The 115343-nt window shown below is 68.2% G+C and carries 92 protein-coding genes, 1 tRNA gene, 3 pseudogenes and 3 riboswitches; of the genes and pseudogenes, 60 read left to right on the top strand and 36 right to left on the bottom strand.

Annotated elements, in window-relative coordinates; genetic code table 11:
• Positions 1–123: 123 nt before the first annotated feature.
• Positions 124–1851 (top strand): AMP-binding protein, encoded by a 1728-nt coding sequence (locus WT97_RS13300; protein ID WP_060353600.1) that lies wholly within the window; start codon positions 124–126, stop codon positions 1849–1851.
• Positions 1852–2596: 745 nt separating this feature from the next.
• Here the strand turns inward: WT97_RS13300 and WT97_RS13295 are convergent.
• Entirely contained in the window at positions 2597–3397 is an 801-nt protein-coding gene (locus WT97_RS13295) for a transporter substrate-binding domain-containing protein (protein ID WP_060353599.1), read from the bottom strand.
• Between the two features lie 149 nt (positions 3398–3546).
• On the opposite strand from WT97_RS13295, the gene hemE reads away from it, so the two are divergent.
• The 4 genes from hemE to WT97_RS13275 all read left to right on the top strand — a co-directional run bounded on the left by hemE (position 3547) and on the right by WT97_RS13275 (position 12896).
• Positions 3547–4641 carry a uroporphyrinogen decarboxylase gene (gene hemE, locus WT97_RS13290; protein WP_306640416.1) on the top strand — a complete coding sequence of 365 codons (1095 nt, stop codon included), beginning with the start codon at positions 3547–3549 and terminating at the stop codon, positions 4639–4641.
• A gap of 451 nt (positions 4642–5092) precedes the next feature.
• Positions 5093–7354, top strand: coding sequence for a primosomal protein N' (locus WT97_RS13285; protein WP_060353597.1), 2262 nt, complete (start codon positions 5093–5095; stop codon positions 7352–7354).
• Positions 7355–7739: 385 nt separating this feature from the next.
• Positions 7740–11672 (top strand): trifunctional transcriptional regulator/proline dehydrogenase/L-glutamate gamma-semialdehyde dehydrogenase, encoded by a 3933-nt coding sequence (putA, locus tag WT97_RS13280; RefSeq protein ID WP_060353596.1) that lies wholly within the window; start codon positions 7740–7742, stop codon positions 11670–11672.
• Positions 11673–11756: 84 nt separating this feature from the next.
• On the top strand, positions 11757–12896 hold the full coding sequence (locus WT97_RS13275; protein ID WP_034209639.1) for a branched-chain amino acid ABC transporter substrate-binding protein: 1140 nt from the start codon (positions 11757–11759) through the stop codon (positions 12894–12896).
• Between the two features lie 124 nt (positions 12897–13020).
• Here WT97_RS13275 and WT97_RS13270 read toward each other — a convergent pair whose 3' ends face one another.
• Positions 13021–14529, bottom strand: a complete 1509-nt coding sequence (locus WT97_RS13270; protein ID WP_060030410.1) for a class I adenylate-forming enzyme family protein — start codon at positions 14527–14529, stop codon at positions 13021–13023.
• A gap of 51 nt (positions 14530–14580) precedes the next feature.
• Positions 14581–16233, bottom strand: coding sequence for an acyl-CoA dehydrogenase family protein (locus WT97_RS13265; protein WP_060353595.1), 1653 nt, complete (start codon positions 16231–16233; stop codon positions 14581–14583).
• A 120-nt stretch (positions 16234–16353) separates the two neighbouring features.
• Here WT97_RS13265 and WT97_RS13260 point away from each other — a divergent pair, with 120 nt between their 5' ends.
• The 4 genes and pseudogenes from WT97_RS13260 to WT97_RS13245 all read left to right on the top strand — a co-directional run bounded on the left by WT97_RS13260 (position 16354) and on the right by WT97_RS13245 (position 20678).
• Positions 16354–17022: a TetR/AcrR family transcriptional regulator gene (locus WT97_RS13260; RefSeq protein ID WP_060353594.1), complete on the top strand. Its 669-nt coding sequence runs from the start codon at positions 16354–16356 to the stop codon at positions 17020–17022.
• 207 nt (positions 17023–17229) lie between these two features.
• Entirely contained in the window at positions 17230–18384 is a 1155-nt protein-coding gene (locus WT97_RS13255) for a pyridoxal phosphate-dependent aminotransferase (protein ID WP_060353593.1), read from the top strand.
• Positions 18385–18444: 60 nt separating this feature from the next.
• Positions 18445–19233, top strand: a complete 789-nt coding sequence (locus WT97_RS13250; protein WP_006477297.1) for an ABC transporter substrate-binding protein — start codon at positions 18445–18447, stop codon at positions 19231–19233.
• 15 nt (positions 19234–19248) lie between these two features.
• Positions 19249–20678 (top strand): annotated as a pseudogene (locus tag WT97_RS13245) (FAD-binding oxidoreductase).
• A gap of 44 nt (positions 20679–20722) precedes the next feature.
• On the opposite strand, the gene WT97_RS13240 reads toward WT97_RS13245, so the two are convergent.
• Both WT97_RS13240 and cadR read right to left on the bottom strand, forming a co-directional pair.
• Complete coding sequence (locus WT97_RS13240) at positions 20723–21295, bottom strand: PadR family transcriptional regulator (protein WP_059503192.1); 573 nt, start codon at positions 21293–21295, stop codon at positions 20723–20725.
• A 68-nt stretch (positions 21296–21363) separates the two neighbouring features.
• Positions 21364–21795: a Cd(II)/Pb(II)-responsive transcriptional regulator gene (gene cadR / locus WT97_RS13235; RefSeq protein WP_060353592.1), complete on the bottom strand. Its 432-nt coding sequence runs from the start codon at positions 21793–21795 to the stop codon at positions 21364–21366.
• Positions 21796–21876: 81 nt separating this feature from the next.
• Between cadR and WT97_RS13230 the strand changes: the two genes are divergently transcribed.
• Both WT97_RS13230 and WT97_RS13225 read left to right on the top strand, forming a co-directional pair.
• Positions 21877–24393 carry a heavy metal translocating P-type ATPase gene (locus WT97_RS13230; protein WP_060353591.1) on the top strand — a complete coding sequence of 839 codons (2517 nt, stop codon included), beginning with the start codon at positions 21877–21879 and terminating at the stop codon, positions 24391–24393.
• A gap of 10 nt (positions 24394–24403) precedes the next feature.
• On the top strand, positions 24404–24793 hold the full coding sequence (locus tag WT97_RS13225) for a zinc ribbon domain-containing protein (RefSeq protein WP_060353590.1): 390 nt from the start codon (positions 24404–24406) through the stop codon (positions 24791–24793).
• Positions 24794–24883: 90 nt separating this feature from the next.
• On the opposite strand, the gene WT97_RS13220 is transcribed toward WT97_RS13225, so the two are convergent.
• On the bottom strand, positions 24884–25765 hold the full coding sequence (locus WT97_RS13220) for a GyrI-like domain-containing protein (protein ID WP_060353603.1): 882 nt from the start codon (positions 25763–25765) through the stop codon (positions 24884–24886).
• A 277-nt stretch (positions 25766–26042) separates the two neighbouring features.
• Between WT97_RS13220 and WT97_RS13215 the strand changes: the two genes are divergently transcribed.
• The 4 genes from WT97_RS13215 to eutC all read left to right on the top strand — a co-directional run bounded on the left by WT97_RS13215 (position 26043) and on the right by eutC (position 31404).
• Positions 26043–27506: a mechanosensitive ion channel gene (locus WT97_RS13215; protein WP_059791237.1), complete on the top strand. Its 1464-nt coding sequence runs from the start codon at positions 26043–26045 to the stop codon at positions 27504–27506.
• A 187-nt stretch (positions 27507–27693) separates the two neighbouring features.
• A complete protein-coding gene (gene eat, locus WT97_RS13210) occupies positions 27694–29106 on the top strand; it encodes an ethanolamine permease (RefSeq protein WP_059503198.1) in 1413 nt (470 codons plus the stop codon).
• 106 nt (positions 29107–29212) lie between these two features.
• Positions 29213–30610, top strand: a complete 1398-nt coding sequence (locus tag WT97_RS13205) for an ethanolamine ammonia-lyase subunit EutB (RefSeq protein ID WP_059503200.1) — start codon at positions 29213–29215, stop codon at positions 30608–30610.
• On the top strand, positions 30607–31404 hold the full coding sequence (eutC, locus tag WT97_RS13200) for an ethanolamine ammonia-lyase subunit EutC (protein ID WP_059503203.1): 798 nt from the start codon (positions 30607–30609) through the stop codon (positions 31402–31404). Before WT97_RS13205 ends, eutC begins: the two co-directional genes overlap by 4 nt.
• Here eutC and WT97_RS13195 read toward each other — a convergent pair.
• Positions 31397–32281 (bottom strand): LysR family transcriptional regulator, encoded by an 885-nt coding sequence (locus WT97_RS13195; protein WP_059503204.1) that lies wholly within the window; start codon positions 32279–32281, stop codon positions 31397–31399. The genes eutC and WT97_RS13195 overlap by 8 nt on opposite strands.
• A gap of 155 nt (positions 32282–32436) precedes the next feature.
• On the opposite strand from WT97_RS13195, the gene WT97_RS13190 reads away from it, so the two are divergent.
• Positions 32437–34050: an MFS transporter gene (locus WT97_RS13190; protein WP_060353589.1), complete on the top strand. Its 1614-nt coding sequence runs from the start codon at positions 32437–32439 to the stop codon at positions 34048–34050.
• A gap of 229 nt (positions 34051–34279) precedes the next feature.
• On the opposite strand, the pseudogene WT97_RS13185 reads toward WT97_RS13190, so the two are convergent.
• Positions 34280–34838 (bottom strand): annotated as a pseudogene (locus WT97_RS13185) (pyridoxamine 5'-phosphate oxidase family protein).
• Between the two features lie 189 nt (positions 34839–35027).
• Here WT97_RS13185 and WT97_RS13180 point away from each other — a divergent pair.
• The 3 genes from WT97_RS13180 (at position 35028) to WT97_RS13170 (ending at position 38542) form a co-directional block, all read left to right on the top strand.
• Positions 35028–36554, top strand: coding sequence for an aldehyde dehydrogenase family protein (locus WT97_RS13180; RefSeq protein WP_059503208.1), 1527 nt, complete (start codon positions 35028–35030; stop codon positions 36552–36554).
• Between the two features lie 176 nt (positions 36555–36730).
• Positions 36731–37279, top strand: coding sequence for a hypothetical protein (locus WT97_RS13175; RefSeq protein ID WP_060353602.1), 549 nt, complete (start codon positions 36731–36733; stop codon positions 37277–37279).
• Positions 37280–37525: 246 nt separating this feature from the next.
• Positions 37526–38542, top strand: coding sequence for a helix-turn-helix domain-containing protein (locus tag WT97_RS13170; protein WP_059791246.1), 1017 nt, complete (start codon positions 37526–37528; stop codon positions 38540–38542).
• A 109-nt stretch (positions 38543–38651) separates the two neighbouring features.
• Here the strand turns inward: WT97_RS13170 and WT97_RS13165 are convergent, their stop codons facing one another.
• Both WT97_RS13165 and WT97_RS13160 read right to left on the bottom strand, forming a co-directional pair.
• On the bottom strand, positions 38652–39734 hold the full coding sequence (locus WT97_RS13165) for a glycosyltransferase family 9 protein (protein ID WP_373558479.1): 1083 nt from the start codon (positions 39732–39734) through the stop codon (positions 38652–38654).
• Positions 39735–39742: 8 nt separating this feature from the next.
• Positions 39743–41446 (bottom strand): thiamine pyrophosphate-binding protein, encoded by a 1704-nt coding sequence (locus tag WT97_RS13160; protein WP_060353586.1) that lies wholly within the window; start codon positions 41444–41446, stop codon positions 39743–39745.
• A 399-nt stretch (positions 41447–41845) separates the two neighbouring features.
• Between WT97_RS13160 and vapB the strand changes: the two genes are divergently transcribed.
• Together vapB and WT97_RS13150 are read left to right on the top strand one after the other, a co-directional pair.
• Entirely contained in the window at positions 41846–42082 is a 237-nt protein-coding gene (gene vapB, locus WT97_RS13155) for a type II toxin-antitoxin system VapB family antitoxin (protein WP_059503218.1), read from the top strand.
• On the top strand, positions 42082–42483 hold the full coding sequence (locus WT97_RS13150) for a type II toxin-antitoxin system VapC family toxin (RefSeq protein ID WP_059503220.1): 402 nt from the start codon (positions 42082–42084) through the stop codon (positions 42481–42483). The genes vapB and WT97_RS13150 overlap by 1 nt, the downstream gene beginning before the upstream one ends.
• A 66-nt stretch (positions 42484–42549) precedes the next feature.
• Here WT97_RS13150 and WT97_RS13145 read toward each other — a convergent pair whose 3' ends face one another.
• The 8 genes from WT97_RS13145 to WT97_RS13110 form a co-directional block, all read right to left on the bottom strand.
• Positions 42550–43938: an L-serine ammonia-lyase gene (locus WT97_RS13145; protein ID WP_060353585.1), complete on the bottom strand. Its 1389-nt coding sequence runs from the start codon at positions 43936–43938 to the stop codon at positions 42550–42552.
• A 30-nt stretch (positions 43939–43968) separates the two neighbouring features.
• Positions 43969–45111, bottom strand: coding sequence for an alginate lyase family protein (locus WT97_RS13140; RefSeq protein WP_060353601.1), 1143 nt, complete (start codon positions 45109–45111; stop codon positions 43969–43971).
• A 150-nt stretch (positions 45112–45261) separates the two neighbouring features.
• Positions 45262–48189, bottom strand: a complete 2928-nt coding sequence (gene gcvP, locus WT97_RS13135; RefSeq protein ID WP_060353584.1) for an aminomethyl-transferring glycine dehydrogenase — start codon at positions 48187–48189, stop codon at positions 45262–45264.
• Positions 48190–48246: 57 nt separating this feature from the next.
• Positions 48247–48627: a glycine cleavage system protein GcvH gene (gene gcvH / locus WT97_RS13130; RefSeq protein ID WP_059503227.1), complete on the bottom strand. Its 381-nt coding sequence runs from the start codon at positions 48625–48627 to the stop codon at positions 48247–48249.
• 124 nt (positions 48628–48751) lie between these two features.
• Positions 48752–49870, bottom strand: coding sequence for a glycine cleavage system aminomethyltransferase GcvT (gene gcvT, locus WT97_RS13125; protein WP_059791251.1), 1119 nt, complete (start codon positions 49868–49870; stop codon positions 48752–48754).
• A gap of 83 nt (positions 49871–49953) precedes the next feature.
• Positions 49954–50087: riboswitch (glycine riboswitch) on the bottom strand.
• A 33-nt stretch (positions 50088–50120) separates the two neighbouring features.
• Positions 50121–50223, bottom strand: a riboswitch (glycine riboswitch).
• Between the two features lie 113 nt (positions 50224–50336).
• Entirely contained in the window at positions 50337–50699 is a 363-nt protein-coding gene (locus WT97_RS13120; protein WP_060353583.1) for a hypothetical protein, read from the bottom strand.
• 216 nt (positions 50700–50915) lie between these two features.
• Positions 50916–51968, bottom strand: coding sequence for an oxidoreductase (locus tag WT97_RS13115; protein ID WP_059503233.1), 1053 nt, complete (start codon positions 51966–51968; stop codon positions 50916–50918).
• A 63-nt stretch (positions 51969–52031) separates the two neighbouring features.
• Positions 52032–52334: a hypothetical protein gene (locus WT97_RS13110; RefSeq protein ID WP_060353582.1), complete on the bottom strand. Its 303-nt coding sequence runs from the start codon at positions 52332–52334 to the stop codon at positions 52032–52034.
• Between the two features lie 308 nt (positions 52335–52642).
• Between WT97_RS13110 and WT97_RS13105 the strand changes: the two genes are divergently transcribed.
• On the top strand, positions 52643–54730 hold the full coding sequence (locus tag WT97_RS13105) for a UvrD-helicase domain-containing protein (protein ID WP_059503235.1): 2088 nt from the start codon (positions 52643–52645) through the stop codon (positions 54728–54730).
• A gap of 109 nt (positions 54731–54839) precedes the next feature.
• Here the strand turns inward: WT97_RS13105 and WT97_RS13100 are convergent, their stop codons facing one another.
• Positions 54840–55727, bottom strand: coding sequence for a cytochrome c5 family protein (locus WT97_RS13100; protein WP_059503237.1), 888 nt, complete (start codon positions 55725–55727; stop codon positions 54840–54842).
• A gap of 251 nt (positions 55728–55978) precedes the next feature.
• Here WT97_RS13100 and WT97_RS13095 point away from each other — a divergent pair.
• Positions 55979–56054 (top strand) — tRNA-Arg (locus tag WT97_RS13095).
• Between the two features lie 54 nt (positions 56055–56108).
• Here WT97_RS13095 and WT97_RS13090 read toward each other — a convergent pair.
• Together WT97_RS13090 and WT97_RS35185 are read right to left on the bottom strand one after the other, a co-directional pair.
• A pseudogene (locus WT97_RS13090) lies at positions 56109–56261 on the bottom strand (site-specific integrase); the annotation flags it as partial.
• Positions 56262–56828: 567 nt separating this feature from the next.
• Positions 56829–57113: a DUF4145 domain-containing protein gene (locus tag WT97_RS35185; RefSeq protein WP_082751384.1), complete on the bottom strand. Its 285-nt coding sequence runs from the start codon at positions 57111–57113 to the stop codon at positions 56829–56831.
• Between the two features lie 187 nt (positions 57114–57300).
• Between WT97_RS35185 and WT97_RS13085 the strand changes: the two genes are divergently transcribed.
• Together WT97_RS13085 and WT97_RS13080 are read left to right on the top strand one after the other, a co-directional pair.
• Complete coding sequence (locus WT97_RS13085; RefSeq protein WP_373558478.1) at positions 57301–59274, top strand: tetratricopeptide repeat protein; 1974 nt, start codon at positions 57301–57303, stop codon at positions 59272–59274.
• 93 nt (positions 59275–59367) lie between these two features.
• A complete protein-coding gene (locus tag WT97_RS13080) occupies positions 59368–60030 on the top strand; it encodes an acetyltransferase (protein WP_060353580.1) in 663 nt (220 codons plus the stop codon).
• Positions 60031–60040: 10 nt separating this feature from the next.
• Here the strand turns inward: WT97_RS13080 and vioA are convergent, their stop codons facing one another.
• From vioA to WT97_RS13055, 5 genes are all read right to left on the bottom strand, one after another.
• Complete coding sequence (gene vioA / locus WT97_RS13075) at positions 60041–61183, bottom strand: dTDP-4-amino-4,6-dideoxy-D-glucose aminotransferase VioA (protein ID WP_060353579.1); 1143 nt, start codon at positions 61181–61183, stop codon at positions 60041–60043.
• 28 nt (positions 61184–61211) lie between these two features.
• Entirely contained in the window at positions 61212–63560 is a 2349-nt protein-coding gene (locus WT97_RS13070; RefSeq protein ID WP_060353578.1) for a tetratricopeptide repeat protein, read from the bottom strand.
• Positions 63561–63815: 255 nt separating this feature from the next.
• Entirely contained in the window at positions 63816–64115 is a 300-nt protein-coding gene (locus WT97_RS13065; RefSeq protein WP_034209594.1) for a flagellar protein FliT, read from the bottom strand.
• 25 nt (positions 64116–64140) lie between these two features.
• Positions 64141–65649: a flagellar filament capping protein FliD gene (fliD, locus tag WT97_RS13060; protein ID WP_060353577.1), complete on the bottom strand. Its 1509-nt coding sequence runs from the start codon at positions 65647–65649 to the stop codon at positions 64141–64143.
• Between the two features lie 132 nt (positions 65650–65781).
• Positions 65782–66936, bottom strand: a complete 1155-nt coding sequence (locus WT97_RS13055) for a flagellin (RefSeq protein WP_059503253.1) — start codon at positions 66934–66936, stop codon at positions 65782–65784.
• Between the two features lie 519 nt (positions 66937–67455).
• On the opposite strand from WT97_RS13055, the gene rpsU reads away from it, so the two are divergent.
• Positions 67456–67668, top strand: a complete 213-nt coding sequence (rpsU, locus tag WT97_RS13050; RefSeq protein WP_006401410.1) for a 30S ribosomal protein S21 — start codon at positions 67456–67458, stop codon at positions 67666–67668.
• Positions 67669–67834: 166 nt separating this feature from the next.
• Here the strand turns inward: rpsU and WT97_RS13045 are convergent, their stop codons facing one another.
• Positions 67835–69958, bottom strand: coding sequence for a TonB-dependent siderophore receptor (locus tag WT97_RS13045; RefSeq protein WP_060353576.1), 2124 nt, complete (start codon positions 69956–69958; stop codon positions 67835–67837).
• A gap of 229 nt (positions 69959–70187) precedes the next feature.
• Between WT97_RS13045 and WT97_RS13040 the strand changes: the two genes are divergently transcribed.
• Positions 70188–71423, top strand: coding sequence for a PepSY domain-containing protein (locus tag WT97_RS13040; protein WP_060353575.1), 1236 nt, complete (start codon positions 70188–70190; stop codon positions 71421–71423).
• Between the two features lie 90 nt (positions 71424–71513).
• On the opposite strand, the gene WT97_RS13035 is transcribed toward WT97_RS13040, so the two are convergent.
• On the bottom strand, positions 71514–72116 hold the full coding sequence (locus tag WT97_RS13035) for a DNA-3-methyladenine glycosylase I (RefSeq protein ID WP_059503259.1): 603 nt from the start codon (positions 72114–72116) through the stop codon (positions 71514–71516).
• A 142-nt stretch (positions 72117–72258) separates the two neighbouring features.
• Between WT97_RS13035 and WT97_RS13030 the strand changes: the two genes are divergently transcribed.
• Together WT97_RS13030 and WT97_RS13025 are read left to right on the top strand one after the other, a co-directional pair.
• On the top strand, positions 72259–73140 hold the full coding sequence (locus WT97_RS13030; RefSeq protein ID WP_060353574.1) for a BadF/BadG/BcrA/BcrD ATPase family protein: 882 nt from the start codon (positions 72259–72261) through the stop codon (positions 73138–73140).
• Between the two features lie 183 nt (positions 73141–73323).
• Positions 73324–74148 carry a Cof-type HAD-IIB family hydrolase gene (locus tag WT97_RS13025; protein ID WP_059503263.1) on the top strand — a complete coding sequence of 275 codons (825 nt, stop codon included), beginning with the start codon at positions 73324–73326 and terminating at the stop codon, positions 74146–74148.
• 131 nt (positions 74149–74279) lie between these two features.
• Here WT97_RS13025 and aqpZ read toward each other — a convergent pair whose 3' ends face one another.
• Entirely contained in the window at positions 74280–75020 is a 741-nt protein-coding gene (gene aqpZ / locus WT97_RS13020) for an aquaporin Z (RefSeq protein ID WP_059503265.1), read from the bottom strand.
• Positions 75021–75319: 299 nt separating this feature from the next.
• Between aqpZ and WT97_RS13015 the strand changes: the two genes are divergently transcribed.
• Positions 75320–75616, top strand: coding sequence for an H-NS histone family protein (locus WT97_RS13015; protein WP_034183894.1), 297 nt, complete (start codon positions 75320–75322; stop codon positions 75614–75616).
• A 104-nt stretch (positions 75617–75720) separates the two neighbouring features.
• Here the strand turns inward: WT97_RS13015 and WT97_RS13010 are convergent, their stop codons facing one another.
• Positions 75721–76785, bottom strand: a complete 1065-nt coding sequence (locus WT97_RS13010) for a glycosyltransferase family 4 protein (protein ID WP_059503267.1) — start codon at positions 76783–76785, stop codon at positions 75721–75723.
• A 663-nt stretch (positions 76786–77448) separates the two neighbouring features.
• On the opposite strand from WT97_RS13010, the gene flhD reads away from it, so the two are divergent.
• From flhD to metF, 24 genes are all read left to right on the top strand, one after another.
• Complete coding sequence (flhD, locus tag WT97_RS13005; RefSeq protein ID WP_034209585.1) at positions 77449–77769, top strand: flagellar transcriptional regulator FlhD; 321 nt, start codon at positions 77449–77451, stop codon at positions 77767–77769.
• Positions 77770–77861: 92 nt separating this feature from the next.
• Complete coding sequence (flhC, locus tag WT97_RS13000; RefSeq protein ID WP_034209584.1) at positions 77862–78416, top strand: flagellar transcriptional regulator FlhC; 555 nt, start codon at positions 77862–77864, stop codon at positions 78414–78416.
• A 193-nt stretch (positions 78417–78609) separates the two neighbouring features.
• Positions 78610–79470: a flagellar motor stator protein MotA gene (motA, locus tag WT97_RS12995; protein WP_059503269.1), complete on the top strand. Its 861-nt coding sequence runs from the start codon at positions 78610–78612 to the stop codon at positions 79468–79470.
• Positions 79471–79483: 13 nt separating this feature from the next.
• Positions 79484–80503 carry a flagellar motor protein MotB gene (motB, locus tag WT97_RS12990; RefSeq protein ID WP_059503271.1) on the top strand — a complete coding sequence of 340 codons (1020 nt, stop codon included), beginning with the start codon at positions 79484–79486 and terminating at the stop codon, positions 80501–80503.
• Between the two features lie 16 nt (positions 80504–80519).
• Positions 80520–80897, top strand: coding sequence for a response regulator (locus WT97_RS12985; RefSeq protein ID WP_034209581.1), 378 nt, complete (start codon positions 80520–80522; stop codon positions 80895–80897).
• A 33-nt stretch (positions 80898–80930) separates the two neighbouring features.
• Positions 80931–83219 (top strand): chemotaxis protein CheA, encoded by a 2289-nt coding sequence (cheA, locus tag WT97_RS12980; RefSeq protein ID WP_060353573.1) that lies wholly within the window; start codon positions 80931–80933, stop codon positions 83217–83219.
• A 47-nt stretch (positions 83220–83266) separates the two neighbouring features.
• On the top strand, positions 83267–83782 hold the full coding sequence (cheW, locus tag WT97_RS12975; protein WP_059503277.1) for a chemotaxis protein CheW: 516 nt from the start codon (positions 83267–83269) through the stop codon (positions 83780–83782).
• Between the two features lie 37 nt (positions 83783–83819).
• Positions 83820–85778, top strand: a complete 1959-nt coding sequence (locus tag WT97_RS12970) for a methyl-accepting chemotaxis protein (RefSeq protein ID WP_060353572.1) — start codon at positions 83820–83822, stop codon at positions 85776–85778.
• A 3-nt stretch (positions 85779–85781) separates the two neighbouring features.
• A complete protein-coding gene (locus WT97_RS12965; protein ID WP_060353571.1) occupies positions 85782–86768 on the top strand; it encodes a CheR family methyltransferase in 987 nt (328 codons plus the stop codon).
• On the top strand, positions 86765–87541 hold the full coding sequence (gene cheD / locus WT97_RS12960) for a chemoreceptor glutamine deamidase CheD (protein WP_060353570.1): 777 nt from the start codon (positions 86765–86767) through the stop codon (positions 87539–87541). Before WT97_RS12965 ends, cheD begins: the two co-directional genes overlap by 4 nt.
• Positions 87538–88629, top strand: coding sequence for a chemotaxis response regulator protein-glutamate methylesterase (locus WT97_RS12955; RefSeq protein ID WP_059503284.1), 1092 nt, complete (start codon positions 87538–87540; stop codon positions 88627–88629). The genes cheD and WT97_RS12955 overlap by 4 nt, the downstream gene beginning before the upstream one ends.
• Positions 88630–88696: 67 nt before the next feature.
• Complete coding sequence (cheY, locus tag WT97_RS12950; protein WP_006754880.1) at positions 88697–89092, top strand: chemotaxis response regulator CheY; 396 nt, start codon at positions 88697–88699, stop codon at positions 89090–89092.
• 1 nt (position 89093) lies between these two features.
• On the top strand, positions 89094–89825 hold the full coding sequence (gene cheZ / locus WT97_RS12945; RefSeq protein ID WP_059503287.1) for a protein phosphatase CheZ: 732 nt from the start codon (positions 89094–89096) through the stop codon (positions 89823–89825).
• A gap of 258 nt (positions 89826–90083) precedes the next feature.
• Positions 90084–90587, top strand: a complete 504-nt coding sequence (locus WT97_RS12940) for a DUF2844 domain-containing protein (protein WP_059503289.1) — start codon at positions 90084–90086, stop codon at positions 90585–90587.
• 16 nt (positions 90588–90603) lie between these two features.
• Entirely contained in the window at positions 90604–91839 is a 1236-nt protein-coding gene (locus WT97_RS12935; RefSeq protein ID WP_059503291.1) for a DUF3443 family protein, read from the top strand.
• A 163-nt stretch (positions 91840–92002) separates the two neighbouring features.
• Positions 92003–92509, top strand: a complete 507-nt coding sequence (locus tag WT97_RS12930) for a VOC family protein (RefSeq protein WP_060353569.1) — start codon at positions 92003–92005, stop codon at positions 92507–92509.
• A gap of 347 nt (positions 92510–92856) precedes the next feature.
• Positions 92857–94056: a flagellar biosynthesis protein FlhB gene (flhB, locus tag WT97_RS12925; RefSeq protein ID WP_059503295.1), complete on the top strand. Its 1200-nt coding sequence runs from the start codon at positions 92857–92859 to the stop codon at positions 94054–94056.
• Positions 94053–96155, top strand: coding sequence for a flagellar biosynthesis protein FlhA (gene flhA / locus WT97_RS12920; RefSeq protein ID WP_059790353.1), 2103 nt, complete (start codon positions 94053–94055; stop codon positions 96153–96155). Before flhB ends, flhA begins: the two co-directional genes overlap by 4 nt.
• The gene (gene flhF, locus WT97_RS12915) at positions 96152–97975 is read left to right on the top strand and encodes a flagellar biosynthesis protein FlhF (protein ID WP_060353568.1); all 1824 of its coding nucleotides are present in this window, start codon (positions 96152–96154) and stop codon (positions 97973–97975) included. Before flhA ends, flhF begins: the two co-directional genes overlap by 4 nt.
• Positions 97968–98786 (top strand): flagellar biosynthesis protein FlhG, encoded by an 819-nt coding sequence (locus WT97_RS12910; RefSeq protein WP_027806797.1) that lies wholly within the window; start codon positions 97968–97970, stop codon positions 98784–98786. Before flhF ends, WT97_RS12910 begins: the two co-directional genes overlap by 8 nt.
• A 22-nt stretch (positions 98787–98808) precedes the next feature.
• Entirely contained in the window at positions 98809–99543 is a 735-nt protein-coding gene (locus WT97_RS12905) for an RNA polymerase sigma factor FliA (RefSeq protein WP_059503301.1), read from the top strand.
• Between the two features lie 97 nt (positions 99544–99640).
• Positions 99641–99759, top strand: a riboswitch (S-adenosyl-L-homocysteine riboswitch).
• 32 nt (positions 99760–99791) lie between these two features.
• Positions 99792–101210, top strand: a complete 1419-nt coding sequence (ahcY, locus tag WT97_RS12900; RefSeq protein ID WP_060353567.1) for an adenosylhomocysteinase — start codon at positions 99792–99794, stop codon at positions 101208–101210.
• 97 nt (positions 101211–101307) lie between these two features.
• On the top strand, positions 101308–101661 hold the full coding sequence (locus tag WT97_RS12895) for a phage holin family protein (protein WP_006477367.1): 354 nt from the start codon (positions 101308–101310) through the stop codon (positions 101659–101661).
• A 34-nt stretch (positions 101662–101695) separates the two neighbouring features.
• The gene (gene metF, locus WT97_RS12890; protein ID WP_060353566.1) at positions 101696–102526 is read left to right on the top strand and encodes a methylenetetrahydrofolate reductase [NAD(P)H]; all 831 of its coding nucleotides are present in this window, start codon (positions 101696–101698) and stop codon (positions 102524–102526) included.
• Positions 102527–102631: 105 nt separating this feature from the next.
• Here the strand turns inward: metF and WT97_RS12885 are convergent, their stop codons facing one another.
• Positions 102632–104110, bottom strand: coding sequence for an amidase (locus WT97_RS12885; RefSeq protein ID WP_060353565.1), 1479 nt, complete (start codon positions 104108–104110; stop codon positions 102632–102634).
• Positions 104111–104191: 81 nt separating this feature from the next.
• On the bottom strand, positions 104192–104884 hold the full coding sequence (locus WT97_RS12880; RefSeq protein ID WP_059503310.1) for a dienelactone hydrolase family protein: 693 nt from the start codon (positions 104882–104884) through the stop codon (positions 104192–104194).
• A 225-nt stretch (positions 104885–105109) separates the two neighbouring features.
• Between WT97_RS12880 and WT97_RS12875 the strand changes: the two genes are divergently transcribed.
• Together WT97_RS12875 and WT97_RS12870 are read left to right on the top strand one after the other, a co-directional pair.
• Positions 105110–106192, top strand: a complete 1083-nt coding sequence (locus WT97_RS12875) for a nitronate monooxygenase family protein (RefSeq protein ID WP_059790370.1) — start codon at positions 105110–105112, stop codon at positions 106190–106192.
• Between the two features lie 438 nt (positions 106193–106630).
• Positions 106631–107773 carry a branched-chain amino acid ABC transporter substrate-binding protein gene (locus WT97_RS12870; protein WP_059503402.1) on the top strand — a complete coding sequence of 381 codons (1143 nt, stop codon included), beginning with the start codon at positions 106631–106633 and terminating at the stop codon, positions 107771–107773.
• Between the two features lie 89 nt (positions 107774–107862).
• Here WT97_RS12870 and WT97_RS12865 read toward each other — a convergent pair whose 3' ends face one another.
• Complete coding sequence (locus WT97_RS12865; protein ID WP_059503404.1) at positions 107863–109080, bottom strand: MFS transporter; 1218 nt, start codon at positions 109078–109080, stop codon at positions 107863–107865.
• A gap of 241 nt (positions 109081–109321) precedes the next feature.
• Here WT97_RS12865 and WT97_RS12860 point away from each other — a divergent pair, with 241 nt between their 5' ends.
• From WT97_RS12860 to WT97_RS12850, 3 genes are all read left to right on the top strand, one after another.
• Positions 109322–109981 (top strand): HugZ family protein, encoded by a 660-nt coding sequence (locus WT97_RS12860; protein WP_060353564.1) that lies wholly within the window; start codon positions 109322–109324, stop codon positions 109979–109981.
• 360 nt (positions 109982–110341) lie between these two features.
• On the top strand, positions 110342–110635 hold the full coding sequence (locus WT97_RS12855; RefSeq protein WP_034209561.1) for an H-NS family nucleoid-associated regulatory protein: 294 nt from the start codon (positions 110342–110344) through the stop codon (positions 110633–110635).
• Between the two features lie 245 nt (positions 110636–110880).
• Positions 110881–112038: a cation diffusion facilitator family transporter gene (locus WT97_RS12850; RefSeq protein ID WP_060353563.1), complete on the top strand. Its 1158-nt coding sequence runs from the start codon at positions 110881–110883 to the stop codon at positions 112036–112038.
• A gap of 58 nt (positions 112039–112096) precedes the next feature.
• Here the strand turns inward: WT97_RS12850 and WT97_RS12845 are convergent, their stop codons facing one another.
• The 3 genes from WT97_RS12845 to WT97_RS12835 form a co-directional block, all read right to left on the bottom strand.
• Positions 112097–112567, bottom strand: a complete 471-nt coding sequence (locus WT97_RS12845; protein WP_006477376.1) for an Lrp/AsnC family transcriptional regulator — start codon at positions 112565–112567, stop codon at positions 112097–112099.
• Positions 112568–112646: 79 nt separating this feature from the next.
• The gene (locus WT97_RS12840) at positions 112647–113306 is read right to left on the bottom strand and encodes a hypothetical protein (protein WP_059503317.1); all 660 of its coding nucleotides are present in this window, start codon (positions 113304–113306) and stop codon (positions 112647–112649) included.
• The gene (locus WT97_RS12835; RefSeq protein WP_059503319.1) at positions 113303–113947 is read right to left on the bottom strand and encodes an MBL fold metallo-hydrolase; all 645 of its coding nucleotides are present in this window, start codon (positions 113945–113947) and stop codon (positions 113303–113305) included. The genes WT97_RS12840 and WT97_RS12835 overlap by 4 nt, the downstream gene beginning before the upstream one ends.
• Positions 113948–114603: 656 nt before the next feature.
• Here WT97_RS12835 and WT97_RS12830 point away from each other — a divergent pair.
• Positions 114604–115215: a septal ring lytic transglycosylase RlpA family protein gene (locus tag WT97_RS12830; RefSeq protein ID WP_059503320.1), complete on the top strand. Its 612-nt coding sequence runs from the start codon at positions 114604–114606 to the stop codon at positions 115213–115215.
• Positions 115216–115343 lie beyond the last annotated feature (128 nt).

The raw sequence follows: 115343 nt of genomic DNA, 5'->3' as shown, positions 1-115343 counted from the left end.
CGATGTCAGAGTATCGTCAGCGGAGCGCGGCATCATCCGCGGTGAGGCCGGCCGTCGCGATTGTTGCGGCGGCGGGCGCGGTGCGCGCGCGGGCCGATCGGACAAAAACGGACGGAGACATCGATGGCAGCAGACCTTGGCAAGGGGGCGCTGATCGCGCCCGAAAACGGACTGTCCTACGTGCGCGGCGCAACCGACGTGCCGCTATCCGAAGCGACGATCAGCCGGTTCCTGCTCGACACGGCGGGGCGCTTTCCCGACCGTCCGGCCGTCGTGTTCCGCGAGCAGCAGGTGCGCTGGACCTGGCGCGAGTTCGCGGACGAAGTCGACGTGCTGGCCGCCGGGCTCGCGGCGCTCGGGATCGTGAAGGGCGACTGCGTCGGCATCTGGTCGCCGAACCGCAGCGAATGGCTGCTTACGCAGTTCGCGACCGCGCGGATCGGCGCCGTGCTCGTCAACATCAATCCGGCCTACCGGCTGTCGGAACTCGAATACGCGCTGAACAAGGTCGGCTGCAAGGCCGTGATCTCGGCCGAGCGCTTCAAGACGTCCGCGTACGTCGAGATGCTGCAGACGATCGCGCCGGAGCTCGCGACCGCGACACCGGGCGACCTGCACGCGGCGCGCGTGCCGAGCCTGCGCACGATCGTGTCGATGGGCGAGGTGGCGCCCGCCGGCATGTTCCGCTTCGCGGACGTGATGGCGCGCGGCCGCCAGGCCGTCGATCCGGCGCTGCTCGATGCGATCGGCGCGACGCTCGCGGCCAACGATCCGATCAATATCCAGTTCACGAGCGGCACGACCGGCAGCCCGAAGGGCGCGACGCTCACGCACCGCAACGTCGTCAACAACGCGCGCTCGATCTCGATGGCGATGCGTTTCACCGAACAGGATTCGCTCTGCATCCCGGTGCCGCTCTATCACTGCTTCGGGATGGTGCTGGCCGTGCTCGCGTGCGTGTCGAAGGGCGCCGCGATGGTGTTCCCCGGCGAAGCGTTCGACCCGGTCGCGACGCTCGCGGCGGTGGCCGAGGAACGGTGCACCGCACTGCACGGCGTGCCGACGATGTTCATCGCGGAGCTCGATCATCCGGAGTTCGCGAAATTCGACCTGTCGACGCTGCGTACCGGGATCATGGCCGGCTCGCCGTGCCCGATCGAGACGATGAAGCGTGTCGTGTCGCAGATGCATCTTTCCGAAATCACGATCGCGTACGGGATGACGGAGACGAGCCCCGTGTCGTTCCAGAGCTCGACCGACGATCCGCTGGAAAAGCGCACGACGACGGTCGGCCGCATCCAGCCGCATCTCGAAGTGAAGATCGTCGATCCGGCCGGCGACATCGTGCCGGTCGGCGCGACGGGCGAGCTGTGCACGAAAGGTTATTCGGTGATGCTCGGCTACTGGGACGACGATGCGAAGACGCGCGAGGTGCTGGTCGACGGCTGGATGCATACGGGCGACCTCGCGACGCTCGACGAGGACGGCTACTGCAACATCGTCGGCCGCCTGAAGGACATGGTGATTCGCGGCGGCGAGAATGTCTATCCGCGCGAGATCGAGGAATTCCTGTTCCGGCATCCGAAGATCCAGAGCGCGCAGGTGTTCGGCGTGCCCGATCCGAAGTACGGCGAGGAGCTGTGCGCGTGGATCGTGCTGCGCGCGGGCGAGCAGATGACCGAGGACGACGTGCGCGCGTTCTGCAACGGGCAGATCGCGCACTACAAGATTCCGCGCTATATCCGCTTCGTCGACGAACTGCCGATGACGGTGACGGGCAAGGTGCAGAAGTTCGTGATGCGCGAGCGGATGATCGAGGAGCTGAAGCTCGACGTGCAGAAGACCGCGTGAAGCAAGACGATACGGGAAAATGCGGAGAAAACATGGCGGCCTGCGGGCCGTCCTGTGCAGGTCGCTACGTTTTCGATGGACGAAAAAAAGCGGGCTTATTAGCCCGCTAAAAACCACACGCTACGGGGTTAGCGCGAGGAGACCAAAGATGAAACCGGATCCGGCGGGGGGCCGGAAACGACTCCAACAGGGATGCCCCTCGGAAGGGCTTCGGTACGTGACCGACTGGCTCGCAGCGCTTCGCGTCCGCTCACACTTGGCACACGAGACCGCATCCGTGTTGAAACCGTTGAGGCCATTGTGGGCGAATTAATGACCCGTCGCGGTAACAAAGTGTTTCAGGTTGTAACGCCCGCCAGATAAGGCTTTCCGGGATTTTTTGCTGTTTTCGGGGTCCTGAAAAAGGTCATTTTTACCCATATTTTCCATCGCGTTTTCAAGGTATGCGCGCGATGCGTTTTTCACGCGTATCGGGCGCGACGAATTGCCGATTTTCACGCGAGAAAGTGCATGGCGCGATCGATACCGCGCATGACGATTCATTCGTCAGAAAGATTTTGAAACGTGATCGGAATGCGCGAAAGTCGGCCGTTCGGCCAATCCCGCGAATGCTGCGCCGACGGCGAGCGCCGCGGCGCGAAGGGAAGATGTAACGGCGGCACGCCGGCGCCGCTCCTGGCGAGAGGTCGGCGCCCGGCGGCCGCGGGGGCGATGCCCGTGACCGGCCGCCGTGGCGCGGGCGCGCCTACTTCAGCCACTTGTCCGAAATCGCCTGATATTCGCCGGTGGACAGCGCAAGATGCAGCCACTGGTCGACGTACTGCTGGAACACGACGTCGCCGCGCGGCACCATGTACGCCTTCTCGCCGAACTGGAACGGCTTGTCCGGATGCACCGAGCAAAGGCCCGGATTCAGTTTTTGCTGCAACAGCGTCTCCGATGCATCCGTCACCATCACGTCGGCCTTGCCCGCGAGGATCTGCTTGAAGATCGTCACGTTGTCCGGATACACGGCGAGGTTCGCATGCGTGAAGAACTGCTTCGCGAAGCGCTCGTTGGTGCCGCCCGGATTCACGATCACGCGCGTCTCGGGCCGGTCGATCTGCGCGACGGTCTGGTACTTGTCGGCATCCGCGCAGCGCACGATCGGCGTCTTGCCGTCGACCACGTACGGCTGCGTGAAGAACACGCGCTTCTGGCGCTCGAGCGTCGTCGACACGCCGCCCGCCGCGATGTCGCACTTCGCGACGAAGTCGTTGGTGAGGTTCGACCAGCTCGTCTTCACGTAGTCGGTCTTCACGCCGAGCGATTTCGCGAGCGATTCCGCCATGTCGATGTCGATGCCCTCGAAGCGGCCGTCCGCGCGGTAGTACGAATACGGCTTGTAGTCGCCCGTCGTGCACACGCGCAGCGCGCCGCGCGCGAGCACGTCGTCGAGCCGCGTGCCGGCGGCCGGTGCAGTCGTGGCGGTGCCGGCCGCGGTCTGCGCGTGCGCGGCGGTGCAGCACAGCAATGCGGCCGCTGCGAGCGTGGCGAATGTCTTCATCGGTCTCCTCCTTGGTTCGGTTCGATATCAGCGTCCGATCATAGCGGAGCCATCGCGCGCGTCATATGGCCGCCATCGCGTCGGCATGCGCAGTCCGATCGCGGCTGTCCGGTAAAATGCCGCTTTGCCTTCGCATCGTCGCTCCTACCGTGGCCCATAACCTGCTCAACGACACCTTCCTGCGTGCGCTTCTGCGCGAGCCGACTGACTACACGCCGATCTGGCTGATGCGCCAGGCCGGCCGCTACCTGCCCGAATACAACGCGACGCGTGCGCGTGCCGGCAGCTTCCTCGGCCTCGCGAAGCATCCCGACTACGCGACTGAAGTGACGCTGCAGCCGCTCGAGCGCTTCCCGCTCGACGCCGCGATCCTGTTCTCGGACATCCTGACGATTCCCGACGCGATGGGGCTCGGCCTCGACTTCCAGGTCGGCGAAGGGCCGAAGTTCGCGCATCCGGTGCGCACCGAGGCCGACGTCGCGAAGCTCGCGGTGCCGGACATCGAGGAGACGCTCGGCTACGTGACGGGTGCCGTGCGCGAGATCCGTCGCGCGCTCACCGACGGCCAGGGCCGTCAGCGCGTGCCGCTGATCGGTTTCTCGGGCAGCCCGTGGACGCTCGCGTGCTACATGGTCGAAGGCGGCGGCTCGGACGATTTCCGCACGGTGAAGTCGATGGCGTATTCGCGCCCCGACCTGATGCACCGGATCCTCGACGTGAACGCGCAGGCGGTGGCCGCGTACCTGAACGCGCAGATCGATGCGGGCGCGCAGGCCGTGATGATCTTCGATACGTGGGGCGGCGCGCTGGCCGACGGCGCGTACCAGCGCTTCTCGCTCGATTACATCCGCCGCGTGGTGTCGCAGCTCGAGCGCGAACACGACGGCGAGCGCGTGCCGGTGATCACGTTCACGAAGGGCGGCGGGCTGTGGCTCGAGGAGATCGCGGCGACCGGCGTCGACGCGGTCGGGCTCGACTGGACGGTCAACCTCGGTGCCGCGCGCGAGCGCGTCGCGGGGCGCGTGGCGCTGCAGGGCAACCTCGACCCGACGATCCTGTTTGCACCGCCGGCCGCGGTGCGCGAACAGGCGCGCGCGGTGCTCGACAGCTACGGCAACCATCCGGGCCACGTGTTCAACCTCGGGCACGGTATTTCGCAATTCACGTCGCCCGATCACGTCGCCGAACTCGTCGACGAAGTGCATACCCACAGCCGCGCGATCCGTAGCGGAGCGGCGGGCTGAATGCAAGCGCCGTCATGCTGCGCCGCGCAATGACGGCGTTTCGTCGTTGAAACTAAACAGGACGCAACCCCGCTCCCGTCGCCGATTCGGTGCTTGTCAAGACTTGACTTATACACATTTTCCACGTTGCACCGCGGTAGAGCCCCGTATCGGTCGATTTGTCTCGCTATTGTTCGGTGATTTGAATAGCAGCCTTATGGAATAAGGCTTCGCGGGGGCCAGCGACAAACGGTGAAAAACAGCGGAAAGCACGGCCCCGCGCGCGTTGCGGCCGTTGAGCGGCGAGTTCTCAACAAAGTTATCCACAGGCTGGGCAGGGTATACGGCGATTCCTAATGCGAATCCAAAACTTAGCGCCGAATCTGAAGTTTTACTTTAAGTTCGCCACCGCGATGCTGGCGCGGGTGCAAGCCGTCCGTCCGCAACGTGTCGCCGCTGCCGGAGCGTGTCGATGAGCGGCGTCTACCTGCGCGTGGCGCTCGACCATCCGCTCGCGACCCTGTTCGACTACCGCTGCGACGCGCAGCCGGCGCCCGCGCCCGGCACGCTCGTGCAGGTGCCGTTCGGCAAGCGGCAGGCCGTGGGGCTCGTCTGCGAAGTCGCCACTCACACCGATGTGCCGCCGTCGCGGCTGCGCGCGGTCGAGGCGGTCTGCGCCGACCTGCCGCCGCTGTCGGCGGACTGGCTCGCGCTCGTGTCGTTCGCGGCCGACTACTATCAGCGCGGGCGCGGCGAAGTCGCGTTGCCGGCGCTGCCGCAGGCGCTGCGCGACGCGGGGCGCTGGGGCCGGCTGCTCGCGCCGGAAGTGCGCTACCGGCCGACCGAAGCCGGCCGCGCGGCGCTGCCCGATGCATTGCCCGCGCGCGGCGCCGCGCTGCGCCGGCTCGCGCAGGCGTTGGTCGATACCGGCTCGCTGGCACTGCCCGACGCGCGCGCGCTGCATCCGAAGGCGGCCGCGACGCTCGACGACTGGGCGGTGCGCGGCTGGGTGGACGTCGAGGAGATCGGCTGGGCCGATGCGCCTGTGGCCAAACCTGTGGATAACCTGTCGACAAGCGGTGGACGGACTGTGCCGCCGGCGTTGACGGACCAGCAGGCCGAGGCGCTCGACGCGCTCCGCGCCGCGCAGGGCTTCGCGCCGTTCCTGCTGCACGGCGTGACGGGCAGCGGCAAGACCGAGGTCTATCTGCATGCGCTCGCGTCGCTGCTCGACGCGCGGCCGGACGCACAGGCGCTCGTGCTCGTGCCCGAAATCAACCTGACGCCGCAGTTCGAGGCCGCGTTTCGCGCACGCTTCGCGGGCGCGCTCGCCGACGACGCGATCGTCACGCTGCACAGCGGGCTCGCCGAAGGCGAGCGGGCGCGCAACTGGCTCGCCGCCCACACGGGCCGCGCGCGGATCGTGCTCGGCACGCGCCTCGCGGTGCTCGCGTCGATGCCGACGCTCGCGCTGATCGTCGTCGACGAGGAGCACGAGCCCGCGTACAAGCAGCAGGAAGGGCTGCGCTATTCGGCGCGCGATCTGGCCGTGTGGCGCGCGAAACAGCTCGGCATCACGGTCGTGCTCGGCTCGGCCACGCCGTCGCTCGAAAGCTGGTGGCAGGCCGAGCAGGGGCGCTACACGCGGCTCACGCTGTCGCGCCGCGCGGTGGCCGACGCGACGCTGCCGACCGTGCGGCTGATCGATCTCGAAGAAGAGCGGCGGCGCGGGCGCGCGTCGATGGGGGGCCTGTCGGGGCCGCTCGTCGCGGCGCTGAAGGCGCGGCTCGAACGCGGCGAACAGAGCCTCGTGTTCCTGAACCGGCGCGGGTACGCGCCGCAGCTCGCGTGCGACGCATGCGGATGGGTGGCCGGCTGCCCGCGCTGCAGCGCGTACGTCGTGCTGCACAAGCCCGAGCACGCGCTGCGCTGCCATCACTGCGGCTGGGAAGCGCGGATTCCGCGGTCGTGCCCGGAGTGCGGGAACGTCGACATCGCGCCCCTCGGGCGCGGCACGCAGCGCATCGAGGAGACGCTCGCCGAGGCCGTGCCGGGCGCGCGGATTCTGCGGATCGACGCGGACAGCACGCGCCGCAAGGGCAGCGCGCAGGCGCTTTTTTCCGACGTGCACGCGGGCGAGGTCGATATCCTGGTCGGCACGCAGATGATCGCGAAGGGGCACGATTTCCAGCGCGTATCGCTCGTCGGCGTGCTCAATGCCGATACCGCGCTGTTCTCGCACGACTTCCGCGCGAGCGAGCGGCTGTTCGCGCAGCTGATGCAGGTGAGCGGTCGCGCGGGGCGCGCCGGGCTGCCGGGCGAGGTGTTGGTGCAGACGCGCTATCCGCGTCACGCGCTGTACCACGCGCTCGGGCGGCAGGACTACGTGGGCTTCGCGAATTCGACGCTCGGCGAGCGTCGGGACGCGCACTTGCCGCCGTTCGTCTACCAGGCACTGCTGCGCGCCGAAGGGCGCACGCTCGACGCGGCACTCGCGTTCCTGCTGCAGGCCGCGGCCGCGTTGCCGGGGCTGCCGGGTGCCGATCGCGTGACCGTGTACGACGCGGTGCCGATGACGATCGTGAAGGTTGCGAACGTCCACCGCGCGCAGTTGCTGCTCGAAAGCGCGTCGCGGGCGGCGCTGCAGCATGCGCTGCGCGCGTGGCAGCCGACGCTGCGCGCGCTGAAGGGCGTGCTGCGGTGGAGCGTCGAGGTCGATCCGCTCGATATCTGAACGGCATCCACGCGGCCGTCGCGCGGGCCGCGGCCGAATGCCGGTAACCCGGGCCGCCGGGCGGCCCCGAATCGTCGTCTCCCGTCGCTTGGCTCGACGCCGGGCCGGCACCGCACCCTGTCACCCCAGTGCAACCCGTTTTCGGCCGCTCTCGCGCAGGCCGACGGTTGCGCACGCCCGTCGAATTTGCCCGATCAGGGAAAACACCGATCCCGAGACCACGGGCAACCCCTAGGTTGCAACTGCATAAGTGTCTGATTATATTGACTAACTTATGGGTGCAACCTATCTCTCGATTTGGTTGCACCTTTTTATTGCGTGCCGTAGGATTTCGCGCATCCTCTTACACCACACAGCCGGGCTCGCACCGGCGCACGAACCCACCATGGCAAGCACGACTCTCGGCGTCAAAGTCGACGATCTTCTCCGCTCGCGCCTCAAGGACGCCGCCGCGCGTCTCGAGCGCACTCCCCACTGGCTGATCAAGCAGGCGATCTTCGCGTATCTCGAGCGGATCGAGCACGGCCAGTTGCCGCCCGAGCTGTCGGGCCACAGCGGGGTGACGGAGCTCGCCGACGGGCAGGCCGCGGACAGCGACGACGACAACTCGCCGCATCCGTTCCTCGAGTTCGCGCAGAACGTGCAGCCGCAATCGGTGCTGCGCGCGGCGATCACGGCCGCGTACCGCCGTCCGGAACCGGAATGCGTGCCGTTCCTGCTCGGCCAGGCGCGTCTGCCCGCGAACCTGCAGGCGGACGTGCAGGCGCTCGCGACGAAGCTGGTCGAGGCGCTGCGCGAGAAGAGCTCGGGCGGCGGCGTCGAAGGGCTGATCCACGAGTTCTCGCTGTCGAGCCAGGAAGGCGTCGCGCTGATGTGCCTCGCCGAAGCGCTGCTGCGCATTCCCGATCGCGCGACGCGCGACGCGCTGATCCGCGACAAGATCAGCAAGGGGGACTGGCGTTCGCACGTCGGCCACGCGCCGTCGCTGTTCGTGAACGCGGCGACCTGGGGGCTGATGATCACCGGCAAGCTCGTGACGACCAACAGCGAAGCGGGCCTGTCGTCGGCGCTCACGCGCCTGATCGGTCGCGGCGGCGAGCCGCTGATCCGCAAGGGCGTCGACATGGCGATGCGTCTGATGGGCGAGCAGTTCGTCACCGGCGAAACGATTTCCGAGGCGCTCGCGAACAGCCGCAAGTACGAAGCGCGCGGCTTCCGCTATTCGTACGACATGCTCGGCGAAGCGGCGACGACCGAAGAGGATGCGCAGCGCTATTACGCATCGTACGAACAGGCGATCCATGCGATCGGCAAGGCGGCCGGCGGCCGCGGCATCTACGAAGGCCCGGGCATCTCGATCAAGCTGTCGGCGCTGCACGCGCGCTACTCGCGCTCGCAGCAGGACCGCACGATGAGCGAGCTGCTGCCGCGCGTGCGCGCGCTCGCGCTGCTCGCGCGCCGCTACGACATCGGCCTGAACATCGACGCGGAAGAGGCCGACCGCCTCGAACTGTCGCTCGACCTGCTCGAGGCGCTCTGCTTCGATCCGGAGCTCGCTGGCTGGAACGGCATCGGCTTCGTCGTGCAGGGCTACCAGAAGCGCTGCCCGTTCGTGATCGACTACCTGATCGACCTCGCGCGCCGCAGCCGTCACCGCCTGATGATCCGCCTCGTGAAGGGCGCGTACTGGGATACCGAAATCAAGCGGGCGCAGGTGGACGGCCTCGAAGGCTATCCGGTCTACACGCGCAAGATCTACACCGACGTGTCGTACCTCGCGTGCGCGAAGAAGCTGCTAGCGGCGCCGGACGCCGTATATCCGCAGTTCGCGACGCACAACGCGTACACGCTGGCCGCGATCTATCACCTGGCCGGCCAGAACTACTACCCGGGCCAGTACGAATTCCAGTGCCTGCACGGGATGGGCGAGCCGCTGTACGAGGAAGTCACGGGCCGCGACAAGCTGAACCGTCCGTGCCGGGTGTACGCACCGGTCGGCACGCACGAGACGCTGCTCGCGTATCTGGTGCGCCGTCTGCTGGAAAACGGCGCGAACACGTCGTTCGTGAACCGCATCGCCGACAAGACGGTATCGGTGAAGGAGCTGGTCGCCGATCCGGTCGACGAGGCATCGAAGGTCGTGCCGCTCGGCGCGCCGCACGCGAAGATCCCGCTGCCGCGCAACCTGTATGGCGACGAGCGTCCCAACTCGATGGGCCTCGACCTGTCGAACGAACACCGTCTCGCGTCGCTGTCGTCCGCGCTGCTCGCGAGCGCGCACCATCCGTGGCGCGCGGCGCCGATGCTCGCCGACGACGCGCTCGCCGACGCACCGGCGCGCGACGTGCGCAACCCGGCCGACCTGCGCGACGTGGTCGGCACGGTCAGCGAAGCGACGGCCGAACACGTGAGCGCGGCGCTCGCGCACGCGGTGGCCGCCGCGCCGATCTGGCAGGCGACGCCGGTCGACGCGCGTGCCGATTGCCTGGTGCGCGCGGCCGATCTGCTCGAAGCGCAGATGCACACGCTGATGGGCCTGATCGTGCGCGAAGCCGGCAAGTCGCTGCCGAACGCGATCGCCGAGATCCGCGAGGCGGTCGACTTCCTGCGCTACTACGCGGCGCAGATCCGCGGCGAATTCTCGAACGACACGCACCGTCCGCTCGGCCCCGTGGTCTGCATCAGCCCGTGGAACTTCCCGCTCGCGATCTTCATGGGCCAGGTAGCCGCGGCGCTCGCCGCCGGCAACACGGTGCTCGCGAAGCCGGCCGAACAGACGCCGCTGATCGCCGCGCAAGCCGTGCGACTGCTGCGCGAGGCCGGGGTGCCGGCCGGTGCGGTGCAGTTGCTGCCGGGCACGGGCGAAACCGTCGGCGCGGCGCTGGTCGCCGATCCGCGCACGCGTGCGGTGATGTTCACGGGATCGACCGAAGTCGCGCGCCTGATCAACAAGACGCTCGCCGCGCGCCTCGATCCGGATGGCAAGCCGATCCCGCTGATCGCCGAAACGGGCGGCCAGAACGCGATGATCGTCGACTCGTCGGCGCTCGCGGAGCAGGTCGTCGCGGACGTGATGCAGTCGTCGTTCGACTCGGCCGGTCAACGGTGTTCGGCGCTGCGCGTTCTGTGTCTGCAGGACGACGTCGCGGACCGCACGCTGACGATGCTCAAGGGCGCGATGCACGAGCTGGCGCTCGGCAACCCCGACCGGCTGTCGACCGACGTCGGCCCGGTGATCGACGCCGAAGCGAAGCAGACGATCGACGCGCACGTCGCGGCGATGAAGGACAAGGGCCACGCGGTTACGCAACTGCCGATGCCCGATGCCTGCGCGCACGGCACGTTCGTGCCGCCGACGCTGATCGAGATCGGCAGCATCGACGAGTTGAAGCGCGAAGTGTTCGGCCCCGTGCTGCACGTGGTGCGCTACCGCCGCAACCAGCTCGACAAGCTGCTCGAGCAGATCCGCGCGACCGGCTACGGGCTCACGCTCGGTATCCACACGCGGATCGACGAGACGATCGCGCACGTGATCTCGAATGCGCACGTGGGCAACATCTACGTGAACCGCAACGTGATCGGCGCGGTGGTCGGCGTGCAGCCGTTCGGCGGCGAGGGGCTGTCGGGCACGGGCCCGAAGGCCGGCGGCGCGCTGTACCTGCAGCGCCTGCTCGCGACGCGTCCGTCGGGCCTGCCGCGTTCGCTCGCGCAGTCGCTGATGGCGGACGGCGCGACCGAAAGCGATGCGCGCGGCAACCCGGCGGCGGCGCTCACGACGCTGCGCGACTGGCTGATCGAGCAGCGCGAGCCGGCGCTGGCCGCGCGTTGCGACGGCTATCTCGCGCAGGTGCCGGCCGGCGCGACCGCCGTGCTGACCGGCCCGACGGGCGAGCGAAACACGTATACACTCGGCCCGCGCGGCACGGTGCTGTGTGTCGCGGCCACGCCGGGCGGCGCGCGTGCGCAGTTCGCGGCGGTGCTGGCGACGGGCAACCGCGCGCTGTTCGCCGGTGCGGCGGGCGAGGCGCTGGTTGCCGCGCTGCCGGCGTCGCTGAAGGCGCACGCGGCCGTGCGCAAGCAGGCCGACGCGCCGTTCGACGCGGTGCTGTTCGAAGGCGACAGCGACGAGCTGCAGACGCTCGTGAAGGACGTCGCGCAGCGGCCGGGCCCGATCGTGTCGGTGCAGGGCGTGTCGGTGGGCGCGTTCGAGAACGGCGACGCGGAGGACTACGCGCTCGAACGGCTCCTGACGGAGCGCTCGGTGAGCGTGAACACGGCCGCGGCGGGCGGCAATGCGAATTTGATGACGATCGGCTGATCATCCTTGCCGTTCGGATCAAACAAAGGAAGCGGCAAGGCGATCCCGAAGCCGCTCCATTTACCCTGGTACCAAGGAGATGCTATGCAACACACGATGAAAAAGGTGGCAGGCGCGACGTTCGTCGCGGTCATGTCGCTGGCGGGGACGGCCCATGCGGATGACGTGAAGATCGGTTACGCAGGGCCGATGACGGGCGCGCAGGCGCACTACGGCAAGGATATGCAGAACGGGATCGTGCTCGCGCTGGAAGACTTCAACGCGACGAACCCGAAGATCGGCGGCAAGGCCGTGAAGTTCGTGCTCGACACGCAGGACGACCAGGCTGACCCGCGTACGGGCACGACGGTCGCCCAGAAGCTGGTCGACGACGGCATCAAGGGCATGCTCGGCCACTTCAACTCGGGCACGACGATTCCCGCATCGCGCATCTACGCGAACGCGGGCATTCCGGAAATCGCGATGGCGACGGCGCCGGAATACACGCAGCAGGGCTACAAGACGACCTTCCGCATGATGACGTCCGACACGCAGCAGGGCTCGGTGGCCGGCACGTTCGCGTCGAAGGATCTCGGCATGAAGAAGATCGCGATCGTCGACGACCGCACGGCCTACGGCCAGGGTCTCGCCGACCAGTTCGAGAAGGCCGCGAAGGCCGGCGGCGCGACGATCGTCGACCGTGAATTCACGAACGACAAGGCAGTCGACTTCAAGGCGATTCTGACGAAGCTGAAGGCGGCGAAGCCGGACCTCGTCTACTACGGCGGCGCGGATTCGCAGGCAGCGCCGATGGTCAAGCAGATGAAGGCGCTCGGCATCACCGCACCGCTGATGAGCGGCGAAATGGTGAAGACGCCGACGTTCCTGAAGATCGCGGGTGCCGCGGCCGAAGGCACGATCGCGTCGCTGGCCGGCCTGCCGCTGGAAGAAATGCCGGGCGGCAAGGCTTACGCCGACAAGTACAAGAAGCGCTTCGGCGAAGACGTGCAGACGTACTCGCCGTACGCGTACGACGGCGCGATGGCGATGCTGAACGCGATGAAGAAGGCCGATTCGACCGATCCGGCGAAGTACCTGCCGGTGCTCGCGAAGACCGACATGGCCGGCGTCACGTCGACGCACGTCGCGTATGACGCGAAGGGCGACCTGAAGAACGGCGGCATCACGATGTACAAGGTCGAGAAGGGCGACTGGAAGCCGCTGAAGAGCATCGGCGGGAAGTAAGCAGGCTGCTGATGTTCTGATTCGCGGGTGGCGGCGAAGGCCGCTGCCCGACCGTTCAGGCACGTGAAAAAGCCACCGGGCCGTAATAACGACCCGGTGGCTTTTTTTATCGGCGCGAGCGGGGCTACTCGCCGCGCACGCGCAGCAAAAACTTCTGCAGCTTGCCGGTCGGTGTGCGCGGCAGCGCCTGCACGAACGTGAATTCGCGCGGGACCTTGTACGCGGCGAGCCGCTCGCCGCAGAACGTGCGCAGCGCATCCGCATCGGGCGCCGCGTTCGCCCGCAACACGACGTGCGCGACGACCGTCTCGCCCCAGTCCGGATGCGGGACGCCGACGACGGCCGCCTCGGCGATGTCCGGGTGCGCGCCGAGCACGTCCTCCACTTCCTTCGAATAGACGTTCTCGCCGCCGGTGACGATCATGTCCTTCAGCCGGTCGACGATGAACAGATAGCCATCCTGATCGATCCGTGCGAGGTCGCCGGTGCGATACCAGCCGTGCGGCGCGAACGCGGCGCGCGTCGCGGCCGCGTCGTCGAGATAGCCGAGCATCATGCTGTCGGCCTTGAGCCAGATCTCGCCGGTTTCGCCCGGCCGCGCATCGACGCCGTCCATCCGCACGACCCGCAGGTCGACGCCCGGGCCGCCCTGGCGGCCGATCGAGCCGGCCTTCGCGATCTGCTCGTCCGGATACAGCGTCGTGCCGGCCGGCCCGGTTTCCGTCATCCCGTACACGTGGAAGAACGCGTGGCTGCGGTACGCGTGGGCGAGCCGTTCGGCCTGCGCGGCGCCGATCGGGCCGCCGCCGTACAGCCACGCGCGCACGCTCGACAGGTCGAATGCCGCGAAGCCGTCGATCGTGTCGAGCGGCAGCGTATACGACACCGGCGCGCCGAAATACAGCGTCACGCGCTCGCGCTCGACGGTCTGCAGGAAGCGCAGCGGATGGTATTCGCGCAGCAGCACGACGGTGCCGCCCGCGTACAGCGTGCCGCCGAACCAGTTGTTCAGCGGCGACGAATGCCAGATCGGCATCGCCATCAGCGTGCGCTCGTGGCGGCCGATCCCGGTCGCGAGCGCCGCCTGCATCGCCGCGAGCGTCACCGTGCGATGACTGTGCACGCAACCCTTCGGGCGGCCGGTCGTGCCGGACGTGTAGAGGATCTGCGCGATGTCGTCGTCGGCCGGCTCGATGCCCGCGAGGCCGTCCATCGTCGCGCACATCGTGTCGAAGTTCGGCACGCCGTCGAGTTCGCCCTCGGTCACGAGGCGCCGCGCCGGATGCACGATGCGCTCGACCACCGGCGCGAGCGCCACGTCGAACAGCAGGGCCTTGCTGCCGCTGTGTTCGAGCACGTAGTCGACTTCCGGCGCCTGCAGCTTGTGGTTGATCGGCACGAATGCCGCGCCGAGGCGCCATGCGCCGAACATCAGGTCGACGAAGGCCGGCGTGTTGAAGCACATCGCGGCGACGCGATCGCCGGCCGCGACGCCGAGCGCGCTCAGCACGGCCGCCGCGCGGTGCGAACGCTCGCGTGCGACCGCATACGTGATCGTCGCGGATTCGTTGACGAGGAAGGGCTTGTCGGGCGTTGCGCGGGCGGCGCGGTCGAGGGCGGCGACGAGGTTCATCGAGGCTCCGGGGCGGGCGGACGACTGCGGATTCGGGTGAGCGGGCTGGGGTCAGGCCGGGTACGCGCGTTGCAGCAGCGCGGCGACGTCGATCGCGTGCGGATCGAAGCCGCCCGCAACGCGGCCCCAGTCGGGCGCGGCGAGCCGCGTCGCGACGAACGCGTCGGCGACGGCCGCCGGCGCATCGCGGCGCAGCAGGCACGCCTGCGCGACGATCGCGAGCCGTTGCGCGAACACGCGGCCTGACGCTTCGAGCGTGTCGGCCGGGGCGGCGAGCATCGCGCGCAACGCGTCGAGCGCCGCGCGAATGCGCGGTTCGCCCGCGCCGAGGCCGGCCAGTTCGTCGAACAGCGCGGCGGCCGCGTCGGGCTCGCGCGATACCGCGCGCAGCACGTCGAGGCACATCACGTTACCTGAGCCTTCCCAGATCGAATTGACGGGCGCCTCGCGGAAGAGGCGTGCGATCGGGCCGTCGTCGACGTAGCCGTTGCCGCCGAACACTTCCATCACCTCGCCGGTCAGCTCGACCGCGCGCTTGCAGACCCAGAATTTCGCGGCGGGCGTGACGATCCGCTTCCATGCGCGTTCGCGCGGCGAGTCGTCGCGCTCGAACGCGTCGGCGAGCCGCATCGCGAGCGACAGCGCCGCTTCGCTCTCCAGCGCGAGATCGGCGAGTACGGTACGCATCAGCGGCTGCTCGGCGAGCGCGCGGCCGAATGCGTGGCGCCGGCGCGTGTACGCGATCGCCTGCACGACGCCCTGGCGCAGCATCGCCGCGCTGCCGAGCACGCAGTTCAGTCGCGTATAGGTGGCCATCTCGATGATGGTCGGAATGCCGCGGCCTTCGTCGCCGAGCATGATCCCCCATGCATCGTTCAGCTCGATCTCGCTGCTCGAGTTGCTGCGGTTGCCGACCTTGTTCTTCAGCCGCTGGATCTCGACCGCGTTCTTCGTGCCGTCCGGCCGCCAGCGCGGCACGTAGAAGCACGACGGGCCGCCGGCTTCGGTGCGCGCGACGACGAGGTGCGCGTCGCACATCGGCGCGGAGAAGAACCACTTGTGGCCGCGCAGCCGGTATTCGCCGCCGCGCCCGCCCGCGCCGGCCGGCGTGGCGAGCGTCGTGTTCGCGCGCACGTCGGAGCCGCCCTGTTTCTCGGTCATGCCCATGCCGAACCAGATCGCGCGCTTGTCGGCGACCGGCACGTCGCGCGGATCGTAGTCGTCGCTGTAGAGCTTGTCGCGCAGCAGGTCCCACAGCGCCGGCTCCTTCTGCAGCACGGGGATCGCGGCCTGCGTCATCGTCGCGGGGCACAGCGTGCCGGCCTCGATCTGGCCGTGCAGGTAGAAGCCGGCGGCGGTCGCGGCCCAGCGGCCGCGGCGCGCGTCGCGGAATGCGAGCGACACGAAGCCTTCGTGACGATACCGGCCGAGCAGTGCGTGCCAGGCAGGGTGGAAATCGACGCGGTCGATGCGTCGGCCGCGCCGGTCGAACGCGTTCAGTTCCGGCGTGTGGCGGTTCGCTTCGTCGGCGAGCCGCGCGGCGTCGGCGCTGCCGAGCCACGCGCCGTACGCGTCGAGCTGCGGCACGGCCCAGTCGGCGCCCGCCCGGGCGAGCGCGTCGCGCAACGCGAGATCCGTCGCGAAGAGGTTATAGTCGACGAGTTCGTCGAACTGGTTCGTGACGGCGTGAGTCGAGTCGGTCATCGCGATGGTCTCCGGTCTCATGCTTCGCGGTCGGCCGGCGTCGTGCCGCACGGAGGGCGCGTCGGCGCGGGTTCCGGCTTCCGGTGAAACGTATTCCCTGCTGAATTCAGAGTAGCAAATATGCCGCCGCGACATGTTCAGGTTCCGGCGCCGCCCGGCTCGCCGGCGGCGCAACCCGCGCCCGCGTTGCGCCGCCGGCCGCGCCAGTCGCGCGCGCAGGCGAGCTCCGACGCGCTGCAACAGGCGTTCGTTCAGCTTTTGCTCGAACGCGGCTACGCGAAGGCGACGATCCGCGAGATCGCGGCCGTCGCAGGCGTGAGCATCGGCACCTTCTACGAGTATTTCGGCGACAAGCAGAGCCTCGCGGCGCTCTGCATCCACCGCCGCGTGCTGGCGCTGGCCGACCGGCTGCGCGACACGGTGCAGCGGTTGCGCGGCGCGCCGCGGGCCGAGCTCGCCGCCGCGCTGGTCGACCTCCAGGTCGATACGATCGCCGCCGACGCGGCGCTGTGGAGCGCGCTGTTCGTGCTGGAGCGGCAGGTGTCGCCGCTGGCCGCCTATCGCCGGCATTACGACGCCTATGTCGCGCTGTGGCGCGACGCGCTCGCCCACGCGGCCGATCCGCCGCCGGCCGTGCGGCTCGACGGGCTCGCGCGGATGGCCCATACGATCTGCTACGGCGGGCTGTCGCAGGCGTTGCTGACGCTCGGGCCGGCGCTCGATTTCGCCGCGCAACGCCGCGAACTGCGGGCCGTGCTGCTCGCGTACCTCGCGGCAGCGTACGCGTAGCGTGCCGTAGGGAAATGCCCGATCCGCATATCGGGCGCCCGGGCGGGCCTTGCCGTCGAGGGCTTATCGCCGCAGGCCATGAGAAAAATGCATGGCCGCCATGACGAACTTTCGATTGTCCATCGATATTGGCTGGGGCTAAATCATGCGGCAGATGCAGGCCCGCACATGGCGCGGCCCGCCCGAAGGACATCAGGAGGAGGAGTCATGCGAAGCGCCACCGCGCCCCGTTCGAAACTGCCCGACGTCGGGACGACGATCTTCACGGTGATCGGCCAACTGGCTGCTCAACACGACGCGTTGAACCTGTCGCAGGGCGCCCCCAATTTCGCGCCCGATCCGGCGCTCGTCGAAGGCGTCGCGCGCGCGATGCGCGACGGCCACAATCAGTACGCGCCGATGGCCGGCGTGATCGCGCTGCGCGAGCGGCTCGCCGAGAAGACCGAGGCGCTGTACGGCGCGCGCTACGACCCGGCAACCGAGATCACGGTGATCGCGAGCGCGAGCGAAGGGCTTTATGCGGCGATCAGCGCGCTCGTGCATCCCGGCGACGAGGTCATCTATTTCGAGCCGTCGTTCGACAGCTATGCGCCGATCGTGCGGTTGCAGGGGGCGACGCCGGTCGCGATCAAGCTGTCGCCCGCGCATTTTCGCGTGAACTGGGACGAGGTGGCCGCGGCCGTCACGCCGCGCACGCGGATGATCATCATCAACACGCCGCACAACCCGACCGCGACGGTGTTCTCCGCCGACGATCTCGAGCGGCTCGCGCAGATCACGCGCGACACGGGCATCGTGGTGCTGTCCGACGAAGTCTACGAGCACGTCGTGTTCGACGGCGCGCGACACCAGAGCGTCGCGCGCCACCGCGAGCTGGCCGAGCGCAGCGTGATCGTGTCGTCGTTCGGCAAGTCGTTCCACGTGACCGGCTGGCGCGTCGGCCATTGCCTCGCGCCGGCCGAGCTGATGGACGAGATCCGCAAGGTGCACCAGTTCATGGTGTTCTCGGCCGACACGCCGATGCAGGTCGCGTTCGCGGAGATTCTCGCGCGGCCGGACAGCTATCTCGGCCTGTCGGCGTTCTACCAGGCCAAGCGCGACCTGCTCGCGCGCGAGCTGGCCGATTCGCGTTTCGAGCTGCTGCCGAGCGAAGGCTCGTTCTTCATGCTCGCGCGCTTTCGCCACTTCTCGGATGAAAGCGACAGCGATTTCGTGCTGCGCCTGATCCGCGACGCGCGTGTCGCGACGATTCCGCTGTCGGCGTTCTATACCGACGGCACCGACGCCGGCGTGATCCGGCTCAGTTTTTCGAAGGACGACGCGACGCTGGTCGAAGGCGCGCGGCGGCTGCGTTCGCTGTAAAAAATGGGGACGGGCATCCGGCGACGGGCGTCCCGCATCGACCAGACACAGGAGATCACGATGAAACACACGGCCACCCTGAAACTCGCGTTCGCACTCGCGTGCGCAATCGGCTCCGGCGCGGCGCTCGCCGATGCGCCGACGTTGCGTTTCGGCCTCGAAGCGCAATACCCGCCGTTCGAATCGAAGGCGCCGAACGGCGACCTGCAGGGCTTCGACATCGACGTCGGCAATGCCGTCTGCCAGACGGCGAAGCTGTCGTGCAAATGGGTCGAGACCTCGTTCGACGGGCTGATTCCGGCGCTGAAGGGCCGCAAGTTCGACGCGATCAACTCGGCGATGAACGCCACCGAGCAACGGCGCCAGGCGATCGATTTCACGACGATCATCTATCGCGTGCCGACCCAACTGATCGCGCGCACCGGCAGCGGCCTGCTGCCGACGCCGGAGTCGCTCAAGGGCAAGCGCGTGGGCGTGCTGCAGGCGTCGATCCAGGAAACCTTCGCGAAGGCGCACTGGGAGCCGGCCGGCGTCGCCGTCGTCGCGTACCAGGACCAGAACCAGGCGTATGCGGATCTGGTGGCGGGCCGCCTCGACGCGACGCTCGTGCTCGCGCCGTCCGGCCAGCGCGGCTTCCTGTCGCGCCCGGACGGCAAGGGCTTCTCGTTCGTCGGGCAGCCGGTGCACGACGACAAGATTCTCGGCAGCGGCATCGCGTTCGGCCTGCGCAAGGGTGACGATGCGCTGAAGGCGAAGCTCGACGCGGCGATCGACAAGCTGAAGGCGGACGGCACGGTGAAGTCGCTCGGCCTGAAGTATTTCGGCGATATCGACATTTCGACGAAGTAAGCGGGGCCGCGCACGATGCCGACCCCGAACCCGAGCGCGGCGGGCCGCGAACCGGACGGCATGCCGCAGCCGGGCGATGCCGTCGATGCCGTGCTCGCCGCCGAACTGGGCGACGCGCTCGTCACGCGCGCAGCCGATATCGATCCGCATTACTTCACCGCGTACAACGAGCCGGCCGGCGTGCGGCCGCGTGCGCTGGTGCGCCCGCGCAGCGTCGACGACGTGTCCCGCACGCTCGCGGCGTGCACGCGGCTCGGCCAGCCGGTCGTGCCGCAAGGCGGGCTGACGGGGCTCGCGCGCGGCGCGGTCGCGCTGGGCGGCGAGGTCGTGCTGTCGATGGAGCGCTTCGCCGGCATCGAAGCGCTCGACGCGGCGGCCGGCACGATTACCGTGCGCGCGGGCACGCCGCTGCAGACGGTGCAGGACGCCGCGCAAGCGGCGGGCTTCACGTTCGGCGTCGATCTCGGTGCGCGCGGCTCGTGCCAGATCGGCGGCATGCTCGCGACCAATGCGGGCGGGACGCGCGCGATCCGCTACGGGATGATGCGCGAGCAGGTGCTCGGGCTCGAGGTCGTGCTCGCGGACGGCACGGTCGTGTCGTCGATGAACCGGATGCTGAAGAACAACGCGGGCTACGACCTGAAGCAACTGTTCGTCGGCAGCGAAGGGACGCTCGGCGTCGTCACGCGCGCGGTGCTGCGGCTGCATCCGTTGCTCGCGGCGCCGGCCACGGCGCTCTGCCGCGGCGCGACTACGATGCGGTGGTCGGGCTGTGGAACCGCGTGCGCGCGCTGCCGGAGGTCGTCAGCTTCGAGGCGATGTGGCCGGCGTTCTACGACTACGTCGCGCGTCATACGCCGGGCGTGTCGGCGCCGTTCGTCGGCGACGGCGGTTTCGCGGTGCTGATCGAATGCGCGACGAGCGCGCCGGGCGGCGATGCGCGCCATGCGCTCGAAACGGCGCTGGCCGAGGGGTTCGATGCGGCGCTCGTCGACGATGCGGTACTCGCGAGCTCCGAGCGGCAGGCGCGCGATCTGTGGACGCTGCGCGAAGGCCTTGCGATCGATGCGCTGCCCCATCTCGTCAACTTTGACGTGAGTCTGCCGACGGGCGAACTCGGCGCGTTCGCCGAACGCTGCGAGGCGGCGTTGCGGGCGCGCTGGCCGGCGCTCACGTGCCTGTTCTTCGGCCATGTCGGCGACGGCAACGTGCATATCGGCGTGTCGCTGGCCGGGATGACCGCCGCGCACGCCGATGCGATCGACGACTGCGTGTATGCGGTGGTGCGCGACATGGGCGGCTCGGTGTCGGCCGAGCACGGGATCGGCGTGCTCAAGCGGCCTTATCTCGCGCACACGCGCAGCGACGCGGAAATCGGGCTGATGCGGCGCCTGAAGGCCGCGCTGGACCCGCGCGGGATCCTGAATCCCGGCAAGGTGCTTTGACGGGGCGATTCCCGTTGCCGACGGGAAGCGGCCGGCGCGACGCGTCAGCCGTCCACCCAGCGCAGCGCGCCGATCTTCAGGTGTTCGACCACGCTGCGCGCCCAGTCGAGTTCCGCATTGAGCAGCACGAGCGCATGTTCGTTGTGCAGCAGGAACAGGCGCGGCACCTGGTCGGCCTGCGCGGTGGCGCGCAGCGCTTCCAGCCGCTCGCGCTCGGCGTCGAGCCGTGCGATTCGCAGTTCGAGCTGATGGCGCGCATCTTCCGCGTCGAGCAACGGCAGGAACGCGAGGCCGGCGCCGAACGCCGGGAATTCACGCGCGGGCTCCGCGAGCAGCGTATGCAACCACGCTTGCCCGGCCGTGTGCCCGGCTTCGGTCAGCGCATACAGCGTGCGCTCCGGAAACGCGCCGTCGCGCTCGGTGTCGTGCACGGCGATCAGCCCGTCGCGCAACAGCCGGTCGATCGTCTGGTACAGGCTCGTACGCTGCCGCACGTTGACGACTTCGTCGTATCCGCGGGCCTTCAGTTGCTGCAGCATCCCGTACGGATGCATCGGCGTTTCGGTGAGCGTCGCAAGGACGGCCAGCGCGAGCGGGGACGGGCGGCTCGTAGACATGAATAGTTAAAATATATCTAGTAAGAATATAACTATTCTTAATCAGAGTATCTTGTTTGACAAGGATTTCAGCCGAGGTGCGAGCGCTTCGCGGCGGGCGCGACGGTTTCCATCGTCGCGAGGCCGTGCACGATTCCGCAATCCTCGACCGAATGCTCGCCGACGCAACGGCGGCGCAATTCGGTGAGCTGGTCGCGCAGATGCGTCAATTCCGCGAGGCGCGCATCGACGTGCCCGATGTGATCGTCGAGCAGCGAATTGATCGAATCGCAGCGCTCGGCCGGCGTGTCGGTGAGTTGCAGCAGCGCACGGATTTCGTCGTGCGCCATGTCGAGCGCGCGGCAGTTGCGGATGAAGCGCAGCCGTTCGACGTGCACGTCGGTGTAGTTGCGGTAGTTCGAATCGGTGCGCTCCGCGTCCGGCATCAGCCCCTCTTTCTCGTAGAAACGGATCGTCTCGGGGGTGCAGCGGGCCGCTTTGGCCAGTTCGCCAATCTTCATGCCTTTCTCCCGTGCAAGGGTTGACCTTGTAGTGGCTTCAGGGTGTTAACTCTACACCGTCAAGCCACAAAGGAGGTTGTCATGACCGACGCCCAGCGTCCCCACGACCCGCGACACCGTCAGGCCGACGGCGCCGATGCCTGCTGCGCCGATTCGTGCGACACGCAGACGGCGACCGTTGCCGACGCGGCGCCGGCGGCCGGCGAGCGCGCACACGGCCATGACCACGACCGCGGCCACGCGCACGCTCACGCAGCACACGGCGAGGCGGGTGACGACCACGATCACGACCATGCCGGCGACGACGAGCACGTGCACGGCGCCACGTGCTCGCACGACCCCGCCGCGCATGACCATGCCGACCACGACCACGACCACGACCACGCGGCCGGCGCATGCTGCGCGCCGGCCTCGCTGACGCTTGCGCCGCTGCCGGTCGCGCAGGCGACCGCGTCGGGCCACGTGCGCTCCGCGTTCCGGATCATGCAGATGGACTGCCCGACCGAGGAAACGCTGATCCGCAAGAAGCTCGGCGGGATGCGCGAAGTGTCGGCGCTCGAATTCAACCTGATGCAGCGGATGCTGACCGTCGAGCACGTGCCCGGTGCGCAGCCGGCGATCGAAGGCGCGATCCGCACGCTCGGCATGACGCCGGAGGCCGCCACGGCCGGCGCCCCGGCGGCGCGCGCCGCCGCTGCGCCCGCGAAGCCGTGGTGGCCGCTGGCGCTCGCCGGCGTCGCCGCGCTCGCGTCCGAAGGTGCGACCTGGGCCGGGCTGCCGGTGTGGCTGTCGGCGGCGCTCGCGCTCGCCGCGGTGCTCGCGTGCGGGCTCACCACGTACAAGAAGGGCTGGATCGCGATCCGCAACGGCAACCTGAACATCAACGCGCTGATGAGCATCGCGGTGACGGGCGCGATGGCGATCGGCCAGTGGCCGGAAGCCGCGATGGTGATGGTGCTGTTCACGATCGCCGAGCTGATCGAGGCGAAGTCGCTCGACCGTGCGCGCAATGCGATCCAGGGCTTGATGCGGCTCGCGCCGGATACCGCGACCGTGCGGCAGGCCGACGGCGCGTGGCGCACGATCGAGGCCGCGCAGGTCGCGCTCGGCGCGGTCGTGCGCGTGAAGCCGGGCGAGCGGATCGGGCTGGACGGCGAAGTCGTCGCGGGCCGCTCGACCGTCAACCAGGCGCCGATCACCGGCGAGAGCCTGCCCGTCGAAAAGACGACCGGCGACGCGGTGTATGCGGGCACGATCAACGAATCGGGCTCGTTCGAATACCGCGTGACGGCCGTTGCGGCCAACTCGACGCTCGCGCGGATCATCCACGCGGTCGAGGAAGCGCAGGGCGCGAAGGCGCCGACGCAGCGCTTCGTCGACCAGTTCGCGCGCGTCTACACGCCGATCGTGTTCGCGGTCGCGCTGCTGGTCGCGGTGGTGCCGCCGCTCGTGATGGGCGGCGCGTGGCACGACTGGGTCTACCGCGCGCTCGTGCTGCTCGTGATCGCGTGCCCGTGCGCGCTGGTGATCTCGACGCCGGTGACGATCGTGTCGGGCCTCGCGGCGGCCGCGCGGCGCGGGATTCTCGTGAAGGGCGGCGTCTATCTGGAAGAAGGGCGCAAGCTCGCGTGGCTCGCGCTCGACAAGACCGGCACGATCACGCACGGCAAGCCGGTGCAGACCGACTTCGACGTGCATGCGGACGGCGCCGATGCGGCGCGCGTGCGGCACCTCGGCGCGAGCCTCGCCGCGCGCTCCGATCACCCGGTGTCGCAGGCGCTCGCCGCCGCGGCCCGCGACGCCGGCACGACGGCATTCGCCGACGTGCAGGACTTCGAAGCGATCGTCGGGCGCGGCGTGCGCGGCACGATCGACGGCACGCGCTACTGGCTCGGCAATCACCGGCTCGTCGAGGAACTCGGGCGCTGCTCGGCGGCGCTGGAGGCGAAGCTCGACGCGCTGGAGCGGCAGGGCAAGAGCGTCGTCGTGCTGGTCGACGACACGCGCGTGCTCGGCCTCTTCGCGGTGGCCGACACGATCAAGGACACGAGCCGCGACGCGATTGCCGATCTGCATGCGCTCGGCATCCGCACCGCGATGCTGACGGGCGACAACCCGCATACCGCTCAGGCGATCGCCCGGCAGGCCGGCATCGACGACGCGCGCGGCAACCAGTTGCCGGAAGACAAGCTCGCGGCGGTCGAGGAACTGTCGGCGGGCGGCGCGGGCGCGGTCGGGATGGTCGGCGACGGGATCAACGATGCGCCGGCGCTCGCGCGCGCCGACATCGGCTTCGCGATGGGCGCGATGGGTACCGACACGGCGATCGAGACGGCCGACGTCGCGTTGATGGACGACGACCTGCGCAAGATTCCCGCGTTCGTGCGGCTGTCGCGCGCGACGCACCGCGTGCTGGTGCAGAACATCGGCTTCGCGCTCGGCGTGAAGGTCGTGTTCCTCGGCCTGACGGTCGCGGGGCTCGGCACGATGTGGATGGCGGTCTTCGCCGACGCGGGCGCGAGCCTGCTCGTCGTGGCCAACGGCTTGCGGCTGCTGTCGTCCTCAGGGGCGTTCGGCAGCGCCCGGGCCGCGCGTTGAGGAGCGGGCGATGGGCTTTCTGAAACGGATTTTCGGCGGCCACGGCCACGGCGGAAACCGGGGTGAGGGCAGCCCCGGCGGCCCCGGTAGCGGGCATCACGGCGGATATCACGGCGGGTCGCGCCCGGGCGGCCATGGCGGCCACGATGCGCGCGGCCGCGATCGCCACGGCTGGGGCTGGCAGGCGCCGGCCGATACCCGTGGCGGGCGAGGCGGCCAGGGTGGCAACATGCCGCTGAGCCAGCTCGCGTGCGCGGGCTGCGGTGCACTCAACGCGGCAGACGCGCGCTTCTGCGCGCAGTGCGGCGCGGCGCAACGCGGCAAGGCCTGCAGCCGCTGCCATGCGGCGCTGGCGGCCGACGCGCGGTTCTGTCCCGGTTGCGGGACGCAGGCGGCTTAAGCCTCTCCGCGAGTTCGCGCCGGCCGCGCATACGCACGGGCCGGCGCGTTTCATTCGACGGCCGGCGAACGAAACGCACCGGCCCGTCGCTCAGCGCAGCGGCAGGTGAATTTCGGTGAGCAGGTCGGCCGGCGCCGTGTCCATCGGCGTATTGAGGTACAGCTCGAACGGCGGTGCATCGGCGGCTTCGCGGCCCGAGTGACGCAGCCAGTCGCCGTAGAGCCACTGGTAGGCCGTCTTCAGGTCCGCATACGGCCCCGTATGCAGCAGCACCGCGTATTCGCCGCCGGCGATCGTCACCCGCTCGACCGGCGGCGCGGGCGCCACGTCCGGCGCGCCGTCGGCCGGCATCCAGCACGCTTTCGCGCGCAACTGCGCTTCGGGCGTCGTGTCCGGATCGTCGTAGAAAATCCCGATCATCTTCGCGCCCGGGCCGATCAGCCCGTGCTGCCCGGCCCACGCGCCGATGCGTCCGAACGCGTCGCCCACTTTCATATACGCGCCGGTGTGCGTCACCGCGTAGCCGCGCAGTGCCGGCAGGCGCCGGATTTCGACCTCGTGCTTGAACATGTCTTCCTCTCCTCGCTGCAGGGGATAAATCGGCCGGTGGCTGCCGGTGCGCCGGTGCTGCGCGGGTAGCACGCCGTACACGTCGCGAAACGCCCGCGCGAACGCGTGCGTCGAACCGTAGCCCGCGCGCCGCGCGATCTCGTCGAGCGGCCGCGCGGTGCAGACCAGATCCTCGGACGCCCGCACGATCCGCATCCGCCGCACCGTCGACACGATCGACTCGCCGTACAGCGCGCGATAGACGCGCTGCCAGTGATACGGCGACAGGCACGCGATTTCCGCAAGCCGGTTCAGGTCGAGCGGGCCGTCGAGATGCGCGCCGATATACGCGTGAACGCGCGCCACGCTCGCTGCGTAGCGGACCCACGCGGGCGGCTCGGTCTTCGTTTCGGCTGGGGGCATCGGCGTGTCCGGGGCAAGAACCGACGCCACGGTAGCACGGCCCGAACGGACAAATCTTGCGGAAATGCGTAGCGGTCCGAAATCCGCTCCCTTTCTATTTCATCGAAATAGGGTCTTGCCCTGCTGCAATCTAGAACTAAAGTTAAAGACGGTGAAATCGGGTGATTGCGTCATTTTTCTCGGGTAAGTTGCTCGGACGGGGCAGCACGCTTTTTCGAAGTACGCAGGTCGTTCGTCGATGTTCAATCGCACCACCACGTTTTCGGGAGAAGAAGAAATGGATGCTTCCAGCTTCATCACGTCGCTGCAGACCACGCTGGGCGGATACCTGCCCAAGATCGCCGGCGCGATCGGCATCCTGGTGATCGGCTGGCTGATCGCCGTGGCGGTGCGGGCCGGCGCGCTGCGCCTGCTCAACGCACTGAAGGTCGATCAGCGGATCAACGAAAGTACCGGCCAGGGCGCGTGCGTCGAACGCATCATCGCCGGCGGCCTGTTCTGGCTCGTGCTGCTCGTCACTGCGGTGGGCATCTTCAACGTGCTCAACCTGTACGCGGTCTCCAATCCGTTCTCGCTGCTCGTCACGCACATCGTCAACTACCTGCCGAACCTGATCGGCGGCGCGGCGCTGACGCTGATCGCGTGGCTGATCGCGTCGCTGCTGCGCAGCCTCGCGAACCGCGCGCTGAAGGCGAGCAAGATCGACGACAAGCTGGCCGAAGGCGCCGGCATGCAGCCGATGAGCGGCTATCTCGGCGACGTGCTGTTCTGGCTCGTGATCCTGATGTTCCTGCCGGCGATCCTCGCGTCGTTCGCGCTGTCGGGCCTGCTCTCGCCGGTGCAGGGGATGGTCGACAAGCTGCTCGCGATCGTGCCGAACCTCTTCGCGGCCGCGGTGATCGGCTTCGTCGGCTGGATCGTCGCGCGCGTGCTGCGCGGCCTCGTGACGAACCTGCTGGTGGCCGCCGGCGCCGACCGCCTCACGCAAGGGATCGACAGCCCGACGCCCGTGCGCGTGTCGAGCCTGATCGGCACGATCGTCTACGTGTTCGTGTTCGTGCCGACGCTGATCTCCGCGCTCGACGCGCTGAAGATCGACGCGATCTCGATTCCCGCGACCAACATGCTGAACCAGTTCCTCGGCGCGGTGCCGGACATCGTCGCGGCGATCGTGATCGTGCTCGCCACGTTCTACTTCGCGCGCTTCGTCGCGTCGCTCGCGCAGAAGCTGCTGGAAGCCGCCGGCGCGGACGGGCTGCCGGCCGTGCTCGGCGTCGAGCGCGTGTTCTCGGGCATCCTGCAGCCGTCGGTGCTGGTCGCGCGGCTGATCGTGTTCTTCGCGATGCTGTTCGCGTCGGTCGAGGCCGCGAACCGGCTCGGCTTCTCGCAGGTGCGCGACGTCGTCACGCTGTTCATCGAGTTCGGCGGCCACGTGCTGATGGGCGGCGTGATCCTCGTGATCGGCGTGTGGCTCGCGGGCCTCGCGCGCCGCGTGATCGAGCAGGCCGACCGCGAGCACAGCGTGCTGTTCGCGCGCATCGCGCAATTCGCGATCCTCGGCCTCGTGTTCGCGATGGGGCTGCGCGCGATGGGCATCGCGAACGAAATCGTCCAGCTCGCGTTCGGCCTCGTGCTCGGCGCGATCGCGGTGGCGGTCGCGCTGTCGTTCGGCCTCGGCGGCCGCGAGGCGGCCGGCAAGCTGCTCGACCGCTGGTTCAACCAGCGCGGCGGCGGCCAGTAAGCACGGCCGATCCGGCCCGCGTCGCGCGGCCGGATCGGCGCGGCCACGCGCGCGGCCGGCGTTTTCGCAAGCGAAACGTCAGCCGCGATCTTTGCCGAATTTCGATAACACGTCGTTTAATGACTCTCTAGCATCGATTCTCAGTCGCGCGGGCGTGCAGGCCCGGCGCCTTTGAGGAGAGAGTCCGATGAAAGCAGAGTCGAATGGCCGGCCCGCCGCCGGCGCCAGGTCGCCCGGCCAGCCCGCGCTGCAGCAGACGCTCGGGACCTGGCAACTGTGGGGCATCGCGGTCGGCCTCGTGATTTCCGGCGAATACTTCGGCTGGAGCTACGGCTGGGCGAGCGCCGGCACGCTGGGTTTCGTGATCACCGCGCTGTTCGTCGCGGCGATGTACACCACCTTCATCTTCAGTTTCACCGAGCTGACGACGTCGATCCCGCACGCGGGCGGCCCGTTCGCGTATGCGCGCCGCGCGTTCGGCCCGACCGGCGGCTATCTGGCCGGCGCGGCGACGCTGGTCGAGTTCGTGTTCGCGCCGCCCGCGATCGCGCTCGCGATCGGCGCGTACCTGCACGTGCAGTTTCCGGGGCTCGAACCGAAACACGCGGCGATGGGCGCGTATCTCGTGTTCATGGCGCTGAACATCGTCGGCGTGCAGATCGCCGCGACCTTCGAGCTCGTCGTCACGCTGCTCGCGATCTTCGAGCTGCTGGTGTTCATGGGCGTCGTGTCGCCGGGCTTCGCGTGGAGCAATTTCACGAAGGGCGGCTGGTCGGGCGCCGATCACTTCAGCCTGGGCGCGTTCCACGGGATGTTCGCGGCGATCCCGTTCGCGATCTGGTTCTTCCTCGCGATCGAAGGCGTTGCGATGGCCGCCGAGGAGGCGAAGAACCCGAAGCGCTCGATTCCGATCGCATACGTGGCCGGGATCCTGACCCTCGTGGCGCTCGCGATCGGCGTGATGGTGTTCGCCGGCGGCGCGGGCGACTGGACCAAGCTCGCGAACATCAACGACCCGCTGCCGCAGGCGATGAAGTACATCGTCGGCGCGAACAGCGGCTGGATGCACATGCTCGTGTGGCTCGGGCTGTTCGGGCTCGTCGCGTCGTTCCACGGGATCATCCTCGGCTATTCGCGCCAGATCTTCGCGCTGGCGCGCGAAGGCTACCTGCCGGAGTGGCTCGGGAAGGTGCATCCGCGCTTCAAGACCCCGCATCGCGCGATCCTCGCGGGCGGCGTGGTCGGCATCGCGGCGATCTACAGCGACGAGCTGATCCAGTTCGGCGGGCAGACGCTCACCGCGAACATCGTGACGATGTCGGTATTCGGTGCGATCGTGATGTATATCGTCAGCATGGCGTCGCTGTTCAAGCTGCGCCGCTCGCAGCCGAACATGGCGCGGCCGTTCCGCGCGCCGCTGTACCCGATCTTCCCGGCATTCGCGATCCTGGCGGCGCTGGTCTGCCTCGGCACGATGGTGTACTTCAACGGGCTGGTGGCGATGGTGTTCGTCGCGTTCGTCGCGCTCGGCTACGCGTACTTCCTCGCGACACGCGCGCAGCGCGCGAGCGCGCCCGGCGACGCGCTGCTGGAGGAGTGAACGCGGTGACGACGGTGCAGGCGAACATGAAAGGCCGTTCCTGACGGCATCCGGCGCGCCCCGTCGAACGGGCGCGCCGTCGGCTTTTGGCAAGGAGATTCGAACGATGTCCTATACGGAGACGATCGGTCCGCGCACGTACCGCTTCGCGGACCTGAAGACGCTGCTCGCGAAGGCGAGCCCGCTGCGTTCCGGCGATCAGCTCGCCGGCGTCGCGGCGGCGAGCGAGGAGGAGCGCGTCGCCGCGAAGATCGCGCTCGCGGGCGTGCCGCTCAAGGCGTTCCTGAACGAAGCCGTGATCCCGTATGAAGACGACGAGGTCACGCGCCTCATCATCGACGATCACGACGCGCAGGCGTTCGCGGACATCTCGCATCTCACCGTCGGCGATTTCCGCAACTGGCTGCTGTCGCCCGCCGCCGACGGCGCCGCGCTCGAACGGATCGCGCCGGGCCTCACGCCCGAGATGGTCGCGGCCGTGTCGAAGCTGATGCGCAACCAGGACCTGATCGCGGCCGCGCGCAAGCGTCGCGTGGTCACGCGCTTTCGCAACACGGTCGGGCTGGCCGGCCGGATGTCGGTGCGGCTGCAGCCGAACCACCCGACCGACGACGTGAAGGGCATCGCCGCATCGATGCTCGACGGGCTGATGTACGGCTGCGGCGACGCGATGATCGGCATCAACCCCGCGACCGACAGCCTCGCGGCGATCGTGAAGCTGCTCGCGATGATCGACGGTTTTCGCGAACGCTACGGCGTGCCGACCCAATCGTGCGTGCTCACGCACGTGACCAACACGATCGCGGCGATCGGGAAGGGCGCGCCGGTCGACCTCGTGTTCCAGTCGATCGCGGGCACCGAGAAGGCGAACGCGAGCTTCGGGATCTCGCTCGCGCTGCTCGGCGAGGCGCGCGAGGCCGCGCTGTCGCTCAGGCGCGGCACCGTCGGCGACAACCTGATGTACTTCGAGACGGGCCAGGGCAGCGCGCTGTCGGCGAACGCGCACCACGGCGTCGACCAGCAGACCTGCGAGGTGCGGGCGTATGCGGTCGCGCGCAAGTTCGAGCCGTTCCTCGTGAACACGGTGGTCGGCTTCATCGGGCCCGAATACTTGTACGACGGCAAGCAGATCATCCGCGCGGGGCTCGAGGATCACTTCTGCGGCAAGCTGCTCGGCGTGCCGATGGGCTGCGACATCTGCTACACGAACCACGCGGAAGCCGACCAGGACGACATGGATACGCTGCTGACGCTGCTGGGGGCGGCCGGCATCAACTTCATCATGGGGATTCCGGGCGCGGACGACGTGATGCTGAACTACCAGAGCACGTCGTTCCACGACCAGCTCTACGTGCGCGAGGTGCTCGGCCTGCGCCGTGCGCCCGAGTTCGAGGAATGGCTGGAGACGATGGAGATCGCCGACGCGCACGGCACGCTGCGCGCGGCGACGGCACGCGTGCCGCTGCTCGCGGGCGCGAACGACTGGATGGGGGTGTCCGCATGAGCGACGCCGTCGAGAAGAACCCGTGGGCGCAGCTGAAGTCGTTCACGAACGCGCGGATCGCGCTCGGCCGCGCGGGCAACAGCTTGCCGACCGCGCCGCTGCTGGCTTTCAACCTGTCGCATGCGCAGGCGCGCGACGCGGTGCACCAGCCGCTCGACGTGGACGCGTTGCGGCGCGAGATCGAGGCGGCCGGCCTGCTGCCGACGCTCGGCGTGCAGAGCGCCGCGCCGGACCGCGATCATTACCTGCGCCGGCCCGATCTCGGCCGCAAGCTGTCCGACGACAGCCGCGGGCTGCTGGCCGGCTACGGGGCGGCGCTCGACGATGCGCCCGATGTCGTGTTCGTGGTCGGCGACGGGCTGTCGGCGTTCGCGGCCGCGAAGCAGGCGCTGCCGCTGTTGCAGGCCGTGCGGCCGCGGCTCGACGCGGACGGCTGGCGGATCGGCCCGGTGGTGGTCGCGACGCAGGCGCGCGTCGCGCTCGGCGACGAGATCGGCGAGCTGCTGCGCGCGAAGGTGGTCGCGATGCTGATCGGCGAACGGCCCGGGCTCAGCTCGCCGGACAGCCTCGGCGTGTACCTGACGTGGGCGCCGAAGGTCGGCTGTCACGACGCGCTGCGCAACTGCATTTCGAACGTGCGGCCCGAAGGGCTGCCGCACGCGGCCGCCGCGCACAAGCTGCATTACCTGATGACGCATGCACGCCGCCTCGGGCTGACGGGCGTCGGGCTGAAGGACGACAGCGACGCGCTGCCGCCGCCGGCTGAAGCGGAGCGGATCGGCGCGACTACCTGAACAGCCGTTCGCACAGGAAATCGACGAACACGCGCAGCTTCGGCGACAACTGCCGGCTCGACGGCCACACGATCGAGAACTGCCCCGGCGCGATCCGGTAGTCGTCGAGCACGGTGACGAGCGCGCCGTGTTCGAGCGCGTCGCGCGCGAGGAAGTCGGGCATGTAGCCGATGCCGAGCCCCGCGAGCACGGCGCCGCGCAGCGCCTCCATGTTGTTGCAGGTCATCGCGGTGCGCAGCGTGAGCGGCGTGCCGTCGTCGGCCGCGAGCGCCCAGTCCTGCAGCTTGCCGGTGGTCGGGAAGCAGTAGCGCACGCAGTCGTGCGCGTCGAGGTCGCGCGGCGTGCGCGGCGTGCCGGCCTGCGCGAGATACGCGGGCGTCGCGCACAGCACGAACGCGAACGGGCCGAGCCGCCGCGACATCAGGCTCGAATCGGACAGCGGGCCGCTGCGGATCGCCGCGTCGAATCCGCCTTCGACGACGTCGACCATCCGGTCGTTGAAATCGAGATCGAGTTCGACGTCCGGATAGCGCTGCCGGAATTCGGGCAGCACCGGCAGCAGGAAGCGGTAGCCGATCACCGGCAGGCTCACGCGCAGCTTGCCGCGCGGGCGCTGCGCGGACGCAGTCACGGTCGCCTCCGCGTCGCGGAAATCCTCGAGGATGCGCTGGCAGCGCTCGTAGAAATGCCGCCCCTCGTCGGTGAGCGTCACGCGCCGCGTCGTGCGGTTGAACAGCCGTACGCCGAGCGACTGCTCCATTTTCGCGATGGTCTTGCCGACCGCCGACGCCGAGATGCCGAGCGCGCGGCCGGCCGCGACGAAACTCAGCGCTTCGGCGGTGCGGACGAATGCGACGATGCCGGTGAGGTTTTCCATTGAATCGAACGGCGTGCGGCGACGCACGCGGCCACGTGAATTGCGGAATTTTAGTCCGTTATATGCGGAACTTCGCGTGGTTTTTCGCGGATTGAATCCGATTTATCTTCTGTCGCTCCGATGGCGCATCCGCGCCGGCTTTTGAAGGAGCGATGATGGATCACCCTGTTTCGGCCAATTCGGCGCTGGCGGCGCGCCGGCGCGCGTGGGTGCTGGCCGCCGTCTGCATGGCCGCGGTGGCGCTGCCGCTGTCGTTTTCGGGCGGCGCGGTCGCGACGCCGGCGATCGGCCGCGACCTGCACGGCAGCCCGGTTGCGATGAACTGGATCACCAACGCGTTCATGCTCGCGTTCGGCAGCTTCCTGATGGCGTCGGGCGCGCTCGCCGACCAGTTCGGCCGCAAGCGGCTGTTCGCGATCGGCGTCGGCGGCTTCACGCTGATGTCGGTCGCGCTCGCGTTCGCGCCGTCGATGCTCGCGGTCGATCTGCTGCGCGCCGCGCAAGGGCTCGCGGCGGCCGCGGCGCTGGCCGGCGGCACGGCCGCGCTCGCGCAGGAGTTCGACGGCGCGGCGCGCACGCGTGCATTCAGCCTGCTCGGCACGACGTTCGGGATCGGCCTCGCGTTCGGGCCCGTGCTCGCCGGCGGCCTGATCGGGCATTACGGCTGGCGCGCGATCTTCGTGACGAGCGCGGTGGCCGGCGTGCTGTCGCTCGCGTTCGGGCTGCCGCGCATGCACGAGTCGCGCGATCCGCACGCGACGGGGCTCGATTGGCCCGGCACGGCCGCGTTCACGGCCGCGCTGACGCTGTTCACGTTCGGCGTGATCGAGGCGCCCGCGCGCGGCTGGTCGAGCCCGCTCGTGATCGCGCTGCTGGCCGGCGCGGCGCTCGGCGCGTGTGCATTCGTGACGATCGAGACGCGCGTCGCGCGGCCGATGCTCGACCTGTCGCTGTTCCGCATCGCGCGCTTCGTCGGCGTGCAGGTGCTGCCGGTGTCGACCTGCTGCTGCTACATCGTGCTGCTCGTCGTGCTGCCGCTGCGCTTCATCGGCATCGACGGCTTCAGCGAGATCGACGCGGGCTGGCTGATGCTCGCGATCTCCGCGCCGATGCTGGTCGTGCCGCTCGGCGCGGCGACGCTCACGCGCTGGCTGTCGGCCGGCGTGATTTCGGGGCTCGGGCTGCTGGTCGCGGCGGCCGGGCTCGTATGGCTCGGCATCGCGCTGCGCGGCGGCGCGGGGCCGGCGGCGATCGCGCCGATGCTCGCGATCGGCGTCGGCGCCGGCATGCCGTGGGGGCTGATGGACGGGCTGTCGGTGAGCGTCGTGCCGAAAGAGCGCGCGGGGATGGCGACGGGCATTTTCAGCACGACGCGCGTGGCCGGCGAGGGGATCGCGCTGGCGATCGTCGGCGCGGTGCTGGCCGCGCTCGCGCAAGCGGGGCTGGCGCACGCGGCAGGGGCGGCCGGCACGCCGGACGCGACGCTGCGGGCCGCCGCGCGGCTTGCGACCGGCGATCTCGCGGGCGCGGCTGCCGCGTTGCCGGCCGTCGGCCGTGCGGCGTTGATCGCGAGCTACGCGCACGCGTTCGACCGGCTGCTGAACGGGCTGGCCGTCGTCACGGTGCTGTGCGCGGCGGTGGTGTTCGGGTTTCTCGGCGGACGGCCGGCCGCCGACGAAACGGGTGACGAGGCGGACGGCCGCGCGCACGCCGATACGTCGGCACGCAGCCGGGTCGAACCGGCCGGTGCGCAGACGCACGGGCGGTGACGTTGCATCGTGGCGCTTCGGCACTTCGGCACTTCGGCACTTCGGTGCTTCGGCGGTTCGGCGGTTCGGCACTTCAGTGCTTCGGGCCATCGGCACGTCGGCGCATCGGCGCATCGGCACGTCGGCGCTTCGACGCTTCGGGTCATCGGCGCTTCGGCACCTCGACATTCCAGTAGGCGCAGCCGTCGTGCCCGCATGGTCCGTCGGTCAGCGCATCACCCGCCGCGCGTCACGCCAGCACGAGCGGCGGCAGGGTTGCATCCGCGCGCGCCTGCGCGCACTCCACGTCGATCACCAGATAGCGCAACGCATCCGGCCACAGGCGCGCGTGCCGTTGCGCATCCTCGTCGAGCGTCGCGCGGCCCTGCACGAGCCAGGTCGTCTGACGCACGAAATCGACGAACAGCAGCGCGATGGCCGGATTCACGAGCAGGTTGCCGATCGTGTTGAGCAGGTTGTTGCCTGCGAAGTCGGGCAGCACCAGCGTGCGGCGGTCCGGGATATCGACGAGCGGCGCGAACGAGCCGTCGGCGCGCGGCTGGAGGCCGCGGTAAGAACAGTCGGCGTTGCCGGCCGTGTCGGCGGTCGCGACGATCAGGAAAGCCTGCTCGCGGATGAATGCGATGGCGTCGTCGGTCAGGGGGCCGCGATCGGTCATGGTGTCGGTCGGCGTGTGCGCCGTGCGTGGGGATCCGCGATCCGCACGCAAGCGACATGCCATGCGGCGCGGCGCGCATTCGCGGCAACGCACCGCCGCCCACTGTGGAAATTCCGAACACCGGCCCCATCGCTGCGCAACCGCGGTGTTCAGAATCGGTACACCTGCCGTGTTGCGTGCGTGAACACCGCACGGAGCGAGCGCGCGCCGGCCGCGATCGACGTGCACCCGTTCCGTTTGGCACGCATGTTGCGTAAACGGGACCAGCGCATTCCAACCGGCGCTGTACTCACACAAGCACGATGAACAGGAGACATGTATGAACCCGTTTGACCTGAAGCAACTGGGCCTCGACGTCGAATACCCGTACCGTCAGCAATACGACAACTACATCGGCGGCAAGTGGGTGGCGCCCGTGAAGGGCGAGTATTTCGAGAACGTGTCGCCGATCAACGGCCAGCCGTTCTGCCGCGTGCCGCGCTCCGGCGCCGACGACATCGAGCTGGCGCTCGACGCCGCGCATGCGGCGCGCCGCAAGTGGGGCAAGACGTCGGTCGCCGAGCGCGCGAACCTGTTGCTCGCCGCCGCCGACCGGATGGAAAAGAACCTGAAGCTGCTGGCCGTGGCCGAGACGATCGACAACGGCAAGCCGCTGCGCGAAACGATGGCGGCCGACCTGCCGCTCGCGATCGACCACTTCCGCTATTTCGCGGGCTGCATCCGCGCGCAGGAAGGCGGCATCTCCGAAATCGACGACAACACCGTCGCGTACCACTTCCACGAGCCGCTCGGCGTGGTCGGCCAGATCATCCCGTGGAACTTCCCGCTGCTGATGGCCGCGTGGAAGCTCGCGCCGGCGCTCGCGGCCGGCTGCTGCGTCGTGATGAAGCCGGCCGAGCAGACGCCCGCATCGGTGCTCGTGCTGATGGAACTGATCGGCGACCTGTTCCCGGCCGGCGCGATCAACATCGTGAACGGCTTCGGCAAGGAAGCGGGCGAAGCGCTCGCGACCAGCAAGCGGATCGCGAAGATCGCGTTCACGGGCTCGACGCCGGTCGGCAAGCACATCCTGCGCGCGGCGGCCGACAGCCTGATCCCGTCGACGGTCGAACTGGGCGGCAAGAGCCCGAACATCTTCTTCGCCGACGTGCTCGACCAGGACGACGCGTTCCTCGACAAGGCGCTCGAGGGGCTCGCGATGTTCGCGCTGAACCAGGGCGAAGTGTGCACGTGCCCGTCGCGGATCCTGATCCAGGAATCGATCTACGAACGTTTCATCGAGAAGGCCGTCGCGCGCGTCGAGCGCATCAAGGCCGGCCACCCGCTCGACCTGCAGACGATGATCGGCGCGCAGGCGTCGCAGCAGCAGCTCGACAAGATCCTGTCGTACATCGACATCGGCCGCGGCGAGGGCGCGCAATGCCTGACCGGCGGCGAGCGCACGGCGCCGGCCGCCGAACTCGGCACCGGCTACTACGTGAAGCCGACGATGCTGCTCGGCAACAACAAGATGCGCGTGTTCCAGGAAGAGATCTTCGGGCCGGTCGCGTCGGTGATGACGTTCAAGGACGAGCAGGAAGCGATCGAACTCGCGAACGACACGTTCTACGGGCTCGGCGCCGGCGTGTGGACGCGCAACGGCACGCGTGCGTACCGGATGGGCCGCGAGGTCGAGGCCGGCCGCGTGTGGACCAACTGCTACCACCTGTACCCCGCGCATGCGGCGTTCGGCGGCTACAAGCAGTCGGGGATCGGCCGCGAGACGCACAAGATGGCGCTGTCGAACTATCAGCAGACGAAGTGCCTGCTGGTCAGCTACCAGGCCGAGGCGCTCGGGTTCTTCTGATCGCCGCTGCCGCGGCGGCGTGCCGGGGGCCGGTTGGGCCCGGCGCGTCGCCCGGTTCGATTTCCCTGTTCGACAGTCGGCGTCGGTTGCGTTTTCGGCGGCCGGCGCCGGCAACGCTGCCGGCCGTCGCGCATGCGCGACGGCACGGTGCACCGACGCATGTGACGACTCCCGGCATGGCAGAACCACCCCGATCCTTTCCGCGTCACCCGGTATTCCATCCGGGCGAACTCGACGCGCAACACCGCTTCGGCGTCGCCGACGAAGCCGAGCGAATGAGCGACGCCGTGACCACGCGGCTGAGCATCGGCGTACGGCAGTTCGTCGAATCGCAACCGTTCATGTTCGTCGGCACGGCGTCCGGCGCGGGTGCGTCGATGATCTGCGACATCGTGCAGAGCCGGCGCGACGCGAACGGCGATCTGCTGCCGGTGGTGCGCGTGATCGATACGAAGACGCTGCGGTTCGCGTTGCCCGCCGCGCATGATGGTGGCGGCGGCTGGATCGACGCGGCCGCCTGCGACGGCAGCGGGGTTGGGTTGCTGTTCGTCGATTTCGTGCGCGGCCTGCGCTACCGGATCAACGGTCGCGCCACGCTGCGCGCCGATTTGCCGGAAGCGGACGCGGCGCCGTGGGCGGCGGGCAGCGCGATCGTCGAACTGGCGATCGCACAGGCATACGGCAATTGCGGCACGCGGGTCGTGCGGCTGAAGCCGGCCCGGTAGCCGGCATCCGGACGCGGGCGTCCGGGCGTCGGCATCCTGGCGTCGGCATCCGTGCGCGGGCGGCGGCGCGCATGCGCGGTCGCCGCGCGGATCGCACCGGCGGCGTGCGCGACATGCCGCCTTCGGGTGCGCCCGCATGGCGCGCATCGGCCGGACAGCGTGGAATGGCGGGGGCGCGCCGGGCCGTGCGGTTCGGCACGGGACTTGCGTGATACGCAGGGTTCCGCGCAGGTGAGGGAGGACACGATGGATCAACACGTGGCGGGTACGGAAGAACCGACCGCCGAAGACACGCGGCGCAGTGCGCAGGGCGACGACGCGTTCGCCGGGCAGGCCGTCGTCAGCGTCGCGCACGATGCGGACGAGCAGGCGCGCAACCTGATCGGCTGGCGGCAGACCTACGACCAGCTCGCGGCCGGCCGCTTCGTCGGCACGCTGACCGAGCTGCCTCTCGACACGATGAAGCTGTTTCGCGAATCGACCAGCCACCTGCTGCGCCAGGCGTGCGAAGTGCGCGGCGACGCGTACTGGTTCGGCATCCCGCTCGTGTGCGACGGCTCGGCGCGCGTCGATGCGTGCCGCATCGGCCCCGGCGCACTCGCGTTCCGGCCCGGCAACGTCGAATTCGAACTCGTGACGCCCGCGCAGTTCTCGATCTACGGCGTCGTCGTGCGCGGTGACGTGCTGCGCCGCTATGCGGAGGAAGTCGAGCGTCGCGCGCTCGACGAGCGGCTGTTCACGCAGCGGGTGATGCAGGTCGGCGACGCGCGGCTCGCGCGCCTGTGCGCGCTGCTCGGCCGCCGGCTCGACGGTGCGGTGGCGATGGCCGGCCCGCTGCCCGATGCGCAGCGCGACGACCTGCAGGCCGAAGTGCTGGCCGCGCTGTTCGACGCGTGCGCGCAGCCGGCCGACGACGGCAGCGGCAGTGCGCCGTCGACGCGCCGCTGGCTCGTCGACCAGGCGCGCGACTACGTGCTCGCGCACCGCACGCGCCCGGTCGGCGTGCCCGAGCTGTGCGAGCAGTTGCACGTGAGCCGGCGCACGCTGCAGTACTGCTTCCAGGACGTACTCGGGATGGCGCCTGCGACCTACCTGCGCACGCTGCGGCTGAACGGCGCGCGGCGCGACCTGTGCGGGCGCGCGGCCGGCTCGGTGCAGGACGTCGCGGAGGCATGGGGCTTCTGGCATCTCAGCCAGTTCGCGACCGATTACAGGCGCCTGTTCGGCAAGCGGCCGTCGGAGACGCTGCGCGATCGCGCGTGAGATGCTCGGCCCGGTGAGCCGGGCGGCCGGTGCGGCGCGCGCGGCGGGGGCTGGCGCCGGGCGCGTGCTGCCGATTCGGTCGGTCCGCTCGCCGCCGCGCCGGCTTCGCTCAGATGGCCGTCGTCGCCGCGTCGCGCGGCGCGGGCCACGCCAGCGCGTCCCAGTCGATTGCGCGGTAAGCGGCTTCGACCGCCGCCAGATCGTCCGGCCGCTCGCTGCGATGCAGCCCGTGCAATTCGGCCGGCACGTCGAGCGTGACCGGCACGCAGTGCGGATAGTCGCGCACGCGCCATGTCGGCCCGATCGTCGTGAAGCACGCGAGCGTCGGCACGTCGAAACCGTCGGCGAGATGCACGGCCGCCGTGTCCGGCGCGAACAGCAGGCTCGCGCCCTTGATCCAGGCGATGAAGCGTGCGGTGTCGGTCGCGTCGCGGCTCACGTCCACGTAAGCGGGATGCGCGAGCGGGCCGAAGCCGACCACCGGCAGCCCGTAACGCTGCGCGAGCCGTTCCACGAACGCGACGCACAGTGCGGGCGGCATGCTGCGCACCGCGGTGCTCGCATTCGGGCAGAACAGCACGTACGGCCGCTGCCACGCGGCCGGCAGCGCGGGCAGCGGCAGCCGCGCGAGCCAGCGGTTGCGCTTCGCGGCGGCCGGCACGGCGGCCGGATCGACGCCGAGCGCGTCGAGGAAGAAATCGATCATGGGCAGCCGCGCGAATGCGGGCCAGTACAGGTGATTGCCGACGTCGATGCAGTGCGCGCCGGCGGGCAGCGCGTCGGCGGCGCACGGCAGCGTGCGTGACGGCGCGACGACGTCTGCCGCGAGCGCGTACAGCGCTTCGACATAGCGCGGCGCGCGCGCCGGCCGGTACAGCGTGAAGCGCAGGTCCGCATGGGCCGCACGCAGCGCGGCGAGGGCCGTCAGCCCGATCACCGAATCGCCGAGCGTGACGCCCATCCCGTTGATCACGTGCACGTGCTGTGCCTCGCCGTAATCGAGGCGGAACGGCCGGTGAGCGGCGTGCAGCAGGCCGAGCGCCGGCGCGGCCGGCACGTAGCCTTCGGCGCGCGCGTCGCCATGCTCGAGGTCGTACGGCGCGACGAGCATGCCGTCGGGCGCGAGCAGCGTGCCGGGGCAGGCCAGCGCGTCGTCGGGCGACAGCGCGGCGACGGGCGGCGTGGTGCGCATGTCCATCGTCATGCGCCGCGCGCGCGGCGGCCCTGCTCGCGAATCTGCTCGAGCGTCGCGGCCGGCGTGCTGGCGTCCTGCGGGATGCGAATCTCGATCACCGCGGGCAGCCCGCAGGTCAGCGCGCGCTCGAGCGCGGGCGCGAAATCGGCGGTGCGCTCGACCGTCTCGCCATGCGCGCCGAACGCACGTGCATACGCGGCGAAATCCGGGTTCGTGAGTCCCGTGCCGTGCACGCGCCCCGGGTAGTTGCGCTCCTGATGCATGCGGATCGTGCCGAAATGACCGTTATTGACGACGATCGCCACGATGTTCAGCCCGTATTGCATCGCGGTCGCGAGCTCGTTGCCGGCCATCATGAAGCAACCGTCGCCGGCGAGCGCGACGACGGCGCGCTGCGGATACAGCGACTTCGCGGCGAGCGCGGCCGGCAGCCCGTAGCCCATCGTGCCGCTCGTCGGCGCGAGCTGCGAACGGAAGTGCCGGTACGCGAAGTGGCGATGCAGCCAGATCGCATAGTTGCCCGCGCCATTGGTCAGGATCGCGTCGTGCGGCAGGCGCTCGCGCAACTGCACCATCACGTCGCCGAGTTGCACGTCGCCGGGCATCGGCAGTGGCGCATGCCATTCGCGGTACGCGCGGTGCGCGTCGGCGGCCGCGCCGGCCCACGCGGGCCGCGCGGGCGGTTCGAGCGCGGCCAGCGGCGCGGCGATCTCGGGCATGCCGGACACGATCGGCAGGTCGGCGGCGTACACGCGGCCGAGTTCGTCCGCGCCCTGATGCACGTGGATCAACGTCTGGCGCGTCTTCGGGATGTCGAGCAGCGTGTAGCCGCCGGTCGTCGCTTCGCCGAGGCGCGGCCCGATCACGAGCAGCAGGTCTGCGTCGCGGATGCGTTTCGCGAGCGCGGGGTTGATCCCGAGCCCGACGTCGCCCGCGTAGTTCGGGTGTGCGTTGTCGATCGTGTCCTGGAAGCGGAACGCGCACGCGACCGGCAATTGCCAGCGTTCGACGAAGGTGCGCAGGTTCGCGCAGGCGTCCGGCGTCCAGCCGCTGCCGCCGACGATCGCGAACGGCCGTTCCGCGCGCGCAAGCCGTTCGCGCAGCTCGTCGATCTGCGCGGCGGACGGCGCCGCCGCGATGCGTTTCGCGGCCGGCACGACGGGCTGCGGTGCGCATGCGTCGGACAGCACGTCCTCCGGCAACGCGAGCACGACCGGGCCGGGCCGGCCGGACGTCGCGACGTGAAACGCATGGCTCAGGTATTCGGGGATGCGGCGCGGGTCGTCGATCTGCGCGACCCATTTCGCCATCTGGCCGAACATCCGGCGGTAGTCGATTTCCTGGAAGGCTTCGCGGTCGAGGTGCTCGCGTGCGCACTGACCGACGAACAGGATCATCGGCGTCGAATCCTGGAACGCGGTGTGCACGCCGATCGACGCATGCGTCGCGCCCGGCCCGCGCGTGACGAACGCGATGCCGGGGCGGCCGGTCAGCTTGCCGACCGCTTCGGCCATGTTCGCGGCCGCCGCCTCGTGGCGGCAGACGACCGTCTGGATGCGGGCGGTGTCGTCCGCCAGCGCATCGAGCACGGCGAGGAAGCTCTCGCCCGGCACGCAGAACACGCGTTCGACGTGATTGGCGAGCAACGCATCGACGAGCAGTCGCGCACCGGTGGTGGCGCGCGGCTCGAGATCCTTGGAATGCGACATGGGCAGCCGTCTCCCTTGGGTAGCGGGACGTACAGCTTACGCCGGTTGGCCGGGCGCCGGTACGCCGGCCGCCGGTACGCCGGCCGCTGAAAAGTGTCGGAACGCTGGGAGGGTCGGGGAATGCGCGCCGGCTTCGGCTGGCCGAACGGCCGGCTTGTGCCCGCTTGCGCGACGGTGAAAAGTAAGCGCTACGGACGGCGACCCAGGCGCTTGCCTCGACGCGGAAAGCAGGCGATCGATCAAAAGACGCTGACGGAGCCGGTCGAAGCCGGCGCGGTGCGCGTCGCCCGCGTGGCCGGCTCGGCAGTCAACGGAAGACCTGTTATGTACACACATGGATTTACATCTAAGACCGCATCGTATAATGTACATACAACGTACATCCATGCGGAGATCGACATGCATACCACGAGGGTATTCCGGAACGGCAACTCGCAGGCCGTGCGGATTCCGGCGGACCTCGCCTACGAGCGCAGCGATATCGAACTGGAAATCGAGCGCGTCGGTGATGAAATCCGGATTCGGCCGATGCGGCGGCCGCTGACGCAGGTACTGGAGAAATTCGCGAAATTCGGGCCGGACTTCATGGCCGAAGGGCGTGGCGATCAGGAGCAGGCCGAACGCGAGGGTTTGTGATGCCGCGCTTCATGCTCGACACCAACATGTGCATCTATCTGATGAAGAATCAGCCGGAGCAGGTCGCGAAACGATTCGCGCAGTGCTACACGGGCGACGTCGTCATGTCGGCGATCACCTATGCGGAACTCGAGTACGGCGTGAGCGCATGTGCGAGCCCGGCCCGGGAGCGCCGCAATCTCGCCGCATTGATCGAGGATATTCCCGTCGCGCCTTTCGACGCCGCGGCCGCGCAAGCGTATGGCCCGGTCCGCGAGGCCACCCGCGAGCGGAAGAAGGATCACCTCGACAAACTGATCGCCGCGCATGCGGTGTCGCTCGATGTCGTCCTCGTCACCAACAACGAGCGGGATTTCGTCAGCTATCCGGGATTGCGGCTGGAGAACTGGCTGAACGACTAGCGCCGGGCGCCATGCCGGCGGCAATGCGGGACATCGGTCCGTCCCGCGTCGCCGCCGGGTTCGGCATCAGCATTCGACGATATTCACCGCCAGGCCGCCGCGCGACGTTTCCTTGTACTTCGTCTTCATGTCGGCGCCCGTCTCGCGCATCGTCTTGATCACCGAGTCGAGCGACACGTAGTGCGAGCCGTCGCCGCGCAGCGCCATGCGCGCCGCGTTGACGGCCTTCACCGACGCCATCGCGTTGCGCTCGATGCACGGGATCTGCACCATCCCGCCCACCGGGTCGCAGGTCAGGCCCAGGTTGTGTTCCATCCCGATCTCGGCCGCGTTCTCGACCTGCTGCGGCGTGCCGCCGAGCACGGCCGCGAGCGCGCCGGCGGCCATCGAGCACGCGACGCCGACTTCGCCCTGGCAACCGACTTCCGCGCCCGAGATCGACGCGTTGAGCTTGTACAGGATGCCGATCGCGGCGGCCGTCAGCAGGAAGTCGATCACGCCCTGTTCGTTCGCGCCGGGCGTGAAACGCGTGTAGTAATGCAGCACGGCCGGGATGATGCCGGCCGCGCCGTTGGTCGGCGCGGTGACGACGCGGCCGCCGGCCGCGTTTTCCTCGTTGACCGCGATCGCGTACAGGTTGATCCAGTCGACCATCGACAGCGGATCCTGCAGCGCGCGCTCCGGGTTGCCGGTCAGCGCGCGATACAGCTGCGGCGCGCGCCGCTTCACCTGGAACGGGCCGGGCAGGTTGCCGTCGGCGTCGGGATTGCCGATCCCGCAACCGCGCGACACGCACGACTGCATCACCGCCCAGATCTTCAGCAGCCCGTCGCGCGTCTCCTGCTCGGTGTGCCACGCGCGCTCGTTTTCCCACATCAGCTGCGCGATCGACTTGCCGGTCGATGCGGTCAGCGCGAGCAGCTCCGCGCCGGTGCGAAACGGGTGCGTCATCTGCTCGGCCGCGCTCAGTACCTTGGTGTTCGGCGCGCCGGCCGTCACGACGAAGCCGCCGCCGACCGACAGGTAAGTGCGCTCGACCAGCACCGCGCCGTTCGCGTCGCTCGCGCGCAGCTTCATCCCGTTCGGATGTTCGGGCAGCGCCTGGCGGTAGAACGCGATGTTCTCCTTCAGCACGAACGGCACCGGATGCGTGCCGAGCAGCGCGAGCTGCTTCGTTTTGCGGATGTCTTCCAGCCGCGCGTCGATCGTGTCGGGATCCACCGTGTCGGGCGCGTCGCCGAGCAGGCCGAGCATCACGCCGCGGTCGGTGCCGTGACCCTTGCCGGTGGCGCCGAGCGAGCCGTACAGCTCGACCTTCACGTGGGCCGTCGCGTCGAGCAGCCCGTCGCGCTCGAGGCCCTGGACGAACATCAGCGCTGCGCGCATCGGTCCGACCGTGTGCGAACTGGACGGACCGATGCCGATCTTGAAGAGGTCAAACACGCTGACTGCCATTTCGATACCTGCCTTGCGATAAGAATGAAGCTAGCGCGCCTGCAATGGCAGGCACGCGGCGAGCCATGCGGGCGGCGTTGGGGAAAGCTGCTGCGCGACGCGGGCATAGCGCCCGTCGAGCCGCGCGGCCAGATGAAAGAGTTCGGTGGCGTTTTTCGGGTCCCACTGCCCCGTGTAACCCGGCAGGCCGGCCTCGCGGCGCTTCGCGTCGAACGGCACCGGCGAATTCACGAATTCCTCGTGCGTTTTCTCGCCGAGCGCATACGGCACGAGCCAGTCGAGCGCGGCCGCGAGCGTCGCGCCGTTCGCGCCGCGCTCGCGCAGCCAGTTGCGGTTGAAGCGGCGCGCGGCGAGCGCGGCCGTCACCAGCGGCTGCAAATCGTAGACCGCGTAATGCAGCGCATCGCGTTCCTCGAAATCCCACGTCTTGCCGTCCGGGCCGATGTTGTCGGCGAGATGCTCGACGAACAGCCGCTGCGCGGCGTTCATCATCTTGCGGTCGCCGAGCGTGAACGCGGACAGCGCGATCAGCTTGATCCGGTGGCTCTGCCAGTTGTTGCGCCAGGTGCCGGTGAGCGGGCGCTTCTGCGTGTCGACCTGCGCGACATAGCCGGCGCCGAGCTTCGCGATGAACGTGGCCGCCGCGTTGCGCGTCTTCACCGGCAGCGCGCTCGCGGTCATGTCGTACGCGACGATCAGGCTGTCGAAGCGCGTCTCGTCGATCGGGTTGAAGCTCGGCTGATAGGTCGAGACCCACGCGGACAGGAAGCGGTCGACGAGTTGCAGGTAGCGCGGCGCGTTCGTCACGCGCCACGCGAGCGCCGCATCGCGCATCAGGTCCATGTCCTTGAGCGCGGCGGCACTCTGGTCGTAGATGCCTTCGTGCGGCAGCGTGCCTTCGGTGTGCACGCGCGCCATCGCCTTCGGCTGCTCGCCGATGCGCGCGTCGACGCTGCGGATCAGCGCCTGCACGCCGGGCTCAGCCTGCGTCGTCTCGCTCGCCTGCAGCGCCGGCGCCGCGCAGAAATTCATCGCCGCGTGCGCACGGCCGGACATGCCGAGGCCGGCGGCGGCCAGCGACAGCGACGCGACGAGCATCGGCACGGAACGGCCTGCGCGCGTGCGCGGCCGCCGCTCTGTTGCACCATGGCCCGGAAACATCGGACGCACCATGCGGAACTCCTTCATTGGCTGGATCGCGTGTGATGTTAGCCGGATTGGCGGATGAACGTGAACCGGTCGGCCCGACGAACGCAAAAACCGCACGCAACCGGGGTTGCGTGCGGTGCGGTCACCGTTGGCCGGCTCCGGGCGTGACGCGCGTTATGCGTAGTCCGACACCGGCACGCACGAGCAGAACAGGTTGCGGTCGCCGTACGCGTTGTCCGCGCGGCCGACCGGCGGCCAGTACTTGTTCGTGCCGAGCGATGCGACCGGGTACGCGGCCTGCTCGCGCGAGTACGCGTGCGGCCATTCGTTCGCGGTGACGACGGCGGCCGTGTGCGGCGCGTGACGCAGCGGGTTGTCCTCGCGATCGGCGCGGCCTTCCTCGACCGCGCGGATTTCCTCGCGGATCGCGATCATCGCGGCGATGAAGCGGTCGAGCTCTTCCTGCGATTCCGATTCGGTCGGCTCGACCATCAGCGTGCCCGGCACTGGGAAGCTCATCGTCGGCGCGTGGAAGCCGTAGTCCATCAGGCGCTTCGCGACGTCGTCGACGCTGATGCCGCTCGATTCCTTGATCGGCCGCAGGTCGAGAATGCACTCGTGCGCGACCAGCCCGCCCGGGCCCGAATACAGCACCGGGTAGTGCGGCGCGAGGCGCTTCGCGATGTAGTTCGCGTTGAGGATCGCGGTTTCGGTCGCAGCGGTCAGGTTCTTCGCGCCCATCATCGCGATGTACATCCACGAGATCGGCAGGATCGACGCCGAGCCGTACGGTGCGGCCGACACCGCGCCGATGCCGTCTTCGCTGCGTGCGTAGCCGGTCGAGCGCTGGTTCGGCAGGAACTTCGCGAGGTGCGCGCCGACCGCGACCGGGCCGACGCCCGGGCCGCCGCCGCCGTGCGGGATGCAGAAGGTCTTGTGCAGGTTCAGGTGCGACACGTCGCCGCCGAACTGGCCCGGCGCGGTCAGGCCGACCATCGCGTTCATGTTCGCGCCGTCGACGTACACCTGGCCGCCGTGCGCGTGCACGATCTCGCAGATCTCGCGGACGTTCTGCTCGAACACGCCGTGCGTCGACGGATACGTGATCATGATCGCCGCCAGGTTCTTCGAGTGCTGCTCGGCCTTCGCCTTCAGGTCGGCGATGTCGACGTTGCCCTGTGCGTCGCACGCGACGACCACGACCTTCATGCCGGCCATGTGCGCGGACGCCGGGTTCGTGCCGTGCGCGGATGCCGGGATCAGGCACACGTCGCGATGGCCTTCGCCGCGCGATGCGTGGTACGCGTGGATGATCAGCAGGCCCGCGTACTCGCCCTGCGAGCCCGCGTTCGGTTGCAGCGACACGGCCGCGTAGCCGGTGGCCGCGACGAGCATCTGTTCGAGCTGGTCGATCATCTCGCGGTAGCCGACGGTCTGCTCGGCCGGCGCGAACGGGTGGATCCGGCCGAACTCGGGCCACGTGACGGGCAGCATTTCCGACGTCGCGTTCAGCTTCATCGTGCACGAGCCGAGCGGGATCATCGAGCGGTCGAGCGCGAGATCCTTGTCCGACAGGCTGCGCAGGTAGCGCAGCATTTCGGTTTCGGAATGGTGGCGGTTGAACACGTGGTGCGTCAGGTACGCGCTCGTGCGCTCGAGGCCGGCCGGCAATGCGGCGACGCCGGCGAGACCTGCATCCAGCGCATCGACGGCCGGTGCGGTGCCGCCCGCGGCCTGCGCGAACACGTCGAGCAGATCGGCGAGGTCGTCGCGCGTCGTCGTTTCGTCGACCGACACGCCGACTTGCGTGTCGCTCACGCGGCGCAGGTTGATGCGCTTGCCCTTCGCGAATTCGTGGACCTGCGCGGTGCGTGCGCCGGTGTCGATCGTCAGCGTGTCGAAGAACGTATCGTTGACGGTCGCGAAGCCGAGCTGTTTCACGCCGGCGGCCAACAGCGCCGCGATGCGGTTCACGCGCAGTGCGATCGTCTTCAGGCCGTGCGGGCCGTGGTAGACCGCGTACATGCTCGCCATGATCGCGAGCAGCGCTTGCGCGGTACACACGTTCGACGTGGCCTTCTCGCGGCGGATGTGCTGTTCGCGCGTCTGCAGCGCGAGGCGCAGCGCGGGCTTGCCCTGTGCGTCGACGGTCACGCCGACGAGGCGGCCCGGCATCTGACGCTTGAATTCGTCGCGCACCGCGAGATACGCGGCGTGCGGGCCGCCGAAGCCCATCGGCACGCCGAAGCGCTGCGTGTTGCCGATCGCGACGTCCGCGCCCCATTCGCCGGGCGGCGTCAGCACGGTAAGCGCGAGCAGGTCGGCCGCGACGACCACGTGGCCGCCGGCCGCATGGATCGCTTCGGTGAGCGCGCGGTAGTCGCGCACGTCGCCGTTCACGCCCGGGTACTGCAGCAGCACGCCGAACGCGTTTGCCTGCGCCGCGTCGGCGGCCGGGCCCGTCTTGATCTCGATGCCGACCGGCAGCGCGCGCGTGCGGATCACTTCGAGCGTCTGCGGCAGCACGTCGTCGGCCACGTAGAACACGTTCGACGTCGGCTTGCCGGTGCGCTGCAGCAGCGTCATCGCTTCGGCCGCGGCGGTGGCTTCATCCAGCAGCGATGCATTCGAGATCGCGAGACCCGTGAGGTCGGCCACCATCTGCTGGAAGTTCAGGAGCGCTTCGAGGCGGCCCTGGGAAATTTCGGGCTGGTACGGCGTGTAGGCCGTGTACCACGCCGGGTTTTCGAGCACGTTGCGCAGGATCACGGCCGGCGTGTGCGTGTCGTGGTAGCCCTGGCCGATATACGAGCGGAACACCTGGTTCTTGTCCGCGAGCGCACGCAGCGCGGCGAGGGCTTCGGCCTCGCTCTTCGGCTGCGCGAAAGGCCCGAGCGGCAGCGTTTCGGCGCGGCGGATCGACGCCGGGATCACGGCGTCGATCAGGGCGGCGCGCGACGCGAAGCCGAGCGTGTCGAGCATGGCCTGCTGGCTGGCGGCGTCGGGGCCGATGTGGCGTTCGGCGAACGCGTCGTGCGTTTCGAGCGCGGCGAGCGAGAGGGGCGTGCGGTTCATCAGGCGGTCCGGGTGTTCGAGCTTCATGGCGTGACTCTGGTCCCGCGCGGGCCGACCGGCCGCGCGCGGTTCGGGTAAGGGAAATTAGTCGATCAGCTTGCCGTACGCTTCGGCATCGATCAGCTTGTCGGTCGATGCGCCGTCCGCGAGCTTGATCTTGAAGAGCCAGCTTGCGTACGCGTCGCTGTTGACCTGATCCGGCGCGTCGACGATCGCGCCATTGACTTCGACGATTTCGCCGGACACCGGCGAGTAGATGTCGGATGCCGCCTTCACCGATTCGACGACGCCGACGGCGTCGCCCGCCGTCACCGACTTGCCGACTTCGGGCAGCTCGAGGAAGACGATGTCGCCGAGCGTGCTCTGCGCGTGATCGGTGATGCCGACCGTCAGCGTGCCGTCGGCTTCGGTGCGGATCCACTCGTGTTCGTCGGTGTACTTCAGATCGGCCGGGACGTTGCTCATCGGATGCTCCTGGATAAAAAGGTGTGTTCGTTCTGCTGGCGCGCCGCCATGGTGCGCCGGATGGGGTTGCGCCGGGCGCCATCTCCCGGCTTGCCGGGAGGCGGCCCCGGCCGCTTCTCGGTCGTTACGCAGCGAGGACCTTGCCGTTGCGCACGAACGGCAGTTTTACCACGCGCGCGGGAAGATTCTTGTCTCGAATTTGCACCTGGACGGTGTCGCCGATCTGCACGGCCGCCGGCACGCGCGCGAACGCGATCGATTCCTGCATCGACGGCGAGAACGTGCCGCTCGTGATCTCGCCTTCGCCGTGCGGCGTGACGACCTTCTGGTGCGCGCGCAGCACGCCGCCCGCCTTGCCGTTTTCCTTCTGCAGGATCAGGCCGACGAACGCGGCGCGCGTGCCGTTGGCTTCCAGTGCGGCGCGGCCGACGAAGTCGCGCGGCGCGCTGAGGTCGACCGTCCAGGCGAGGCCCGCGTCGAGCGGGGAGACGGTGTCGTCCATGTCCTGGCCGTACAGGTTCATGCCGGCCTCGAGGCGCAGCGTGTCGCGCGCGCCGAGCCCGCACGGGCGCACGCCGTTTTGCTGCAGCGCATTCCACAGCGCTACGACGTGCACGGCCGGGACGATCACTTCGAAGCCGTCTTCGCCGGTGTAGCCGGTGCGCGCGACGGTGAGATCGCCGAACGGCGTGCCGGCGACCTGCGCGGCGTTGAACGGCTTGAGCTCGCTGGTGGCCGCGCGTGCGGACGGCACCGTCGCCCAGACCTTCTCGCGGGCGTTCGGACCCTGGACGGCGACGATCGCGAAATCGCGGCGCGGTGCGATCGTCAGGCCGTAGCCGCCTTGCTCGTTCAGCTGGTTGAACCACGCGATGTCTTTCTCGGCGGTGCCGGCGTTGACGACCACGCGGAAGAATTCTTCGGTGAAGTAATAGACGATCAGATCGTCGATGACGCCGCCCTGCGGGTTGAGCAGGCACGAGTAGAGCGCCTTGCCGGGCGTCTTGAGCTTGCCGACGTGGTTCGCGATCGCATGCTCGAAGAACGCGCGCACACGGCTGCCGGTGAAATCGACGACGCACATGTGCGACACGTCGAACATGCCGGCGTCGGTGCGCACGGCCGCGTGTTCTTCGATCTGCGAGCCGTAGTTGACGGGCATGTCCCAGCCGCCGAAGTCGACCATGCGGGCATTGAGCGCGCGGTGCGCGGCGTTGAGCGGGGTGTGATTCAGTGCAGTCATCGAGGCCTCAGGCAAGGCGCTTGCGCGCGGATCAGAACGGCCATGTGCCGACCGCCGCGGCCGATGGCCTCGAGCAATCCGGTACATGCCCCTCTGTCCTCGATACCTGAGAGATTGCGCTGCGGGCCAAGCCCGGCGAGCGCGCGCCCCTTCGGTGGGCAGCTTGCCCGCGCAGCCAATGTGCTGCGGGCTACTGCCGCTCTCCAGAGTGCGGGGAACGTATTGCGCGCGCAGTGCGCGGACGCGGTTCCCCGACGCGGTCGGTCCTTTTGCCTGAGAGTTTGCGGGTGTGCCCCTTCGGCGGCGCAACCGGTGTCGGAACACCCGGTCGCACGCTCTCCCGACGCGTGCGGGCGACTGTACGCGAGCGGGTGGGCATTGTCAATTTGGGCAAAAGAATGTCGCTTCGCGACAAGCGGCGGCCCTGGGCGCCGCCGCGTCATCCGCTCCGGCAGGTGCCAGCGTGTTACTCGCCGATCGCGCGTGCGGCCGTGTCGAGTTCCTGATTCAGCACCCGCTGTTCGTCGCCGGACAGGCCGCCGTTGTGCTGGGCCGCCATGTCGTTCGCTTCCTGGCGGATCACGTCGAGGCGGTGGTGCAACTGCGCGCCATACGGCGGCGGGTAGTAGCCGCCGTTCACGCGCGCGTCGATCCGCCGGTGCAGGTTGTCGATCCGGCCCTGGACCTCCTGCATGCGGTCGTTCGCGACGACCTGCGGATTCGGTCGGGGCGGGGGCGCCTGCCGGGCCGGCCGCTGCGGCTGCACGATGCAGGCCGCGAGCGAGGAAACCAGGACGCAGCATGCCGCTGCGCGAATCAACCGTTGCATCAAATTCTCCTGACGGATGGGTGTCGGATCGATTTTCGAGAAACGCGTCAGACCGGGCGACCGCTGACTTTCGTTCCCGCACCATTTGTAACGGAATGTTGAGACGCCATGCCGCCATGCCGCCATGCCGCCGAGCCGACGGGGCCGTGGGCGGCAGACGCTACGGTGCGTGGCGCGGGATGCCGGCCGGGTCGGCGCTCACTCGGCCGGCAACGATCAGACGATACGGCGCACGAACGGCAGCCGGCGGCCGTCGTGCTCGCTCTGCGCGGCGAGCTCGATGATCGTCATCACGTCGACCGCGTCCTGCGCGGTGACGGGGAACGGCGCGCCGTCGCGAATCGATGCGGCGAGCGCGCGGTAGAACTCCGCGTACTGGCCGTCGAGCGTCGGCACCGGACGTTCGACCTCGACGTCGCCGTCGAGCACGCGCAGCAGGCCGGGCGGATTGCCGCCGCCGAATTCGACGTCGTCGGCGGTGAGGCCCGCCTTGAGCTGGTCTTCCTGCGTGTCGAGCCCGAACTTCTGGTAGCTGCCGCGTGTGCCGTGCAGCGTGAAGCGCGCGGGCTCGATCGCCGACAGCGCGCTCGCATGCAGCGCGACGTCCTTGTCCGGATAGCCGAGCAGCAGGTGCACGAAATCGGGCGCCGTGCCGTTGTCGCGGCGCGTCTTGACGGTGGCGCTCACGGTGTCCGGCGTGCCGAACAGCGCGAGCGCCTGATCGATCAGGTGCGGGCCGAGGTCTAGCAGCAGGCCGCCGCCGCGGGCTGGCTCCTCGCGCCAGCGCGTGCGCGGCGTCGGCCGGAAGCGGTCGAAGTGCGACGCGAAGCAGGTGATGCGGCCGAGCTCGCCCGAATCGACGATCCGGCGCACGGTGAGGAAATCGCCATCCCAGCGGCGGTTGTGGAACGGCGCGAACAGCCGGCTGCGTGCGTTCGCGAGCCGCGCGAGCGCGAGCGCCTCGTCGGCGGTGAGCGTGACCGGCTTGTCGACGACCACGTGGCGGCCGGCTTCGAGCACCTGGCGCGCGAGCGTGAAGTGCGTGTCGTTCGGCGTGGCGATCACTACGCATTCGATGTCGTCGAGGCCGAGCAGCGTGTCGAGGTCGGGGACGATGCGCGCCCCCGGGTAGGCGGCGTGCGCGCGATCGGACTGACTCGTCGCGATCGCGGCGACTTCAGTGCGGCCGCTCGTGGCGATCACGGGCGCGTGGAACGTCGCGCCGGCGAAACCGAAACCCATCAAACCAATCCTGAGCAATGACGACATGGCAATTCCTGGCTGCGAAGGAAATTAAAGGATGGCGCGCCGAAACGGCACGAAGACGACCGGCTATTTTGGCATGGCGCCGCCGCTTGCACAGACGCGCCGGGCGAAACGCGCGAAGCGATGCGGCGTTTGCACAAGGAGTGCCGGCATTTTGCGCGGGTTGGGCGCCGTACGGCGTGACCACCCGGCGCGCGGTGCGCGGCGAGCCGGGGCGGCCAGCCTGCCCCGGCGCGGGCCGTCGCCGGCTACGCCGTCGCGCGGGCTGGCCGTCTCGAACTGCCGCGGCGCGACGCGGCGCCGGCGCATGTAACGCCCTCGCACGGACAGCAGCGGGCCGACGCTGGCGGCGGCGAGCAGGTATTCCATGAGATCGATCCGGTGACGCTCAGGTGAATTGAAGCGGGCCGGCGGGTGGCGCCGGGGAGTGCGTATTGTGTCCGATCGCAGCGCGGACGGGGCCGGATTGGCCGAACGGACAGGCGCGACCACGGCGAACGGACAGTGGGTGCCCGCCCGGCAAGCCTGCCGGCCCCTGCCCTGCGGCGCACCCGAAATACACGCCGCCGACGTGTTAACATGCGCGTCCTGCCCGCGTGTCCGCTAGCTTCGCCAGCCTGCCGCGCACGGCATCCTCCCCGGCGCTCCGCCGTCAACCAGCAACACCATCCGCCATCATGTCCGCAGGCCTCAATCCCGCTCAGAATGAAGCGGTGCGCTACCTCGACGGTCCCTGCCTCGTGCTCGCCGGCGCGGGCAGTGGCAAGACCCGCGTGATCACGCAGAAGATCGCGCACCTGATCGAAGCGAAAGGCTTCGAGCCGCGCCATATCGCCGCCGTCACGTTCACGAACAAGGCCGCCGCCGAAATGCGCGAGCGCGTGTCCAAGCTGCTGGAAGGCAAGACGCTCACCACGCCCGGCAAGGAAGGCCGCAAGGTGCCCGTCAACCAGCTCACCGTCTGCACGTTCCACTCGCTCGGCGTGCAGATCCTGCGCCAGGAGGCCGAGCACGTCGGCCTGAAGCCGCAATTCTCGATCATGGATTCGGACGACTGCTTCGGGATGATCCAGGAGCAGCTCGGCACGACCGACAAGGGCCTGATCCGCAAGATCCAGAGCATCATCTCGCTGTGGAAGAACGGCCTGATCATGCCCGACGAGGCGATGGCGATCGCGGCCAACGAGGACGAGCACCAGGCCGCGCTGGTCTACCGCAACTACGTGGCGACGCTGCATGCGTACCAGGCGGTCGATTTCGACGACCTGATCCGCCTGCCTGCCGAGCTGTTCGCGAAGAACGAGCAGGTGCGCGACCGCTGGCAGAACAAGCTGCGCTACCTGCTGATCGACGAGTACCAGGACACCAATGCATGCCAGTACGAGCTGCTGAAGCAGCTCGCGGGCCCGCGAGCCGCGTTCACGGCGGTCGGCGACGACGACCAGGCGATCTACGGCTGGCGCGGCGCGACGCTGGAGAACCTCGCGCAGCTCGGCAAGGATTTCCCGAAGCTGCACGTGATCAAGCTGGAGCAGAACTACCGGTCGACGGTGCGGATCCTGACCGCCGCGAACAACGTGATCGCGAACAACCCGAAGCTGTTCGAGAAGAAGCTGTGGTCCGAGCACGGGATGGGCGATTCGATCACCGTCACGGCGTGCAATGACGAGGAACACGAGGCCGAATCGGTCGTGTTCCGGCTGTCCGCGCACAAGTTCGAGCGGCGCGCGCAGTTCCGCGACTACGCGATCCTCTACCGCGGCAACTTCCAGGCGCGGATTTTCGAGCAGGTGCTGCGGCGCGAGCGGATCCCGTACGTGCTGTCGGGCGGCCAGTCGTTCTTCGACAAAGCCGAGATCAAGGATCTGTGCGCGTACCTGCGGCTGATCGCGAACGCCGACGACGATCCCGCGTTCATCCGCGCGGTCACGACGCCGCGCCGCGGCATCGGCAACACGACGCTCGAGGCGCTCGGGTCGTTCGCGGGGCAGGCGAAGGTGTCGCTGTTCGAGGCCGTGTACATGGGCGGGATCGAGGCGCGGCTGTCGGCGCGCCAGATCGAGCCGCTGCGCATGTTCTGCGACTTCATCCAGCGCCTGACCGAGCGCGCGGACAAGGAGCCCGCGACCGTCGTGCTCGACGACATGATGGAGGCGATCCACTACGAGGCGTACCTGTACGACGCGTTCGACGAGCGGCAGGCGCAGTCGAAGTGGCAGAACGTGCTCGAATTCCTCGAATGGCTGAAGCGCAAGGGCACGAAGCCCGAGACGGAAGCCGTCGACGGCGAGGCCGACGGCTTCCACAACGCGGACGGGCTCGCCGATACCGGCAAGAACCTGCTCGGCCTGATCCAGACCGTCGCGCTGATGTCGATGCTCGAAGGCAAGGACGAGGATCCGGACGCCGTGCGGCTGTCGACCGTCCACGCGTCGAAGGGGCTCGAGTATCCGCACGTGTTCCTGGTCGGCGTCGAGGAAGGCATCATGCCGCACCGCGGCGGGAGCGAGGACGACGGCCCGATCGACAACGAACGGATCGAGGAGGAGCGCCGGCTGATGTACGTCGCGATCACCCGCGCGCAGCGCAGCCTGCACCTGAACTGGTGCAAGAAGCGCAAGCGGGCGCGCGAGACGGTCGTGTGCGAACCGTCGCGGTTCATTCCCGAGATGGGGCTCGACGAAGCGCCGCCGCCGACGCCGGAAGAGGCGCCGATGTCGCCGAAGGACCGGCTCGCGAGCCTGAAAGCGTTGCTGCAGAAGTGACGCGGCGCCGCTGTGCGCCCGACGGCGCGACGAACCGGCCGCACGAAAACGAAACCCCCGCGAAGCGCGTGCGTCGCGGGGGTTTTTTACGGATGGCCGAGCGGGAGCGTTACTTCACCGCGTTGACCATGTAATCGACGGCCGCCTTCACGTCGGCATCCGACGCGTTCGATCCGCCCTTCGGCGGCATCGCACCCTTGCCGTGCAGCGCGTAGTTGTAGACCGTATCCATCGAATCCTTCAGGCGCGGCGCCCAGTCTTCCTTGCTGCCGAACTTCGGTGCGCCGAGCACGCCGGCCGCGTGGCAGGCCTGGCAGGTCGACGCGTACAGCGCCTTGCCGGCCGTTGCCGCATCGGCGCCGGCCGGGGCGGCCGCGGGCTTTTCGCCGGCCTTCGGGATCGCGGCGATCGCCGCCATGGCGGCGGCGGCCTGCGCGTTCGACGCGTCGGCGCCCGACGCGGGTGCGCCGCTGGCGGGCTGCGCCGCATTGGCGGCCGGTGCGGCCGGTTCGGGGAAGTTCGCGCCGTCGTTGTTCGCCATGTAGACGATCGCGCGCGCGATTTCATAGTCGCTGACGTCGTCGGGGCTCGTGCCGCCGCGCGCCGGCATCGCGCCCTTGCCCGCGAGGGCCGTCTTCAGCAGCGTGTCGAAGCCTTGCGAGATGCGCGGCGCCCAGTCGTCCTTGTTGCCGAACTTCGGCGCGCCGGCGGCGCCGGTGCCGTGGCAGGTTACGCAGACGGCCTTGTAGACTTCCTCGCCCGTCTTGTACGTGCGGGGCGCGTTGGCGTCCTTCACGTCGACCTTCGCGATCGGGGCGATACGTGCGGCGACCTGCTCGTCGGACAGCGCGTCCGTGCCGGCGCCGGAACGGAACGCATGGTTCGCGTAATTGGCGAACAGGACGATCAGGACGATCGGAATCGCGAACGACGCGATGATGACGGCAATCAGCTGCCCAGGGGTTTTGACGGGAGATTCGTGGGGTGCTTCGCTCATGCTTGCCTCGTCTCCGTGAATAGGAATTGTGAGCGCGGTGCAACGGCAAAATGGCAGTCCAATGAAGCACGGACGATTATAGACGGAACGTTTACATCACGGCGAGCGATGCGATGGCGCGTGTTTACCCGCACGCAGGCTCGCCCGACGGCGATTCGGCGGGCGAGGTGGACGCGTCATGGGAAACCGGGTATCCTTGCCGTCTTGCCAATCGTGGGCGGCCTGTATATGGGGTCGCTTCACTGTCTCACGCGCCCGTAGCTCAATGGATAGAGTACTGCCCTCCGAAGGCAGGGGTTGCTGGTTCGATCCCAGCCGGGCGCGCCAAGTCTAGTCAGGCTTTCAGCGGTTTCCTCCCTTCGTCGGACAGACTCATTGCAGCTAAATTGCAGCTAGCATCGGCGCCGGCTCGGCCGTCAGCGGCCTGACCCAATGCGCCAAGTGATCGGCTGACAGGTGCGCGTACCGCTGCACCATTTCCAGCGTTTCCCAGCCGCCCAGTTCCTTCAACACCTGTAGCGGCGTGCCGCGTTGGGCGACACTGTTTATGCAGACTCGGCCGCTTGAGGCGGCGATGTCGTTCTGGACCGGCATGTTGCAGTTCCCCGCGTTTGAATCGTCACGCCACAGGCTTGCCACTGCTTCCTGTCGACGAATAATGAGCGTTTTAAATGCTAGTTTTCCATTATTTGGGAAAGAAAATTGGCCTCCTAGACTCTTCATACGTCCTCCTCGTGCCTGAGTACGGACGGTTCCTTGCCCCGGTCACGGTCCCCCTGTGGCCGGGGGTTTTTGAATCGAGGCTTGGCTTGTTGCGACGAGGTGCAGACGCCGAGATGTGGACTATGCATGGGGCCTGCGGGACGCAGCCGAGCCCTTGGCGACGTCGGCGCGGAACCCATATGCGCAATTGTGACCCGCCTCGTCTGCCCGCAAAAACGAGCGATTTTTATGCACTCATGCGCCCGGCGCTCGGGGGCCGTCTGGCGCGGGCTGCGCGGAGATTGGCGGGCCGATTCCTTGACGTACTTTTATGCGCCTTGGTTATGCAGTCTCGATAGCGTTGCTCGCGCCACAACCCAATGCTGGTTTTCCGGCTGGTCACTTTGCGGGTTTTGCCGTGTCTCGTCGCTCGATAGCCTCTCGTTTGCTCTCCGGCAGTCGTTCATAGAGCGCGTCGACTTCACGCGGATCCGTGATCATCGTCGTCCCGAACGTCAAGTTAACGGGGTGCACACTTTCGTTTCCGATTACGCGGACAATGTCCAGGGCGCGCTGGATCTTGGGCCTCAGTCCCTTTTGTACGAGAGACGCGATGTCTGAATCGATGTGCTTCCCTGATTCGCCGAGCGGGACATACAACTTCGGTACGGCGAGACGACGCATCGGAGGCCGGGCACGCGCCGGGCGGCCGGTCCATCGCCCGAACAGCCGCGCGGAATGGGCTCACATCACCGCATCGCATGCATGCGCGCTTCGGTAACCTGTCGATCGACGCTTCCCGTGCCGAAACGGTTGTCCGGTCGCGACATGCGACGCGCGTGCCGGGCCGCCGCCTCGACGGCCGGACGCGATGAATGTCCGCCGCCTTGCCCAGCCTTTCATGACGACGCTTGCTTCCGACGAATCCGCGTGCGTTCAACACGCCGCGACCTTGTGCCAGAACGGACGGTTTGCCGACGCGCTATCGCGCGTCGCGCCGCTGCTCGATGCGCCTGCGGCGGACGTCGCGGCTCTGCACGTCGCGGCCGTGTGCGCGCTGGGCCTGAACCGGTTGGCCGACGCCGAGGCATGGTGGCGGCGCGCGATCGATGCCATGCCGGTGTTCGATCCGCCGTACGAAGGCCTTGGCGCGCTATTTGTGTCGCAGGGGCGGCTGCTCGAGGCGGAGGCGGTCGGCCGCCGGCAATTGGCGTCCGTCACGCCGCTACGCGCGTCGCACCATCACCGGCTCGGCAAGGTGCTCGAAGCGCTCGGCCGGCTCGACGAGGCCGAACAGGCATTCGGGCAGGCACTGTCGATCGAGCCGCGGTCACCCGACGTGCTGACCGATCTCGGCAACCTGCTTCGCGTCCTCGCCCGGCCGGCGGAGGCCGAGCTCGCGTACCGGCTCGCGATCGCCGTTCGTGCCGACCATGTGCTCGCGCACGCGAATCTCGGCGCGATCCTCGTCGACATGCAGCGGCTGCCGGAAGCGGAGGCGGCCAGCCGGCAGACCATTGCGCTGTGTCCGGATCATCCGGAAGCGCATTACAACCTCGGCATCGCGCTGCAGAACCTCGACCGCCTGCCCGAAGCGGAAGCGGCCTATCGCGACGCCATCCGCTGCCGGCCCGACCTGCCGCAGGCGCACAACAATCTCGGCTGCGTCCTGCGTGCGCAGGGCCGCCACGACGAAGCGGCCATCGCGTTCGCCGACGCGCTGGCGCTCGCGCCGCAGATGGCCGAAGCGCACTACAACCTCGGCACGGCGTTCGCGCATGCGGGCCGCCTCGACGAAGCCGAGCGCGAATACCGCCGCGCGCTCGAGCTGCGCGCCGACTACGACGACGCGCGCTTCGGGCTGGCGACGCTGCTGCTCAGCCGCGGACGGTTCGAGGAAGGGTGGCGCCGCTACGAATCCCGCTACGAGCAGTCGACGTTCGTGCATCGCCGGACCCGCGAGGTGCTGCGGTGCGCGCAATGGCAAGGCGAGCCGCTGGCCGGCAAGACGTTGCTGGTCTGGCAGGAGGACGGCCTCGGCGACATGCTGCAGTTCAGCCGCTATTTCGCGGAATTTCGCGCGCGGCGGGCGGCGCGCGTGGTGTTCGCGTGCCAGCCGGCGCTGCATCGGCTGATGGAGACGGTCGACGGCGTCGACGCGGTGCTCGATCACGAGACGGCCACCGCGCAGGCCGCGCAATTCGATTACTGGACGAGCCTGTTGAGCGCGCCGATGCATGCCGGCACGACACTCGACACGATTCCGCCGCCGGTGCGGTTCGTCCCCGATCCGGCGCGCGTCGCCCGCTGGGGGGCGCGACTCGATGTGCTGCCGGCCGGCCCGCGTATCGGCCTCGTGTGGAAAGGCAATCCGAAGCATCACAACGATGCGCACCGCTCGCTGCCGTCGCTGGCGTTGCTGACGCCGCTGTGGAGCGTGCCGGGCGTGAATTTCGTGAGCTTGCAGAAGGGGCAGGGCGAGGACGAGGCGCGGCATCCGCCGGGCGGCTTGCCGTTGCTGCACCTGGGCTCGGAGATCGACGATTTCGCCGATACGGCCGCGATCGTCGCGCAACTCGATCTCGTGGTGTCCGTCGACACGTCGACCGCGCATCTGGCCGCATCGCTCGGCAAGCGTTGCTGGGTGCTGCTGCCGAATCAGGACGTGGACTGGCGGTGGATGCACGACCGTGAGGATTCGCCGTGGTATCCGGGCACGGTGCGGCTGTTCCGGCGCGGGCGCGAAGAAAGCTGGATTCGGCTGGCCGAGCGGCTGAGGGGGGCGTTTGCTGCGCATTTTGCAGTCGCACGCGTGACGGCGGACGAAACGGCGCGTAGCGTCTGACGTGACGGCGCGCGCGGCACGGGCGCGACGACACGGCATACTGCGCGAAACGCGACCGTGCTGCCGCTGCTTATCAGATCAATCGAGGCCCTCGTGGAAAACATCATCATCGTCGGCTCCTCCGGTCACGCCAAGGTCGTGATCGACATCGTCGAACAGGCCGGCCGGTACCGGATCGCCGGGCTGATCGATTCGTTCCGGACGCCCGGCGAGCAGACGCTCGGCTACGCGGTGCTGGGCGCCGAGCGTGATTTGCCGCAACTGGTCGACCGGCACGGGATCGTCGGGCTGCTGGTCGCCATTGGCGACAATCATGCACGCGAGGCCGTGACGGCCGGGCTCGCGGCGCTCGTGCCGGGCCTGCCGCGCGTGTCGGCGGTGCATCCGGCCGCGTGCGTCGGCAAGGCGTCGACGATCGGCGCGGGCACGGTCGTGATGGCCGGCGCGGTGATCAACCCGGGCTGTTCGATCGGCGAAGGCTGCATCGTCAACACGAACGCGTCGCTCGACCACGACGGCGTGATGGCGGATTTCTCGAGCCTCGCACCGGGCGTCGTCACGGGCGGCAACTGCCGGATCGGCCGCGGCTCGGCGATCGGCCTCGGCGCGATGCTGCGGCACCGGATTGCGGTCGGCGAGCACAGCATCGTCGGCGCGGGCGCGGTCGTCCTGCACGACGTCGAGCCGTACACGGTGGCGTACGGCAACCCGGCGCGCCGGATCCGCGCGCGCGCGGCCGACGAGCGTTACCTGTAGATGCGGCGGGTCAGAAGGCGATCAGCTCGACGATGCGGCGGACCATGTCGTCAGTGAGCGCCGGGTAGATCGGCAGGCACAACACCTTGCGCGCGGCCTCCGTTGCGACCGGCAGGTTGTCGCGGCTGGCGGACGGCAGCCCGCGGTACATCGGAAATTCCGAAATCAGCGGATGGAAGTAGCGGCGCGCGTACACGTCGTAGTCGCGCAGCTTCTGGTACAGCGCATCGCGGTCGAGCGGATAGTCTTCGTCGACGAGGATCGCGAAATACGCATGGTTCGCGACGGTCTGGCCGCCGCGCGGCACGCAGCGGATGCCGCGCACGTCGGCCAGCAGCGCGCGGTACAACGCGTCGATCTCGCGGCGGCGTGCGAGTGCGCCGTCGATATGCTGCAACTGCAGCATCCCGAACGCGGCGTTGATTTCGCTCATCTTGCCGTTGATGCCAGGTGCGACGACGGTGACCTCGTCGACGAAACCGAAGTTCTTCAGGTGGTCGATCCGCTGCTTGGTCTTCGCGTCGGGGCAGATGATCGCGCCGCCTTCGAACGTGTTGAACACCTTCGTCGCGTGAAAGCTCAGCACCGACAGGTCGCCGTGCGCGAGCACGCTGCCGTCGGCGTTCTGCACGCCGAACGCGTGCGCCGCGTCGTAGATCACGCGCAGGTTGTAGTTGTCGGCGATCTTCTGGATCGCGTCGACATCGCACGGGTTGCCGTAGCAATGCACGGGCATGATCGCGGTGGTTTGCGGCGTGATCGCCGCCTCGATGCGCGCGGGGTCGAGATTGAGCGTGCCGGGCGCGACGTCGACGAATACCGGTTTGATGCCGTTCCACAGCAGCGAATGGGCGGTCGCGACGAACGAGTACGGCGTCGTGATCACCTCGCCGGTAATGCGCAGCGCCTGCAGCGCGGTGACGAGCGCGAGGGTGCCGTTCGCGAACAGCGACAGGTACGGCACGCCGAGATAGTCGCACAGCGCGCGCTCGAACTGCTGGTGGAACGGGCCGCCATTCGTCAGCGTGCGGCTTTCCCAGATCTTCTCGAGATACGGCAGGAATTCCGCGAGCGGCGGCAGGTGCGGTTGCGTGACGTAGATGCGTTCGTGCGGCAGTTGCGCGACGGACGATGCGGGCAGGCTGGCGGTCATGGTGGTCTCTCTCGATAACGCGCGGCGCTCAGGCGTCGGCCGCGGCCTGTGCGGTCGTCACGTCGTCGAACAGCGGCGTGTCGAATGCGGTGACGGGCTCTCCCGCGCACCAGCGGGCCCACATCGTGCGCAGCGCCGACGACAGCCCGGCCGCGACGACGGCCGGGCGGAACGCGGCGGACGCTCCGCAGCGCGCGCGCAGGCCGGCGCGAAGCGCCTGTAGCGCGGCGGTGTCGCGGCTGAGCGCCAGCGCCCTCGCGACGAAATCGTCCTCGTCCGTCGCGATGTACGCATCGAGTCCGACATGCTGCAGCCAGCCCGCGCTACCGCGCCCGGCCATCGTCGCGCCGGGGATCGTCACGGTCGGCACGCCCATCCATAGCGCATTCAGCGTCGTCGTCGAACCGGTGTACGGGAACGCGTCGAGGCAGAGGTCGACGCCGTGATGCTGCTGCATGTAGACGGGGATGTTCGAGCGCCGGTGAAACGTCAGGCGGTTGGCGTCGATGCCCGCCGCGGCGAACCATTCGGTCAGGACGCGCTGGTCGCCGGCATTGCCGATTGCGCCGAGCGCCATGCGGGCGGCCGGATCCGCGTGCAGCACGCGCGCCCAAACCTCGATCACGTGCGGGCTCAGCTTGTTCAGGCGGTTGAAGCTGGCGTAAGTCGTATAGCCGTTGTGCAGCGCCGGCAGCACGTTCACGGGCGGACAGTTCGGCGGCGGCATGAACGGCGCGATCGCCGGCAGCCGCACGAGCTGCTCGACGAACTGATCGTCGAATGCGCCGTGCGGCGCGACGAAGCGGTCCGTCAGGTAGTAGTCCATTGCGGCGAGCCCGGTCGTGGCCGGATAGCCGATCCACGATGCCTGAACCGGCGCCGCGCGCTGCGCGAGCGCAACGAGCCGGTTGCGGCCGGTATGGCCCGACAGGTCGATCACGATGTCGATGCCGTCGTTGCGCACGCGTTCGAGGAAGGCCGTGTCGCTCATGCCGGCGACATTGCGCCAGGTCGTCGCGTGGGCCTTGAAACGCTCGGACGTGTCATCTTCCTCGAAGTGATTGTGGTAGAAGTGCATCGCAACGCCGGGATCGGCCGCGAGATGCTCGATCACGGGCACCGCGTAGGAGGCGACCGCGTGGCTGAACAGGTCGCCCGACACGAAGCCGACCTGCAGCTTGCGCGCCGGGTCGCGCGGGTTTGAGAACACCGCCGCGCGCTTGCGCTTGTGATTGCCGTAGCGCTCGCCGAACTTGCGGTGTGCCGCAACGAGCGTCTGCGGATCGAAGTCGCTGCTGTGCGCGATACAGAACAGCATGCTGCTGTGGGTGATGCTGTCGGTCGGGTTGATTTCGATCGAGCGCTTCAGCCAGCCTATCGCTTCCTGCGTTGCGCCCTGTTCGAGCAGCACGAAGCCGAGCGTGCCGCACGGTGCAGCGGCGCCGGGCGCAAGCTCGACCGCCCGTCGGCAGGCCGCGATCGCTTCATCCGTGCGGCGCAGCGCGAATAGCACGAGACCGCGAATCCGGAAGGCCTCCGGGTGATCGGGCTGAAGCTCGAGCAGGCGCGTGCACTGCTCGTCGGCCTCCGCGAGACGGTTCATCATCCGCAGCGTATCGGCGAGCAGCATGCGCACGAGTAATTCATCCGGCAGCAATTCGATCGTACGAAAGCCGGCCTCGATCATCTCTGCGAAGCGGCCTTCCCGATGAAGCGATGCGGACAGCGCGCGCCAGCATGCGCCGTCTTTCGGGTAGTCGGCGACCAGTTGCCGCGCAAGCGCGGTGGCTTCCGCGTGCTTGTTCCTGTCGAACAGCGCCGCGTGCTTTTGCAGCAGCGTCTGATTGGGGCGACGGATCGGCTTGCCGGCGTCGCGCTGTTCGGCCGTCGCGCCGGCCGCGATTTCCAGGACGATCGCCGTGTCGATGTCGCTCGGGGCCGTGACCGCTGCCGTCGCGAGCACGACGGCGGGCGACGCCAATTGCGCGATCAGCCCGTCGAGCGCCGGGCCGTGCACGCCGCGCTGCTGCGCGATTTCGACCGCGATCCACGCGGCGGCCGTTTGCCCGGTGCGATGCAGCGCATGAATGTAGCTGACCCAGTAGTAGCCGTTGTCCGGGTTCGCGCCGATGGCGGCTTCGAAATGCGGCACCGCGTCGGCCGCCCGGCCCGTATCGACCATCAGCACCGCGAGGTTGTAATGTGCATCGCCATGCGCGGGCACCGCGTCGAGGATGGCCTCGTACAGCGCCCGGGCGTCGTCGAACGCGCCGCTGCGCTGGCGCTCGAGCGCGTTCTCCATGACGAGCGCAATGTCCTGCGCAAGCTGCTGTTCAGGCGTGAGCGCGGCGGAGGCGGGCGGTTCGGTCGAGAACATGATGAAATCTGCGGAAAGTCGGTCGATACCATTATCGGTAGCGGGTCGTCGCGCCGATGCCGCGAGGTGACGGGAAAAGCCCGGTCAGTTTGGCCGATTGACCGGTCGGCTCAAGCCGGGCGGTGCTGCCGGCAGTGCCTAAAAAAACGCCCGCACGAGGCGGGCGGGGAGGCGAACGAGCACGCCCTCACATCAGCGCGTAGTTCTTGTTGTCGGGTGGGCGGCGCGCATGTCGAGCACGCCGCGCGGCGCGTCTCAACGGCTCGCGATGCTCTGGTACTGGCCGACGGCCTGCACGCGGCTCATCGCCGCCTGGTATTCATCGGTCAGCTCCTGCTGCGCGCGTTGCGCGTCGGCGAAGATGCGGTCGTTGCTGACCTGCATGCGGCGGATCGCGGCGATGCCGACGGGCGGCTGGTCGGTCGAGAGCAGCGCGACGAGCTGCCAGCGCGCATCGGCGAGGCGCACGGCCTCGGCCCAGTCGGCCATCGTGGCCGCGTGTTCGATCGAGTCGGTCAGCGCGTCGATCCGGGCGATCAGTTCGGTCTGTTCCATCGGGGCTCTCCTGTCCGGCTAGCGGTCAGCTCTTGTTGTTCGCCAGCGCGCCGCCGCTGTTCGCGCCGCCGAACAGCTGGGTCAGGTATTGCGAGTTGGTGTTCATCGTCGCCATCAGCGTGTTGAGCGCGGTGAACTGCGCCTGGTACTGGGTGGTCAGCTGTGCTGCGTAGTTCGTCAGCGTCGTCTGCTGCTGGGCGACGTTCTTCAGATCGTTGCTGAGCGCGGTCGTGCGCGCGGCGATCAATCCGTTCGTCTTCGTGTAGTTCGTGATATTCGTCGTCAACTGCTCGCCGATCCCGTTCGTCGAGTTGAACAGGGACGCGACGCCCGTCGGATTGTTCTGCAGCGCGCCGTTGAGCGCGGTACTGTCGACCTTCAGCGTGCCGTCGGCCTGCAGCGTGACGCCGATCGACGCGAGGTTGACCGTCGAGCCGTTGCTGTTCACGCCGCTCGCGACGATCGACGCGAGCGCGTTCTTGATCGTGTTCAGCGTCGAGTCGCCGAGCAGCGGGCCTTGCGACGACGCGCCGGACGTGAAGCTCGACAGCGAGCCCATCGTCGTGACGAGCGTGTTGTAGAGCGTCGCGAAGTTGTTGATCGCGGCGGCCTGGGATTTCGTGTCGGTCGCGACCGTCAACGTTTGCGGCTGCGTGGTGCTGACGGCGGCGCTGGTCAGGTTCAGCGTGACGCCGGTGATCGCGCTCGTCACGGTGTTGCTCGCGCTCGTGCCGGCGATCCCGTTGATCGTGAACGCGGCGTCCTGCGCGGCCGTGCTCTGCTTCCACGCGGCGCTGCCGTTCGCGGACGTGATCGTCGACTGGCCGCCCGTCGTGCTGGCCGTCGACGTGACGCCGAGGCTGGACAGGCCGTTGTCGCCGGCGACGTTGCTGAGCGCGACGCCGATCGTGCTCGCCGCGCCGGTCGGCGTCGAGCTGAGCACGAGGTGCGCGCCGTCGCTGCCGTTGACGACCGACGCGACGATGCCAGGGTTGCCGGTTGCGGAGTTGATCGCGGCGGCGATGCCGGACAGCGTGTTGTTGGTGTTGTTCACGTCGACGGTGAACGACTGGCTGCCGAGCGACAGCGTCATCGTGCCGGTGCCGAGCGCGGTCGACGCGCCGAACGCGGCCGACGACAGCGACTGCGACGTCGCGATCTGCGTGACGCCGACCGAATAGCTGCCGGCCACCGCGCCGGCACCCGCGGTCGCGGTGAGGCCGGTGCCGCTCGCGGTCGCGGTGAAGGTGTTCTGCAGCGAGCCGTTCGACAGCGTCGTGAGGCTGGCCTGCAGTGCGCTCAGCGCGGCCGACAGCGCGCCGTACGCGGAAATCTGGGTGTTGTCGCTGCTTTGCTGCGCGTTGAGCGCGGCGGCCTGACCGGCGGTTTTCGCATTGACGAGTGCCGTCACGAGCGAGTTGACGTCCATCGACGAGTTGCCGGTCGAACCGCTGATGATCGATTGGGCAGCCTGTTGCAGCTGGCTGTTGGCCGAGTTGTTGGCGGCAGTGACGGCGGAATTGATCGTCGACATCGTGTTGCTCCGTGCGGCGGGTGATCCGGGAAATTCTGGATGAAGACCTGGCGGCGGAGCGAGGCCCCGCGCGCCAAGTGACTGCGGCCGGGCCGCGCGTTACGCGGGGCCCGGCCGTGGGTTGCTACGCGATTACTGCAGGAGCTTCAGGACCTGCTGCGGCAGCGAGTTCGCCTGTGCGAGCACCGAGATGCCTGCTTGCTGCAGCACTTGGTTCTTCGACATGTTCGCGGTTTCCTGCGCGAAGTTCGCGTCGGTGATCTGCGACTGCGCCGACGACAGGTCGGTCGATTCTGCCTGCTGCGCCGTGGCGATTGCCGTGAAACGGTTTTGTGCCGCGCCGAGTGCCGCCTGCACGTTGTTCACCGTCTGCAGCGCGTTGTCGATCGATACCATCGCGACGTTCGCTCCGCTGACCGTGCTGATGTCGAGGTTCGACACGGTAGCCGGTTTGTTGACGGCGTTGATCTGGCTGATCGCGTTGGTGATTGCCGTCTGTTGTGCCGCGGAGGTGCCCGCGCCGGTTGCGCCGGTCTGCAGCGTCAGATTGCCAACTGCCGTGCCGGTGCCGGTGGTTGCGTTTGCGCCGAACACCGACTGTGCAACGGTTTGCGAGATGGAGCCGCCGTTCTGGTCGGTGAACGTGTAGCCACCCTTACCGTCGGACAGCACGTTGATCGCGGTGATCGTTGCGCCCGAACCGGTGTACGCACCGTTGTTGTCGAGCGACAGACCCGTTACCGTACCAACCGTCTGGCCCTTCTGCACCAAGCCGCCGCCGATCTTCGCAGCCGACATGCTCTGGCTCAGGTCCAGCGAAATCGTCTGGCCGACGTTCGCGCCGACCTGGAACGACACGATGCCTGCCGAGCCGTCGAGAATGTTCGTGCCGTTGTACGTCGTTTGCGACGCGATACGGTTCACTTCCTGGATCTGCTGCGAAACTTCCTGCTGCAGTGCTGCCTGGTCGGTCGTGGACATCGTGCCCGTCGACGCCTGGACGGCCAGCTGGCGGATACGCTGCAGGCTGTTCGTCAGCGACGACAGTGCGCTCGAAGCCGTTTGAATCATCGACACGCCGTCGTTGGCGTTCGACACGCCCTGGTTCAGACCGTTGATCTGGGTCTGCATCCGGGTCGAGATCGCGAGGCCTGCTGCGTCGTCCGCTGCGCTGTTGATGCGCTTGCCCGACGACAGGCGCGTGATGGCCTGGGACAGGGCGTTTTGCGAGCCGTTGAGGTTCTGCTGTGCAACCAGCGAGTTGATGTTGCTGTTAATTCCGAGCATGGAAAAATCTCCTGTGTAAGCCGAAAGCCCTGGAAAGCCGTTTTGGCGTCGGCGGAAGCACTCGTTCATTGCTGGCCGCCTCAGAGCAGGATTTCGGCGTACCAAAACAAAACTTGAGGGGCGCTTGCAGATTCGGCCCGATTTTTTATCCTTCTTTGTCAATTCGGACCGGCGCAGCGCGGCGCCGAGTTAAACGGGGCAGAAACCGGCGCTGAGACGCAGTCGCGACGCTGTGCACACACGACCGACAAAAGGGTGGTTTTGTCTGTGATTCCCTGCTATGATGGCGGGCTGAATTGAGATTTTCTGTCACGCCTTTGCCGGTTTCGGCATGTCTGCTGGCAGTCAAACGCGGCGCTGCACGCGGTTGTGAAGCGTACTCGCGGTGCTTTCCGCCTCTCTTTTCCGGCCTCCGAGGCCGTATTTCCGCTCGTTTCGCCTGTTGTGGGGACGCTCGGATGGCCGGTGCGTGGCGCTTGGCCGCTACGTTTTTGACCGTTTAAGCAATTTAGGAACGACATGACGACGATTCTTCTGAAAGAAAACGAGCCGTTCGAAGTGGCGATTCGCCGCTTTCGTCGCGCTATCGAAAAAAATGGCCTGATCGCTGAACTGCGCGAACGCCAGTCTTACGAAAAGCCGACCGCAGTCCGCAAGCGCAAGAAGGCAGCAGCCGTCAAGCGCCTGCACAAGCGTCTGCGCAGCCAGATGCTGCCGAAGAAGCTCCACTAAGAGCGTCTGCCGGTTCGCCGCAAAACGGCGGAGTGTGCCTCGAAAGAGGCCGCTTCGCCGTTTTGCTTTGGCGGGCCGGGAAAATCCCGAGGCCATTGCGGCGTGGGTGTTCCCGCCGGCTGGCGAGACCCTGCGGCCAGCGGGTTGCGGCCGCCGGCCGCGGCGTTCAGAAATCGATCTTCGCGCTCAGGCTCACCGTGCGCGGGTCGCCCGGCTTCACGTAGTCCGCGTACTGGTATTCCCAGTAACGGCGGTTCAACACGTTGTCGATCGATGCGCGCAGCGTCACGTCGTGCCGTCCGACCCGCGTCAGGTAACGCGCGCCCGCGTTGACGACGAGAAAGCCCGGTGCGTCGAGGCCGCCGGCCGCGCGCAGCGGCGTCGCGCCGGTGAATTTCGCGTCGACGCCGAGCGTCAGCCCCGGCACGCCCGGCACCGCATAGCCGAGGTCGCCGGCGAGCACGAAGCGCGGCGCGCCGGCCACGCGGTTGCCATTGTTGCCGATCCCGTTCGCGTACCACGCGTCGAGCAGCATCGCGTCGACGCCCGCGTTCCAGTGCGCGCCGAATTTCGCGCGCGCGCCGACCTCGATCCCCTGAATGATCGATTCGCCGTCCTGCACGTAGACGTTCGCGGCGTTCGCGTATTCGGCGCTGCGCTCGATGCGGAACAGCGCGGCCGTCGCGCTCCAGCGCGCGTGCTCGCTCTTGATCCCCAGCTCGTACTGCTTGCTGCGCAACGGCTTGAGCACCTGGCCCGCGTTCGCGTAGACGTCGTTCACGCGGCTGCCGGGCTCGAGCGACTCGGCGTAGCTCGCGTACGCGGTGGTCGTCGGCGCGAGCTTGAACATCACCGCGAAGGTCGGCGTCGCTACGCCGTTCTGGCGATAGCCGGGGGCCTCGGCGCCGCTCGCCTGGAACGCGCGCTGCGCGTAGTTCATGTAGCGCACGCCGGCCAGCACCGACCAGCGCTCGGTCAACTGCACGGTGTCGCTCGCGAACAGCGATTTCTGCACGATCTCGCTCGTGCGGTACTGGATGAAACCGTGCGGACTCTCGTAGCGGTACGGATTCGGCGCATAGAGGTTGCCGGCGCCGAGCGGCACGAACACGCTGTTCGCCGAATAGTCGTTCGCCTGCTTCTGCCACGACGCGCCGAGCACGATCTGGTGGCTGAACGGGCCCGTGCGTACCTTGCCCTCGACCATCGCGCGCCACTGGCTGAAGCGGTGATCCTCCATGCCGACGTAGCGGCTGTCGGTGTAGTTGCCGGCCGCGTCCTGCAGGTAGAGCGTGCTTTCGTTACGTCGGCGCGTCGCCTTGCTGTAGCTGTACGTGACGTCGAGCTGCCAGTCGGGCGCGAGCTGGTATTGCAGCCCGGTCGTATAGAGCTGCAGGTTCGTGTTCAGGTACTGGTCCTTGCCGCCCAGGTTCGTCGATCCGCCGCTGATCGTCGCGGGCAGCGCGCCGCCCGGATAGCTGCCGGTGAAGATCGACGGCGTCTGGCCCGTCGTGCGGCGGTCCTGGTACAGCGCGCCGAACGACACGGACAGGTCGCGCGTCAGGTTCGCCTGCAGCGCGAGCGACACGCTGTCGCGGCGGATGTTGCCGTCGTTGTAGGTCTTGCCTTCCTCGTGGGTCGCATTCAGCCGCGCGCCGAACATGTGGTCGGGCCCGAAGCGCTGGCCGAGATCGACATGCTCGGTCCACACGTTGGTGCTCCGGTAACCGATGTCGACGCTGCGCACCGGTTCGGCGCCCGGCTGCTTCGTCACGTAGTTGACGACGCCGCCCGGCGTCACGAAGCCATACAGGAAGCCGCCGAGCCCCTTCAGCAGTTCGACGCGATCGAGCTGCTCGTACGGCATCGTGATGCCGTACGTGACGAACGGCAGTCCGTCGATCTTGTAGCCGTTCTGCCAGTCGAGCTGCATGCCGCGCACCGTCATGTAGCTGGCCCAGGCGCTGTAGGCGCCGCTGTTGTCCGACACCGACGCGTCGTTCGCGAACACGTCGCCGAGCTTGTACGGCTGGCGGGCCTCGAGCTCTTCCGACGTGACGATGGTCGTCGAGAACGGCGTGTCGAGCTGGCGACGGGTGCCGAGCGCACCCGTCAAGATCGTGTCGGTCAAGTGTTGCGGCGAATCATGCGCGGCCGTGATGTTGAGGGCGGGCAGTACCGCGGCGTCGCCGGGCGAATCGTCCGCGTGCGCGAGCGACGCGGCAAGGCAGGCGAGGGCGGCGGCCACGCGGCGTGGACGGACAGGCGGGCGGGCGAGGCAGACGGTCATGGCGAGCGAGTAAAAATGCGAGTAAGAATCATTCGCATTGCGTTAAAATGTCGCGCATCGTATCAAAACCCGCCAACCGCGCAACAATTCCATGCCGCGTACAAGGGCATCCGGCCTCGCCGGGCCCGACCGGATGACCGTTGCGCGGCGCTCGCCATGAAATGAACTGCATCCCGTCGAATCGGGGCCGCCGCTCGTGCCGGCCCGCTTTTCTTGCGCCGCGCACGCGATGAACGCGTTCCTGCGACCGTTTCTCGTGCGCCTGCACCGCTGGTTCGGGCTCGCCATCGCGCTGTTCCTGTTCGTCGCGGGGCTCACCGGCGCGCTGATCGCGTGGGACCATGAACTCGATGCGGCGCTGAACCCGGATTTCTATACCGCGCGCAGCGGCGCGGCGCCACTTGCGCCGCTCGAGCTCGCGGCGCGCATCGAGGCCGCCGATCCGCGCGTGCAGGTGACCTACCTGCCGCTCGCGATCGAACCGGGGCACACGCTGCAGGCGGGCGTGATGCCGCGTACCGATCCGGCGACCGGCCAGCCGTACGCACTCGGTTTCAGCCAGATCGCCGTCGATCCCGCGACCGGCAGGGTACAGGGCCGCCGCGAATGGGGCGCGCCGTCGCTCGCGCGGCTCGACCTGATGCCGTTCATCTACCGGCTGCACTACTCGCTGTTCCTGCCCGTGTACGGCGGGATCAATTTCGGGTTCTGGGTGATGGGCGTCGTCGGCATCGTGTGGGCGATCGACAGCCTGATCGCGCTCGTGCTCGCGTTTCCGAACCTGAAAAGCTGGCGCAAGTCGTTCGCGTTCCGCGTGCGGCGCGGCGGCTATCCGCTCGTGTTCGACCTGCACCGCTCGGGTGGCGTGTGGGTGTGGGGGCTGCTGCTCGTCGTCGCGGTCACGTCGATTTCGATGAACCTTGCCGTGCCCGTCGTGCGCCCGCTGGTCTCGCTGGTGTCGCCGCTCGCCGAAACGCCGTACACGAATCCCGAACATTTCCCGCCGGCCCCGCCGGGCAGCCCGGTGCTGCCGCGCGAGCGGATCGTCGAGATCGCGCGCTCGGCCGGCCGCGACGCGGGGATCGCCGCGCCGCCGGGCGCGCTGCTGTTCGCCCCTGCGATGAACGCTTACGCGGTCGGGTTCTTCACGCCCGGCAACGACCATGGCGACGTCGGGCTCGGCAACGCGTGGCTGTACTGGAATGCGGTGACCGGTAAGCCCGTCGCGGCGCAGGTGCCGGGCCGTGGTTCGGCCGGCGACCTGTTCATGCAGGCGCAGTTTCCGCTGCACTCGGGGCGGATCGCCGGTGTCGCCGGACGTGTCGCCGTGAGCATGCTCGGCATCGTGATCGCGATGCTGAGCGTGACGGGCGTCTGCATCTGGGTGAAGAAGCGCAGCGCACGCGTGCGAGCTACGCGAAGCGCGCGGGCGGTCGTATCGGCGTCGTCGCGCGCGGCGCGATAAAGGCCGAGCGGCAAGTAACCTGCGGCAGGCGGACGGTGCCACCGCCGCAGGGTGGCGGCGCGGCGTCCGGCCGAGTTTGCACCGGCGCCGTCAGCCCGCCTGGCGCAGGCGTGCCGGCTGCTTGCCGCCGAGCGCCGCGCATCGTGCGTGGCAAGGGCAGCCGGCTTCGTGATCGTTGACCATGCCGGTTGCCTGCATCAGCGCATAGCAGATCGTCGAGCCGACGAACTTGCAGCCGTACGCCTTCAGCGCCTTGCTGAGCGCGTCGGACTGTTCGGTGGACGCGGGCGCGTCGCGGTACGACTGCCACGCATTCTGAACCGGCGTGTCGCCGACGAACGACCACAGGAACGCGGCGAGCGACCCGTGCTCTTCCCGGATGCGCTGCACCGCGCGCGCGTTGATCACCGCCGATTCGACCTTCGCGCGGTTGCGCACGATGCCCGGGTTTTCCAGCAATTTCTCGATGCGCTTGGGCGTGAAGCGCGCGACGGCGTCGACGTCGAAATCGGCGAATGCTTCGCGATAACCCGCGCGCTTGTTCAGGATCGTCGACCACGACAGCCCTGCCTGCGCGCCTTCCAGGATCAGCATTTCGAACAAGTGGCGATCGTCGTGCGACGGCACGCCCCACTCGGTATCGTGATAGTGAGCGTCCGCTTCCGTCTTCACCCAGTTGCACCGTTGCGACATCGTCTGCCTCGTCTTCAGTGTCGATTCGATCGCGCCAGCATAGCGGAAGCCCTTTGGGCGGGATAGCCGGCCGAACGGCAGATGGGCGCGCGGCGCCGATCCGGTTAAGCTTGGCGCCTGTTCGAATCAGCGGGATGAAGGCATGGCGGCATTACTTTTTGCGATCGGCATCGACGGCGGCGGCACGGGCACGCGCGCGGTGCTGGCAGACCGGCACGGGCGCGAGCTGGCGCAGGGGCGTGGCGGTCCGTCGGGGCTCGGCCTCGGTATCGAGCGCGCATGGGCGTCGATCGGCGCGGCCTGCGCGGACGCGTTCACGCAGGCCGGTCTCGCGTTCGAGTGGTCGCAGTGCGCGCTCGGCTGCGGGCTCGCCGGCGTCAACAACGCGGCGTGGCTCGCCGCGTTCCGCGCACGGGCACCGCTCGGCGCGCTCGCGATCGAGAGCGATGCGTACACGACCGTCGTCGGCGCGCACGGCGGCGCCCCGGGGCTCATCGTCGCGCTCGGCACCGGCAGCATCGCGGCGGCGCTCGATGCGGCCGGCGCGTGCCGGATCGCGGGCGGTTTCGGTTTTCCGTCCGGGGACGAGGCGAGCGGCGCGTGGCTCGGCGTGCGCGCGCTCGCCTATGCGCAACAGGCACTCGACGGTCGCGTGCCGCGCGACGCGTTCGCCACCGCACTCCTTGCGGAAACGGGCGCGCAGAATCGCGACGCGCTCGTCCAGTGGTCGTGCGACGCGAACCAGACGGTCTACGCGCGTCTCGCGCCGATCGTGTTCGCGCACCGCGCGCACCCGGTCGCGAGCGCGCTGATCGCGCAAGCCGGCGACGAGATCGGCAAGATGATCGACGCGCTCGATCCGCAGCAGGCGCTGCCGGTCGCGCTGTGCGGCGGGCTGGCGCACGCGCTCGCGCCGGCCGTGCCGGCGCGGCACGCCGCGCGGCTGCGCGCGCCGCTCGACGATTCTGCGCATGGTGCGCTGCGGCTCGCGCTGCAGGCGTTGCGGGCCGCGGAGGGCGGCTAGGTGAGCTAGGGGAGCTAGGTCGGCTGGGGCCGCGGAGGGCGGCCAAGGTGAGCGGCGCGTGCGGCAGATGCCGCGCCGCAGCAGCGCCTCGGGCGGCGCGGGGCTGGCAACCGTCCGGCGCGCTGTCGGGCACGACGTTAAAATGACGCTTCCTCCGTGCCGCGAGCGCCACTCCCCCGTCCCATGTACAAAGTCATCGCCACCGATCTCGACGGTACGCTGCTGAACAGCGACCACCAGCTCGACCCGTACACGATCGACACCGTCCGCCGGCTCGACCGCGACGGCGTGCAGTTCGTGATCGCCACGGGGCGCCATTACGCGGACGTCGCCGGCATTCGCGATGTCCTCGGCATCCGGCCGTACCTGATCACGTCGAACGGCGCGCGCGTGCATGCGCCGGACGACACGACGATCCACGCGCAGGACATCGACGCAGCGGTCGTGCGCAGCCTCGTGCAGCCGGAAGTCGTCGGCGCGCACGGCCGCGTGATCGTCAACCTGTTCACCAACGACGGCTGGCTGATCGACCGCGAAGCGCCGCACCTGCTCGAATTCCACCAGGATTCTGGCTTCCGGTACGAAGTGATCGACATGGCCGCGCACGACGGCGCGGCTATCGCGAAGGTGCTGTATATCGGCGACCCGGCCGATCTGGCGGTCGTCGCCGAGCAGATGCGCGTGCAGTTCGGCGATACGCTGTACGTCACGTACTCGCTGCCCGACTGCCTCGAAGTGATGACCGCGAACGTGTCGAAGGGGCGCGCGCTGCGCACGGTGCTCGCGCGGCTCGGCATCGACGCCGGCCACTGCATCGCGTTCGGCGACAACATGAACGACATCGACCTGCTCGAAACCGCCGGTCACGCATTCATGATGAACAACGCGAACCCCGACCTGGTGGCGCGACTGCCGCACATCCCGCGGATCGGCAACAACTTCGACGCGGGCGTCGCGCGCCACCTGCGCACGCTGTTCTCGCTCGAAGGCGACGTCGTCGCGTCCTGAGCGCCCGCGCCGGGCGCGTTTTCCGCGCGGAAATGAAAAACGGGCGCCAGGGGCGCCCGTCGAAATTGCCTGCCTCGATGTTCTTCGACAGCGTGAGGCTCGCTGCTCTGCTCGCTTGACCCCGTAGTGTTTTATTCGCTTGTGCGAGCTGATGCGGGCAGCAGGTCGACGGCGTCGTCACGCCCGGCGACCAGCGGGTAGATGATCCCCGCGAGTACCGCGCCGATCAGCGGCGCGACCCAGAACAGCCAGAGCTGGCCGATCGCGTCGCCGCCCACGAACAGCGCCGGGCCGGTCGAGCGCGCCGGGTTCACCGACGTGTTGGTGACCGGGATCGAGATCAGGTGAATCAGCGTCAGGCACAGCCCGATCGCAATCGGCGCGAAGCCGGCCGGCGCGCGCTTGTCGGTCGCGCCGAGGATCACGAACAGGAAGAAGCCCGTCATCACGACTTCGCAGATGAACGATGCGGCGAGCGAGTAGTGGCCGGGCGAGCGATCGCCGAAGCCGTTCGTCGCAAAGCCGCTGCCGACGACATCGAAACCCGGCTTGCCGGTTGCGATCAGGTACAGCACGAACGCGCCGAGCGTGGCGCCGACGACCTGCGCGACGATGTACGGCGCGAGATCGCGTGCCGGGAAGCGGCCGGCGACCGTCAGGCCGACGCTCACCGCCGGATTCAGGTGGCAACCCGAGATGTGGCCGATTGCGAATGCCATCGTCAGTACGGTCAGGCCGAAGGCGAGTGCGACGCCGGCAAAACCGATGCCGAGGCCCGGAAAGGCGGCGGCCAGCACGGCGCTTCCGCACCCGCCGAGCACCAGCCAGAACGTGCCGAATACCTCTGCAGCGAGACGCTGAGAAAGATTCATCTAAGGACCTCGTTCAAGTGGGTTGAAGACCCCGGACGACGCAACGAATTTATTTCGTCGTCTGGAATTGGTCTGGATTATAGGAAATGAATCGGGTCCAAGAGGGTAAACGATTGTTAAATTTGAATGGCTGACGAATGCCTTTTATTAGAATAAGTCCGCATTCTCGATATAGGCGATTCGGTTAAAGATGGCAGCATTTATTTCGAAGGGCAGGGCGGCAGTGCGGATGACGTAACGGATGTTGGTGTCCCGGCCGGATTCGCCGGGGCCGCATCATCGAAAAGGGGAGTCGAAAAATGTCTCAATACGCGAAACTCAAGGCGCAGATCGCCGATCTGCAAGCCCAGGCGGACGACGTGCGCCGCCAGGAAGTGGCAGCGGTGATTGCCGATGTCCAGCGAATGATTGCCGAGTATGGCCTGACGGCCCAGGACCTGGGCTTCGCGGAGCGGGCGCGGCGCGGGCGACCGCCGAAGAAGGCGCCGCTGCCGCCGAAATACCGCGATCCGAAGTCGGGTGCAACCTGGAGCGGGCGCGGCAAGCCGCCGAATTGGATCGCCGGCAAAAACCGCGATCGTTTCCTGATCGAGTGAGCGCCCGCCAAATAGAAAGAGCCGCATCGACGATGCGGCTCTTTTGTTTTGCGCGCCGATTTCGGTGCGGATTTTCCGGAATATTTTCCGCGCGGATTTCCGTGTCAGGCGCCCGCGACCCGGCGCAATGCCGGTTGCTTGGTTGCCGCGCAAAGCGATTCGTAAGTTTCGACGTAACGCTGCGCCATTGCCTTCGAGCTGAAACGCGTGTCGAAACGCGCGCGGATCGCGCTGCGCGACAGGCTGTCGATCCGGTGCAGCGCGCCGACCGCGCCCTGCACGTCTTCGACGATGAAGCCGGTCACGCCGTCCTCGATCACTTCCGGCACCGAGCCGCGGTTGAACGCGACGACCGGCGTGCCGCAGGCCATCGCCTCGATCATCACCAGGCCGAACGGCTCCGGCCAGTCGATCGGGAACAGCAGCGCCTTCGCGCCGGACAGGAACGCCGGCTTTTGCGCTTCGTTGATCTCGCCGATGAATTCGACATGCGCCTGATCGAGCAGCGGCTCGATCACTTCCTTGAAGTAGTCCGCGTCGGCCTTGTCGACCTTCGCGGCAATCTTCAGCGGCAGCCCGCTTTGCGCGGCGATCCGGATCGCGGTGTCGACACGCTTTTCGGGGCAGATCCGGCCGAGGAACGCGAGATATTCGGGCTTCACGTCCGGCTGCGGCGTGAGCAGCGTGTCGGGCAGCCCGTGGTACACGGTGCCGGCCCACGCGGCCTGCGGCAGCGGCTTGCGCTGGTTGTTCGAGATCGACACGACCGGCGAATCCGGGAACGCGTCGAACACCGGCTGCAGCTCCGGCAGGTCGAGGCGGCCGTGCAGCGTCGTCACGTACGGCGTGTCGAGGCGCGACATCAGCGGGAACGGCAGGTAGTCGAGGTGGAAGTGCAGCACGTCGAATTCGTGCGCGACCCGGGCGACCTGCTCGAGGAGCCGCATATGGGGCGCCATCGAATCGCGGACCGACGGGTCGAGCCGCAGCGCGCGCGGCCACGCCGCCTCGAGGCGGGCCGACGTGACGGAGTCGCCGCTGGCGAACAGCGTCACGTCGTGGCCGAGCTCGACGAGCGCCTCGGTGAGGTAGGACACGACACGCTCGGTGCCGCCGTAGAGTTTCGGCGGGACGGCTTCGTAAAGCGGCGCGATCTGGGCAATTCGCATGGGTGTTCTCCTGTGTCGATCCGACGGCGCGACGGCGCCGGTGCGGATCCGTACAAGGTTGCGGAACTTGCCGACGCACGCGGTTGGCGGTACGTGGCCGGGCCTTGGGCGGAGTGCGCGGGGCGCCGGTCGGCAAGCTGCGGGGCGGGCCGGCACGGCTCGCGCCGCCGCCCATTCGAGTCCATTATCGATATCGCCCTGAGGGGTTCGAGTGTTTTTTCAAACACTTAAGGCTTGTTACACGATGAAATACGCGAAAACCCCGAGAAAAAGGGCGCGGAATCGTGAATTGCCACAGCCATAACTATTGTTGCGCTATCGTGAAAAACCACTATAATTTTTACCGATCCGATTGTCGGCAGCCCTGCCGGCAAGCCTTGCGCCACGCGCGCGGCGGACACTAGACCCCTCGCAACCGAATCCGCGTTGCAACCCGTTTTCCGACTGTCCCTTTCAATTCGCCTTGTCGGAAAAATTCCTACACGGTTTACAGACAAATCCTGCATGGCATACGCCACTTCGCTGATACCGACATAAATCCCGTTTGGCCAAAATTCGCCCTGTAAGACTATAAACGAGCCGACTGAGCGCCCGGTGCGCACTGATCGAGCAAACGTTTTCATAACATGAACGGCCAAAGCAAAGTTTTTTAACGGGGGAATCATGAGCGCCACCAGCGAAATGCTCAGTGAGATCAAAGAGGTCAACCTGTCGTACCTCCTCCTCGCGCAGCGCCTGCTGCGGGAAGACAAGGCGATGGGCATGTTCCGCATGGGCATTTCCCAGGAACTCGCCGACGTGCTCGCCAACCTCACGCTCGCCCAGACCGTGAAGCTGGCTGCGTCGAACCAGATGCTGTGCCGCTTCCGCTTCGATGATCACGCGCTGCTGTCGTCGCTCGCCGACAAGGGCCGCAGCGACGTCGTCACGCACGCCCACTCGGCCATCCTGATGGCCGGGCAGCAGGTCGAAGGCGTCCGCTGATCCATCCCGCCTTGCGTCTGTCCCGGCGTGCCGCGCCGGCCGGCAGCGTATCGGCCATTCATTCGAACAACGTCAAGCGGACGGTTATCACCATGGCAAGCAAAAGCGTCGTGATCGAGGTGAAGGAAATCACCCTCGCCATCGAACTGATCGAACTGGGCGCCCGGCTGCAGCTGCTGGAGGCGGAGACGAGCCTGTCGCGGGACCGTCTGATCAAGCTGTACAAGGAACTGAAGGGCGTGTCGCCGCCGAAGGGGATGCTGCCGTTCTCGACCGACTGGTTCATGACGTGGCAGCCGAACATCCACTCGTCGCTGTTCTACAACATCTACCGGTTCATGCAGGACCACGGCCGCTGCGAGCCGATCCAGTCGATCGTGAAGGCGTACCGGCTCTATCTGGAGCACGTGAACCTGTCCGGCGACGAGGCCGCGCTGAGCCTCACGCGGGCATGGACGCTGGTGCGCTTCTTCGATTCGGGGATGCTGCAGATGACGCCGTGCACGCGCTGCGGCGGCCACTTCGTCGCGCACGCGCATGATCCGCATCAAGGTTTCGTGTGCGGGCTGTGCCAGCCGCCGTCGCGGGCCGGCAAGACCCGCAAGGCCGCCGCCGCGCGCGCCGAACTGGCCGCCGCCGCGGCCTGAGCGCCAGGCCGGGCAAGGCAGGACGGGGCACGCGCGGCGCACGGGCGACGCCCGCGGGCCGCGCGAATCGTCCGCGCATTGCTCTGGTAAACACCGTCGGGCCGCCGCCGGGCGGCCGCGAAAGTTTTCCTGCCGACTGCCGTAAACCTGTTTAACGGCGGTCTCCCCGCCGGTCTTTCGTGAGGGACAGGCAGTGCTGATTATCGTGGGAACACTCGTGACGCTGTTGTCCGTCTTCGGCGGTTATGCGCTGGCAGGCGGGCATCTGGGCGCCTTGATCCAGCCGGTCGAGATCCTGATGATCGTGGGCGCCGGCGTCGGCGCGTTCATTCTCGGCAACGGCGGCAAGACCATCAAGGCCACGCTGCGCGTGCTGCCGACGCTTTTCAAGGGCTCGAAATACACGAAGGACGTCTATATGGAGCTGATGGCGCTTCTTTACGTGCTGCTCGCGAAGGCACGCAAGGAAGGCACGCTGACGCTCGAGGCCGACATCGACGATCCGCAAAAGAGCCCGATCTTCACGCAATACCCGAAGATCCTCGCCGATCGCCACATCGTCGAATTCCTGACCGACTACCTGCGCCTGATGGTGGGCGGCAACATGAACGCGTTCGAGATCGAAAGCCTGATGGACGAGGAGATCGAGACGCACCACGCGGAAGGCGAAGGCCCGGCGCACGCGCTGATGCGCGTCGGCGACGCGATGCCGGCGTTCGGCATCGTCGCGGCCGTGATGGGCGTCGTGCACACGATGGCGTCGGCCGACAAGCCGCCCGCGGTGCTGGGCGCGATGATCGCGCAGGCGCTGGTCGGCACGTTCCTCGGGATCCTGCTGTCGTACGGGCTGATCGGGCCGCTCGCGAGCCTCGCGGAGCAGCGCGTCGCCGAGTCGACCAAGATGTTCCAGTGCATCAAGGTGACGATCCTCGCGACGCTGAACGGCTATGCGCCGGCGATCGCGGTCGAGTTCGGCCGCAAGGTGCTGTTCTCCACCGAGCGCCCGTCGTTCTCCGAGCTCGAAGAACATGTGCGCCGCGTGAAGGCGAAGTGACGCGGAGCGACCGATGAGCAAGAGCAAGGATCGCGCGATCGTCGTCAAGCGGGTGGCCCCGGCGAAGAAGGGCCACCACGGCGGCGCATGGAAGCTCGCGTACGCGGACTTCATGACCGCGATGATGGCGTTCTTCCTGCTGATGTGGCTGCTGAGTTCGGTCACGCCGGTGCAGCTGAAGGGGATCGCCGAATACTTCAACATGCCGCTGAAGGCCGCGATTCTCGGCAGCGGCGATCGCAGCTCGCAGGACGCGAGCATCATCAACGGCGGCGGCCGCGACCTGTCGAGCGTCGACGCCGGCACGCTGCGCCGCACCGACGGCACGACGTCGCTCGCCGAGCGCGTCGCGAAGCCGGTCGACGAGCATGCGCAAGCGCAGGCGCAGGGCGCGCTCGAACGGCTCGAGCAGGCGCGCCTGCACGACCTGCAGATCAAGCTGATGGCCGCGATCGAGGCCAATCCGACGCTGCGCCAGTTCAAGCAGCAGATCCGCATCGATTCGACGCTGATGGGGCTGCGCATCGAGATCGTCGATACGCAGAAGCGGCCGATGTTCGCGATGTCGAGCGACCACGTCGAGCCGTACATGCGCGACATCCTGCGCGAGATCGGCAAGACGCTGAACGACGTGCCGAACCGGATCATCGTCCAGGGCCATACCGACGCCGTGCCGTACGCGGGCGGCGAGGGCGGCTACAGCAACTGGGAGCTGTCGGCCGATCGCGCGAACGCGTCGCGCCGCGAGCTGATCTCCGGCGGCATGGACGAGGCGAAAGTGCTGCGCGTGCTGGGCCTCGCGTCGACGCAGAACCTGAACAAGGCCGATCCGCTCGATCCGGAAAACCGCCGGATCAGCGTGATCGTGCTGAATCGCAAATCCGAAGAAGCGCTGATGCGCGACGACGCGACGACGACGACGCTGTCCGCCGACGCGGCCGGTTCGAAGCTGCTCGCGCAGCAGCTCGGCGGCCCGGCGCCGGCGGTGCGTCCGGTCGTGGCGAGCGCCGTTGCCGTGGCGCCGAAACCCTGACGTTTCCGAGACAGACATGATCCGAACCATTCTCGCCATCGACGACTCCGCGACCATGCGTGCGCTGCTGCAGGCCACGCTTGCGCAGGCCGGCTACGACGTGACGGTGGCGCCGGACGGCGAAGCCGGCTTCGACATGGCGGCGACGGCGCCGTACGACCTGGTCCTGACCGACCAGAACATGCCGCGCAAGAGCGGGCTCGAGGTGATCGCTGCGCTGCGCAAGCTGAGCGCGTACGCGGACACGCCGATCCTCGTCCTGACGACCGAGGGCAGCGACGCGTTCAAGGACGCCGCACGCGACGCGGGTGCGACCGGCTGGATCGAAAAGCCGATCGACCCGGGCGTGCTGGTCGACCTGGTCGCCACGCTGTCCGAGCCGGCTGCCTCCTGACATGAACGCGACGAATTCAACCGGTGACCGGGCATGACTCTCGACATCACTCAGTTCTACCAGACCTTTTTCGACGAAGCGGACGAGCTGCTCGCGCAGATGGAGCAGCTGCTGTTGAATCTCGACGTCGATTCGCCCGATCCCGAGGATCTGGCGGCGATCTTTCGCGCTGCGCATTCGATCAAGGGCGGCGCGGCGACGTTCGGCTTTTCCGCGCTGACCGATACGACGCACATCCTCGAATCGCTGCTCGACCGCGCACGCAACCATGAGCTGACGCTGACCAAGGACATGGTCGACGCGTTCCTCGAGACCAAGGACGTGCTGTCCGACCAGCTCGTCGACTACCGCGCGAGCGCCGAACCGGACGCGGCGGCCGCCGCGGCGATCTGCGCAAAGCTCGAGCGGCTGAAGGCCGAAAGCGGGGCGGGTGCATCCGCTGCCGCAGCCGAGCCCGCGCCGGCCGCCCCGGTTGCCCCGGTTGCCCCGGTTGCCGCAGCCGTGACGCCGCCCGCCGCGCCCGCCGCCGGCGGCGACCGTGCGCCCGACCATGTGGTCGAGCAGGCCGTGGCGGCCGCGCATCCGGCGGCCGACGCCGGCGCCGGCGGCCCGCACCTGAAGATCACGCTGGTCGGCGTCGACGCGAAGGACCAGGCGCTGCTCACCGAGGAACTCGGCAACCTCGGCCGGATCGTCGGGCGCGAGGAAGCGGGCGCCGACCTGTCGCTGTGGGTCGAATCGGACGTGCCGTCCGACGATATCGTCGCGGTGTGCTGCTTCGTGATCGACGAAAGCCAGATCCGCGTCGCGCACGGCACGGCGCCGGCCGCGCAGGCGGCACCGGCCGTCGCGCAGGACACCGCCGCCGCGGCTGCCGAAGCGGCTGAAGCGGCCGCCGCCGCGCAGTCCGCGCGCGTCGAGGTGTTCGCGCCGCAGGCTGCCGCACCGCAGCCGGCCGCTCCGGCGCCGGCACCGGCCGAGCCGCCCGCGGCCGCAGCGCAGCCGCAGCCGCAGCCGCAACAGCACGCTCAACCGCAACCGGCCGAACACGCGGCGCCGGCCGCCGCGCATCACGACGACAAGCGCGCCCGCCCGGCCGCCGCGGCCGCGGGCGGCGCCGAAGGCAGCTCGATCCGCGTCGGCGTCGAGAAGGTCGATCAACTGATCAACCTCGTCGGTGAACTGGTGATCACGCAGGCGATGCTGGCCGAGACGGCGAGTGCGTTCGATCCGGCGCTGCACGACCGCCTGTTCAACGGGATGGCGCAGCTCGAGCGCAACGCGCGCGACCTGCAGGAAGCGGTGATGTCGATCCGCATGATGCCGATGGACTACGTGTTCAGCCGCTTCCCGCGGCTCGTGCGCGACCTCGCCGGCAAGCTCGGCAAGCAGGTCGAGCTGGTCACGTTCGGCCAGGCGACCGAGCTCGACAAGAGCCTGATCGAACGGATCATCGATCCGCTCACGCATCTGGTGCGCAACAGCCTCGACCACGGCATCGAAACCGTCGACAGGCGCATCGCCGCCGGCAAGGATGCGGTCGGCCAGCTCGTGCTGTCGGCCGCGCATCACGGCGGCAACATCGTGATCGAGGTGAGCGACGACGGCGCGGGCCTGAACCGCGAGCGGATCCTCGCGAAGGCCGCGAAGCAAGGCATGCAGATCTCCGAGAACATCAGCGACGACGAAGTGTGGCAACTGATCTTCGCGCCGGGCTTCTCGACCGCCGAGACGGTGACCGACGTGTCGGGCCGTGGCGTCGGGATGGACGTGGTGAAGCGCAACATCCAGTCGATGGGCGGCCACGTCGAGATCTCGTCGCAGGCCGGCCGCGGCACGACCACGCGGATCGTGCTGCCGCTCACGCTGGCGATCCTCGACGGGATGTCGGTGAAGGTCGGCGGCGAGATCTTCATCCTGCCGCTGAACTTCGTGATGGAGTCGCTGCAGCCGTCGAACGACGACATCTACACGGTCGGCAACGGCGAGCGCGTGGTGCGCGTGCGCGGCGAATACCTGCCGCTGGTCGCGCTGCACGAGGTGTTCTCGGTCGACGACGCGCGCACCGACCCGACGCAGGGGATCGTCACGATCATGGAAACCGAGGGGCGTCGCTTCGCGATGCTGATCGACGAGCTGGTCGGCCAGCAGCAGGTGGTCGTGAAGAACCTCGAAACCAACTACCGCAAGGTGCACGGCATCTCGGCGGCGACCATTCTCGGCGACGGCAGCGTCGCACTGATCGTCGACGTCGCGGCGCTGAACCGCGAAACCCGTGCGACGCACGGCGCCCGTGCCGGCGCCGAGCTCGCGATGTTCTGACTCTCGCCATCAACCGATTGGGGGCAAACGTGTCTGCTGAAGTCCAAATGATCAATCCGGCCGCGGCGAACGCGGTAACGAGCCGCCGCGACGCGGAACACGGCGACGCGACGGGCCAGGAATTCCTCGTGTTCACGCTCGGTGACGAGGAATACGGGATCGACATCCTGAAAGTGCAGGAAATCCGCGGCTACGACAGCGTCACGCGCATCGCGAACGCGCCCGAGTTCATCAAGGGCGTGATCAACCTGCGCGGGATCATCGTGCCGATCGTCGACATGCGGATCAAGTTCCATCTCGGCCGCGTCGAGTACGACCACCAGACCGTCGTGATCATCCTGAACGTGTCGAACCGCGTGGTCGGGATGGTGGTCGACGGCGTGTCGGACGTGCTGACGCTGCAGACCGACCAGATCATGCCGGCGCCGGAATTCGGCGCGACGCTGACGACCGAGTACCTGACGGGCCTCGGCACGGTCGACGGCCGGATGCTGATCCTGATGGACATCGAGAAGCTGATGTCGAGCCGTGAAATGGCGCTGATCGAGACGCTCGGCGGGTAAGCGCGCCGCGCGCGCAGCAATTTCGGGAGAATCTGCAATGTTGCATAACTGGTCGATCCGCACGACGCTCACGGCGGTCGGACTCATCCTCGTGTGCCTGACCGCCGCGGTCGGCGGGCTCGGCCTCTACGCGCTGAATCACGCGAGCCGCTCGCTCGACGAGATCGCGCACGTCGACCTGCCGGCGATCCACACGCTCGACGACACGGCCGCGCACCTGCTGCGCTCGCGCGTGGCGCTCGACCGCTTCCGTACGCTGACCGAAGCCGGCAATGCGGCCGAGGCCGCGAAGGTGCTCGAGCGCGCGCAGGCGCTGTATGCAAAGTCGAACCAGAACTGGCAGGCGTTCCAGTCGACGCCGAAACCCGGTATCGAGCAGGCGCTCGTCGACGAGCTCACCGCACGGTATACGACGATCGTGAAGGAAGGCGTCGAGCCCGAATTCGCCGCGGCGCGCGCGGGCGACATGGCGGCGTACCACGCGATCGCCGACACGAAGATCAGCCCGATGTTCGTCGCGTTCGACCAGACGGCGGCGGCCGTGATCGCGGCGCTGCAGAAGCGCGCGGAAGAACGTCAGACCGAGACGCAGTCGCAGATCTCGATGATGATCGCGCTGATCGCGGCCGGCATCGCGATCGCGTTCGTCGTCGTGATCGCGATCCGCTTCGCGCTGCGCGGGCTGATCGTCAAGCCGCTGGAAGACGCGATCGCGCACTTCGAGCGCATCGCCGGCGGCGATCTCACGCAGCCGGTGAGCGTGTTCAGCAACAACGAGATCGGCCGCCTGTTCGGCGGCATCAAGCGGATGCAGGACGCCGTCACGACGATGGTGCAGGCGGTGCATCGCGGCACCGAGTCGATCGACGTCGGCGCGCGCGAGATCGCGACCGGCAACACCGACCTGTCGCAGCGCACCGAGGAGCAGGCCGCATCGCTGCAGGAAACCGCGTCGAGCATGGAGCAACTGACGGGCACCGTGCGGCAGAACGCGGAAAACGCGCGGCAGGCGAGCCAGCTCGCGGTGAATGCATCGGACATCGCGACGCAGGGCGGCGAAGTGGTCGGCCAGGTCGTGTCGACGATGCAGGACATCGCGGCGAGCTCGGGCAAGGTCGTCGACATCATCGGCACGATCGAAGGCATCGCGTTCCAGACCAACATCCTCGCGCTGAACGCGGCGGTCGAAGCCGCGCGCGCGGGCGAGCAGGGCCGCGGCTTCGCGGTGGTCGCGGGCGAGGTGCGCTCGCTCGCGCAGCGCAGCGCGAGCGCCGCGAAGGAAATCAAGCAGTTGATCGGCGATTCGGCCGAGAAGGTCGACAGCGGCTCGGCGCTCGTCGCGCGCGCCGGCTCGACGATGGACGAGATCGTGCAGGCCGTGCGCCGCGTGACCGACATCATGGGCGAGATCAGCGCTGCGTCCGACGAGCAGTCGACCGGCATCGAGCAGGTCAATCGCGCGGTCGGCCAGATGGATGCGGTCACGCAGCAGAACGCGGCGCTCGTCGAGCAGGCGGCCGCCGCGGCCGCGTCGCTCGAGGAGCAGACGCGCCAGATGAAGGCGATCGTGTCGGGCTGGCGCGTCGCGGGCGGCATCGCGCTCGCGCCGGCGCGCGGCGTCGCGCGGCCGATCGCGCACGAACCGGCCGCGCTGCCGTCGGAATCGCGCGACCGTGCGCCGGTTGCCGCGCTGCCGGCGCCGCAGGCTGCGGCCCAAGCGGCGGCACGCCGCGCCGCGCCGGCGTCGCGCGCGGCAGCCGCGGGCGCCGCCCCCGAACCGAAGCGCGAGGCCGATGCCGCCGCGCGTACGCAGAAGGACGCAGCGGCTTCACGTGGCGGCGCCGCGGCGGGCGGTTACGGCCCGCGTCTCGCGAAGACGGCCGCGCCGGCGGACAAGCCGGCCGCGAAACCCGCGCTCGTGCGCCCGGCGCTGAACGGCGAGAAGCCGTCGCTGGCGGCCGCCGGCGCGTCCGACGACGACTGGGAGACCTTCTAAACCATGTCGCACGCGCGCGCGCCGTTTCGACCCGATGCACCGGATGCCTCGCCTCGCGCGGGCGAGCCGGGGCGCGACTTCGCGTTCACCGGCGCGGATTTCGCCCGCATCCGCGCGCTGATCCACCAACGCGCGGGCATCTCGCTGTCCGAGCACAAGCGCGACATGGCCTACAGCCGTCTCGCGCGACGGCTGCGGGCGCGCGGCCTCGACACGTTTCGCGACTACCTCGACCTGCTCGAGCAGGAAGACGATCCGCTCGAGTGGGAAGCGTTCACCAACGCGCTGACGACCAACCTGACCGCGTTTTTCCGCGAGTCGCACCATTTCCCGATCCTGTCCGAGTTCGTGAAATCGCGGCCGGCGCCGGTATCGGTCTGGTGCTCGGCGGCGTCGACCGGCGAGGAGCCGTACTCGATCGCGATCACGCTGATCGAGGCGCTCGGCGAAACGGCTGCGCGCAGCGCGTCGATCCTCGCGACCGATCTCGACACGCAGGTGCTCGCGAAGGCCGAAGCCGGCATCTACACGTACGACCAGGTCAAGCACCTGTCGCCGGAGCGGCTGAAGCGCTTCTTCCTGAAGGGCACGGGCGCGCAGGCCGGCCGCGTGAAGGTGCGCCCCGAGCTGCGCGCGATGATCCGCTTCGAACAGTTGAACCTGACCGATGCGGATTACGGGATCGCGAAGCCGTTCGACGCGATCTTCTGCCGCAACGTGATGATCTATTTCGACAAGCCGACGCAGGGGCAGGTGCTGTCGCGCTTCGAGCCGCTCGTGAAGCCGGGCGGGCTGCTGTTCGCCGGCCATTCGGAGAACTTCACGTACGTGACGCAGGCGTTCCGGCTGCGCGGGCAGACGGTGTACGAACTGACGCGCGACGCCGCGCAGAGCGCACGGCCGCGCGGCGCGCAGGCGAGCGCGGCGAGCGCGATGCCGTCGCGCGCGCGGGCCGCGGGCGGTGCGCTCGCCTATGGAGAGCGCGGATGAGCGCACTGCCGATCGCGACCAATCGCTACTTCGACAACCACTTCGAGCGCCCCGGCGTGAAGCTGTTGCCGAACGAGTTCTACACGACGGCCGAGGACATGGTGCTGATGACCGTGCTCGGCTCGTGCGTCGCCGCGTGCCTGCACGACCCGTACGCGGGCATCGGCGGGATGAACCACTTCATGCTGCCGGACGACGGCGCCGATCCGGGCGCGGCCGCGTCGGAATCGATGCGCTACGGCGCGTATGCGATGGAAGTGCTGATCAACGAGCTGATCAAGGCCGGCGGGCGCCGCGAGCGCATCGAGGCGAAGGTGTTCGGCGGCGCGGCCGTGCTGGCCGGGATGACGACGATCAACATCGGCGATCGCAACGCGGATTTCGTGCGCCGCTATCTCGCGCTCGAGCGCATCCGCATCACCGCGGAAGACCTGCAGGGCGTGCATCCGCGCAAGGTCGCGTTCATGCCGCACAGCGGGCGCGCGATGGTGAAGAAGCTGCGGCTGCAGGTGCCGGGCGTGACTGAGCGCGAAGCCGCGCTCGCGCGCGAGGCCGATCGCGCCCGCGCCGCGCGCACGCGCGCGCACGTCGAGCTGTTCGCCGCCGCGAAGCGGCCGGCGGCGCCGCAACCGGCGCGCCCGCGCATCGAGCTGTTCGGCGCGCGCGGCGCCGCACCGGCCGGCAGTGGCGGCGGCGCGCGGACGGCGAACCCGCATGCCGGGAGCCCGGGCGCCCCGTACGCGGCGACCCTATCAAGAAAGCAGGAGGCATGACCGCAGTGCAGAAGATCAAAGTGTTGTGCGTCGACGATTCGGCGCTGATCCGCAGCCTGATGACCGAGATCATCAACAGCCAGCCCGACATGACGGTGTGCGCGACCGCGCCCGACCCGCTCGTCGCGCGCGAGCTCATCAAGCAGCACAACCCCGACGTGCTCACGCTCGACGTCGAAATGCCGCGCATGGACGGGCTCGACTTCCTCGAGAAACTGATGCGCCTGCGGCCGATGCCGGTCGTGATGGTGTCGTCGCTGACCGAGCGCGGTTCGGAAATCACGCTGCGCGCGCTCGAACTCGGCGCGGTGGATTTCGTCACGAAGCCGCGCGTCGGGATTCGCGACGGGATGCTCGACTACGCGGAAAAGCTCGCCGACAAGATCCGCGCGGCGTCGCGCGCGCGCGTGCGCCAGGCGCCGCAGCCGCAGGCCGCCGCCCGCACGGCGGACAGCGCCGCGGCCGCGCCGATGATCAACAACCCGCTCGTCAGTACCGAGAAGCTGATCATCATCGGCGCGTCGACGGGCGGCACCGAGGCGATTCGCGAAGTGCTGACGCCGCTGCCGCCCGATGCGCCGGCCGTGCTGATCGCGCAGCACATGCCGCCGGGCTTCACGAAGTCGTTCGCGCAGCGGCTGAACGGCCTGTGCCGGATCGCGGTGAAGGAAGCCGAGCACGGCGAACGCGTGCTGCCGGGCCATGCGTACATCGCGCCGGGCCACGCGCACCTGTTGCTCGCGAGAAGCGGCGCGAACTATATTGCGCAACTGTCGGACGAGCCGCCGGTGAACCGGCACCGCCCGTCGGTCGACGTGCTGTTCCGCTCGGCGGCGACGCACGCGGGCAAGAACGCGATCGGCGTGATCCTCACCGGGATGGGCCGCGACGGCGCGGCCGGTCTGCTGGAAATGAAACGCGCGGGCGCTCACACGTTCGCGCAGGACGAAGCGAGCTGCATCGTGTTCGGGATGCCGCGCGAGGCGATCGCGCTCGGCGGCGCGGACGAGATCGCGCCGCTCGCCGACATGAGCCGCCGCGTGATGGCGCGCCTGGCGACGATGGGCGACCGCGTGCAGCGCGTGTGAAGGGAATGTCACGGGGCGCGTGCCACGATACGCGTCCCGACGGAAACGAATCTGGAAAGGAACGACGATGGACAAGAGCATGAAAATCCTGGTGGTGGACGATTTCCCGACGATGCGCCGGATCGTCCGCAACCTGCTCAAGGAACTGGGCTACACGAACGTCGACGAAGCCGAGGACGGCGCGGCCGGCCTCGCGCGGCTGCGCGGCGGCGGCTTCGACTTCGTGATCTCCGACTGGAACATGCCGAACCTCGACGGCCTCGCGATGCTGAAGGAAATCCGCGCCGACGCGACGCTCACGCACCTGCCGGTGCTGATGGTCACGGCCGAGTCGAAGAAGGAGAACATCATCGCGGCCGCGCAGGCCGGCGCGAGCGGCTACGTCGTGAAACCGTTCACGGCCGCGACGCTCGACGAGAAGCTGAACAAGATCATCGACAAGATGGCGAAAGCCGGGAGCTGACGTGAACGAGCCGATCCATGCGGCGCTCGCCGGCGCGGGGTTCAGCGCCGACAGCCATCCAGAAGGCGCCGACTTCCCGAGCGACCGCATTCTCGCGCGCATCGGCCACGTCACGCGCACGCTGCGCGATTCGATGCGCGAGCTCGGGCTCGACAAGCACGTCGAGCGTGCGGCGGAGGCCGTGCCCGATGCGCGCGATCGGCTGCGCTACGTCGCGACGATGACCGAGCAGGCCGCGGTGCGCGTGCTGAATGCGATCGAGGTCGCGAAGCCGATGCAGGAGCGCATCCAGAACGAGGCCGAGGCGCTTGACGCACGCTGGGCGCAGTGGTACGCCGCACCGATCGAGCACGCGGAAGTGCGCGAGCTGATGGACGATACGCGCGCGTTCCTGCGCACGTTGCCCGAGTCGACGTCGGCGACCCGCGCGCAACTCCTCGAGATCATGCTCGCGCAGGATTTCCAGGATCTGACCGGGCAGGTGATCAAGAAGATCATGGACATGGTCTACCTGATCGAGCAGCAGCTCCTCACCGTGCTCGTCGAGAACATCGCGCCGGAGCGGCGCGAGCAGTTCGCGGCCACCGCGGCCGCGCTCGCGGCCGAGCAAATGAGCGCGACCGGCAGCCCCGAATCGCTGCTGAACGGCCCGCAGATCGCGCCGGAAGGCAAATCCGACGTCGTCCAGGATCAGGGGCAGGTCGACGACCTGCTCGCGAGCCTCGGCTTCTGATCCTGCCGCGGCGCATCCGCGCACCCCGTTCCGCGGGCCGTCCGATGCGCACATTCTCCGTCCCCGCCTCGTTTTCCCGTGCGCGCCGCCCCTGCGCGGCGCGGCGCGATCCTGCGTCGAATTGACACTTCGCCACACTCCGCAGGCATACTACGCGTCAGCAGCAACGTAGCGTCATCCGTAAGATTGATAAGTTGGCAGGCGGCGTGGGCCGATGGCGGCGCCGTCGGCAACGAAGCCAGTCCCGTGGGGGGGAACGTGAAGCTGAAACGCTTGGGCTGGACCGTCGCGCATGCGACGGCTGCAATGGGTGTGCTGTGGGCCGTCCACGCACACGCGGAACTGGGCGGCGCGCCGATGTCGCCGCCGGCGGACGATCAGGCCGCCACCGTGCGTGCGCTGCAGCGCGCGATGCGCTCGGCGGACGGCGTGCAGACGAGCACGGCCGCCTATACCGTCCGCGAGATCACGCTCGGATCGGGCACCGTCATCCACGAATACACGTCGGCCGCCGGCAGCGTGTTCGGCCTCGCGTGGCGCGGGCCGACGATGCCGGATCTCGCGTCGCTGCTCGGCAGCTATTTCCCGCAGTACACCGCCGGCGTCCAGGCGGCGCACCGGGCGCGCGGCTGGCGCGCACCGGTGGCCGTCGAAACGAGCGGCCTCGTGATCCGGACGGGCGGCCACATGGGCGCCTTCTCCGGCCAGGCATGGCTGCCGTCGGCGCTGCCGGCCGGCGTGGCCGGCACCGATATCCAGTGACAGCGGGAGAGCGATCTTGAGCATTCCTCGTACATTCAAGCGCTGGCTCGGCGTGCTGGGCCTCCTGGCCGCAACGGCCGTGCTCGTGACGGCATGCGGCGGCGGCGACGGCGGCGGTGGCGGTTCGGCCAACAACGGCAACACGGGCGGCAACGGCTCGGGCGGATCCGACGGCAACAGCGGCAACACGGCCGTCATCACGGTCGGCGCGGGCGCCGCGAACGTGATCAACATCCCGACCATCAGCGTGAAGGTCTGCGTGCCGGGCACGTCGAACTGCCAGATCGTCAACAACGTGCTCGTCGATACCGCGTCCTACGGGCTGCGGCTCGTAGGCAGCGCGGTGGCGGGCGTGCACGACAGCCTGCCGCAGGTGACGAGCGGCGGCGCGCCGGTCGCCGAATGCGGCAAGTTCGTGTCGAGCTACACGTGGGGGTCGGTGCGCACCGTCGACCTGTCGATCGGCGCCGAGCAGGCGAGCTCGCTGCCCGTGCAGATCATCGGCGACCTCGGCACGACGAACGTGCCGAGCTCGTGCACGAACGGCGGCGCGTCGGCCAACTCGACCGGCGCGCTCGGCGCGAACGGGATCCTCGGCATCGGGCCGGCGCCGTACGACTGCGGCACGACCTGCGCGACGTCGACGTCGACGAGCAACAACTACTACGCGTGCCCGAACGGCGACAACGCGAGCTGCACGGTCGCGCTCGTGCCGCTCGCGCAGCAGGTGGCCAACCCGGTGCATCGGTTCGCGAACAACGACGGCGTGAGCGTGCAGATGCCCGACATCTCGTCCAGCGGGCAGGCGAGCGCAACCGGCACGCTGACGTTCGGCCTGCCGAGCCTGAGCGGCAAGACGGTGATGACGTCGACCACGACCGGCGACGTCAGCGCGACGTTCCAGGGGCGCAACGTGACCGCGTTCTTCGATACGGGCTCGAACGCGTATTTCTTCAACGATTCGCAGACGGTCTGTTCGAGGAATACGCAGTTCTACTGCCCGTCGGCCACGACGCCCTACTCGGCCACGCTGAGCGGCCAGAACGGCGCGTCGGGCACCGTGTCGATGACGGTCGCGAACGCGGATGCGCTGTTCGCGAACCCGTCGACGTTCGCGTTCAACGACATCGCGGGCCCGTTCGGCTCGTCCAGCTGGCTCGACATCGGCATGCCGCACTTCTACGGCAAGACGATCTACTTCGGGATGGACAAGACCGCGAGCGGCGGCGCGCAGCCGTTCGTCGCGTTCTGACGCGGCACGGCCGGACGCAGCAACGAGGGGGCGAGCGATCGCCCCCTTTTTTATTCCGATGCGCCGGGCGTGCGCTACGGACCGGATCGCTGCCAGACGCCGGCATAGCGCCTACGATGTAAGACCGGCACCGGTGCCGGCACGACATCGAGGAGACAACGCCATGAACCCGCGTATCCAGCGCATCACGCCGTTCCTGTGGTTCGACCGCGACGCCGAGGCGGCGGCCGATTTCTACGTATCGGTGTTCGACAACGCGCGTATCGTGCACGTCGCGCGCTACGGCAAGGCCGGCGCGCACGCGTCCGGCAACGCCGAGGGCGCGGTGATGACCGTTGCGTTCGAGCTCGACGGGCAGGCGTTCGTCGCGTTGAACGGCGGCCCCGCGTTCCAGATGACGCCGGCCGTGTCGTTCGTCGTCAACTGCCGCGACCAGGACGAGATCGACCATTACTGGGCGCGCCTGTCCGAAGGCGGCGACGAGCGCGCGCAGCAATGCGGCTGGCTGCGCGACCGCTTCGGCGTATCGTGGCAGGTCGTGCCCGTGCAGATGGCCGAACTGATGACGGGCGACCCGGCCCGCGCCGAGCGCGTGATGGCGCAGGTGATGACGATGAAGAAGCTCGATCTCGGCGCGCTGCAGCGGGCGGCGGCAGGCGAATCCGCTTAGGCCGCTCAGGTCGTTCGGGCCGGCGGCCGCCGGCCTGTCCCGACTCCCGACTCCCTTGCGTCTGGCCCCGTTTCCCCCGATCTTTCCCCCGTCGTTTCACCTTTCCCCCTCGCATTACGCCGCGGCCGTCCCGGTTGCGACCGCCGCTTCGCCCATGCACCGACCGGACCGTTTTCCGCCCCGCGTCGCATCGTTCCGCCCCGATCCGACAGCGTTTGCGGCGGCTCGCCCGATTGCCCGAAATACCCCCCTTTCCCGGCTTTGCTCGACCGATCGGCGTTTGACGCCTCCATGAATAATCGGTGTCACTGGAAAGCGGCATTCCGCCGTACCCGACCGGAGGCCCCGTGGCAGACGAGAGCGATCTCGACAAGACCGAAGCCGCCACTCCCAGGCGCCGCGAGAAGGCGCGCGAGGAGGGGCAGGTCGCGCGTTCGCGCGAACTGGCTTCGTTCGCGCTGCTCGCGGCGGGGTTCTACGGCGCATGGCTGCTCGCGGGTCCGTCGGGCGGGCACCTGCAGGCGATGCTGCGCGGCGCGTTCACCTTCGATCGCGCGACCGCGTTCGACACCAACCGGATGCTGTCGGCGGCCGGCAGCGCGAGCCTCGAAGGCTTCGCCGCGCTGCTGCCGCTGCTCGCGCTCACCGGCGTCGCCGCGCTGCTCGCGCCGATGGCGCTCGGCGGCTGGCTGATTTCGCCAAAGACGTTCGAGCTGAAGTTCGACCGCCTGAACCCGATCTCGGGCCTCGGCCGGATCTTCTCGATCCAGGGGCCGATCCAGCTCGGGATGTCGGTCGCGAAGACGCTCGTCGTCGGCGGGATCGGCGGCATCGCGATCTGGCGCAGCAAGGACGAACTGCTCGGTCTCGCGACGCAGCCGCTCGGCGCCGCGCTGCCCGATGCGCTGCATCTGGTCGCCGTGTGCTGCGGCACGACGGTCGCCGGGATGCTGGTGGTCGCCGGGCTCGACGTGCCTTACCAACTCTGGCAGTACAACAAGAAGTTGCGCATGACGAAGGAAGAAGTGAAGCGCGAGCATCGCGAGAACGAAGGCGATCCGCACGTGAAGGGGCGAATCCGCCAGCAGCAGCGCGCAATCGCGCGCCGCCGGATGATGGCGGCCGTGCCGAAGGCCGACGTGGTGGTCACGAACCCGACGCACTTCGCGGTCGCGCTGCAATACACGGACGGCGAGATGCGCGCGCCGAAGGTCGTCGCGAAGGGCGTGAACCTCGTCGCCGCGCGCATCCGCGAGCTCGCGGCCGAACACAACGTGCCGCTGCTCGAAGCGCCGCCGCTCGCGCGTGCGCTGTATCACAACGTCGAACTCGAGCGCGAGATCCCCGGTTCGCTGTACTCGGCGGTCGCCGAAGTGCTCGCGTGGGTGTACCAGCTCAAGCGCTTCCGTTCGGAAGGCGGCGCGTTCCCGGCGGTGCCGGTCGATCTCGACGTGCCGGCCGAACTCGACAAGGGCGCGTCGGTGTCCGCCGACGACGAGCGCGAAGAAGCCGAAGACACGCTCGGCAAGCAAGGGAGCGCAGCATGAGCACCCCGACCACCGGCCTGTTCGCGAAGCGCGCGAACCCGTTCGCGGGCACGAACCTGCGCGCGCTCGCGGGCCCGATCCTCATCTGCATGATCCTGGGGATGATGATCCTGCCGCTGCCGCCGATGCTGCTGGATCTGCTGTTCACGTTCAACATCGCGCTGTCCGTGATGGTGCTGCTCGTCAGCATGTACACGATGAAGCCGCTCGACTTCGCGGCGTTCCCGAGCGTGCTGCTGTTCTCGACGCTCCTGCGCCTGTCGCTGAACGTCGCGTCGACGCGCGTCGTGCTGCTCGAAGGGCACACCGGGCCGGACGCGGCCGGCCAGGTGATCGAGGCGTTCGGCCACTTCCTCGTCGGCGGCAACTTCGCGGTCGGCATCGTCGTGTTCGTGATCCTGATGATCATCAACTTCATGGTGATCACGAAGGGCGCGGGGCGGATCGCCGAAGTGTCCGCGCGTTTCACGCTCGACGCGATGCCCGGCAAGCAGATGGCGATCGACGCCGACCTGAACGCGGGCCTCATCAACGAGGAACAGGCGCGCAAGCGGCGCCTCGCGGTATCGCAGGAAGCCGAGTTCTACGGGTCGATGGACGGCGCGTCGAAGTTCGTGCGCGGCGACGCGATCGCCGGCCTGATCATCATGGCGATCAACGTGATCGGCGGGCTGATCGTCGGGATGGTCCAGCACGACATGTCGTTCGCCGCGGCCGGCACCAACTACACGCTGCTGACGATCGGCGACGGCCTCGTCGCGCAGATCCCGTCGCTCGTGATCTCGACCGCGGCCGGCGTGATCGTGTCGCGCGTCGCGACCGACGAGGACATCGGCACGCAGATCACCGGCCAGTTGTTCACGAACCCGCGCGTGCTGAACATCACCGGCGCGATCATCGCGCTGATGGGGCTGATCCCCGGGATGCCGCACTTCGCGTTCCTCGCGCTCGGCGGCGGCGCGATCTGGCTGGCGCGCACGCAGACGAGGCGCGCGGCGGCCCGCAAGGCGGCCGGCGACGTGACCGACATCGCGCCGCCCGCCGTGCTGCCGGCCGACAGCCACGAAGCGACGTGGGACGACGTGCAGCTGATCGACCCGCTCGGTCTCGAAGTCGGCTACCGGCTGATTCCGCTCGTCGACAAGAACAGCGACGGCGAGCTGCTCAAGCGCATCAAGAGCATCCGCAAGAAATTCGCGCAGGAAATCGGCTTCCTGCCGCCGGTGATCCATATCCGCGACAACCTCGAACTGCGGCCGAACGCGTACCGGATCGCGCTGAAGGGCGTCGAGATCGGCGTCGGCGAAGTGTTCCCGGGCCAGTGGCTCGCGATCAACCCGGGCCAGGTGACGGCCGCGCTGCCGGGCGCCGTCACGCAGGATCCCGCGTTCGGGCTGCCGGCCGTGTGGATCGACGTCGCGCTGCGCGAGCAGGCGCAGGTGTACGGCTACACGGTGGTCGACGCGAGCACGGTCGTCGCGACGCACCTGAACCATCTCGTCGTCCAGCATGCGGCCGAGCTGCTCGGCCGCCAGGAAGTGCAGGCGCTCGTCGAGCGCACCGGCAAGGACGCGCCGTCGCTCGTCGAGGACCTCGTGCCGAAGACGATCTCGCTCACCACGCTGCAGAAGGTGCTGCAGAACCTGCTCGAGGAAGGCGTACCGATCCGCGACATGCGCACGATCCTCGAGGCCGTGTCCGAGCATGCGGGCCGCGGCGACGCGTACGAGATCACGGCCGCGGTGCGGCTCTCGCTCGGCCGCGCGATCACGCAGCAGTGGTATCCGGGCAACGGCGAAATGCAGGTGATGGGCCTCGACGCGAATCTGGAGCGCGTGCTGTCGCAGGCGCTCGCCACCGGCGCGAACCCGGGCCTCGAACCCGGCCTCGCGCACAACCTACTGACCGGCACGCAGCAGGCGATGCTGCGTCAACAGAATCTCGGGCTGCCGCCCGTGCTGCTCGTGCAGCACGCACTGCGCGCGATGCTCGCGCGTTTCCTGCGCCGCAGCCTGCCGCAATTGAAAGTGCTGTCGTATGCCGAAGTGCCGGACACGCGCACGATCAAAGTCGTTAACGTCATCGGGGGTTCCGCTTGAACATTCGCAAATTCACCGGCGCAACGAGCCGCGACGCACTTCGTCTCGTGCGCGAGGCGCTCGGCGCCGACGCGGTCGTACTGTCGAACCGCACGCTCGATGACGGCAGCGTCGAAATCGTTGCACTCGCCGATTCGGATCTCGCCGCGGTGGCGCCGCCGGCCGCGCGTCCGCGTCTCGCGACGTCGCGCCAGCCGGAATCCGTGCCGGCCGCCGCCGTGCCGGGCATCGTATCGCGCCCGGGCATGGCGCCGCGCCCGGCCGTCAATCCGTATGCGGCAGGCGCAGGCGGGCTGCCGGACGTGTTCTCGTCCGTGTTCGGCGCGAGCGCCGACGCGCAAGAGGCCGACGTGCACGCTTCGTCGATCGATGCCGACGAGCCGGCGGCAGCGTCTTCGATCGCGGCGGCGACGGCCGGTGCGCCCGCTGCCGGTACGCCCGCTGCCGGTACGCCGGCCGCCGGCGCCCCGGCCGCCACTTCCGAGCCCGCGCCGTGGCTGGTCGAGCACGCGAAGCGCCTGACGCAGCAGCGCGACGCGCTGATGGCCCGCGCGCAGGCGCCGGCCGAGCCGCGGGCGGGCGCGCCCGCGCCGCAAGCCGCGGCCGGCGCGACGCCGCACGACTGGGCGCGCGACATCGTGCGCGACGCGGAACGCCGGATGCCGGCCGCCGGAGCGCCGGCCGCCGGATCGCCGGCCGCCACGAAGCGCGCCTCCGACATGGGCGCATACGCCGGCAAGGCGACGGAGCGCACGCGCCTGTCCGCGGACACGGCCGCCGCGGTAGCCGATGCGGTGAAGTCGCGCATCGAGCGGATCGTCAACGACACCGTGATGCAGGAGCTCGGCGAGCTGCGCGGGATGATGACGGAGCAGTTCGACAGCCTGATGTGGCACGACCGCCAGCGTCGCAGCGCCGTCCACGGCGCGCTGACGAAGCACCTGTTCGCGGCCGGCTTCTCCGCGCAGCTCGTGCGGATGCTGGTCGACAACCTGCCGTCCGGCGACGGCGCGCAGACTTTCGAGCAGGCCGCCGAATGGGCGCAGTCGGTGCTCGCGTCGAACCTGCCGGTGCTCGACAGCGAGGACGCGCTGATGGAGCGCGGCGGCGTGTTCGCGCTGATGGGGCCGACGGGCGTCGGCAAGACGACCACCACCGCGAAGCTGGCCGCGCGCTGCGTGATGCGCTTCGGCGCGAGCAAGGTCGCGCTGCTGACCACCGACAGCTACCGGATCGGCGGCCACGAGCAACTGCGCATCTTCGGCAAGATTCTCGGCGTGCCGGTTCACGCGGTGAAGGATGCGGGCGACCTCGCGCTCGCGCTGTCCGAGTTGCGCAACAAGCACATCGTGCTGATCGACACGATCGGCATGAGCCAGCGCGACCGCGCGGTGTCCGACCAGATCGCGATGCTGCACGGCGCGAACGCGCCGGTGCAGCGCCTGCTGCTGCTGAACGCGACGAGCCACGGCGACACGCTGAACGAAGTCGTGCAGGCGTACCGCAGCGCGGGCGAGCACCCCGATCTGGCCGGGCCTGACCTGGCCGGCTGCATTCTCACGAAGCTCGACGAGGCGACCCACCTCGGCGGCGTGCTTGACACGGTGATCCGCTACAAGCTGCCGGTCCACTACGTGTCGACTGGCCAGAAGGTGCCGGAGAACCTGTACGTCGCGTCGACCCGATTCCTGCTGAAGAGCGCGTTCTGTGTGCCGCGCGACGGCTCGCCCTTCGTGCCGCAAGACGAGGACATGCCGACGCTGCTTTCCGCACTGACCGCACGTTCCACCGCCGAGCTGCACGAGGTGCGATTTGGATAAACGGATCATCGACCAGGCAGAAGGGCTGCGGCGCCTGCTGGCCGGGCGCGCGTCGCGCATCGTCGCGGTGACGGGCGGCCCGGCGGGCGTCGGCTGCACGTCCACCGTGGTGAACCTCGCGGCGGCGCTCGCGTCGCTCGGCAAGGACGTGCTCGTCGTCGACGAGCGCGCCGACGTGCATTCGGCCAGCGCGACGCTCGCCGGCGCGTGGCTGCGCGACGGCGAACGCACGCGGGTGGCGGCCGGCTTCGGCCTGTGCGGCGCCGCGCGGCTCGCGCGCGCCGGCTACAGCGACGCGCAACTGAGCGACTTCATCGACGGCCCGGCCGACATCGTCCTCGTCGACGCGCAGCTCGGTGCCGACGGGTCGTTCTCGGCGCTCGCGCGCGAAGCACACGACGTGCTGGTCGTCACGCGGGTCGCCGCGCAGGCGATCACCGAGGCGTACGCGTGCATGAAGCGGCTGCATTTCGCGCACGCGTTCGCGCAGTTCCGCGTGCTGACGAATCAGGTCGGCAGCCACGCGGACGCGAAGACGGCCTTCGACAACCTCGCGGGCGTCGCGAGCCGCTACCTGACCGTATCGATCGCCGACGCCGGCTGCGTGAGCGCCGATCCGCTCGTCGAGCACGCCCGCGAACTGATGCATGCGGTGGTCGACGCGTTCCCGTCGTCGGCTGCCGCGCGCGACTACCGGCAGATTGCCGCCGACCTGTTGTACTGGCCGATGCGCCCGCGTTCGGGCGCGGGCCGCGCGGTCCACGCCGGCGGCAAGCCGTCGTACGAGGCGGGCGCGGCACACGCCGCGTGAGCGCCACCCGAAGGAGGGAGCCATGATGTACAACGCTCAAGGAAAGATGTCCCAGGCCGACGTGCTCGCGCAATACGCGCCGCTCGTGCGCCGCCTCGGGCTGCAGCTCGTCGCGAAGATGCCGGCGAGCGTCGATCTCGACGACCTGATCCAGGCCGGCATGATCGGCCTGATGGATGCGGCCGGCCGCTACAAGGAAGACCAGGGCGCGCAATTCGAAACCTACGCGACGCAGCGCATCCGCGGCGCGATGCTCGACGAGCTGCGCAGCAACGACTGGCTGCCGCGCAGCCTGCGCAAGACGTCGCGCGAGGTCGAGCACGCGGTGCACCAGGTCGAGCAGCACCTCGGCCGCTCGGCGAGCGAAACCGAGATCGCGCAGCACCTGAACATGCCGCTCGACGAATACCAGGGGATGCTGCAGGACCTGCACGGCAGCCAGCTCATCTACTACGAGGATTTCGACCGCGCGGCCGACGACGAGCCGTTTCTCGACCGCTATCGCGTCGATCACGCCGATCCGCTGTCGGCGCTGCTCGACGAGCACCTGCGCGAGGCGCTGGTCGACGCGATCGAGCGGCTGCCGGAGCGCGAGAAGCTGCTGATGTCGCTGTACTACGAACGGGGTCTGAATCTGCGCGAGATCGGCGCGGTGCTCGAGGTGAGCGAATCGCGCGTGTGCCAGTTGCACAGCCAGGCCGTCGCGCGCCTGCGTGCGCGGCTGCGCGAACAGGCGTGGGTCGGCGCCGAATCCTGACCCTTTGGGGCGGCCGCGCGCGCCGACGCCGCGCGCCCGTGCCGCGGTTGCCCGGCGCTTGCGCATTTCGCGCGCCGATTTGCTACAATCCCCTCCGTTTTCCGAGGAGCGTTGCGACGGACCATCCAGCGTCCGCCAGGCTCGGAAGGCTTCACCAAGCAGCCGTGCAGCGATTTTTCCGCGTCGGCTCCGCTTCCTGAACGGCGCTCACGTCACCAATCTAGAAACTTTTTAGAAAGGAGGGCGTGATGAACGCCATTATCGATTCCAAGGCTTCCCACGATTACGTCGTCGCCGACATGGCGCTGGCCGGCTGGGGCCGCAAGGAACTGAACATCGCCGAGACCGAAATGCCGGGCGTCGTGCAGATCCGCGACGAATACAAGGCGCAGCAGCCGCTGAAGGGCGCGCGCATTGCCGGCTCGCTGCACATGACGATCCAGACGGGCGTGCTGATCGAGACGCTGAAGGCGCTCGGCGCGGACGTGCGCTGGGCATCGTGCAACATTTTCTCGACGCAGGACCACGCTGCTGCCGCGATCGTCGAAGCCGGCACGCCGGTGTTCGCGTTCAAGGGCGAATCGCTCGACGAATACTGGGAGTTCTCGCACCGCATCTTCGAATGGCCGAACGGCGAATTCGCGAACATGATCCTCGACGACGGCGGCGATGCCACGCTGCTGCTGATCCTCGGCTCGAAGGCCGAGAAGGACCGTTCGGTGATCGCGAAGCCGACCAACGAGGAAGAAGTCGCGCTGTACAAGTCGATCGCGGCGCACCTCGACGTCGACGCGAACTGGTACTCGAAGCGCCTTGCGCACATCAAGGGCGTGACCGAAGAGACCACGACCGGCGTGCATCGCCTGTACCAGATGGAAAAGGACGGCCGCCTGCCGTTCCCGGCGTTCAACGTGAACGATTCGGTCACGAAGTCGAAGTTCGACAACCTGTACGGCTGCCGCGAGTCGCTCGTCGACGGCATCAAGCGCGCGACCGACGTGATGATCGCGGGCAAGGTCGCGGTCGTCGCGGGCTACGGCGACGTGGGCAAGGGTTGCGCGCAATCGCTGCGCGGCCTGGGCGCGACCGTGTGGGTCACCGAAATCGATCCGATCTGCGCGCTGCAGGCGGCGATGGAAGGCTACCGCGTCGTGACGATGGAATACGCGGCCGACAAGGCCGACATCTTCGTGACGGCGACCGGCAACTACCACGTGATCAACCACGATCACATGAAGGCGATGCGTCACAACGCGATCGTCTGCAACATCGGCCACTTCGACTCCGAAATCGACGTCGCGTCGACGCGCCAGTACCAGTGGGAAAACATCAAGCCGCAGGTCGACCACATCATCTTCCCGGACGGCAAGCGGATCATCCTGCTGGCCGAAGGCCGCCTCGTGAACCTCGGCTGCGCGACGGGCCACCCGTCGTTCGTGATGTCGAACTCGTTCGCGAACCAGACGCTCGCGCAGATCGAGCTGTTCACGCGCGGCGATCAATACGAGAACAAGGTGTACGTGCTGCCGAAGCATCTCGATGAAAAGGTCGCGCGCCTGCACCTCGCACGCATCGGCGCGAACCTGTCGGTGCTGTCGGACGAGCAGGCTGCGTACATCGGCGTGCAGAAGGACGGCCCGTTCAAGCCGAACCACTACCGCTACTGATGCGCGTCCGCCGCCGTGCCGTGCGTACCCGCCGCGGGGCGCACGGCGCGGCGGCGCTCACCGATCGTACCGATCGACAACCGAACCGGAGCACTCCATGAGCGTCATCCTCACCTGGGTCATCAACGCGCTCGCGTTGCTGATCATCACGTACCTCGTGCCGTCGATCCACATCAAGAGCTTCGGCACCGCGCTGATCATCGCGGTCGTGCTCGGGCTGATCAACACGGTGATCCGCCCGGTGTTGATCCTGCTGACGCTGCCCGTCACGATCGTCACGCTCGGGGTGTTCATCCTCGTCGTGAACGCGCTGTGCTTCTGGTTCGCGTCGTCGCTGCTGAAGGGCTTCGAGGTGTCGGGGTTCTGGTCCGCGTTCTTCGGTTCGATCCTGTACAGCATCGTGTCGTGGCTGCTGTCCGCCCTGATCTTCGGCCAGCGCGACATCGGCTGAGGGCGGGCGGGCATGGGCCCAACCCCATCGAATCATGAAACCGATCGAACTCTCGTTTGAATTCTTCCCGCCGAAGACGGCGGACGGCGTCGAGAAGCTGCGCGCCACGCGCGCGCAGTTGCTGCCGCTGAAGCCGAAATTCGTCTCCGTGACGTTCGGCGCCGGCGGATCGACGCAGCAGGGCACGCTCGATACCGTGCTCGACATGCAGAAGGGCGGCCTCGAGGCCGCGCCGCACCTGTCGTGCATCGGCTCGTCGCGCGACAGCCTGCGCGCGATTCTCGACCAGTACCGCTCGCACGGCATCCGGCACATCGTCGCGCTGCGCGGCGACCTGCCGTCGGGGATGGGCGCGGTCGGCGAGCTGCGCTATGCGTCCGAGCTCGTCAGCTTCATCCGCGCCGAGCATGGCGACTGGTTCCACATCGAGGTCGCGGGCTACCCGGAGTACCACCCGCAATCGCGGTCGCCGAAGGCCGATCTCGAGAACTTCGCGCGCAAGGTGAAAGCCGGCGCGAATTCCGCGATCACGCAGTATTTCTTCAACGCGGATGCGTATTTCCGCTTCGTCGACGATGCGCGCAAGCTGGGCGTGGACGTGCCGATCGTGCCGGGCATCATGCCGATCACGAACTTCTCGCAGCTGATGCGCTTCTCCGAGATGTGCGGCGCCGAAGTGCCGCGCTGGGTCGCGCGCCGGCTCGAGAGCTTCGGCGACGATCGCGAGTCGATCCGTGCGTTCGGCGCGGACGTCGTCACGAGCCTGTGCCAGCGCCTGATCGACGCGGGCGTGCCGGGGCTGCACTTCTACACGCTGAACGCAGCGGCCGCGACGCGGACGATCTGCGAACGGCTCGCGGTGTAAGCGCCGTCACGCGGTTGCATGCGCAACGGCCCCGCCGGTTCGTGCCGACGGGGCTTTTTTTATCGTGACGGGCGACGCGGGACGCGTGGCGCAAACGTGCGCGCGTCAGCGTTGTGCCTGCATCAGCGGCGGGCGGCGGTCGAACCACGGCCGCGCCTGTTCGAGCTGCCGCGCGAGCCGGAGCAGCAACGCGTCGTCGGCGTGGCGCGCGGCGAACTGCACGCCGATCGGCAGTCCGCGCGCATTCCAGTACAGCGGCACCGACATCGCCGGCTGGCCGGTCAGGTTGAACAGCTCGGTGCAGCCGGCCCACGCGAACGCCTTCTCCGACGACTTCGCGAGCATTTCCTTCAGCAGCGGTTTCACCGGCAGCGCGGCGAGAAGCTTCATCTGCGCGGATTCGAACGGCGTCGGCTGCAATTCGCCGATCTTCACCGGCGGCCCGGCGAGCGACGCGCACAGGATCGCGTCGTAGCGCGACACGAGGCCGGCGACCTGCACGGTGAGCTGGCGCTGCCATTCGAGCACGTCGGGCAGCCGCGTGCGCGCGAGGCGGCGGCCGACCACGGCCATCGCCCAGGTCGCGGCCTCGAATTCGCCGCGCCGCGGCGTGCGGCCGGTCAGTTCGCGCGCGCCGAGCACCATTTCCTCGGCGATCGTCGCCCACAGCGTCAGGAAGGTTTCGGCCGTGCGCGCGTAGTCGAGTTGCAGCGTCGCCGGCTCGACGTGATGACCGAGCGATTCGAGCAGCGCGGCCGCATCGTCGAGCGCCGCGCGCGTGTCGTCGGCGAGCGCCGGCGCGAGCATCGGATCGACGACGAGGCCGATCCGCAGCGGGCCGGGCGGCGTATCGAGCGCGCCGAGGAAGGTGCCGGGCGCGCCGGGCGGCAGTGTCTGGCCGGTCGTCACGTCGAGCAGCAGCGCACTGTCGCGCACGCTGCGCGACACCGCGTGCTGGACGACGAGTTCGCCGTTCGACGGCAGGTCGACGAGCACCGGGTTGCGGCTCGGCTTCAGGCCGAACAGCCCGCAGCACGACGCCGGAATGCGGATCGAGCCGCCGCCGTCGGACGCATGCGCGAGCGGCACGATGCCGGCCGCAACGGCCGCCGCCGCGCCGCCGCTCGAACCGCCGGGCGTGTGATCGAGGTTCCACGGGTTGCGGCACGCACCGAACAGTTCCGGTTCCGTGTACGGCATCTGGCCGATCTCGGACGTGTTGGTTTTGCCGAATACGTTGAGGCCCGCCGCGCGGCTGCGCGCGATCACCGGCGAATCGTCGGCCGGCACGAAGTAACGGTAGTGCCGGCTGCCCATCGACAGCGGCAGCCCGGCGACCGCCGCGCCGAGATCCTTGACGAGATACGGTACGCCCGCGAACGGCGCGTCGGCGCCCGGCGCGGGCGCTGCCGCCGCACGCTGGCGCGCGGCTTCGTAGTCCTGCAGCACGATCGCGTTGATCGCGCCGTTGACCGCTTCGGCCTGGCCGATCGCGGCGTCGAGCAGTTCGCGCGGGCTTGCGCGGCGCTCGCGCACGAGCGCGGCGAGGCCGATTGCATCATGCGCGAGATAGTCCGAGTGCATCGCGTCACCCCCGTTGTCACGCGTGGCGATGATGCGAGCATAACGCGGGCCCGGCGTGGCGGGCCCGCGGTCGTGCCTTTTTTAAAGGTGCTCGGCGAGGAAGGTCAACGTGCGGCCGTGCGCGAGCGCCGCCGCGCGCTGGTTGTACGATGCGCGGTCCGAGCAGTTGAAGCCGTGCTCGGCGCCCGGGTACACGTGGAACGACGCATCGCCGTGGCCGGCGAACGCGGCCTTCACCTGGTCGACGGCGGTGAGCGGAATGCCGTGGTCGTTTTCCGCGTAGTGGAACAGGATCGGCTGCTTGACCTGGCCGGCGAGATCGAGCGCGTTGTGGATGCCGCCGCCGTAATAGGACACCGCCGCGTCGAGCTTGCCGGTCGCCGCCGCGCGGTACGCGAGCTGGCCGCCGAAGCAGTAGCCGATCGCGGCGAGCTTGCCGCCCACTTCGGGGCGCGCGCGCAACGCGTCGGCCGCCGCGCCGATGTCCGCGACCGCGAGACCCACGTCGGTCTTCTTCATCAGCTCGATGCCCTTGTCGCGATCCGCGCCGTCGTAGGTCAGTTCGACGCGCGGCTGCGTGCGCCAGAACACGTCCGGCGCGAGCGCGACGAAGCCGTCGGCCGCGTACTGGTCGGCGACCGAACGGATGTGTGCGTTCACGCCGAAGATTTCCTGGATGATGATGACGGCAGGGCCCTTGCCGCGCTTGGGCAGTGCAAGATAGCCACCGAAGCTGTCGTTACCGGTCGGGATGTCGATCCATTGGGCAGTCACGTTTTGAACTCCTGGCGTACGGGGTGCGCGAGGCGCCCCGGGGAACAAGTAGAGGGCGGCCTAGTGTGCCACCGATCGTCCGGTGCTGCAGCGCGCGCGGCCGCTTCTCGCGCAGCGATCGTTTCGATCTCGATTATTCATTTTTCGGCGCCGCGCCGCTTCGATAGAGTCGATGTTGTCGGCCTTTACAAAGCGCTTTCGCGCATCGTCATCCAAGGATTCGCCATGTCTGCCCGCTCGTTTTCCACGCCCTTTTCCGAACGCTTCGGCCTGCGCCTGCCGCTCGTGCAGGCGCCGATGGTCGGCGCGACCACGACCGCGATGGTCGCGGCCGCGTCGAATGCCGGTGCGCTCGGCAGCCTCGGCGCCGGCGCGCTCGCGCCCGAACGTATCGAAGCCGAAGTCGCCGCGATCCGCGCGGCGACCGATCGCCCGTTCGCGATCAACCTGTTCGTGCTGCCCGATGAAGCCGCGCCCGACGCGGCGACCGTCGCGCGCGCGCTGGCCGCAATCGATCCGCTGAACGCAACGCTCGGCTTGCCGCCGGGCACGGCGCCTGCGCGCTACGCGCCGGATTTCCGCGCGCAGCTCGATGCGCTCGTTGCGCTGCGCGTGCCGGTCGCGAGCTTCACGTTCGGCGTGCTCGACGCGGCCGACGTCGCACGCCTGAAAGCCGCCGGCACGTATGTGATCGGCACCGCGACGCACGTGGCCGAAGGGCTCGCGTGGCAGGCGGCCGGCGCCGACGCGATTTCCGCGCAAGGCGCCGAGGCGGGCGGCCATCGCGGCACCTTCATCGGTTCCGCCGACGACGCGCTGATCGGCACGCTCGCGCTCGTGCCGCAGCTCGTCGACGCGACGGGCCTGCCCGTGCTCGCCGCGGGCGGGATCATGGACGGCCGCGGCATCGCGGCCGTGCTCGCGCTCGGCGCGCAGGGCGCGCAACTCGGCACCGCGTTCCTCACCTGCGCGGAAAGCGCGATCGCGGCGGACTGGAAGGCGCGGCTGCTCGCGAGCGCCGATACGTCGACGCAGGTCACGCGCGCGATCACCGGCCGTCATGCACGCGGGCTGCGCAACGCGTTGATGGCGCGGCTCGGCGAGCACGTCGCGGACGCCGCACCGTATCCGATCCAGAACGCGCTGACCCAGCCGCTGCGCCAGGCCGCCGCGCGCGCGAACGACGGCGACTACCTGTCGCTGTGGGCCGGGCAGGGCGCGCCGCTCGCGCGGCGGCGCGGCGATGCGCTGACGACGTCGCAACTGGTCGCCGCGCTCGACGCGGAATGGCGTGCGGCGGCCGCCTGAACGCTGCTTCATCCGCCAGAACGATCGATACCGGACGACGAAACGCGCGTGGTGTCACGCGCGTTTCATTCAACGATCGCGGGCACAAAATACCGAATCGAAATGCCCTCGCGAATGGGTCGAAACGACCTTTCGAAAGTATGTCGCGAATTAGCGGAAACCCTTATCCGTCGGGGCTTGCAGCGCTATTCGAGTCCTCCTTCCAAAGCGCACATATCGGTAGTGTTACCACTACCCCAAAAAAGTCCCACAAATTAATTTGATCACCTACACTTGCGCGCAAGTACGGGCGGGCGGCCGCTAAAAGCGGCGGTTTTCACGTGCTTGAGGCCAAGTGCATGAACGATGCAACCGGCGAATCGTCCAGTGATTGCAAACACGGGGATGGCAGCGGGGCACCGGGCGATGGCGTTTTTTGGGACCGAACTGGAGACTTACATGAATATCAAGATGCAAAAGCTGTTGCCGATCACCGCAGCGGCGATGCTGTGTGCTGCAGCTGCAAGCAACGCGTGCGCCGATCAAGTCGTCAAGATCGGCCACGTCGCGCCGTTGACGGGCGGCATTGCACACCTGGGCAAGGACAACGAAAACGGCGCGCGTCTCGCAGTCGAGGAGATCAACGCGAAGGGTCTCACGATCGGCGGCCAGAAGATCACGCTGCAACTCGACCCGCAGGATGACGCCGCCGACCCGCGGCAGGCGACGCAGGTTGCGCAGAAGCTCGTCGACGACAAGGTCGTCGCGGTGGTCGGCCACCTGAACTCGGGCACGTCGATCCCGGCCTCGAAGATCTACAGCGATGCGGGCATCGTGCAGATTTCGCCGTCGGCGACCAACCCGGTGTACACGCAGCAAGGTTTCAAGACCACGTACCGCGTGGTGGCGACCGATGCGCAGCAGGGCCCGGCACTGGCGAACTACGCGCACTCGAAGGGCATCAAGAGCGTGGCGGTGGTCGACGATTCGACCGCGTACGGCCAGGGTCTCGCGAACGAGTTCGAGAAGAAGGCGAAGGCGCTCGGCCTGAAGGTGATGTCGCATGACGCGACGAACGACAAGGCGGTCGACTTCCGCGCGATTCTGACCAAGATCAAGGGCGAGAACCCGGACGCGATCATGTACGGCGGCATGGACGCTACCGGCGGCCCGTTCGCGAAGCAGGCGAAGCAGCTCGGCCTGCGCGCGAAGATCTTCGCGGGCGACGGCGTGTGCACGGAGAAGCTGGCCGACCTGGCCGGCGACGCGACCGACAACGTCGTGTGCTCGGAAGCCGGTGCTTCGCTCGAGAAGATGCCCGGCGGCAGCGCGTTCAAGGCGAAGTACGAGAAGCGCTTCGGCCAGCCGATCCAGATCTACGCGCCGTTCACGTATGACGCCGTGTACATCATCGCCGACGCGATGAAGCGCGCGAACTCGGTTGACCCGGCTAAGATCCTCGCGGCGATGCCGGCGACGAAATACACGGGCGTGATCGGCACGACGACCTTCGATTCGAAGGGCGACCTGCAGCACGGCGTGATTTCGCTGTACAACTACAAGAGCGGCAAGAAGTCGCTGCTCGACGAAGTGAAGATGTAACGCGACCAGCGGTCAACAGCAGGGGTGAAAGCGCGCATGCGGCCACGCATGCGCGCTTTCTTTTTGGGCCGGCGTGCGCCGCCGCGCCGTCAGATTTTCAGGTGCGCGAGCACCCTGGGTGCGACGAGCGCGACGAGCGCCGCGCATAGTGCGACGACCGACAGGCCGATCGTCAGGTTCGCGGCCTGCGCGACCGCGCCGATCACGACCGGACCGAACAGCAGCCCGAAATACGCGAGCCCGGCCACGTGCGCGAGCCCTTCGGCCGCATGGATGCCTTTCACGCGCGCGGCGGCCGCGAACAGCACGGGCATCATGTTGGCCAGCCCGAGGCCCATCAGCGTGAAACCCGTCAGCACCGCGACCGGGTTCGGCAGCAGCAGCGCGCCGATCATCCCCGCGCACGCGAGCGACGCACTCGCGAACACGAGCTGCGGCGCGCCGAAGCGGGCGCGCACGGCGTCGCCCGCGAAGCGCGCGATGGCCATCCCGCCCGAGAACGCCGCGTACGCGGCGCTCGCGAGCGCGGGGCTCGCCGCGACGACGTCGCGCATGTAGACCGTCGCCCAGTCGTACATCGCCCCTTCGGCGACCAGCGCGATCAACGCGATGCCGCCGAGCATCCACAACGCGGGCGAGCGCCAGCGGTTGCCGCCGCCGTGCGCCTGTTCGTGATGCGGCACGTGCGGCAGCACGGCCGGGCTCGCGGCCACGAGCACCGCGGCGCACGCCGCCGCCGCGAGCGCGAGATGCGCGACCGGCGCCATGCCGGCCGACAGCAGCGCGCCGCCGGCCGCTGCGCCGGCCATCCCGCCGATGCTGAACATCCCGTGCAGCGACGACATGATCGGCTTGCCGAGTGCGATTTCGACCGCGCTGGCCTCGGCGTTCATCGCGACGTCGAGCGTCGCCATCGAGAAGCCGAACAGCGCGAGCACCGGGAGCAGCATCCAGTAGTCGGGCACGACGAGGATCAGCGCCGCACACGCGGACATCACGAGCCCGCCGGCGAGGCACGCGGTGCGCGAGCCGACGCGCGCGATCCAGCGCGCGATGGTCAGCATCGCGGCGATCGACCCGCCGGCGACCGCGAACAGCGCGATCGACAGCAGCCCGGGGCTCAGCGCGAACTTGTCGCGCACGGTCGGCACGTGTACACCCCACGACGCGTACATCATGCCGGCGACGAAGAACAGCGCCATCGACGCCGTGCGCGCACGCTGGCGGGCCGGCAGCGGCAGCACGCGATGCGCGTCGGGCGGCGCGGCGAACGGGGACGACGATTCGGGGGAGGAGGATTCGGACACGGGGAGGCTCGCCAGGAAAATGCGCGGGCGCACACGGCGCCCGTCGGATTTGTCCGATTCTATCGAACCGCTTACGTTCTTGCCGGGCGATGGCCGTTCGGTCGATGCCCGGGCGATCGGGCCATCCCGAGGCGGCGGTTCGGCGTCGCATCGGCCGTTCGGCCGATGCGCAACGTGCGGCGAGCGCGGGTAACATCGAAGCGATGCCCGCCGCGCCGCCTTTCGACCGCAGGAGTTCCGCTTGAACATCGATCCCGCCTTCGCCTTGCATCTGCTGCACCGCTGCGCGCTCGGCACGCTCGCCACCCATGCGCGCGAACCGCAGGGCTTCCCGTATCCGACGGTCGTGCCGTTTGCGCCCGATGCAAGCCATCGGCCCGTGATCCTGGTGAGCGGCCTGGCCGAGCATACGCGCAATCTCGCCGCCGATCCGCGTGCGGGTTTCCTCGTCGTCGATGCGAGCGGCGGCGAGGTCCTGAATGCCGAGCGCGCGACGCTGCTGGGCCGGTTCGTGCCGCTCGGCGACGATCCGCACGTCACCGTGCGTTACCTGCGCTACGAACCGGACGCCGCGCGCTATCTCGCGCTCGGCGATTTCGCGTTCTGGGCGCTCGAGATCGAGCGGCTGCGCTATATCGGCGGGTTCGGGCGGATGGGCTGGGTCGACGGCACGCATCTCGATGCGCTGCCGCCGCTCGCATTCGACGACGAACAGGCGCTGTGGCGTGCATACGAGGCGAGCGACGCACACCGCGACGGGCTCGACCTGCTCGGCGTCGATCGCCATGGCGCGGACTGGCGATGCGACGGGCGCCGCGTGCGCACGCCGTTCGAGTCGCCTTCGGCCGATGCCGGTGCGCTGCACGAGCGATTGATCGCCTGCGCAAAGGATGTGACGTGACGTCACGGGTCAGGGATTTGTCCGTTTAGCAAACTGCGTCATGTGGTTTTTGCAAAACTGTCGTCCGATGAAAGCTTTGATTTTCTTGAATGCAGGGTAATTGCGTATGTTGATAGACCGAATAGTCGATCGCTAATGTCCTAATCTCTATGCAGGAGCGTAAAAATTTGAGAAAAGGCCGCGGCCGGTCAAAATGACATGTGCGAATACCAATTGGCCTCGGGATTTTCATGAATCTCGCTTCTATCAAATCTTTTTTGTGCTAATCTCTGCCTTCGAAAATCCGAGGCACATATATTTCATGAATGGTGAGCCGGCTGCAGACCGGCGCCATTGGTCAGATAGATAGAAAGGGAAACTATGTCTTCTTACAAGGACCTGCTGGCCCAGCGGGAGAAGCTGGAGAAGCAAATCGAAGAAGCGAAGTCGCGTGAATACGCTGAAGTGCTGAATGACGTGAAGCAGAAAATTGCCGACTACGGCTTTTCGCTCGCCGAACTCGGTCTCAGCCGCGCGAAGGCCGGCAAGGTCGGTCGTCCGCGCGCAGGCGTGGCGGCGAAATACCGTGACCCGGAAACGGGCGCGACGTGGTCGGGTCGTGGCAAGCCGCCGCGCTGGATCGCCGGCAAGAACCGCGATCAGTTTGCGATTTAAACATTCGTTTAAGTTGCCTGCTCTTCAAGAGAGCCGCGTGTCCGTCGAGGAGCGCGGCTTTTTTGTTTTCCGGGCACCGGCAGGGTCCTCTGCGCCGTCATGAAAATGTAAGCGTGTGTCGCGTGAATGAAAATGCGACACGTTCGCATAAGCGATTGATTTAAATGAGAAATTTGTGGGTATTGGAAGGGCTGGCAGGGCGCCTTTGATAGAATTACGACTCGCACACCGATATCTCATATTTCATGTCCACGTTTTCCGGCGACGCGCAGAGCGCGGATAAGCACGCAGTTGCGCGCAAGAGCACGCTCGTCAGTATTGTGCTGAATGTCGTGCTTGCGACATTTCAGATCGTCGTTGGCGTGATTGCGCATTCGCAGGCATTGATTGCCGACGGTGTGCATTCGATTTCCGATTTGATCTCGGATTTTGTCGTGCTGGTTGCGAATCGGCATAGCGGCGCATCGCCGGATGCCGACCACAATTACGGCCATAGCCGCTACGAGACGGTCGCGTCGCTGTTTCTCGGCGCGATCCTGATTGCCGTCGGTATCGGCATGCTCTGGCGCGCCGGCGACCGTCTCGTTAATCTCGAAAACATTCCGGCCGTGCATTTTTCCGCGCTGATCGTTGCGCTGACGGTGCTCGTGTCGAAGGAAGCGTTGTTCCGCTACATGCTGCGCGAAGCGCGGCGCGTGCGCTCGGCGATGCTCGTCGCCAACGCGTGGCATGCGCGTTCGGATGCCGCGTCGTCGCTCGTCGTCGCGATCGGCATCGTCGGCAGCCTGGCCGGTGTACGGCTGCTCGACCCGATCGCGGCAGCGATCGTCGGCTTCATGGTCGCGCGCATGGGCTGGACGTTCGGCTATGACGCGTTGCAGGACCTCTCCGACCGCGCGCTCGATACGGCCGACACGGCCGAGATCCGCGCGCTGCTCGCCGCGACGCCCGGCGTGCGCGACGTGCACGACCTGCGCACGCGCAAGATGGGCGATGCCGCGCTCGTCGATGCGCACATCCTCGTCGATCCGAAGATCTCCGTCTCCGAAGGGCATTACATCGCCGAGACCGCGCGGGCGCGCGTGCTGTCCGACCCGCGCGTGCTCGATGCGCTGATCCATGTCGACCCCGAGAACGACGCGGCGCGCCGTCCGGCGCTCGCGCTGCCGCCGCGCGGCGAGCTCGCGGCCCGGCTCGAGGCCGCGCTCGCGCAGCGCGGGTTGCACGCGGCGGCGATCAATCTGCATTACCTGAGTACGGGGCTCGAGGTCGACGTGACGCTCGACAGCGACCCGCAAGACGCCGATGCGACGCTGGCCGGTCGGCTCGACGTCGAGACGCTGAAGCGCGAGTTCGGTGCGCGCCGGATCGGCTTCACGCGCACGCTGCCCGTGCAGACGTGACCGGCAGCCGGCAGCCGGCAGCCGCGAACGCGGCCGGCCGCAGGGGTGGGGCTGCGCGTTACAGCGGCAGTTGCGTGTCGAACTTGATTTCGCGCAGCACGACGCTCGTGCGCACCTGCGACACGGCCGGAATCTTGAAGATGCGTTCGTGCAGGAACACGTCGTAGGCTTTGATGTCCGGCGCGACGATCTTGAGGATGTAATCGGCTTCGCCGGTCGTGCTGTAGCACTCGGTGACTTCCGGGCAGGTCGCGATCTCGCGCTCGAACTGCTCGACGCCGCCTTCGTTGTGGCGCGTCAGGTGCACGTGCGCGAGCGCGCAGACGTGCAGGCCGAGCTTCTCGCGATCGAGCAGCGCCGTGTAGCGCTGGATCACGCCCGACTGTTCCATGTCCTTGATGCGGCGCCAGCACGGTGTGCTCGACAGCCCGACCTGGTCGGAGATTTCCTGAACGGAACGGCGCGCGTCGAGCTGCAACAGGCGAAGGATTTTTTGCGAAAAGGAATCGAGCGTCACCTGCGCCTCCATGCGGCAGCTACAACACGCTGAATGTTAGAGGGCCGGGAAAGGAAAGGCAATCTGGCGACGCGCTGTTGAGCGAGATTCGCTAATTTGCTCGCGGATCCGTGGGATTTTGTCCCGCCCCCGCGCTATCCGACCGATCGGTATCCGACACGGCCAGGCCCGCGAGCGCGGCCTGCTGACGGCGCAGGTCGGCGAGCATGTTGCAGAACAGCGCGCCTTGCTCGATCGCGTCGTCGAGCGCGACGTGCGTGTGCGGATGATCGTCGAACCAGTGCTTCGGAAAGCGCGGCTTGATCGCCTTGCGGTACGGCAGGCCCGTCATCGCGAACGCGAGCGTCTTGATGTCGAGCGCCGACCACGAGAACGGGCAGCGCCCCGCGAAACGCATCATGTACCAGAACATGAACGTGAAGTCGAAGCCAGCCGGCATCGCGACGAACACCGGCTTGCCGGGCAGCGCCTCGACCCATTCGACGTAGGCGACCAGCGCCGTCTCGGGCGTCTGCAGGTCGCGCCGGCATGCGGCCCACGCTTCGGGTTCGGTTTTCCACCAGGCTTCCTGCACCGGGTGCGCGTGCGCGCCGGGCAGGGTCTCGAGGTTTGCCGAGAACGTCGCGATCAGTTGCTTGTCCTCGGTATAGGCGGCCGACGCGAAGCTCAGCATCGAGTGCGGGCCGGGAATCGGGCCGTCGGCTTCGACGTCGGTGCTGACGTAAATTTCCGGGATGGCGGTCTGATTCATCCGAATACCTTGTCGGACACGAACGGGTTCGTGCGGCGCTCGTCACCGAACGTCGACACCGGGCCATGACCGGGCACGAACGTGACGTCGTCGCCGAGCGGCCACAGCTTTTCCTTGATCGAACGGACGAGATCCTCGTGATTGCCGCGCGGGAAATCGGTCCGGCCGATCGAGCCCGCGAACAGCACGTCGCCCACGATCGCGACGCGATGCGCGCGGCTGAAGAACACGACGTGGCCGGGCGTGTGACCCGGGCAGTGATAGACCTCGAGCGTCTCGTCGCCGAACTGCACGGTGTCGCCGTCGTTCAGCCACCGGTCGGGCTCGAAGCTGTCGGCGGCCGGAAAGCCGAAGCGTTCGCTCTGCATCGGCAGCTTCTCGATCCAGAAGCGTTCGTCTTCCTGGGGCCCCTCGATCGGCACGCCGTAGCGCGTCGCGAGCGTCTTCGCGCCCGCACAGTGATCGATGTGCCCGTGCGTGAGCAGCACCTTCTCGACCTGCACGTTCTGCCGCGCGACTTCCTGTTCGATCCGGTCGAGATCGCCGCCCGGATCGACGACGGCGGCGCGGCCCGTCTTCTCGCAGACGAGCAGCGAGCAGTTCTGCTGGAATGGCGTGACCGGAATGAGCGTGACTTTCATGGAGGCACCGGCGGCTAAAAGGAGCGATTGTACCGGTCGCGCGCGCCGCCTGCCGTGCGTGCGATGCATGCCGCGGCGCGTGGATGAGGGCATTCCCGGAGCATGTCGATTGTTACAGCCATAGCGAGAATCAATGGTCCGCCGGGGGCGCTTTTCGAGACAAGGTTTTGATTTATGTATAATGCGCCCCATTGCGCGTGAATTTCACGCAATTCGCTGGTGTTTCGGCCCTGTTAAATAAGGCATCCGATTCACCGTCAAGCATCGGCCGCCGGGGGAGTCCGGCGGTGTATCCAGCACCGAGCATTCGGTGCTCACGTCTTGTCCGGCCGGGTGCTGCGCGCCCGCTTGCGGCCCAGCTGCCGCGCCGCCGGATGAGGCCTGTGCCGCCGTTCCTGTGCGTTGGTCGTATCGACGCGCGCGAACGTGAAGCCATGTTCGATGGCGGCATGTGGGGTCTGGTCAGGCTGTTGGGGACAGGTTGCGCCAGACGTGAAAGCTAATCAGGACGGTTGCGGCCTAGACGAACGCCGCGCCCATGCTAGCCGCCTGCTCGCACTCGAGCGGGGCGTGCACGCATTTGCCGTCCGGGCCGCATCTCTGCGTTGTGAAGCAGCGTTGTATCGATGCGGCCCGAACCAGAAGGCGACACGTCGATGAATTTACGTTTTCCGAGCCGATTCGGAACCATTGCATTATTTTTTGCGCTGACGGGCTGTGCGGTGCCATCCAGCCAGACCACCGGCAGCGTGAGCCAGAAGAAGGCGGTCGACAGGACGGCCGCTGCCGCGAAGGCGGACGACGACAAGCAGCCGCTCAATTTCGATTCCGCGCTGGCGTCGATGCCGGCTGCCGACAGCAAGGACGCGAAGAAGTCGTCGCTGGCGGACGCCGAGCCGATCGACGGCAAGGACGTGTCCGATTTCCGCCAGACCGGCCGCGCATCGTGGTACGGGCGGGATTTCCACGGCCGCCGCACCGCGAACGGCGAGCGCTTCAACATGAACGCGTTCACCGCCGCGCACCGCACGCTGCCGCTGTCGTCGTACATCAAGGTGACGAACGCATCGACCGGCAAGTGGGTCGTCGTGAAGGTCAACGATCGCGGGCCGTTCAAGCGTGGCCGCGTGCTCGACCTGTCGTATGCGGCGGCCAAGGTGATCGGCCTCGTGCACGCCGGCACGGGCCGCGTGAAGATCGAAGGGCTGTCGCCGCAGGAAGCGCGCGAGGCGCGCGACGAAATGTTCGCGTCGATCTCGGCGAAGTAACGCGGCGGATCGTCCGCTCATGCACAAAGGGCTGCCTTCCGGCAGCCCTTTGTCGTTGTGCGCCCAGCATGGGCGCACTCCTGCGGGTGCAAGTCCCGCCATAAGCTGGTCACAGCGAATGAAGTGAA

Origin of the sequence: Burkholderia sp. MSMB1459WGS (assembly GCF_001534535.1) — a bacterium.
Taxonomy (GTDB): Bacteria; Pseudomonadota; Gammaproteobacteria; order Burkholderiales; family Burkholderiaceae; genus Burkholderia.
The sequence above is the reverse complement of the archived record's forward strand: the minus strand, read 5'-3'. Positions and strand labels throughout refer to the sequence as shown.

What these genes read in the sequence shown, in the direction of transcription:
- WT97_RS13030 (WP_060353574.1), top strand. Translation starts at nt 72,259, where the DNA reads ATGGCGGCATTACTTTTTGCGATCGGCATCGACGGCGGCGGCACGGGC.
- WT97_RS13195 (WP_059503204.1), bottom strand. Translation starts at nt 32,281, where the DNA reads ATGGAAAACCTCACCGGCATCGTCGCATTCGTCCGCACCGCCGAAGCG.
- WT97_RS13265 (WP_060353595.1), bottom strand. Translation starts at nt 16,233, where the DNA reads ATGACCGACTCGACTCACGCCGTCACGAACCAGTTCGACGAACTCGTC.
- WT97_RS12845 (WP_006477376.1), bottom strand. Translation starts at nt 112,567, where the DNA reads ATGGAGGCGCAGGTGACGCTCGATTCCTTTTCGCAAAAAATCCTTCGC.
- WT97_RS13295 (WP_060353599.1), bottom strand. Translation starts at nt 3,397, where the DNA reads ATGAAGACATTCGCCACGCTCGCAGCGGCCGCATTGCTGTGCTGCACC.
- WT97_RS12885 (WP_060353565.1), bottom strand. Translation starts at nt 104,110, where the DNA reads ATGCACTCGGACTATCTCGCGCATGATGCAATCGGCCTCGCCGCGCTC.
- WT97_RS12830 (WP_059503320.1), top strand. Translation starts at nt 114,604, where the DNA reads ATGAATTTACGTTTTCCGAGCCGATTCGGAACCATTGCATTATTTTTT.
- WT97_RS13120 (WP_060353583.1), bottom strand. Translation starts at nt 50,699, where the DNA reads ATGCAACGGTTGATTCGCGCAGCGGCATGCTGCGTCCTGGTTTCCTCG.
- WT97_RS13160 (WP_060353586.1), bottom strand. Translation starts at nt 41,446, where the DNA reads ATGTCGCATTCCAAGGATCTCGAGCCGCGCGCCACCACCGGTGCGCGA.
- gcvH (WP_059503227.1), bottom strand. Translation starts at nt 48,627, where the DNA reads ATGAGCAACGTCCCGGCCGATCTGAAGTACACCGACGAACACGAGTGG.
- WT97_RS12840 (WP_059503317.1), bottom strand. Translation starts at nt 113,306, where the DNA reads ATGAATCAGACCGCCATCCCGGAAATTTACGTCAGCACCGACGTCGAA.
- flhC (WP_034209584.1), top strand. Translation starts at nt 77,862, where the DNA reads ATGGCAAGCAAAAGCGTCGTGATCGAGGTGAAGGAAATCACCCTCGCC.
- WT97_RS13175 (WP_060353602.1), top strand. Translation starts at nt 36,731, where the DNA reads ATGGCAGAACCACCCCGATCCTTTCCGCGTCACCCGGTATTCCATCCG.
- WT97_RS12855 (WP_034209561.1), top strand. Translation starts at nt 110,342, where the DNA reads ATGTCTTCTTACAAGGACCTGCTGGCCCAGCGGGAGAAGCTGGAGAAG.
- cheD (WP_060353570.1), top strand. Translation starts at nt 86,765, where the DNA reads ATGAGCGCACTGCCGATCGCGACCAATCGCTACTTCGACAACCACTTC.
- putA (WP_060353596.1), top strand. Translation starts at nt 7,740, where the DNA reads ATGGCAAGCACGACTCTCGGCGTCAAAGTCGACGATCTTCTCCGCTCG.
- WT97_RS13190 (WP_060353589.1), top strand. Translation starts at nt 32,437, where the DNA reads ATGGATCACCCTGTTTCGGCCAATTCGGCGCTGGCGGCGCGCCGGCGC.
- WT97_RS13230 (WP_060353591.1), top strand. Translation starts at nt 21,877, where the DNA reads ATGACCGACGCCCAGCGTCCCCACGACCCGCGACACCGTCAGGCCGAC.
- WT97_RS13165 (WP_373558479.1), bottom strand. Translation starts at nt 39,734, where the DNA reads ATGCGCACCACGCCGCCCGTCGCCGCGCTGTCGCCCGACGACGCGCTG.
- flhA (WP_059790353.1), top strand. Translation starts at nt 94,053, where the DNA reads ATGAGCACCCCGACCACCGGCCTGTTCGCGAAGCGCGCGAACCCGTTC.
- WT97_RS12970 (WP_060353572.1), top strand. Translation starts at nt 83,820, where the DNA reads ATGTTGCATAACTGGTCGATCCGCACGACGCTCACGGCGGTCGGACTC.
- eutC (WP_059503203.1), top strand. Translation starts at nt 30,607, where the DNA reads ATGAGCGACGCCGTCGAGAAGAACCCGTGGGCGCAGCTGAAGTCGTTC.
- cheY (WP_006754880.1), top strand. Translation starts at nt 88,697, where the DNA reads ATGGACAAGAGCATGAAAATCCTGGTGGTGGACGATTTCCCGACGATG.
- WT97_RS13240 (WP_059503192.1), bottom strand. Translation starts at nt 21,295, where the DNA reads ATGTCTACGAGCCGCCCGTCCCCGCTCGCGCTGGCCGTCCTTGCGACG.
- WT97_RS13170 (WP_059791246.1), top strand. Translation starts at nt 37,526, where the DNA reads ATGGATCAACACGTGGCGGGTACGGAAGAACCGACCGCCGAAGACACG.
- gcvT (WP_059791251.1), bottom strand. Translation starts at nt 49,870, where the DNA reads ATGACTGCACTGAATCACACCCCGCTCAACGCCGCGCACCGCGCGCTC.
- WT97_RS13150 (WP_059503220.1), top strand. Translation starts at nt 42,082, where the DNA reads ATGCCGCGCTTCATGCTCGACACCAACATGTGCATCTATCTGATGAAG.
- WT97_RS13035 (WP_059503259.1), bottom strand. Translation starts at nt 72,116, where the DNA reads ATGTCGCAACGGTGCAACTGGGTGAAGACGGAAGCGGACGCTCACTAT.
- WT97_RS12835 (WP_059503319.1), bottom strand. Translation starts at nt 113,947, where the DNA reads ATGAAAGTCACGCTCATTCCGGTCACGCCATTCCAGCAGAACTGCTCG.
- WT97_RS12905 (WP_059503301.1), top strand. Translation starts at nt 98,809, where the DNA reads ATGATGTACAACGCTCAAGGAAAGATGTCCCAGGCCGACGTGCTCGCG.
- WT97_RS13250 (WP_006477297.1), top strand. Translation starts at nt 18,445, where the DNA reads ATGAAACACACGGCCACCCTGAAACTCGCGTTCGCACTCGCGTGCGCA.
- WT97_RS13085 (WP_373558478.1), top strand. Translation starts at nt 57,301, where the DNA reads ATGAATGTCCGCCGCCTTGCCCAGCCTTTCATGACGACGCTTGCTTCC.
- WT97_RS12965 (WP_060353571.1), top strand. Translation starts at nt 85,782, where the DNA reads ATGTCGCACGCGCGCGCGCCGTTTCGACCCGATGCACCGGATGCCTCG.
- WT97_RS13220 (WP_060353603.1), bottom strand. Translation starts at nt 25,765, where the DNA reads ATGCCCCCAGCCGAAACGAAGACCGAGCCGCCCGCGTGGGTCCGCTAC.
- aqpZ (WP_059503265.1), bottom strand. Translation starts at nt 75,020, where the DNA reads ATGAATCTTTCTCAGCGTCTCGCTGCAGAGGTATTCGGCACGTTCTGG.
- gcvP (WP_060353584.1), bottom strand. Translation starts at nt 48,189, where the DNA reads ATGAAGCTCGAACACCCGGACCGCCTGATGAACCGCACGCCCCTCTCG.
- WT97_RS13300 (WP_060353600.1), top strand. Translation starts at nt 124, where the DNA reads ATGGCAGCAGACCTTGGCAAGGGGGCGCTGATCGCGCCCGAAAACGGA.
- vioA (WP_060353579.1), bottom strand. Translation starts at nt 61,183, where the DNA reads ATGACCGCCAGCCTGCCCGCATCGTCCGTCGCGCAACTGCCGCACGAA.
- WT97_RS13040 (WP_060353575.1), top strand. Translation starts at nt 70,188, where the DNA reads ATGAACGCGTTCCTGCGACCGTTTCTCGTGCGCCTGCACCGCTGGTTC.
- motB (WP_059503271.1), top strand. Translation starts at nt 79,484, where the DNA reads ATGAGCAAGAGCAAGGATCGCGCGATCGTCGTCAAGCGGGTGGCCCCG.
- metF (WP_060353566.1), top strand. Translation starts at nt 101,696, where the DNA reads ATGAAACCGATCGAACTCTCGTTTGAATTCTTCCCGCCGAAGACGGCG.
- cheW (WP_059503277.1), top strand. Translation starts at nt 83,267, where the DNA reads ATGATCAATCCGGCCGCGGCGAACGCGGTAACGAGCCGCCGCGACGCG.
- flhD (WP_034209585.1), top strand. Translation starts at nt 77,449, where the DNA reads ATGAGCGCCACCAGCGAAATGCTCAGTGAGATCAAAGAGGTCAACCTG.
- cheA (WP_060353573.1), top strand. Translation starts at nt 80,931, where the DNA reads ATGACTCTCGACATCACTCAGTTCTACCAGACCTTTTTCGACGAAGCG.
- WT97_RS12875 (WP_059790370.1), top strand. Translation starts at nt 105,110, where the DNA reads ATGTCTGCCCGCTCGTTTTCCACGCCCTTTTCCGAACGCTTCGGCCTG.
- fliD (WP_060353577.1), bottom strand. Translation starts at nt 65,649, where the DNA reads ATGTCGACGATCAATTCCGCCGTCACTGCCGCCAACAACTCGGCCAAC.
- WT97_RS13215 (WP_059791237.1), top strand. Translation starts at nt 26,043, where the DNA reads ATGGATGCTTCCAGCTTCATCACGTCGCTGCAGACCACGCTGGGCGGA.
- eat (WP_059503198.1), top strand. Translation starts at nt 27,694, where the DNA reads ATGAAAGCAGAGTCGAATGGCCGGCCCGCCGCCGGCGCCAGGTCGCCC.
- WT97_RS13065 (WP_034209594.1), bottom strand. Translation starts at nt 64,115, where the DNA reads ATGGAACAGACCGAACTGATCGCCCGGATCGACGCGCTGACCGACTCG.
- WT97_RS13270 (WP_060030410.1), bottom strand. Translation starts at nt 14,529, where the DNA reads ATGAACCTCGTCGCCGCCCTCGACCGCGCCGCCCGCGCAACGCCCGAC.
- rpsU (WP_006401410.1), top strand. Translation starts at nt 67,456, where the DNA reads ATGACGACGATTCTTCTGAAAGAAAACGAGCCGTTCGAAGTGGCGATT.
- WT97_RS13070 (WP_060353578.1), bottom strand. Translation starts at nt 63,560, where the DNA reads ATGTTCTCGACCGAACCGCCCGCCTCCGCCGCGCTCACGCCTGAACAG.
- WT97_RS13275 (WP_034209639.1), top strand. Translation starts at nt 11,757, where the DNA reads ATGCAACACACGATGAAAAAGGTGGCAGGCGCGACGTTCGTCGCGGTC.
- WT97_RS13115 (WP_059503233.1), bottom strand. Translation starts at nt 51,968, where the DNA reads ATGTCGTCATTGCTCAGGATTGGTTTGATGGGTTTCGGTTTCGCCGGC.
- WT97_RS12930 (WP_060353569.1), top strand. Translation starts at nt 92,003, where the DNA reads ATGAACCCGCGTATCCAGCGCATCACGCCGTTCCTGTGGTTCGACCGC.
- WT97_RS13180 (WP_059503208.1), top strand. Translation starts at nt 35,028, where the DNA reads ATGAACCCGTTTGACCTGAAGCAACTGGGCCTCGACGTCGAATACCCG.
- WT97_RS12870 (WP_059503402.1), top strand. Translation starts at nt 106,631, where the DNA reads ATGAATATCAAGATGCAAAAGCTGTTGCCGATCACCGCAGCGGCGATG.
- WT97_RS13100 (WP_059503237.1), bottom strand. Translation starts at nt 55,727, where the DNA reads ATGAGCGAAGCACCCCACGAATCTCCCGTCAAAACCCCTGGGCAGCTG.
- WT97_RS13110 (WP_060353582.1), bottom strand. Translation starts at nt 52,334, where the DNA reads ATGGAATACCTGCTCGCCGCCGCCAGCGTCGGCCCGCTGCTGTCCGTG.
- vapB (WP_059503218.1), top strand. Translation starts at nt 41,846, where the DNA reads ATGCATACCACGAGGGTATTCCGGAACGGCAACTCGCAGGCCGTGCGG.
- WT97_RS13260 (WP_060353594.1), top strand. Translation starts at nt 16,354, where the DNA reads ATGCCGCCGCGACATGTTCAGGTTCCGGCGCCGCCCGGCTCGCCGGCG.
- WT97_RS12955 (WP_059503284.1), top strand. Translation starts at nt 87,538, where the DNA reads ATGACCGCAGTGCAGAAGATCAAAGTGTTGTGCGTCGACGATTCGGCG.
- WT97_RS13140 (WP_060353601.1), bottom strand. Translation starts at nt 45,111, where the DNA reads ATGGTGCGTCCGATGTTTCCGGGCCATGGTGCAACAGAGCGGCGGCCG.
- WT97_RS13205 (WP_059503200.1), top strand. Translation starts at nt 29,213, where the DNA reads ATGTCCTATACGGAGACGATCGGTCCGCGCACGTACCGCTTCGCGGAC.
- WT97_RS12895 (WP_006477367.1), top strand. Translation starts at nt 101,308, where the DNA reads ATGAGCGTCATCCTCACCTGGGTCATCAACGCGCTCGCGTTGCTGATC.
- WT97_RS35185 (WP_082751384.1), bottom strand. Translation starts at nt 57,113, where the DNA reads ATGCGTCGTCTCGCCGTACCGAAGTTGTATGTCCCGCTCGGCGAATCA.
- WT97_RS13045 (WP_060353576.1), bottom strand. Translation starts at nt 69,958, where the DNA reads ATGACCGTCTGCCTCGCCCGCCCGCCTGTCCGTCCACGCCGCGTGGCC.
- WT97_RS13145 (WP_060353585.1), bottom strand. Translation starts at nt 43,938, where the DNA reads ATGGCAGTCAGCGTGTTTGACCTCTTCAAGATCGGCATCGGTCCGTCC.
- WT97_RS13255 (WP_060353593.1), top strand. Translation starts at nt 17,230, where the DNA reads ATGCGAAGCGCCACCGCGCCCCGTTCGAAACTGCCCGACGTCGGGACG.
- WT97_RS13010 (WP_059503267.1), bottom strand. Translation starts at nt 76,785, where the DNA reads ATGCGAATTGCCCAGATCGCGCCGCTTTACGAAGCCGTCCCGCCGAAA.
- WT97_RS13015 (WP_034183894.1), top strand. Translation starts at nt 75,320, where the DNA reads ATGTCTCAATACGCGAAACTCAAGGCGCAGATCGCCGATCTGCAAGCC.
- WT97_RS13025 (WP_059503263.1), top strand. Translation starts at nt 73,324, where the DNA reads ATGTACAAAGTCATCGCCACCGATCTCGACGGTACGCTGCTGAACAGC.
- WT97_RS13105 (WP_059503235.1), top strand. Translation starts at nt 52,643, where the DNA reads ATGTCCGCAGGCCTCAATCCCGCTCAGAATGAAGCGGTGCGCTACCTC.
- WT97_RS12985 (WP_034209581.1), top strand. Translation starts at nt 80,520, where the DNA reads ATGATCCGAACCATTCTCGCCATCGACGACTCCGCGACCATGCGTGCG.
- cadR (WP_060353592.1), bottom strand. Translation starts at nt 21,795, where the DNA reads ATGAAGATTGGCGAACTGGCCAAAGCGGCCCGCTGCACCCCCGAGACG.
- WT97_RS13285 (WP_060353597.1), top strand. Translation starts at nt 5,093, where the DNA reads ATGAGCGGCGTCTACCTGCGCGTGGCGCTCGACCATCCGCTCGCGACC.
- WT97_RS13055 (WP_059503253.1), bottom strand. Translation starts at nt 66,936, where the DNA reads ATGCTCGGAATTAACAGCAACATCAACTCGCTGGTTGCACAGCAGAAC.
- WT97_RS13225 (WP_060353590.1), top strand. Translation starts at nt 24,404, where the DNA reads ATGGGCTTTCTGAAACGGATTTTCGGCGGCCACGGCCACGGCGGAAAC.
- ahcY (WP_060353567.1), top strand. Translation starts at nt 99,792, where the DNA reads ATGAACGCCATTATCGATTCCAAGGCTTCCCACGATTACGTCGTCGCC.
- WT97_RS12850 (WP_060353563.1), top strand. Translation starts at nt 110,881, where the DNA reads ATGTCCACGTTTTCCGGCGACGCGCAGAGCGCGGATAAGCACGCAGTT.